The sequence below is a fragment of the Nocardioides marmoraquaticus genome (assembly GCF_054777915.1).
In genome coordinates this window covers 55302-167079 of sequence record NZ_BAAHAA010000006.1, presented here as the reverse complement: position 1 = coordinate 167079, position 111778 = coordinate 55302, and the positions used below count along the sequence as shown (strand labels likewise).

Here is a 111778-nt window from a genome sequence, read left to right as displayed (position 1 = left end):
AGCGCACCCGCACGTCGCTCGTGCGGGTGCTGCACGAGACCGTCACCCAGCTCGAGCCGCTCGCCGCGGGCGCGGAGGTCCGCATCGTGCTCGGCGAGGTCGGGTCGACCGAGGTCTGGGGCGACTCCGACCGCATCGAGCAGGCCCTGGTCAACCTCGTCGGCAACGCCGTGAAGTTCTCGCCGCCCGGCGGCACGGTCGAGGTGACGGTGCGGCACGACGGCGACCCCGAGGGGATGGTGACGATCACCGTCCGCGACCAGGGGCCGGGGCTGCCCGCCGACCAGCTCGAGCACGTCTTCGAACGCTTCCACCAGGTCACGGCCGGGACGGCGACCGACAAGGGCGGCACCGGCCTGGGCCTGACCATCACCCGCTCCATCGTGCAGCAGCACGGCGGTCGGACCTGGGTCGAGAGCGTCCTCGGCCAGGGCGCGGCCTTCTCGTTCACGCTGCCGGTCGCCGCGCCCGCCTCGTGCGACCCCCGATAGCCTGGCGGGGTGCCGCTGTCGACCGACGCCGTCCTCGCGCTCGTGCAAGACGTCGCGGCGCAGGTCGTCACGCCTCGCTTCCGCAGCCTCTCGCAGGAGCAGATCGGCGAGAAGGGCCCGGGTGACCTGGTCACCGTCGCCGACCGCGAGGCCGAGCAGCTGCTGACCCGCTCGCTGCTCGAGGCCTACCCCGACGCGGTGGTGCTCGGCGAGGAGGCTCATGCCGACGACGCCGACCTGCTCGATCGCTTCCTGGCCGCCGACCACGGCTTCACCGTCGACCCGGTCGACGGCACCAAGAACTTCGTCAACGGCTCGCCCGACCACGCCGTCATGGTCAGCGAGGTCCGCGACGGCACCACCACCCGCGGCTGGATCTGGCAGCCGGAGCACGAGCAGGCGTGGGTCGCCGAGCTCGGCGGGGGCGCCACCTGCAACGGCGAGGCCGTCGTACGACCGCCCGCCGGCGAGGTGCCGCAGGGCGCCACCTCGATCTGGTCGCGCCGCGGCCGCGAGCCCCACGGCCTCCCGCACCTGGTCGGGTCGTGGGTGTGCTGCGGCGTCGACTACCCCCACCTCGTCGCCGGCGACGTCGACTTCCTGCTCTACGGCCACGCCAACGCCTGGGACCACCTCCCCGGCGCGCTGATCCTCTCCGAGGCCGGCGGCGCGGTCGGCCACGCCGACGGCACGCCGTACTCCGCCCGCTCCGGCGGCCGCGGCATCGTCGCCGCCAGCGACCCCGACACCCTCGCCACCGCCGTCGACGCCTGCCGCGACCTCTGGCCGACGCGCCGCTGAGCCACGAAGTCTGACGCTGGGCGCGGCAAGCTTTCGTGGCTCAGCGGCAAAGTCACTGGTTGACCAGTGACTTTGCCGTCAACAGGCGGGTCCCCTCAGAAACACGAAGCTCTCCCGCGAAGCCGGGGGCACGGGGTCGGGGCGGTCACTGAGCCACGAAGTCTGACGCTGAGCGCGGCAAGCTTTCGTGGCTCAGCGTCAAAGTCACTGGTGAACCAGTGACTTGGCGACTTCCCCCGGCCTGCGGACATGGGGAAGCACCGGCGTCCGTGGGGCAGCGGGCTGAATAGGTCCCCGGGAGGCGGCTGCGTACACTCGACGCCGTGGCCAGCCCCCAGCGCCGTACCTCCGGTCGCCGTGGTGACGGACGACTGACCCACGAGCTCGACCCGCACGACCGCGGACCGCAGGACGCGTGCGGCGTGTTCGGGGTGTGGGCGCCGGGCGAGGACGTCGCCAAGCTCACCTACTTCGGCCTGTACGCCCTGCAGCACCGCGGCCAGGAGTCGGCCGGCATCTCGGTGAGCAACGGCAGCCAGATCCTGGTCTACAAGGACATGGGGCTGGTCTCGCAGGTCTTCGACGAGTCGACGCTCGAGGCGCTCAAGGGCTACGTCTCGGTGGGTCACTCGCGCTACTCCACGACCGGTGCCAGCACCTGGGACAACGCGCAGCCGACCTTCCGCTCGACGCCCGACGGCGCGATCGCGCTGGCCCACAACGGCAACCTCACCAACACCCGCGAGCTGCAGGAGATGGTGGCGGCGCTGCCGGTCGACGGCGAGCTCGACCTCGGCCGCAAGCTCCAGGTCAGCACCAACGACACCTCGCTGGTCACGGCCCTGCTGGCCCACCACCGCGACACCTCGCTCGAGGAGCGGGCGTTGGAGCTGCTGCCCCGCATCCGAGGCGCGTTCTCCTTCGTGTGGATGGACGAGCAGACGCTGTACGCCGCCCGCGACCCGCAGGGCATCCGCCCGCTGGTCGTCGGTCGCCTCGAGCGCGGGTGGGTCGTCGCGAGCGAGACCGCGGCGCTCGACATCGTCGGCGCCTCCTACGTCCGCGAGGTCGAGCCCGGCGAGCTGGTCGCCGTCGACTCCGACGGGCTGCGCACCCGCCGCTTCGCCGAGGCCGCGCCGAAGGGCTGCCTCTTCGAGTTCGTCTACCTCGCCCGCCCCGACACCCGCATCTCGGGCAAGCGGATGCACTCGGTGCGTGTCGAGATCGGTCGCCGGCTGGCGCGCGAGTTCCCCGCCGACGCCGACCTGGTGATGCCGGTGCCGGAGTCGGGCACGCCCGCGGCCATCGGCTACGCCGAGGAGAGCGGCATCCCCTACGGCACCGGTCTGGTCAAGAACTCCTACGTCGGGCGCACGTTCATCCAGCCCAGCCAGACCATCCGCCAGCTCGGCATCCGGCTCAAGCTCAACCCGCTGCGCGACGTCATCGAGGGCAAGCGCCTCGTGGTCGTCGACGACTCGATCGTGCGCGGCAACACCCAGCGCGCGCTCGTGCGCATGCTGCGCGAGGCCGGCGCCCGCGAGGTGCACGTCCGCATCTCCTCGCCGCCGGTGAAGTGGCCGTGCTTCTACGGCATCGACTTCCCGACGCGCGCCGAGCTCATCGCCAACGGCCTGTCGACCGAGGAGATCTGCGAGTCGGTCGGCGCCGACTCGCTGGCCTACATCAGCCTCGAGCAGCTCACCGAGGCCACCGACCTGCCGGCGGAGAACCTCTGCCGGGCCTGCTTCGACGGGCAGTACCCCATCGACCTGCCCGAGCCCGAGCACCTCGGCAAGCACCTGCTCGAGCTGGCCCCCACCCTCGACGTCGAGGGCGTCCCGGTGTCGGTGGGCAACGGCTCGGCCGCCGACTCCCTGGAGCGACCGTGAGCACCTACGAGCAGGCCGGCGTCTCGATCGAGGCCGGCGACCGCGCCGTCGAGCTGATGAAGGTCTGGGTCGAGAAGGCCCGCCGCCCCGAGATGGTCGGGGGCATCGGCGGCTTCGCCGGCCTCTTCGACGCCAGCGCCCTCAAGGCCTACGACCGCCCGCTGCTGGCCTCCTCGGCCGACGGCGTCGGCACCAAGGTCGCCATCGCCCAGGCGATGGACAAGCACGACACCATCGGCTTCGACCTCGTCGGCATGCTCGTCGACGACCTCGTGGTGTGCGGCGCCGAGCCGCTCTTCCTCACCGACTACATCGCGACCGGCCGGGTCGTGCCCGAGCGGGTCGCCGCCATCGTCAAGGGCATCGCCGAGGCGTGCGTCGCGGCAGGCTGCGCGCTGGTCGGCGGCGAGACCGCCGAGCACCCCGGCCTGCTCGAGCCCGACGAGTACGACGTCGCGGGCTCCACCACCGGCGTGGTCGAGGCCAGCCAGGTGCTCGGCCCCGGCCGGGTCCGCCCCGGTGACGCGGTCGTCGCGATGGCGTCGTCGGGCCTGCACTCCAACGGCTACTCCCTGGTGCGTCACGTCCTGCTCGAGCAGGCCTCGCGCCGCCTCGACGAGCACGTCGACGAGCTCGGCCGCACCCTCGGCGAGGAGCTGCTCGAACCCACCCGCATCTACGCCAAGGCCTGCCTCGACCTGGCCAAGGGCACCGAGGCGCGAGCGATGTCGCACGTCACGGGCGGCGGGTTGGCCGCCAACCTCGAGCGGGTGCTGCCCGTCGAGCTCGACGCCGTGCTCGAGCGCGGCTCGTGGGGCCTCCCGCCGGTCTTCGAGCTCGTCGCCCGCACCGGCGGTGTCGAGCGCGCCGACCTCGAGCGCACCCTCAACTGCGGCGTCGGCATGGTCGCCGTCGTCGCGCCCGACGACGCCGACCGCGCGGTGGCCCTGCTGGGCGGCCACGGCGTCGACGCCTGGGTCGCCGGCACGGTGGTGCCGGCCCGCGACGGCGGTGGGGGCCGGGTCGAGCTGGTCGGCGAGCACGCCTGAGCAGTCGGCCGGGAGCAGACCCGGGAGCCGACCGGGGGTCCGACCGGGGAGCCGACCCGGCTGCTGACCATCCTGCGAGGCGACGTGCGTGATCAACCACCGGCCGGTTAGGGTTGTGCCCACGACATCATGGAATCTGACCGGCTGCCGCTGAGCGCCGGCCTGACGTGCGAGGGGGTCGACCCAATGGGGCGCGGCCGAGCAAAGGCGAAGCAGACCAAGGTCGCACGCGACCTGAAGTACCGCACTCACGAGACGGACTTGGGCGCGTTGGCGCGCGAGCTCCACGGCGGCGAGGCCGACGACGAGCGCGACGACGAGGTCGACGACAAGTGGTCCGACTACGCCGGACCGTCGCGCGACTGACCCGCTGACCCCGAGCCCGGACCTCGTCCGGACCCGGGGACCAGCACGGCCCGCGGCAGCCCGCTGACGGCTCAGGCCGGCAGCCAGATGCCCTCCCGGTCCCCGGGGACGCGCATGCGCTCCTCGGCGATCCGGTCGGCGGCCACGGCGGGCGGCAGGTCGTGCGCCGAGGCCAGCGCGAGCACCTCGCGGGTGGTCTCGTGGATCGTCGCTGCCCGGGCGCGGGCGCGCTCGGGGTCGAAGCCCTCGCGCTCGTCGGCGACCTGCACCAGGCCGCCGGCGTTGACGACGTAGTCGGGCGCGTAGATCACGCCGCGGCGGTGGAGCGTGAGCTCCACGCCGGGGTGCGCGAGCTGGTTGTTGGCCGCGCCGCACACCACCTGGGCGTGCAGCGCGTCGACGACCTCGTCGTCGAGCGCGCCCCCGAGCGCGCACGGGGCATAGACCTCGAGCGGCTCGCGCACCAGCGCCGCGGTGTCGGCCACGGCCCGCACGCCCGGCCGGGCGTCGGCGTACGACGAGAGCAGCGCCCGCACCGCGGCGTCGTCGGTGACGACCACGTGGGCGCCGTCGTCGACGAGGTGGCGCACGAGGTGTCGACCGACCTTGCCGACGCCGGCGACGCCGACGGTGCGGCCGGCCAGCGTGGGGACGCCCCAGGCGGCCTCGGCCGCGGCGCGCATGCCCTCGAAGACGCCGTACGCCGTCAGCACCGAGCTGTCGCCGGCCCCGCCGCGTTCGACGCTGCGGCCGGTCACGAACCGGCAGGTCTCGGCCACGACGTCCATGTCGGGGGAGGAGGTGCCGACGTCGCAGGCGGTCCAGTAGCGCCCGCCCAGCGACTGCACGAAGCGGCCGTAGGCACGCAGCAGCTCCGGGGTCTTGGTCGTCCGCGGGTCGCCGAGGATCACCGCCTTGCCGCCGCCGAGGGGCAGGCCCGCCATCGCGGCCTTGTAGGACATGCCGCGGGCGAGGTCGAGGGCGTCGGCGTACGCCGCCTCCTGGCTCGCGTAGGCGTGGAAGCGGGTGCCGCCCAGTGCCGGGCCCCGGGCGGTGGAGTGGATGGCCACGACCGCGCGCAGCCCGGTGGCGGCGTCGTCGCACAGGACTACCTGCTCGTGGCCCTGGAAGCGGTCGAACGGGCCCCGCGGCTCCGCGGGCGGGGCCGGCGTCGCGGGGGTGGGGCGTGCGGTGGTGCTCGTGGTCGTCACGGTGATGACCTCTCGGCAGTGGTGTCAGGGGTGGTGACCCCGGGGACGCGCCGGCGCCGCAGGTCGTGCGGCGCCGGCAAGCCCACCGTCCCACGTCCACGCCCTGTCCGGCAGGGGCCACGACGTGGCAGCATTTGTCGGGTATGCACGACTCAGCCCGAATGCACGGAATCGGCGGGTCGGCAAGGGTGGACCCCGACCGGTCTAGTCAGGATGTGGGTGGAAAACGCCGTTTTCGGGAAACCGGACATTTCAGGTTTCGGGGCTGACGGGCCGGTGGCAGACTCCGAGGCAGAGCAAAGAGCTCGCATCTGATCCAAGGGGGCACGCCGTGGTTACGCGTCCGACCGAGTCCGAATCCCTCCTCACGCCTGCTGAGGTGGCCGCCATGTTCCGCGTCGACCCGAAGACGGTCACGCGCTGGGCGAAGGCGGGCAAGCTGTCCGCCATCCGCACGTTGGGCGGCCACCGCCGCTACCGCGAGTCCGAGGTCAAGGAGCTGCTGGGCGACGTGATCCCGACCCAGCGCGCCGCGCAGGACTGAGCACCACCAGCTCGACGCCGTCCCCCCGCGTGCCCAGCGGGGGCACGGCGAGCAGGACCCGCGGGGTCACCCGCGCAGCACGACCGTGGCGCCGTACGCCGCCGCGAAGCAGACCGCCGCGACCAGTGCGGCGAGCAGCACCAGCCGCACCACCGACGCCGCGGCCGACCCGTGGTCCCGGGCCGACTCCCCGGCCGGCTCCGCAGCTGGAGCCAGCGGGTCGAGCGCCGTCACGAAGCCCGCGACGTCGGGCCACCGGTCGTCCGGCTCGCGCGCCAACGCGCGCAGCAGCGGGGCGTCGAGCCAGGCGGGCACGTCGGCCACCCTCGAGGGCGGGGGCACCTCCTCGCCGTCCACGAGCCCGGCGAAGCCCTCCTGACGTGGCAGCCGACCCGTCACGAGCACGTACGCCACCGCGCCCAGCGCGTGCACGTCGGCCCGCACGTCGAGGCCGCGTCCGAGCGCCTGCTCGGGAGCGATGTAGCCGGGCGTGCCGACCACCTGCGTCAGCCCGCTCGCGTGCGCCAGCGCCTTCGCGACACCGAGGTCGGCGACCAGCAACTCGGTGGTGCCGTCGGGGCGCGAGCGCAGCAGCAGGTTCTGCGGCTTGATGTCGCGGTGCACGATGCCGTGGTCGTGCAGCACGGCCAGCCCGAGCGCCGCCTGGCGCACCAGGTCGAGCGCGGCGTCGAGCGGCACCGGCCCGGCCTCGAGGAGGTCGGCGACCGTGCCGCGGTCGGCGTACGTCATCACGAAGTAGGGGATCCCGGCCTCGGTCTCGCCCTGGTCGTGCACCCGGACGACGTGGTCGGCGTCGGCCCGGCGCAGCATGCGGGCCTCGGTGGCGAAGCGCTCGCGCACGTCGAGGCGCTGCGCCCAGTTGTCGGCGAGAGCCTTCACGGCGACGTCGGAGTCGAGCTCCTCGTCGCGGTAGCGCCACACGGTGGCGAACCCGCCGGCGCCGATCCGCTCGACCAGCCGCAGCCGACCGAGGCGGGGAGGCAGGGACACGGGGTCATCCTGCACCAGGTCGGCGGCGACGATCTGGTGCACTGAGCGGCGTGGAGGAGTCACTCGACGACCTGGCCCTCGCGGCCGCGGCGGGCGACCGCGACGCCCTCGAGCGGCTGCTCGCCGCGATCGAGCCGCGGGTGCGCCGGATGGTGGGACGGATGCTGCCGCACCCGCAGGACGCCGAGGAGGCGACCCAGGACGCCCTGCTGTCGGTCGCCCGGGCCATCGATCGCTTCGAGGGCCGCAGCCGCTTCACCACCTGGCTGCACGTGGTCGCGGGCAACAGCGCCCGCGGCACCTACCGCACGCTGAAGCGACGCGCGCGCGAGCAGCCCGTGGCCGAGCTGCCGCCGGCCGCCGACCCCCGCACCACCAGCGTCATCGCCGGCAGCCGGCTCGACCTGCTGGAGGCGCTGGAGGTGCTGGCCGCGAGCCGGCCCGAGCTGGTCGAGCCGCTGGTGATGCGCGACGTCGGCGACCTCGACTACGCCGAGATCGCCGCTCAGCTGAGCCTGCCGCTGGGCACGGTGAAGTCGCGCATCCACCACGCGCGCACCATCGTCCGCCCGATGCTCCGCCCGCCCGCTCAGTAGGGGTCACCGACCACGATCGCGCCGCGCTCGGTCGCGGCCACCACCTCGCAGTCAGCACCCGAGCGGTCACAGGCACGCAGCACCGACCCGGTGCCGGCGTCGAGCTCGCCGTCGGTGCGGCTGAGCACGAGCAGGGTGTCGTCGTCGAGCCACTGGGCCCCCGTCGTCCACTCGGGTGCGTCGAGCACGGCGAGGTCCTCGCGTGGCCCGGCCGTCGAGGAGAAGGTGCCGAAGGCGGCGGGGCCGAAGCCGTCGGTCCGCTCCGGGATGGCCAGTACCAGGCTCGCGTCCGGGCTGAAGACCGCGGCCTGGCGGTCCGGGCGCCAGTCGCAGGTCTGTGCCGACGGCACCGTGCCGTCGGGCCCCGCCGGGACGCCCGGCGCCGTGGCCACGAGCAGGCACCCGTTCGGGAGGTCGGTGACGGTGAAGCCCTCGGCGGTGACCGCGCCCGCGACCAGGTCGCCGTCGGCGGACGCCGACAGCTCGGCCGGCAGCACCACGGGGGTACGCCGCGGCTCCGCGCCCGGGCGCCAGACCCAGGTGCGACCCGGGTCCGGGTCGGCGGCCTCGGTCGCGAGCACGCGGGAGCCCTGCCACCCGACGCCGGCCACCTCGGGCGCGCTCTCGGCGCGCCCGAGCAGCCGGGTGGCCAGGCCCGGGGCGACCGACCAGGCGGAGAGCACACCGTCGGCGGCGTACACCCCGGCCACCTTCGTGCGGGTGCGGTCGAGGTCCCAGTCGTCGCGCACCTCGGTGACGTCGATCATGGCGCCGTCCTCGTCGACCCGCCACAGCAGCGACGTGTTCTCGCCCGTGCGGTCGGCCACGAGCCACCCCGAGGCCAGCCGGACGAGCCGGACCGGGTCCCGCAGCCGCTGCTGCAGCCGCACCTCGCGGTCGCCGTCGTGCAGCGTGCGGCCGTCGAGGTAGAGCAATGACGCGGAGGCACCGGTCCCGGATGTCGGACCGGCGGCCGCCCCTCCCGTGCTCCCGTCGTCGCTCCCCCCGCGGGCGACGGCGGTCAACGAGCCCGAGCCCAGCCCGACGGCGGCCGCGATGATCAACGTGGCGACGGTGCTGCGGTGCATGGGCGCTCCCGGGGTTCGTGACGAACGAGCGGCGGCCGCCGCTCCACCAGGTGTGATGCCGCGGAGCCGCCCGTAGTTCTGCGCCAGGTCCTGCCGGGCCGCTCAGAGGTCGGCGAGGAGCTCCTGCATGCGAGCGACCTCGGTGGACTGGTCGCTGGTCAGCCCGTCGCGGTGCTCGCCGACGATCACGTCGAGACCACCGCCGGCCGTCTCCGACGCCATGACGAGCGCGCCCTCGTGGTGGCGGATCATGGAGGTGAGGAACAGCCGGTCGAAGGCCGCGCCTCGGGTCTCGGCGAGCTGCTGCATCTGCTCGTCGGTGAGCATGCCGTCCATCGTGTGCCCGCCGTGCCCCGCGTGCGCGTCGTCGGCCCGGGGCACGTCGAGGTCGCGCTCGTCGAGCCACGCGGCCATCATCTGGATCTCCGGTGCCTGCGAGGCCGTGATCCGCTCGGCCAGTCGCACGACGCGGGGGTCGTCCGCCCGGTCGGGCACGAGCTCGGTCATCTCGAGGGCCTGCGCGTGGTGGGGGATCATCATCGACATGTAGGTGGCGTCGTCCTGCGACCACTCGTTGCGCGGCGCCACGGTGTCGGACGGCACCTCGCGGGCAGCCTCGCCCGGCTCGCCGCCCTGCACCACCTGGGGGCCGCCGCCGCCCGCCGACTGCTGCTCCCGGTCCTGCTCCCGGGCCTGCTCCTGGCCCTGCTCCTGGGCGGCGCCCGGCTGCTCCGCAGGGTCGTCGTCGGCTCCGCAGCCGACGACGCCCAGGCCGACGACGCCGGCGACGGCGAGCACCGCCAGCCGCGAGCGGAGGCGTCGTACGGACAGGGTCGGGTGGTGCGGCGCGGGCCCCGAGATGGCCACGGCGAGCTCCTCTGGTCGGGTCACGGTCAGGTCACGGAATGCGAACGATGTGCACCGGTGTGCCGGGATCGCCCTTTACACCCCGTCGGGCGACACGGTACGACGTTCGTGGCACCAGGTGTAGACCATGCAGCTGGGCCACATCGATCGAAAGGTCTCGGGATGCACATCAGACTCAGGCGACCCCGCACACGGCGTGCCAGCCTGCTCGTGGCGAGCGTCGCGCTGCTCGGGCTGACCGCCGGCACCGCGCCGGTGCTCGCCAGCACCTCGACGGAGGAGTCCCGCGAGAGCGCCCCCGTCTGCACGGAGAAGGAGCGCAAGAAGCTCGCCAAGGCCGGCGACAACTTCCTGCGGGCCTGCCGGCCGGGCGAGGACTTCGCCCAGATGGACGACCGTCGGGCGAGCGCCGACAAGGGCGAGATCACCAAGAGCCGCAACATGTCGCTCGTGGCCAACGTGCCCAAGCAGGGCGCGTTCAGCTCCTTCGACTCCTACAACTCCGACCTGGCGTTCAAGGGCAACTACGTCTTCGCCGGCAACTACAACGGGTTCACCGTCTACGACATCAAGAACCCCAAGAAGCCCAAGCCGATCACGCAGTACCTGTGCCCCGGTGGCCAGGGCGACCCGGCCGTCTACGGCGACATCCTCGTCTTCGCGGTCGACTCGAGCCGCAGCAGCAGCTCGTGCCAGAACACCCCGCAGTCGGCCGAGGTCAAGTCGTCGTGGGAGGGCCTGCGCGTCTTCGACATCAGCAACCCGCGCAACCCGCAGTACGTCGCGGCCGTCGAGACCAAGTGCGGCTCGCACACCCAGACGCTCGCCCCGAGCCGCAACGGCCAGGAGCTGTTCGTCTACGTCAGCTCCTACGGACCGCAGGCCGCCTTCCCCGACTGCGCGCCGCCGCACGACCGGATCAGCGTCGTCAAGATCAACGTCAAGAACCCCCGTGACGCCAAGGTCGTCAACGAGCCGGTGCTCTTCGCCGACGGCGGCAACCCAGGCAACGGCTACACCTCGGCGACCAGCGGCTGCCACGACATCACCGCCTACCCGGAGAAGAACATCGCGGCCGGCGCCTGCATGGGTGACGGCATCCTGATGGACATCACCGACCGCGTGAACCCGACGGTCATCGAGCGGGTGCGTGACGACGAGAACTTCGCGTTCTGGCACTCGGCGACCTTCAACAACAGGGGCACCAAGGTGATCTTCACCGACGAGCTCGGCGGCGGCGGCGCCGCGACCTGCAACCCGACGGTCGGCAGCAAGAAGGGTGCCAACGCGATCTACAGCGTCGACAACCTCAACGAGCTCAGCTTCAAGAGCTACTACAAGCTGCCGCGAGTGCAGTCCAACACCGAGAACTGCGTGGCCCACAACGGCTCGCTGATCCCGGTCAAGGGCAAGGACGTCATGGTCCAGGCGTGGTACCAGGGCGGCATCTCGGTGTTCGACTTCACCGACGCCACCAAGCCGAAGGAGCTCGGCTTCTTCGACCGCGGCCCGCTGTCGGAGGAGACGCTGCAGCTCGGCGGCTCCTGGTCGGCGTACTACTACAACGGCTACATCTACTCCAACGACATCCAGAAGGGGCTCGACGTCCTGAAGCTCAAGGACAAGCGCACCGACTCGGCCACCAAGGTGAAGATGAAGACGTTCAACCCGCAGACCCAGCCCTCCTACCGCGGCTGAGCCAGCACCCTCGTCGCGGCCCCGTCACCCTCCCGGGTGGCGGGGCCGTGGCGTGTCGTCTGCTCCCTGAGGAGGTTGCGCAGCAACCGTCTCGAAGGGTCAGGCGACGTCGCGCTGCGGGAGCCCGCCGGTGCGACCGTCGTGGGCGGCGGCGGTGCTCTCCTGCGGCACGACCACCTGCAGCGCGTTGCGCTCGACGCGGAAGTCGACGGGCGTGGTCAGCGCGACCTCGCCGTCGAGGTTGACCGGGAGCCGCGGCTCGGTGTGCACCCGCACCCGGCGGGTCAGCAGGTGGTGCACGCGGTCGTGCTCGACGAAGCGGCCGTCGCGCAGGAACCGCGCGATCGACACGTGCTCGCGGAAGCGGCCCCGCACGATCGCGTAGACGTCGAGCGTGTGGTCGTCGACCGAGGCCGTCGGCGAGACGGTGTTGCCGCCGCCGTAGTGCACGCCGTTGCCGACCGCGACCTGCAGCAGGTCGTCGAGCTCGAGGGCCGGGTGGTCGCCGTCGGGGAACTCCAGCCGGGCCGAGAACGGCTCGTGGTGCCGGTACGCCGCCAGCGTCGCGACGGGGTAGGCGAGCGGGCCGAGACGCCGCTTGAGCCGCGGGCTGAGCTTCTCGGTGACCCCGACCGAGAGGCCCAGCGAGGCGACGTTGAGGAACGGCAGGCACCGCGAGGCCGTGTCGGGCCCGAAGCCGCGCGCCATCCCGAGGTCGACGTCGACCACCTTGCCCGTGCGCAGCGCGCGGGTGGCCAGCTCCAGGGAGTCAGGCACCTGCAGCGTGCGTGCGAAGTCGTTGGCGGTGCCGAGCGGGAGCACCCCGAGGGTGGTGCGCGTGCCGGCCACGCGACCGGCCGCCGCTCCGACCGAGCCGTCGCCGCCGCCCACCACGAGCAGGTCGGGCTGCTCGGCGACCGCTGCGTCCAGCGCGGCCTCGAGGCCGGCGCCGGTGGGCACGGCGGTGAGCTCGACGTCGTGCAGGCCGAGGGCGGCGAGGTGGCGGCGTACCTGCTCGACGGCCTGGATGCCCCGGCGCGACGCGGCGTTCAGGACGACGTGCACACGGCCGGACTGCTGCAGGGTGGTCAGGTCGAGGGGCATGACACCGACCGTACGGAGCGGTCGTGAGCGGTCCGTGTGAGCCGCCTGACCGCAGCCTGAGAGTGCTTGCCCAGGTCCGTGGTGCGTGAGGCTCAGGCGACCCTGGGCTGGCGCAGGCGGAGCACGCGGCGCGGGCCGGTCTGCTCCTCGCGCCGGCGGGCCAGCACCTCGACGGCGGCGTCGTGGACGGCGTCGAGGGCGCGCTCGGCGGCCGCGCGACCGTCGTTCATGTGGGTCAGCGTCATCGAGAAGTCGGTCATCCGGACCTCGCGGTCGGGGCTGGTGATGCGCACGACCTCGACGCCCGCGCCGAGGTCCGGGGTGCGACCGGCGCGCATCGCGACGCCCAGGCTCGCGACCAGCACGTCGACCGGCGTACGTCCCTTGGGCGGGCGCAGGGCGGGCAGGCTGGCGTCGAGCACCCACACCCGGGTCGGGGCCAGGTCGGCCGCGCCGGCCAGCGGCACGTTGTCGCCGACGCCGCCGTCGACGTGGAGCGTGGTGGTGCCGTCGGGTCCGGGCAGCTCGACGGGGGCGAAGACCGCGGGCACCGCGGCCGAGGCCACGAGCAGGTCGGCGAGGTCGCCGCTGCGGTGGTAGACGGCCGTCTCGCCGACCAGCGGCGTGGTCACCACGCGGGTCGGGACGGGCAGGTCCTCGAGCCGGTCGACGGGCTTCCAGTCGTCGATGAGGCGCCGCAGCGAGGCCGAGGAGAACAGGTAGGGCCGCTGGCGCACCAGGTGGTGGACCCGGGTCAGCGTGCCGCCCGGGAAGATGTCGCGGGTGCGCAGCGCCAGCCACTTGCCGCGCAGCTCGCGCACCCGGGCGCGGTCGGGCCGCCAGCCCAGGAAGGTGGCGTTGAGGGCGCCGACCGAGGTGCCGACGAGGGCCTGCGGCACGACGCCGGCGTCGAGGAGCGCCTCGAGCATCCCGACCTGGACCGCGCCGCGCGCGGCCCCGCCGGAGAGCACGAAGACGTCGCGGTGCGGTGCTCCCGAGAAGGTGTGCTGCAGGTCCATGACGCCTCCACGCGCTAGTCCTGGTCTCCCTCCGTGGTTCCCATGGTGGCCCGGTGCATGTCCGTTTTGCAGGGGAATGGGGAAGGCCGGGTGAACAGTGCCGCTCGAGCCCGTCGTCACTGCGCACGTCGGTGCACGACGACCCCTGCGGTCCGATGAGGCGCGCAGGGCGCTGCGCGGGCGACAGGTGGGTACACCGCGCGCATGAGCAACCAGCCTCCCGAGCAGCCCCAGCAGCCGTACGGCGCCCAGCCCTACGGCCAGCAGCCGCCCCCGCCGGAGCAGCAGGGCCACCCCCAGGGCCACCCCCAGCAGGGCTACGGCCAGCCGCCGTACGGCCAGCAGGGCTACGGCCAGCAGGGGTACGGCCAGCCGCAGCAGCAGGGCGGGAAGGGCCTCGCCATCGGCGCCCTGGTCACCGGCGTGCTCGCGCTGCTGCTGTGCTGGACCGTCTTCGGCGGCATCCTGCTCGGCATCGTCGCGCTGGTGCTCGGCATCATCGGCGCGAGCAGGGCCAAGAAGGGCCGTGCGAGCGGCCGTGGGCTGGCCATCACCGGTGCCGTGATCGGCTTGGTCGGGCTGCTCATCTCGGTGGCCTTCATCGCCATCGGCGCGGCCTTCCTCAACAGCGACGAGGCGCAGGAGTACCAGGACTGCCTCAGCAGCGCCGGGTCCGACCAGCAGGCCGTCGAGCAGTGCAACCGTCAGTTCGAGGACCAGGTCAACGAGCGCTTCGGCGGCTGACCACGCCTCTCGGCGGGGTCACGCGTCGTGCGTGACCCCGCAGGATGACCTGCTCAGTGGCCGGAGAGGCGCTTGTTGACCGCGCGGGTGAGCCAGCCGGGCGAGAAGTGCGAGCCCAGGTTGAGCGCCTTGGTCTGCAGGCCCACGGGGAAGTGCACCTGGTGGATCAGGCGGCGGGCGCGCGAGGGCTCGGTCGCCGCGACGATGGCGTCGGCGATGTCGGTCGCCGTCAGCCGGATGCCGAGCGACTGCGTGGTGCCGGTGGAGACGTCCTTGGTCATCGCGGTCTGCACGAAGAGCGGCCACATCGCGATGACCCGGATGCCATGGCGCTTCCACTCCAGGTCGAGCGCCTCGGTCAGGCCGCGCACGTAGAACTTGGTCGCGCTGTAGTTGGCGAGCTCGGCCTGGCCGTAGATCGCCGAGGCGGAGCACAGGTTGACCACGGTCGCCCCGCCGTGGGCGCGGGCGGTGTCACGCAGGGCGGTGAAGCCGGCGTGCAGGCCGTGCAGCACGCCGCGGACGTTGACGTCGACCTCGAGCTCGTGGGTCGACAGCGCCATCTCCTCGAAGCGGCCGGCCCGCAGGATGCCCGCGTTGTTGACCAGCACGTCGAGCCGCCCGGTCTCGGCGACCAGGCCGTCGACGGCGCTCTGGAAGGCCTCGGCGTCGCTCACGTCGAGCTGGCCCACGTGGATGCCGGCGCCGAGCGCCTCCACCTCGTCCTTGAGCGTCTTCAGGCCCGCCTCGTCGAGGTCGTAGGCGCCGATGGTGGCGCCGCGGCGGGCGAAGGCGAGGGCGGTCTCGCGGCCGATGCCGGCGGCGGCGCCGGTGATCAGCACGGTGCGAGGGCGGGCGGCGACAGTCATGGGCGTCATGAGAGCACAGATGTCCTACCCGCGGGTATGACTCGCGACACCTGCTGCGGCGTACCCTCCCGCGAGTGAGGTCTCGTGATTCCCGACGGGGTGCCGCGGCGTGAGCGAGGGCCGCACGTACGGCGGGGAGTCGCCGCAGGCGCGCGCGGAGCGGCGTCGCCGCCAGCTGCTCGACGCCGGCCGCCGGTGCTTCGGCACCGACGGCTACCGGGCGACGACGCTGCGCCGGTTGTGTCGTGAGGCGCGGGTCGCCGACCGCTACTTCTACGAGGAGTTCGCGCAGCTCGAGGACCTCCTGCTCGCCGTCTACCACGACTGCCTCGACACCCTCGAGCGCGCCGTGCTCACCGCGCTGGAGGGCGTCGGCGACGACGTGGAGCAGCAGGCGCAGGTCGGCATGGAGGCCTTCTTCGCCTGCGTCGAGGGTGACCCGTGCCTCGCCCGGGTGGTGTGGTTCGAGGTGCTCGGCGTCGGGCCGAGGGTGGACGCGGCGTACCTCGATCTCACCGCGCGCTTCGGCGGCCTGCTGCTCGCCCTGGTCGAGCGGCAGGGTCTCGGCCCGCGGTCGCAGGCCGACCGGCGGATCACCGTGCAGGCCGTCGTCGGCGGGGTCAGCCAGGTCGTGCAGGCGTGGGTGTACGCCGGCTTCGCGACGCCGCGCGACGAGCTCGTCGGCCCGCTCGTGCGCTTCCTGCTCGCCGTGGCCGACCGCACCCGGGTGTGAGCCGTTCCACGGTCGCCCCAGGGCGATCGCGGCTAATCTGAGGTCGAGCAACATCAGATAGGGAGACCCCATGACCAGCACCGCGACCCGACCCGACCGCGCAGCAGAGCAGGAGGCCCGCGTGCACGAGGTCGTCGTCATCGGTACCGGCTTCGGCGGCCAGTCCGCGGCGATCGCGCTCGCCGAGCGCGGCATCGACGACGTGGTCATGCTCGAGCGGCGCGACTTCATGGGCGGCACCTGGTGCCAGAACTCCTACCCGGGGGCGGCCGTGGACGTGCAGTCCCCGCTCTACTCGCTCGAGGGCGAGCCCTACCGGTGGACCCGGATGTTCGCCGAGCAGGACGAGCTGCGCGAGTACACCGAGCACGTCATCGCCAAGCACGGGCTGCGCGAGCGGACCGTGCTGCGCGCCGACGTGCAGGAGGTGGAGTGGCGCGGCGACCACTGGGAGGTCCGCACCGCGGAGGCCGGCACCTTCCGCGGTCGCTTCCTGGTCAACGCCTCCGGGCCGCTGAGCACGCCGGTCGTGCCGCCGTTCCCCGGCCGCGACGACTTCCGCGGGGCGGCGTTCCACACCAACGGCTGGGACCACTCCGTCGACCTGCGCGGCAAGCGCGTCGCGATTGTCGGCTCCGGCGCGAGCGCCGCCCAGGTCATCCCGGCGATCCAACCCGAGGTCGGCGAGCTGCACGTCTTCCAGCGCAGCCCGCACTGGGTGCTGCCGCGTCCCGACCGCGAGTTCACGCCGCTGCAGCGGCGGCTGCTGGGGGTCCGGCCGCTCTACCGGGCCCTGCGCGCGGCGATCTACTGGGGCCTGGAGACCCGGATCATCGGCTTCAAGTACTCCTCGCTGGCCGTCCGGCTCGTCGCGGAGCGCCACGCGCGCCAGCACCTCGCCGCGCAGGTGCCCGACGAGGAGCTGCGGGCCAGGCTCACGCCCGACTTCACCCTCGGCTGCAAGCGGGTGATCCTGTCGAGCACGCTCTACCCGGCGCTGTCGGCCGACAACGTCACGCTGCACGACCGCACCGACGGCATCGACCACCTCGACGAGACCGGCATCGTCACTGCCGGCGGCGAGCACCTCGACCTCGACGTCGTGGTGTGGTCGACCGGCTACGACGCGACCGACGGGATCATCTCCTACCCCGTCGTGGGCCGCGACGGCGTCAAGCTCGACGCGGTGTGGGACGACTTCCCCCGCGCCTACCTCGGCACGACGATCCCGGGCTTCCCCAACCTCTTCGTCGTCACCGGGCCCAACACCGGCATCGGCCACACCAGCGCGATCTTCCTCATCGAGGCGCAGATGCGCTACATCGTGCGGGCCATCGAGGAGGTCCGGGACGCCGGCGCCACCGCCATCGAGGTGACCGAGGAGGCCGAGGCCGACTACACCGAGATGATCCACCGCGAGATGGAGGGCACCGTGTGGAAGGAGGGCGGCTGCACGTCGTGGTACCAGTCGCGCTCCGGCCGCATCACCGCGATGTTCCCCGGCTTCTCGTTCAGCTTCCGTCGCATGGCCGGCAGCTTCCGCCGCGCCCACCACCGCCTGCTCTGACGTACGCCGCTCCCGCACCGGGCCGACGTACGTCTCGATGTCAGGAACGGGTCGTCGGGACGGGCCGCTGACGACCAGATCCTGGCAGCGACGTCCTGATTACCCGCTCAGGCGGGTAATCAGGGTCTCGGCGCCAGGAACGGGTCGCGCGAACGCCCCGCCGACGACCCGATCCTGACAGTGACGGGAGGGCGCTCAGTTCTGCTCGACCGGGCACCACCAGGTGGTGCGGGTGCCGACGGTGGCGCGCTGCATCTCGGCGCCGCAGCGAGGGCAGTGGCCGCCCCGGTGGCGCGCGGGGATGACCTCGCCGGTGTGCACGCCGCCGCGCCGGATCGCCCGGCGGATGGAGGCCCGCAGCTGGCGGCGCAGCTCGTCGAGCTCGTCGGGGTCGAGCTCGCCCGCGGGTCGGCGCGGGTCGATGCCGGTCTGCCAGAGGACCTCGTCGGCGAGGAGGTTGCCGACGCCCGCGAGCGTCGCCTGGTCGAGCAGCCTGGCCTTGAGCGGTGCGGTGCCGCGGCCGACGCGCTCGCGGAACTCCTCGCGGCCGATCTCACCGGCGTCGGGCCCGAGGGCGTCGAGGTCGGGGTCGAGCCGCACCCGACCGAGGCGACGCTTGTCGAAGAGCCGCAGCGTGCCGCCGTCGGCGAAGGTCAGCGTGAAGCGGTACCACTCCGGCTTGCGGGCCCGGCCGCGGCTCGGCTCGTTGCCGCTCGACGAGCTGCCCTGGTAGTCACCGCCCTCGTCCTCGCCGTCGGCCCCGTCGGTGACGAGGATCCGGCCACTCATGCCGAGGTGGATCCCGAGCACCGGACCCTCCCCGTCGCGCGAGCGGATGCCGGTCGTCTCGCACCACATCGACTTGCCGCGCCGGTGGACCGCGCGGAGGCGACGCTCGAGGAGGGCCTCCTCGATCTCGCCGGGCGCGTGCGGGCGGCACTCGTAGGTGTCCTGGTCGTCGACCTCGACGATGCGCCGGTCGAGCGCCCCGCGCTCGATCACCTGCCGCGCCGACTCGACCTCGGGCAGCTCCGGCATGGGATGGGGGTGCCCGCGGCCCGCGCCCGCTAACCGATCGGTCTTGGACTGCCTGGGCACCCTGGGTACGTCGGGAAGTCGGCGGGGAGGTCGGGGCGATGACACGCAGGGCCACCAGGGGTGCCGCCGCGCTGGTGGCGCTCGGCCTCGCGCTCCAGGCCTGCGCGACACAGGCCGGTGCGCCGGACGAGGACCCGGTCGGCACCGTCGAGGGCGCCCCCGGGACCACCGACGACGAGTCCGAGCCGATCACTCTGGCGCTCGCCGGCGACGTGCACTTCGAGGACGAGCTCGCGCGGCGCCTCGACCGCGCGGGCAGCACCATCGGCCCGATGCGCGCGACCCTGGCCGACGCCGACGTCGCGATGGTCAACCTCGAGACCGCGCTGACGACCGTCGACCGGCCCGCGCCGAAGGAGCGGGAGGACCCGTCGCTGCGCTACTGGTTCCGCACCCCGCCCCGCGCGCTCGACCTGCTCGGCCGCTCCGGCGTCGACGTGGTCAGCGTGGCCAACAACCACGGTGCCGACCACGGCCGCGCCGGGCTGCGGCAGGCGGTGGCCGCCGACGGTCGCGGCGACGTCGCCGTCGTCGGCGCGGGCCGCGACGCCGCAGCGGCGTACGAGCCCCACCGGGTGACGGTGCGCGGCACCGATGTCGCCCTGCTGGCCGCCGACGCGTCACCCCGTGAGAGCGCGGCACCGGTGTGGGACGCCAACGAGGGCGGTCGGGGCGGCGGCCTCGGCCTCGCGACGGCCCGCGGTCCGGGAGCCGACCGGCTGGTGCGGTCGGTGCGCGCGGCCGACGAGGCCGGCGACGTCGTCGTGGTCTACCTGCACTGGGGCGAGGAGAGCCGGGTCGCGCCGACCGACCCTCAGCGCCGGCTGGCCGCCCGGCTCGCGCGGGCGGGCGCCGACGTGGTCGTGGGCGCCCACTCCCACGTGCTGCAGGGGGCGGGCCTGCTCGACGGGGCGTACGTCGCCTACGGCCTCGGCAACTTCGCCTGGTACAACTCGCGCCGCTCCGAGACCGGCGTGCTCACGCTCTCGATCGCCCCCGACGGCGAGGTGCTCGACGACACCTGGACGCCCGGCCGCATCCCGCCGGGCGGCGGCGTCCCGCAGCGGCTGGAGGGCCCGCAGGTCCGGGCCGCCGAGGTGCAGTGGCGCCGGCTGCGCGCGGGCACCGGCCTCGAGCGGCCTCCGGGGGACGACACGCGCCGGCTGCCGGCGTACACCTCCCGTGTCTCGCGGCTCGACGACGCCACCCGCGAGCGGATGGTCGGGGTCAGCCACCGCCCGGCCGAGTGCCCCGTGCCCCTCGACCGGCTGCGCCTCGTCGAGGTGTCGTACGTCGGCTTCGACGGGCGGGCGCGCACCGGCGAGCTGGTGGTGGCCGCCGGGGTGAGCGACGACGTGGTCGGCATCTTCCGCGACCTCTACCGTGCTCGCTTCCCGATCCGCCAGCTGCGGCTGGTCGACGACTTCGGCGGCGACGACGACCGCTCGATGGCGGCCAACAACTCCTCGGCCTACAACTGCCGCCCGGTCGCCGGCACAAACCGCTTCTCCGACCACGCCTTCGGCCGGGCCGTCGACCTCAACCCGGTCCAGAACCCCTACCTCACGGCCGGCGGCGTGCTGCCGCCCGCCGGGGGTGCCTTCGCCGACGCCGACCGCGGTGTCGGAGCGCAGCCGGCCGCGGGCGCGATCCACGCGGGCGACGCGGTCGTGCGCGCCTTCACCTCGCGCGGCTGGGAGTGGGGCGGGCTGTGGTCCGAGCCCGACTACCAGCACTTCTCCGCGCCCTAGGCTGGCGGCGTGACGACGGTGCAGGTGCGGGTGACGGGTCAGGTGCAGGGCGTCGGCTTCCGGGCGTACGCCGCCCGCCAGGCCGCGGTCCACGGCGTCACCGGCTGGGTGCGCAACGAGTCCGACGGGAGCGTCAGCGCCCTCGTGGAGGGCTCGCCCGCCGCCGTCGACGCCCTGCTCGCCGACCTCCGCACCGGCCCCCGCTCCGCCGTCGTCGACTCCGTCGACACCACGCCCGCCACCCCGGAGGGCCTCCCCGACTTCTCCGTCACCTGACCGCGACTCCGCTGCCCCGGCCTTCCCAGCCCCTCGGTCGGTCGAGGCGCGGGGGCGCAGGGCCTCGTGGGGTGGTCGAGGTGCGGGGGCGCAGGGCCTCGTGGGGTGGTCGAGGTGCGGTGAGCGCAGGCCTCGTGGGGTGGTCGAGGTGCGAGGAGCGCAAGCGACGAGCCGCGAGACCCGGTGAGGCGCGCGCCGTCGCCGGGTGCGGGGGTCTCGCGGCCCCTCGCCGGGGCTCGGGGCACCTCGACCACCACTGCGGGAAACCGGTGAGGCGCGCGCCGTCGCCGGGTGCGGGGGTCTCGCGGCCCCTCGCCGGGGCTCGGGGCACCTCGACCACCACTGCGGGAAACCGGTGACGCGTGCGCCGTCGTCGGGTGCGGGGGGCCCGGGGCACCTCGACCACCTCCGCGGGGAACCGGTGAGGCGCGCGCCGTCGTCGGGTGCGGGGGGCTCGGGGCACCTCGACCACCACTGCGGGAAACCGGTGAGGCGCGCGCCGTCGCCGGGTGCGGGGGTCTCGCGGCCCCTCGCCGGGGCTCGGGGCACCTCGACCACCACTGCGGGAAACCGGTGACGCGTGCGCCGTCGTCGGGTGCGGGGGGCCCGGGGCACCTCGACCACCTCCGCGGGGAACCGGTGAGGCGCGCGCCGTCGTCGGGTGCGGGGGGCTCGGGGCACCTCGACCAGCCCGGGGACCGAGCCCGTGCTCACCCCGAGCGGCGGAGGAGGCGGGCGAGGGCGGGGGCGCCGAAGAGCATCGCGAACAGCCGCAGCACCTGCACGGCGAGCACGAAGGTGACGTCGGCACCGCTGCCGCGGGCGGTGGCGAGGACGGCGTAGAGGCCGCCGGGCGTGGTGGCGAGGTACGCCGTCAGCGGGTCGACCTCGCCGGTGAGCACCAGCAGCCAGCCGAGCCCGGCGCACGCGGCGATGACGGCGAGGGTGAGCGCGGTGGCGGCGGGCAGCACGTGGGCCACGGTCCGCAGGCTCGCCCGGGTGAAGCCGAGGCCCACCTGGAGGCCGATCACCACGAAGGCGACCGCCTCGAGGACGCCGGGCAGCTCGGCACCCTCGACCGGGCCGGCCAGGTCGACGACCGCGGCGACGAGGAGCGGGCCGAGGAGGGCGCCGACGGGGAAGCCGGTCAGCCGCCAGAACAGCAGTCCGAGCACCAGGCTGACCACCGTGACGGCCAGGTCGGCCGGCCACGAGGCGCCCGGGGGAGCGGTCGACGAGCCGGCGGCGCCGTACGCGACGGCCGCGACGACGGGCATGGTGACGACGACGAGCAGCACGCGGAGGTACTGCAGCACCCCGACGACCTGCTCGTCGGCCCCCAGGTCGCGTGCCATCGCGACGATGCCCGAGGCGCCGCCGGCGACCATGGCGAAGGCGCCGGTCACCGGGGTGACGTCGCGGCGCAGCGCGAGCACCCGGCCCGCGACGACGCTGATGGTGAGCGTGGCGACGGTGACGAGCACGATCGGCAGCCACTGGTCGAGCAGGGTGCGCAGCGCGGGCACCGAGACCAGCAGGCCGATGCTCACCCCGAGCAGCGCCTGGGCGCCCGTCATGGCGTGCCGCGGCAGGGCCAGCCGCGTGGGCCCCAGGAGGGCTCTGGCCAGGCCGGCCGCGAGGCCGCCGAAGAGCATCGCGGACGGGACGCCGAGGAGGCCGAGCAGCAGGCCCAGGCCCACCCCCGCGGCCGCGGTCGCCGCGAGGTCGAGGGTGCCGCGCGCCCGCCCGTCCGTCGTCACGTGGTCATGGTGCCCGGTGGACGGTGCGTCGTGACTGATGGGGAGGAAGTGACGTGAGGGGTGGCCAAAAGGGGTACTGGCGCTTGCGACTGGGGGAATCTCATCCGCGCACGTCCACACAGAGGGAGGGCACCATGCCCGGGGAATACGGATTCATCGTCTGGATCATCGTCGGCGGTCTCGCCGGCTGGATCGCCAGCAAGTTCATGGGCACCGACGCCCAGCAGGGCATCCTGCTCAACATCGTCGTCGGCATCGTCGGAGCGTTCCTGGGCGGCTTCATCCTCAGCCTGATCACCGACCCCTCGGGCTTCGGGATCATCCTGACCTTCGTCACCGCCGTGCTGGGCGCCTGCCTGCTGCTCGCCATCGTCAAGGCGGTCACCGGCCGCGGCAGCCGCGTCTGACCCAGGTCGGGCGCTAGGCGCGGCGCAGCCGCGCCAGCACCTCGGTCGCCGTCGTGGAGGCCTCGGCCCTCACGACGGCGACCGGCTGCGCGCTCCGCGCACCCCGCCGTACGGCGGCATCGGCCAGCAGCAGGGCGGCGAGCCCGGAACCGCCCTCCGTCAGGTCGACCACGATGTCCGCGCCGCCGAGGTCGCGGGCCCGGCGCGCCACCAGCGCCGCCTCGTCCGGGTCGCGCACGTCGGCCTGCAGCGTCCACGCCCGTGTGCGGGCGGGGGCGAGCAGCGCGGCCGTCGCGTCCGCTGCCGCAGGATCGGGGTCGACCACCAGCACGGCGGCTCCGGCGCGCGCCAGCCCCAGCGCTACCTCGCGACCGGTCCCGGCCCCTGCCGGTGCGACCACGGCGAGGGCGTAGCGCAGCTCCACCCCGGCCACGCTAGTCGTCGGCCGGACGCTCCCCGGCGTCGTCCTCCGGGTGCTCGACGTCGGCACGGGCGGCCGAGCCGTCGGTCACGACGTCGGTGGGCCCGTCGAAGCGACCCTCACCACCCGGCTCGGTGACCGCGTCGTCGGCGGTGCTGGTGTCGGAGCCGGTGTCGGTGTCCTGCTCCTGCGCCTCGGCCTCGGCGCGCTGGTAGGGGTCGGGCTCCGGATGCGTCTGCTCGCTCATGACCCTGGCCGTACCCGCGTGGGCGGGAAGCACGAGAGCCGCGCCCGGCTGGGCGCGGCTCTCGGGGGTGTGGTGGGCAGGGGCGGGGTCGAACCGCCGACCTTCCACTTTTCAGGCGGACGCTCGTACCAACTGAGCTACCTGCCCATCCGCTCCCCGGAGGGAACGACCGGAACTGTACCGGACCTGCCGGGTCGCCCTCGAACTCGGCCCCGGGCTCGGCCCTCAGCCCCGGCGGCGCCGCGCGTGCCACATCGCCGCGCGGGCGGCGTTGGCGCCAGGCGCCCCGTGCACGCCGCCGCCGGGGTGGGCGGAGGCAGAGGCGAGGTAGAGGCCGCGCACGCCCGTCTCGGCACGGCCGAGGCCGGGAACGGGGCGCAGCACCAGCTCCTGGCCGATCCGGTTGGTGCCGCCGCCGACCGCCCCGCCGACGAGGTTGGCGTTGCGGGCGCTGAGCTCGTGGGGCCCCATCACGCGGCGGGCCACGACGCGGTCGCCGAAGCCGGGCGCGCGCTCCTCGAGGCGCTGCTGCATCCGGTCGGCCATCCGCTCGAGGTCGCCCTCGTCCCAGCGACCGGTGATGCCGTCACCGGCGTCGCCGCGGTGGTCGCGCTCCTGCGGCACGTGGGTGTAGGCCCACATCGACTCGGTGCCCTCGGGCGACCGGGTCGGGTCGGTGGCCGTCATCTGCCCGGCCAGCATGAAGGGGCGGTCGGGCGCGAGGCCGTCCTCGACCTGGCCCAGCGCGCGGCGCATGTCGTCGACGTCGTCGCTGACGTGCAGGCAGCCGGGCGTCGTCGCGGGCGGGGTCTCCCACGGCACCGGGCCCGACAGCGCCCAGTCGACCTTGACGGTGCCGGGGTCCATCCGGAAGCGCCTCAGCCCGACCCGCGCGCGCAGCGGCACGTCGTCGGGGTCGAGCATCCCGTAGAGCGCGGGGGCCAGCACGTCGCCGAGCACGACGGGGGCGTGCACCCGCTCCCCGGCGGTGAGCACGACGCCCTCGACGCGGCCGCCGTGGGTGACCAGGCGGCGCACGGGGGTGGCGCAGCGCAGCTCGCCGCCCGCAGCCCGGAGGCGTCGCACGAGGGCGTCGGTCAGCGCCTGGGCGCCGCCCTGCGGCACCGGGAAGCCGTGGCGCTGGCCGGTCATGGCGAGCATCAGCGCGAAGACGCCGGACCCGACGCCGTCGAGCGGGAGGTCGGCGTGACCGGCGTTGCCCGCGAGCAGCGCCCGGGCGGGCTCCCCGCGGAAGCGCCGGCGCGTCGAGGTCAGCACCGGCAGCAGCACGTCGGGCAGCATCGAGGCGTGCCGGACGAGGCCGGCGAGCGTCGCGGCGCCGCGGCGTACCGGGGGGAAGGGCGTGAGCAGCGCGCCGACGAGGTCGTCGCCGACGGCGTCCCAGGCGGCGTACAGGTCGAGCCAGGCCTGGCCGTCGCCCGGTGCCGCGGCGTCGAGCCCGGCGGCGGTGTCGTCGGGGTCGCGGTGGAGCAGCGCCCAGGTCGTGCGCCCGTCGCGGTCGCGCAACGGGTGGCCGAGCACCGCGGGGGCGTGGCTCCAGACCAGGCCGTGCCGGTCGAGCCCGAGACCCTGCAGCACCGGGGAGGCGATGCCGAGCGGGTAGTAGGCGCTGAAGGTGTCGTGGACGAACGCCGGGTGCACCTCGCGGTCGCTGCGCACGGCCCCGCCGGGCTCGGGCTGCGCCTCGAGCACGAGCACGGACCAGCCCGCGTCGGCGAGCAGGTTGGCCGCGACCAGGCCGTTGGGCCCGGCGCCGATGACGACGGCGTCGTGGTCGTGGTCGGGGGGAGGCATGCCTGCCCTGTGCCCACAACCCCACCGACGACCAACGCCGCCCGGCCCGGACTTCCGGACTGGACGGCGCTGACGTGTGGCGACCCCGACGGGACTCGAACCCGCGGCCTCCGCCGTGACAGGGCGGCGCGCTAACCAACTGCGCTACGGGGCCTCGTGTGGTGCTCCTGGCTCACTGAGGAACCTGCGGAAGACTAACGCACACCCCGGCCCGTCTCCCAATCGGCCCTACCCGACGGCGGCCGCGAGCCCGTCGAGCAGCCGGTCGACGTCGTCGTCGTCCGAGTACGGCGCCAGCCCGACCCGCAGCCCGCCCCCGGGCAGGCCGAGCGCGCGGGCCGGCTCGTGGGCGTAGAACGTGCCCGCGGGGGCGTTGACCCCGAGCGCGGCGAGGTGGGTCGCCACGTCGGCGGCGTCGTGGTCGGCGAAGGTCACCAGCAGCGTGGGGGTACGTCGCTCGGCCCGCGCGTGCTGGGTCACGCCCGGCAGGTCGGCGAGGCCGGCCTCGATGCGCGTGCGCAGCCGCTCGTCGTGGGCGTGCAGCGCGGCGTACGACCGCTCGAGCCGCTCGCGGCGGCTGCCCCCTCCCGGCACCAGACCGGCCAGCACGTCGACCGCGGCCGTGGTGCCCGCCATCAGCTCGTAGGGCAGCGTGCCCAGCTCGAACCGCTCCGGCACCCGGTCGGGCGACGGCAGCAGCTTGTCGGGGTGCAGCGCCTCGAGCACCTCGGCGCGACCGGTGACGACGCCGCAGTGCGGGCCGAGGAGCTTGTACGGCGAGCAGGCGTACAGGTCGGCGCCGATCGCCGGCACGTCGACGCTCGCGTGGGCGGTGTGGTGCACCCCGTCGACGAAGAGCAGCCCGCGGCCGCGGTGCACCTCGGCGGCGATGCCGGCGACGTCGGGCTGGGTGCCGACCAGGTTGGACGCGGCGGTCACCGCGACGAGCACGGTGCGCTCCGAGAGCTGCGAGGCGACGGCCTCGACCGACAGCTCGGCGGTCGTCGGGTCGGGGTCGGCGACGCGCACGACGGCGCCGGCCCGCTCGGCGGCGACGACCCAGGGCCGCACGTTGGCGTCGTGGTCGAGCCCGCTCACGACCACCTCGTCGCCCGGGCGCCACGACGCGCCGAGCACCCGGGAGAGGTCGAAGGTCAGGGCGGTCATGCTGCGCCCGAACAGGACGGTCGCCGGGTCGACGGCCAGCAGGTCGCCCAGCGCTGCCCGGCAGGCCACGACCACCTCGTCGGCGTTGCGGGCGGCCCGGGTGAGCGTGCCGCGGTTGGACAGCGGCGCCTTGAGCACCGCCGCCATCGCGTCGGCCACGACGTCGGGCGTCTGGGTGCCGCCGGGGGAGTCGAAGTGGGCCACCCCGTGCTGCAGCGCGGAGAAGCCGGCGCGAACGGCCGCGGCGTCGTACTCGACCTCGTGCTCGCTCATGACCGCCACCCTGCCAGGGCGGGTCGTCGTACCCCCAACGGGATTCGAACCCGCGTACCCGGCGTGAAAGGCCGGTGTCCTAGGCCGCTAGACGATGGGGGCCAGTGGCCCGGCGAGTCTAGGGCCGGTCTGCCAGGGTGGCGCCATGGAGGTGACGCCCGCGATCAGCGAGGAGCAGTTCGAGCTGCTCGTCTCCGAGGCGCTCGACGGCGTCCCGCCCGAGCTCGCGGCGCTCATGGACAACGTCGTCGTGCTCGTCGAGGACGAGGCCCCCGACGGCCAGGACCTCCTCGGGCTGTACGACGGCGTGCCCCTGACCGAGCGCGACAGCGGCTACACCTTCGCCCAGCCCGACCGCATCCTGATCTTCCGCGGCCCGCTGACCCGGATGTGCGAGACCACCGAGGAGCTCGTCGAGGAGGTCCGCGTCACCGTGGTGCACGAGATCGCCCACCACTTCGGCATCGACGACGCCGCCCTGCACGAGCTCGGCTACGGCTGAGCCCGTCGCAGACGCCGACAGGCCCGACCATCGCTGGTCGAGCCTGTCGAGACCACCGGGGCCACCGGGCGGGTCCGCCGTCACGCGGCCTTGGCGGTGTCCTTGCGGCTGAAGTCGGGGGCGGGGTTGAGCCGGCCCTGGCCGAAGTCGTTGGGCAGCGAGAGCCGGATGACCTTGGCCCACGCGGAGGCGACCTGCTTGGGCAGCGAGCCCTCGACGTACGTCAGGTCGTAGCGGTCGAACAGCGCCTTGACCTTCGGCGCGACCTCGGCGTAGCGGTTGCTCGGCAGGTCGGGGAACAGGTGGTGCTCGATCTGGTGCGACAGGTTGCCGCTCATGATGTGCATCGCCTTGGAGCCGGAGATGTTGGCGGCGCCGAGCATCTGGCGCACGTACCACTCGGCCTTGGTCTCGCCCTCGATCGACTTCTTCTCGAAGGTCTCGACACCCTCGGGGAAGTGGCCGCACATGATCACCGAGTGCGACCACAGGTTGCGGCCGAGGTTGGCGACGAAGTTGGCCGCCACGGTGTGGAAGAACGACGGGCCCGACAGCGCGGGGTGCACCAGGTAGTCCTTGGTGGCCTGCTTGCGGATCTTGCGCAGCGTGGCCTTCGCGCGGGCGCGGAACTCGGGGTTCTTGCGGTTCTTCTTCTTGAGGTTCTTGCCCAGCTCGAGGTCGTAGGCCGCGATGCCGTACTCGAAGAAGCAGGCGTTGATGAAGTTCCACAGCGGCTGCGCGAGGTAGAACGGCACCCACCGCTGCTCCTCGTCGACGCGCATGATGCCGTAGCCGAGGTCGTTGTCCTTCCCGACGACGTTGGTGTAGGTGTGGTGCACCTCGTTGTGGGCGTGCTTCCACTGCTCGGCCGGGGAGGCGTTGTCCCACTCCCAGGTGGTCGAGTGGATCTTGGGGTCACGCATCCAGTCCCACTGGCCGTGCATGACGTTGTGGCCGATCTCCATGTTCTCGAGGATCTTGGCCACGGTCAGGCCGGCGGTGCCGACGACCCACGCCGGCGGGAACAGCGAGAACAGCAGCACCGCGCGCGAGCCCAGCTCGAGCTTGCGCTGCACGTCGATGACCTTGCGGATGTACGCCGCGTCGCTCTCGCCGCGCGCCGCGACGACCTCGGCGCGGATGGCGTCGAGCTCGCGACCGATCTGCTCGATGTCCTCGGGGGACAGGTGGGCGATCGGGTTGTCGGACTTCTTCTGGATCGTGGTCATGTCGTGTGGCTCCTCGGTCGTCGCTGGTCGAGCCTGTCGAGGCCCGGCGGGTGGAGGTCGGGTGGGGTCAGTTGTCGATCCGGCAGGGGCCGGCCGCGGCGTTGATGCAGGTCTGGATCTGGACGCCGTCGCCGTCGGCGGCGTACGTCAGGTCGCCGCTGCGCAGGTCGCGCACGACGCCCTCGCGCAGCGGCAGCACGCAGCCGAAGCACACGCCCATGCGGCAGCCGCTGGGCATGAGCGCGCCGGCCTCCTCGGCCTGGTCGAGGATCGGGCGGTCGCCGGCGGCGTCGAACTCGATGCCCGACTCGGTCAGCGCGACGTTGCCGCCCTCGCCCGAGACGAGCGTGGCGACGCGGAACTGCTCGACCTGCAGCGCCAGGCCGCGCTCCTCGTGGTGGGCGCCGAGCGCGTCGAGCAGGCCGGCCGGCCCGCAGGCGTACGTCGTCCGGTCGTCGAGGTCGGGCACGAGCGCGCCCAGGTCGGCGACGTCGAGGACGCCGTGCTCGTCGTCGTAGCGGGCGACCAGCTCGATGGCGCCGGCGGCGTCGAGCTCCTCGAGGTTGGACAGGAAGATGGAGTCGGGGCGGCTGGGCGCGACGTGCACCACGACGATGTCGTAGTCGTCGCTGCGGCCGGGCTTGACGACGCCCTCGTCGGTGACGGGGAAGAGGTTGCGCAGCATCCCGATGACCGGCGTGATGCCGGAGCCGGCGGTGACGAAGAGCAGCCGGGTCGGGCTCGCGAGCGGGCCGTCGGTGTCGTCGGCGACCGGCAGCACGAACTCGCCGGCGGCCTGCTCGAGGTGCACCAGGGTGCCCGGGCGCAGGCCGTGGACGACGTGGTTGCTGACCGTGCCGTCGGGCACGGCCTTGACGGTGATCGAGATCAGGCCGTCGCGGCGGGGACCGTGGGTGAGCGAGTAGGCGCGCCACTGGCGGACGCCGTCGACGTCGATGCCGATGCGGAGGTACTGGCCCGGCACGTGACCGGCCCAGTCCTTGCCCGGCTTGATGACCACGGTGGCGGCGTCTCGGGTCTCGGGGGTGACCGAGACGACGCGGCCGCGCAGGTCGGCGCCCTTGCGCAGCGGGTCGAAGACGTCGAGGTAGTCGGCCGGGACCAGCGGGGTCGCGGCGAGCTCGGCGACCTTGCGGGCACCGTCTCGCACGCGGGCGCGCCACGACGGGCGGTCCGCGCTGGGGTGGTCGCTGAGCAGTGCCGGCATGTATCCCAGCATGTGCGTTCCTGGCGTCAAAGTCATGACCGTGCAGCGTGAACCTGGCACACTTGTTTGTTCGCAGGTGACAAAGAAGTGAGGAGGCGGGGCGTGACCGACGACCGTGACCTGCCCGCCGCGGCGGTGCTCAGCGAGGAGGCCGCGGCGGCGATGCGCACGATCCTCCCCGGTGTCGCGGAGCGCACGGTGGCGGGGATCGTCGAGAGCGTCCCGAGCTACTCCGACGCGCTGACCGGCCGGATGGGCGAGACGATCGTGGTGGCGGTGCAGACGGCCCTCGGCGGCTTCGTGCACCTGGCCGTGCAGGGCGGCGACCGGGCGCAGGCACCCACCGCCGCCGCGATCGACGGGGCCTACCAGCTCGGGCGTGGCGAGGCGCGCAGCGGACGCACCGTCGACGCGCTGCTGTCGGCGTACCGCATCGGCGCGCGCGTCTCGTGGCGCGAGCTCTCCGACGCCGCCGTCGCCGCAGGGGTCGACGCCGCCGACCTGGGCCGCTTCGCCGGCCTGGTCTTCGCCTACATCGAGCAGCTCTCCGCGGCCAGCCTCGCCGGCCACACCGACGAGCTCGAGAACACCGGCCGCGTCCGCCAGCGTCTGCTGCAGCGCCTCGCCTCGGCCCTGCTCGACGGCTCGCCCACCGACGTCGTCTCCGAGGCCGCCGACGCCGCCGAGTGGCGGCTGCCCGAGACCCTCACCGCCGTACTCGTGCCGCAGGCGCAGCTGCGCCCGGTGCGCGCCGCGCTGCCCGCCGAGACCCTCGACCCCGTGGACGACGTCGCCTCCGACGAGGCGCTCCTGCTCGTGCCCGACGTGCACGGCCGGCGCCGTCGCGACCTGCTCCGCACCCTCGACGGTCGCCACGGCGTGGCGGGCCCACCGCGCCCCTGGTCCGACGTACGCCGCTCCGTAGACCGGGCCAGGCGCGTGCGGGCGCTCGGCGGCGGCCCCGACAGCGAGGAGCACCTGGCCGCGCTGGTGCTGACCGCCGACGCCGACGCCCTCGCCGACCTCCGCGCCCGCGCCCTCGCCCCGCTCGACGACGTCCGCGACTCCAGCGCCGAGAAGCTGGTCGAGACGCTGCGGTCGTGGCTGCGCCACCAGGGCCGCCGCGAGGCCGTCGCCGAGGAGCTGTTCGTGCACCCCCAGACCGTCCGCTACCGCCTCGGCCGGCTCCGCGAGCTCTACGGCGACGCCCTCGACGACCCCGCCACCCTCCTCGACCTCACCATCGCCCTCTCCGCCCCCGACCCGACGTAGACCCAGGAGCCGGGGTGGTCGAGGTGCCCGAGCCCCCGTGCGAGGGCCGCGAGACCCGGTGGGACGACGACGGCGGGCACGCCGCGGGTCTCGCGGCTCGGGCCTGGCGGCCCTCGCACCTCGACCAGCACGGCGCGTCAGCGGGCGTCGTGCACCAGCTCGCCGTCGATGAAGGTGGCGGCGACGGGCATGGCGCGCAGGGCGGCTGACTGGTCGGGGGTGGGGCCGGTGACGAGCGGGTCGGCGTCGAGCAGCACCAGGTCGGCGAGGTGGCCGGCGGCCACGGTGCCGGCGCCGTCGGTGCTGGCGGCGAGCGCCTCCTGGGCGGTGAGCGCCTGCTCGGGGTGCCAGGGATCGCGCTCGTCGGCGCTGCGGTGCACCGCCGAGGCGATCGCGAGCCAGGGGTCGAGGGCGGCGACGGGGGCGTCGGAGCCCATCCGCAGCGTGACGCCGGCGTCGAGCAGCCAGCGCAGCGCGAAGCAGCGCTCGGTGCGGTCGGGCCAGAGCTTCTCGGTGAGGTCGCGGTCGTCGAGCAGGTGCGCGGGCTGCACGCTCGCGCGGATGCCGAGGGCGGCCATCCGGGCGGCGTCCTCGCGCCGGATCAGCTGCGCGTGCTCGATCGACCCGGTCGCCGCCGTGGCCTCGAAGGCGTCGAGCGCCTGCCACGCCGCGGCGTCGCCGATGGCGTGGATCGCGACCTCGAGGCCGTGGGTGTTGGCGGCGTCCATCACCCAGCGCAGCCCGGTCGAGGTGATGTTGGCGGCGCCCGTGCTGCCGTCGGCGTACGGCGTGCAGCACCAGGCGGTGCAGGTGTTGAGCGACCCGTCGGAGATGACCTTGAGCGGACCCATCGTCACCCGCGGGCCGCAGCCGGGCACCCGCTCGCCGGTGCGGACGCCGAGGGACAGGAAGTCGTCGAGCGTGTCGACGTACGCCCCGACGCGCACGCGCAGCAGCTCGGCCCCGGCCTGCGAGCGCGTCGGCCAGTCGGCGGCCGACTGGTCGAACTCCAGGTCGACGAGGCCGACCACCCCGCGGGCCGCGGCCTGCTGCTGCACGGCGAGGTAGGCGTCGGGGGAGGTGCCGTCGCTGCCGACGAGCTGGGCCAGCCGCGGGTAGACGGCGAACCACTCGGCCTCGCTGACCATGCCCTCGCGCTCGGGCAGGCCGAGGCCGCGCATCGCCATGGAGTTCATCCAGGCGTGGTGGCCGTCGCCGCTGATGAGCACGACGGGTCGCAGGCCCGCCAGCTCGTCGAGCAGGGCCACGGTCGGGCGCTCGGCCCAGGTGGCCGGGCGGTGACCCCAGCCCACGACCGGCACGTCCGGCCACGCGGCGAGGCGGCCGGCCACGACGTCGACCGCCTCCCGCAACGAGCGGGCGCGGGTCAGGTCGAGGCGGTGCGAGGCCAGCGACCACTGGCCCAGGTGCACGTGGGCGTCCCAGAGCCCCGGCACCAGCCAGCGGCCCTCGGCGCGCTGCTCCTCGGCGCCGTCGGGTCGCGCGAGCGCGGGGCCGACCTCGACCACCCGGCCGTCGCGGACCAGGAGGTCGACCGGGTCGCCCGCCGCCGTCCCCTCCCCGAGGGGCACGATCCGGGCGTCGCGGATGACGAGTCCAGACACGGGCGCCAGGCTAGGACGTGCCGAGGAGCGTCCCGGCCACCGCCCAGCCCGCGGTCGCCGCCAGCAGGCAACCCCCCACCGTGACCAGGGCGTACGCCGCCGCCCGTCGCGGTCGGCGCGACCGGGCGTGGCTGACGGTCTGCACGGCGAAGGCGGAGTACGTCGTCAGCCCGCCGCACACGCCCACCCCCACGACGGTGAGCACGGCGGTCGGGGCGTCGGCCCCGACGAGGGCGCCGAGCAGCGCCGAGCCGACGACGTTGACCAGGAGGGTGCCCAGGTGCCAGCCGCGGTCGAGGGCGCGGCCGGCGGCGTACCGCAGCGCGGCACCGAGGCCGCCTCCGACCGCCACCAGCACCACCGTCAGCCCGGTCACAGGTCGCCCCCCTCGTCGTCGACGGCCCGCTCCCGTGCGGTCCCGGCGACGCGGACGACCAGGGCGACGGCCAGGAGGGACGCGCCGAGGGTGCCGCCGACGTACGCCGCTGCCGCCGCCCAGCGGCCGTCGTCGAGCAGGCCCAGCCCGTCGACGGAGGCGGTCGACATCGTGGTGAAGCCGCCGCAGACCCCGGTGCCGAGCAGCACCGAGAGCCAGGGGCGGCGGCGTACGAGGGGCACCAGCGCCAGCCCGGCCAGCGCGGCCGAGCCCACGACGTTGACGACGAGGACGGTCCAGGGGAAGTCGCCCGTCGCGGCGGCCGGCCAGGTCGCGGTCAGCGCCCAGCGGCCGAGGCTGCCGAGGGCGCCGCCGACGGCGGCGGCGACCAGACCGGTGCGGACCCCCGGCGACTCAGTCACCGGCGACGGTGAGCGGCCCGTCGTACGGCAGGGGAGGCTCGCCGGTGCCCTGGCGCTCGAACTCGGAGAGGTACCACCACGCCAGCGACACGAGCTCGTCTGCGGGCCGCACCGCCAGCAGGTGCTCCTCGGAGAACGCGGCGAAGACCTCCGCGAGCAGGTCGCGGGCCTCGGCCATCGTGGCGGGGGCGGTCAGCGGCACGCGGTAGTGCAGGTCGACGCGCTCGAGCCCCTCGGCGATGGCCTCGTCGAGCCGTCCGATGCCCTCGGCGACGCGCCGCTCCCGGTCGGACTGCTCGATGACGTCGGTGAGCCGCACCGCCAGCGGGTAGTCGTCGGGGGCGCTGATCGACAGCAACCGGAGCTCGCGCCGCAGCTCGAAGAAGAACCGGCGCCAGGTGGTGAACAGCTGCACCGGCAGGTCGAGGAGGTGCACGTCGACGCGCTCGGGGCCCTGCTCCTCCAGCTCGACGGGGTCGACGGTGAAGGCGAACAGCTCGCCCTCGCGGGGCGACTCCGTTGCGTCGGTTCCCGGCTCGAACCACACCGACTTGGTGCGCCCGTCGACGCCGAGGTCGGAGCCCCAGCGGCTCGACGACATCGCCACGAGCGCCAGGCCCCGGCCGAAGGTGGTGACGTCGAGGTCGTCGAGGTCGGCGGGCGGGTCGAGGGTGGGCAGGCGCTGCGGCGGCACCGGGGAGGAGTCGACGACCTCGATGCGCGGGTGGTCGACGGTGCCGCGCACGCGGACCGACAGCGGTGGCCGGGAGTGGATCAGGGCGTTCGTGACCAGCTCGGTGACGCCGAGCTGGGCGCTGTCGACGAGGTCGTCACGACCGATCTCGCCGAGCACACGCGTGACCCAGGAGCGGGCCAGCTTGACCGAGGGAGGGCTCGCCGGAAGCACCAGGGAACGACGAGTGAGCGGCACCATCCCTCCTCCACGTGGGGTGCAGCCGACCGACGGCGTCCTGGTCGAGGTCGCCGCGTGACACACAGTAGGGGAATGTCAACCTCGGCGTCGTGCTTCGGTCGTGCTCAACCACCAGACCGTGTCGCGCTCAGTCGTCCAGCTGGAGCAGGGCGTTCTCGACGACCTCGGCCAGCGAGGGGTGCGGCCAGTACTGCTCGCGCGCCATCCGCAGCGGAGCGAGGTCGAGGGCCATGGCCTGCACGAGGGGCTGGAGGAGCAGGCTCGCCTGCGCCCCCACCACGTGGGCGCCGAGCAGCCGGCCGCCGTCGGGCGTGGCGAGCAGCTTGACCAGCTGCCGACCCTCCGGCACGTCCATCGCCCAGCCGTAGGCGACGCCGGCGTAGTCGTGCGTGACCACGCGGTGGGCGACGCCCTGCTCCTGCGCCTGCTGCTCGGTGAGCCCGACCGAGGCGACCTGCGGGGAGGAGAACACCACCGCCGGCACGTGCTCGTGGGTGCTGGCGACGAGGTCGTCGGGGTGCAGCAGGTTGTGCTGCACGACCCGGGCCTCGGCGTTGGCGACGTGCTTGAGCTGGTCGTGGTTGGCGACGTCGCCGAGCGCCCAGATGCCCTCGACGCTCGCGCGCTGGTGCCGGTCGACCGAGACGATGCGCCCGCTGCCGCTCGGCTCGGTGGCGATCGAGGTGTGCTCGAGCCCGAGGCGGTCGGCGTTGGGGACCCGGCCGGTCGCCACGAGCAGCACGTCGGCCTCGAGCTCGGTGCCGTCGCCGAGCGTCACCACGACGGTGTCGCCGTCTCTGCGCCGCACGGAGGAGGTCGTGACCGAGAGCCGCACGTCCCACTGGGCCTCGGCCGCCTCGGTGAAGGCCTGGGAGACGTCGTGGTCGTGCGCCATCAGCAGCCGGGCGCCACGCTGCACCTGCGTCACGCGGGTGCCCAGCGAGGAGAAGACGTGGGAGAGCTCGCTGGCGACGTAGCCGCCCCCGATCACCACCATCCGGCGCGGCAGCTCCTCGAGCCGCATCACGGTGTCGCTGGTGTGGAAGGGCACGTCGTCGATGCCGGGGATCTCGGCCACCTGCACCCGGCTCCCGGCCGCGATGACGACCTGGTCGGCGGTGATCCGCCGGCCGTCGCCGGTGACCAGCTCGTGGTCGTCGACGAACTCGGCGTGGCCCTCGTGGACGTCGACGTTGGGCAGCTGCTTGCGGTAGTCGCGCCCGCCCCGCTCGATGGCGTCGATCCGCCCGAAGATGCGGTCGCGCAGCCCCGGCCAGTCGACGCCGTCGTACGCCGTGCGCAGGCCGAGGTGGGCGGAGGTGCCGGCCTGCCGGGCGACGTCGGCCGGGTAGACGAACATCTTGGTCGGGATGCAGCCGACGTTGAGGCAGGTGCCGCCGAACCGCCCCTCCTCGAGGATCGCGACGCGCCGGTCGGAGAAGCGCTCGTCGACGATGGAGTTGCCGGATCCGGTGCCGATGACGGCCAGGTCGTAGTGCGTCACCCCGACAGAGTGCCCAGCGCTGACCTGCTGTGACGCACCAGACCCCCGATCTGCGCGCCTGAACTGGCATGAAGGTGCGCTCCAGGAGGAACATGGGGGCATGGCATACGACGACCGCACCTCCCACGACGCCCCGAGCGCGGACCCGCTGGGCCGCACCTCCGGCAAGCACCGCGTCGTGGTGATCGGCTCGGGCTTCGGCGGGCTCTTCAGCACCAAGGCCCTGCGCCGCGCCGACGTCGAGGTCACCCTGATCGCCAAGACGACCCACCACCTCTTCCAGCCGCTGCTCTACCAGGTGGCGACCGGCATCCTCTCCGAGGGCGAGATCGCACCGGCCACCCGTGAGGTGCTCTCCAAGCAGAAGAACGTCTCGGTGCACCTCGGCGAGGTCACCGGCATCGACCTCGAGCGCCGCACGGTCACCCACCACGTGCTCAGCCGCGAGATCGTGACGCCGTACGACTCGCTCATCGTGGCGGCCGGGGCGGGCCAGTCCTACTTCGGCAACGACCACTTCGCCGAGCACGCCCCCGGCATGAAGAGCATCGACGACGCGCTCGAGCTGCGCGGCCGCATCTTCGGCGCCTTCGAGCTCGCCGAGAACCTCGCCGCCCAGGGTCGCGACGTCTCCCACCTGCTGACGTTCGTCGTCGTGGGCGCCGGGCCGACCGGTGTCGAGATGGCCGGCCAGATCGCCGAGCTGTCCAGGCGCACCCTCAAGCGCGACTTCCGCGCCATCGAGAGCAAGCAGGCCCGGGTCATCCTCGTCGACGCGGCCGGCCAGGTGCTGCCGCCGTTCGGCCGCCAGCTCGGCGAGAAGTCCAAGAAGGCGCTCGAGGACCTCGGTGTCGAGGTGCAGCTGGGCGCGATGGTCACTGACGTCGACGAGCGCGGCCTCACCGTCAAGTACAAGGACGGCCGCGAGGAGACCATCAGCTCGACCACCAAGATCTGGGCCGCCGGCGTCGCCGCGAGCCCGCTGGGCAAGACCCTCGCCGAGCAGTCGGGCGCCGAGCTCGACCGCGCCGGCCGCGTCAAGGTCACCCCCGACCTCACCCTCCCGGGCCACCCGGAGGTGTTCGTGGTCGGCGACATGATCGCCCTCGACAACCTCCCGGGCGTCGCGCAGGTGGCGATCCAGGGTGGCAAGTACGCCGCCAAGACCATCCGGCACCGCGTCGAGGACAAGCCGCCGCTCAAGCCCTTCCACTACTTCGACAAGGGCTCGATGGCGACCATCTCCCGCTTCGACGCGGTCGCCATGATCGGCAAGATCCGGCTCTCGGGCTTCATCGCCTGGCTGATGTGGCTGGCCGTCCACCTCGTCTACCTCACCGGGTTCAAGAACCAGTTCACCGCGCTGATCCACTGGGCCGTGACGTTCCTGTCCAACGACCGCTCGCAGCGGGTCTCCACCGAGCAGCAGATCTTCGCCCGCACGGCGTTGTCGCGGCTGCCGCGCGGCACCAGCGAGCTGGTCAGCGAGCCCGACTTCGACGAGGCCCGCGCCATCCTCGAGGCCGCCGCCCTCGAGGAGTCGCGCCTGACCGACAGCAACGTCCGCGGCAAGGTCGGCGCCGGCTAGTCAAACGACCCGCCGCCGGACGTGCGATGGCGCACGTCCGACGGCGCGTGTTGTACTCGCGGCGTGGCTCAGGGGCGTTTTGCCAGCCTGTAGATGACGTAGCCGACAGCCAGGAAGAAGTCGACGATCATCCAGAGCCCGATGATCAGGATGACCCCGATCCCGGTGCCCACATCGGAGGCCGCCTGACAAGTCTCCTGGTCAAGCGTCCCGCAATCGGTGGCCTCACCGGCGGCGCCGATCCCTGCAAAGATCCAGATGATGAAGAGCAGCTGCACGGCCAAGAAGAACCAAAGGAAGATGCGCTTCTTCTTCTTGGGTGGCTGAGACTCGAACTGCTGCAGCGGGTTGGGGGTTTCAGACATGTCGTGGTCCTTAGGTGCGGGTACGCGGGACTTAGAAGCTGTCCTCGATGGTCAGGCGCTTGTACTGCTTGGGGAGAGCATCGCCGAAGCACGAGAGGGTGACGGTGGTGCCGGGGGCGATCGGGTCGCTGGTGCAGTCGATGGACGCCACCACCTCCTTGTCCTTCCAGGCCTTCATGGTCACCAGGGCTGAATCGCTCTTGTCTCGGTTGTTAGTGACTTTCAGAGCTTTGACGTCGCTCACACCAAAGCTGTTCTTGATCCGCCAACCCGCTGCGTAGTTGAAACCGTCGACCTCGAAGGCCTTGCCGACCTTGATGTCCTTCGGGTTCTGGTAGCGACCCGGGACCTTCTCGGCGCTGCTGCCGCGGCCATCGCCGGAGGAAGAGCCCCCGGTCGACTCGGCCGCGCAGGCTGACGCCCCGAGGACGAGAACAATGGCAGCCACGGCCGGGATCGATTTTGCGCGCACGAATTCCTCCGAGAATAGTTGGTAGTGAACTCGGAGGTTATGGCTAATTGGTGAGCACTAGCCAAATCGCTGAGCGACCATCTCCCCTGTTGGACGAGAGGCCGCGATGCGGTCTAGTCCGATTAAAGCCGGATTTGATCTGGATTAGACCTGTGGGTCCACAATGTCCGGGCGCTGTCTCGGCGTGGGTGAACGGAAGAGCACCCGCTGGCGACCTGAGGCACATCGACTGGCGGTGGTACCAGGCATGCTCGGGGGCATGCCCGACGACTCCCTGTGGCTCCGGTTCCTCTCCGGCCCCGACGTCGACGCCCTGGGCGTGACGCCGGCGGAGGTGGTCGACGCGGTCGAGGGGGTGGTCGCGGCCCACGGTCGCGGCGAGACGGTCTTCGAGCCGCGCACCCACCTGGTGCCCGACAACGGCGGCCGCGGCCACTTCAACGTGCTGCGCGGCCACGTCTCGACCCTGGGCGACCACGGCGTCAGCGGGGTCAAGGTCGTCGGTGACTTCGTGCCGAACTACGAGCAGGGCCTGCCGAGCGAGTTGGCGCTGCTGACGCTGTACGACCCCCACACCGGCGTGCCGCGCGCGATCGTCGACGCCACCTGGATCACCGAGGTCCGCACCGGCGCGATGACGGCGGTGGGGGCGCGCCACCTGGCCCGGCCCGACGCGAAGGTGCTCGGTCACGCCGGTGCACGGGGCACCGCGTGGAGCAACGTCGTGCTGCTCGACGCCCTGCTCGACCTCGACGAGGTGCGCGTGACCAGCCGACGGCCCGAGTCGCGCGAGTCGTTCGCCGAGCGGCTGCGCGAGGTGGTGCGCGCCGAGGTGGTGGTGACCGACTCGGTCGAGGCGGCGTTCGACGGCGCCGACGTGTGCGTCGAGGCGACCCGGCTCAGCGAGCCCGCCCCGCTGGTGCACCGCGACCTGCTGGCCCCGGGCAGCCTGCTGGTGCCCTACGGCACCGTGAGCGCGCTGGCCCCCGACCTCCTCGACGTCGTCGACAAGGTGGTGGTCGACGACTGGCGCGAGTCGCGCTCGGGCCGCTTCGGCGCGCTGCGCCACCACGTCGACACCGGCGCGCTGTCGGAGCAGACGCTGCACGCCGAGCTGGGCGACGTCGTCACCGGCCGCCGACCCGGCCGCGAGAGCGACACCGAGCGCGTCCTGTTCTGGCACCGCGGCCTGTCGATCCTCGACGTGGCCGTCGGGCAGCTGCTGCTCGAGCGAGCCGAGGCCGCCGAGGTCGGCCAGATGGTGCGCTACCGGTGACCGTCCTCGTCACGACCCCCGACGACCTCGACGCCGCTGCCGTCTGCCGCGTCGCCGCCGGCGAGCTCCTCTCGCTCGCGCCCCCTCTCCTCGAGCAGGTGGGTGCCCGTCGTGAGCGGCTGCTGGGGCTGCTGGCCTCCGGTGCCCGGGTGTACGGCGTCACGACCGGAGCCGGCGCGCAGAGCGTGGTCGACCTCGACCCCGACGCGCAGGCCCGCCAGTCGACCTCGTTGCTGCTCGCGCGTGCCGTGGGCGGTCCGCCCTGGCTGGGCGAGGCCGAGGTGCGCGCGCTGCTCGCCGTACGCCTGCGCACGCTGGTGGGTCCCGACAGCGGTGCCGGGCCCGAGCTCGCCGCCTGGCTCGTGACGTTGCTGGAGCACCGGGTGGTGCCGGCGGTGCCGCGCTCGGGCTACGGCTCGGCGGGCGAGATCGTGCCGCTCGCCCACGCTTTCGGGCACCTCGGCGACGCCGGCGTGCTGCTGGTCGACGGCGCCGAGGTGCCGGCCGGTCCGGAGCTGGCCGCACGCGGCCTGGAGCCGCCGGCCCTCGGCGCCAAGGAGGGCATCGCGCTGCTGGGCGGCGTCCCGCTCGCCACCGCGCTGGCGACCCTGGCGGCGCTGCGCGCGGCCCTGCTCGCACACCAGGAGCTGGTCGTGGGGGCGGCGCAGGTCGTGCTGACCGGCGCGCCCCGGGACCCGTACGACGCCCGCGTCGCCCGCGCCGACGACGACCTCGCCGCCGTGCTCGAGGAGCTGCGCGGGCTGGTCGGTCCGGAGGCGGCGCCGCGCGCGCTGCAGGCGCCGGTGTCGTTCCGCGTGCTCGGGCCGGTCCTCGCTCAGGTGGCGCGGGCCCGGCGGGGCCTCGACGAGGCGGTGGCCCGGTCGCTGGGTGGCGTCACCGACTCGCCCGCCCTGGTCGACGACGTCCTGATCGGCACGCCCGGCTTCCACGGGCTCGACCTCGCGGCCTCCTCCGACGCGCTGCGGGCCGCGGCGGTGCACGCCGCGACCGTCGGCACGGCCCGGCTCCACCGGCTCCTCGACCCGCGCACCACCGGGCTGCCGGCCCAGCTCGCCCTCGAGCCCGGCCCCCACGCGGGCCTGGTCGCGGTGCACAAGCGCGCGGTCGGAGCGGTGCACGCCTGCCTGCCGGTCACGGCCACCGCGACGGGGCTGGCCGAGACCTCCAGCGGCCAGGAGGACGTCCAGACCTTCGCCGTCGACGCCGTCGAGACGCTGCGACGGGCCCTCGACGCGTGGGAGACGACGGTCGCCTGCGGCCTGCTCGCGGTGCTCCAGGCCGAGGTCCTCGAGCCCGAGCGGTACGCCGGCGCCCCCGCCGCGCTGCGAGACGCCCTGGCGTCCGCACGGCGGGTCGTGCCGCACGACGCCGCCGACCGGGCCTACGGTCGTGACGTCGAGGCGCTCCGCGCGCTGCTGCGCGAGGGGTGGACTGGAGAAGCCCGGTCGCTCGACTGAGCTAGATTCGTGCTGCGCGAGTCATCACCAGCGCTACCGCCCTACCCTCCTACCGCCCCGCAGGCGGACCGACGGACCGACGGAGACGCCGTGATCGAGTTCGAGCAGGTCGTGAAGCAGTTCCCCGACGGCACCGTCGCGGTCGACCACCTCGACCTGCAGTTGCCGACCGGCGAGATCACCGTGATGGTCGGGCCCTCCGGCTGCGGCAAGACCACCTCGCTGCGCATGATCAACCGCATGATCGACGCCTCGTCGGGCTCGATCTCCATCGACGGGCGCGACGTCGGCTCGCAGGACCCCGCCGAGCTGCGGCGCGGCATCGGCTACGTCATCCAGCACGCCGGCCTCTTCCCGCACCGCACCATCGAGGACAACATCGCCACGGTGCCGGTGCTCACCGGATCCAGCCGTCGGGAGGCGCGCAGCCGCGCGGCCGAGCTGATGGAGCTCGTCGGGCTGCCGGCGTCGTTCGCCAAGCGCTACCCGGCGCAGCTCTCCGGCGGCCAGCAGCAGCGCGTCGGCGTCGCCCGGGCCCTGGCCGCCGACCCGCCGGTGATGCTGATGGACGAGCCGTTCAGCGCCGTCGACCCGGTGGTGCGCGACGGGCTGCAACAGGAGTTCCTCCGCCTCCAGGGCGAGCTCGGCAAGACCATCGCCTTCGTCACCCACGACATCGACGAGGCGATCCGACTCGGTGACCGGGTCGCCGTCTTCGCCGAGGGCGGTCGCCTGGCGCAGGTGGCCCCGCCGGCCGAGATCCTGGCGCACCCGGCCGACGACTTCGTGGCCGGCTTCGTCGGGCGCGACCGTGGCTTCCGCGGGTTGTCCTTCGCGGCCGCCGACGCACTGCCGGTCGAGCCGGTCACCACCGAGGTCGCCGGTGCGAGCCTCCGCCTCGACGACGGTCGCCCGGCCGGGTGGGTGCGCGACGGCGAGACGCTCGACGCGGGCGGCACCTTCGTCGTCACCGACAGCCTCCGCAGCGCGCTCGACGCCGCCATCAGCTCGCCGGTCGGGGCCGCCGTACGCCTCGACGCCGACGGCCGCGCCGACGGGGTCGTGCGCCACGAGACCATCGCCGAGCACCTGCGGCGCCGGGGGTAGCCGTGCTCGACTACCTCGGCGAGGTCCGCACCTACCTCGACACCAACGGCGAGCTCGTGCTCGAGCTGCTGCGCCAGCACCTGCTGCTGGCGCTGCTGCCCGTGCTGATCGCCCTGGTCGCCGCGATCCCGGTGGGCTACCTCGCGACCCGCTACGGCTGGCTCTACCACCCGCTCCTCAACGCCTCGAGCCTGCTGTACGCCGTTCCGTCGCTCGCGCTGTTCACCGTCCTGCCCGGCCTGCTCGGAACGCGCATCCTCGACCCGGTCAACGTCGTCATCGCACTGTCGGTCTACTCCTTCGCGCTGCTGGTGCGCGTGGTCGCCGACGGCCTGCGGTCGGTCGACGCGGTCGTCACGCAGGCAGCGACGGCGATGGGCTACCGGCGGCTCCGCCGTCTCGCGACGGTCGACCTGCCGATCGCGACGCCCGTGATCTTCGCCGGGCTGCGTGTCGCCACCGTCTCCAACATCAGCCTGGTCAGCGTCAGCGCCCTGGTCGGTCTCGGCGGGCTCGGCCAGCTCTTCACCACCGGTTTCCAGCTCTTCTACTCGGTGCCGATCGTCGTCGGCCTGGTGCTGTCGATCCTGCTGTCGTTGCTGGCCGACCTGCTCCTCGTGCTGGCGCAGCGTGGGCTGACGCCCTGGACCCGGGTGGGGAGGTGAGGCAGTGAACGACGGACTCTTCTCGGTGCTGCTCGACCCCACGATGTGGGCGTTCGGCACCGACCGTGGCTTCTGGCAGCGCATCGTCGAGCACCTCGGCTACACCGCGCTGGCCCTGGCGATCGGCTTCGCGATCGCCTACCCGGTGGGCCTGGTCATCGGCCACACCAACCGCTTCGCGTTCCTGGCCATCAACGCCGGCAACGCCGGACGCTCGCTGCCGACGCTCGGACTCATCGCGATCATCGTCGTCGGGTTCGGCATCGGGCTGCTGCCGATCACGGTGGCCCTCGTCGTGCTGGCCATCCCGCCGATCCTCACCAACACCTACGCCGCGGTGCGCAACGTCGACCGTCACACCGTCGACGCTGCTCGGGGCATGGGCATGCGTGAGCGCCAGGTGCTGCTCCGCGTCGAGGTGCCGATGGGCCTGCCGCTGATGTTCAGCGGCGTCCGCAACGCCACGCTCCAAGTGGTCTCCACGGCGACCATCGCGGCGTACGTCGGGTCCGGCGGCCTGGGTCGCTTCCTCATCGACGGCCTTGCCACCCGCGACTACCCCGAGGTCTTCGCCGGGGCCGTCGTGGTCGGCCTGCTCGCCGTCGTGCTCGACCTGCTGCTCGCCGCCGTGCAGCGCCTCGTCGTCTCCGGCGGCGTCAGCGGGCGCACCGCTCGACCGGCTCGCTCCACCCCCACCCCCTCCGGAAGGTAACCACCATGTCCCGACCCCTGATCACGCTCGGCGCCGTCGCGGCGTCGTTTGCCCTGCTCGCCGGTTGCGGCGGCGGTGGCGGCGACGACGCCTTCGCCCCCGAGGAGGGCAGCGCCGACAGCATCACCGTCGGCTCGGCCAACTTCCCCGAGAACGTCCTGCTGATGAACATGTACGCGCTCGCTCTCGAGGACGCCGGCGTCGAGGTGCAGACCCAGCCCAACATCGGCTCGCGCGAGGTCTACCTGCGCGGGCTCGACGACGGCTCGATCGACCTGCTGCCGGAGTACAACGGCGCGCTGCTCGCGTTCCTCGCCGCCGGCAACGGCGACGAGGTGCCGCGCGACGTCACCGCCCCCGACCAGGTGTACGACGCGCTGCAGGACGTGCTGCCCGAGGGCACCGAGACGCTGCCGCAGTCCGAGGCGGAGGACAAGGACACCCTGTCGGTCACCCAGGAGACCGCCGAGCAGTACGACCTCGCCTCGATCGCCGACCTCGAGCCCGTCGCCGGTGACCTCGTCGTCGGGGCGGGCCCGGAGTTCGAGGAGCGGTTCCAGGGCCTGGTGGGCCTCCGGGAGGTCTACGGGGTGGAGTTCAAGAGCTTCCGCCCGCTCGACGTCGGTGGCCCGTTGACCGTCTCGGCGCTGAAGGACGGCACCGTCCAGGTGGCCAACATCTTCTCCACCGACCCCAGCATCGAGTCCAACGACTTCGTCGTGCTCGAGGACCCCGAGAACCTCTACACCTCGCAGAACATCCTGCCGCTGATCAAGAGCGACAAGGTCACCCCCGAGGTCGAGGAGGCGCTCAACTCCGTCTCCGAGGCGCTCACCACCGAGAACCTCACCGAGGCGCTGGCCGCCGTCGTCACCGACAAGCAGGACCCCAAGACTGTCGCCCAGCAGTTCCTGGAGGACAACGGCGTCCTGGGCTGACGCCCGCCATCACTGCCGCGGATCGCTGCCACCTGGTGGCCGTGACCGCGGCAGTGCTGCGTCCCGACGCCCGTGGCCGTCAGGATCGGCCCCCGACCGTCCTCGACGCCGCCCGCCGCTGAGACGTCAGCCCCTCGGCGGGTCCTCGCTGGCGGCGGCCTCGTCGCCCGTCGAGGGACCGCGGCTGTCGAGGAGGGCCAGCCGGAGGTGGTCGGCCTGGCGCTGCCAGCGGCGACCGTCCCAGAAGCGGTGCTGGTCGGGGTGCGCGGGGTCGCGGTACCACCCCACGTCGCGCGTGGCGGTCATCGAGATGTCCTTCGACCTGGGCGGGGTCGGCGCCTCGCTTCGACGCGTCGCGGACTGATCTTCCCCGAGCGTAGGACGGTGACCGGCGGGTGGGAAGACGCCGTCCACCTGCGAGGTCGGGGTCAGGTGCCTGTCCTCGAGCCGCCGGCCCCCGCGCGGACCACCGCGGTGGGGCGATCCGAGGCCGCTGACGGCTGTCGCGATCCGATCGCGGGCAGCCGTTGCGGTGACCGCGGTCGGGGTTGGGGCGTCTCGCCGAGCCCGCTCGGGCGCTGGAGCCCGGCGAGACGTGCCTCCATTGGAGGACGAATCGGACGCCTCGCGGGGCGAAACCCGTCAGAAGGGTCTGCCGGGAGTGGACCAGCATGGCCCAGCTCGGTCGGGGTGGGCCCCCAGGGGATCGAACCCTGAACCCGCGGATTAAAAGTCCGCTGCTCTGCCGGTTGAGCTAGAGGCCCGTGCGAACGGCGAGCCTATCCGCTGGCCGTTCCGGGTCGAGTCGTGTGCCTGAGAGGGCGCAGTAGCGCCCTCTCAGGCACACGACCCACGCATCAGCGGCGTACGTCGCGCAGCACGGCCTGGGCGGCCAGGCGACCGGGGCTGCCGATGACGCAGCCGCCGGGGTGGGTGCCGGAGCCGCACTGGTAGTAGCCCTGGAGCGGGGTGCGGTAGCGGCTCCAGCCCGGCGCGGGGCGGAACAACCACATCTGCGGGGCGAGGAACTCGCCGGCGAAGATGTTGCCCTCGGTCAGTCCGGTGCGGGCCTCGATGTCGACGGGCGTGACGACCTCGCGCTGGAGCACGAGGTCGCCGAAGCCGGGGAAGTGCGACTCGAGCACGGCCTGGGCGACGTCACCGAGTGGCTCGCGCTCGGCCTCCCACGTCGAGCCGCGGAGCTCGTACGGCGCGTACTGCACGAAGCACGACATGACGTGCTGGCCGGGCGGGGCCATCGTCGGGTCGACGACCGACTGGATCGCGGCGTCGATGAAGGGTCGGTCGGAGTACCAGCCGTACTTGGCGGCGTCGAAGGCGCGCTCGACGTACTCGATGGTCGGGCCGATGTTGACGAAGCCGCGGAGGTGGTCGTCGGAGCCCTCCGGCAACCCGGGAAAACGCGGCAGCGCGTCGAGGGCGAAGTTGACCTTGGCCGAGACCCCGCGGAACTTCATCCGCCGCACGCTGTCGACCAGGTCGCCCGGCAGGCCGCGCGGGTCGACGAGCTCGGTGAAGGTGCGCCGCGGGTCGAGCGCGGAGACCACGACGTGCGCGCGCAGCTCGGTGCCGTCGTCGAGCACGACCCCGGTGGCGGTCTCGCCGTCGACGAGCACGGAGGTGACCCGGGCGCCGGTGCGCACCGTCGCGCCGTACGACGCCGCGGCCCGCGCGAGCACCTGCGTGAAGCCGCCGTTGCCGCCGCGGTGGAACGCCCACGAGCCGAGGTGCCGGTCGTGCTCGCCGAGCTTGTGGAACAAGAAGACCAGCCCCGAGCCGGGCGACATGGGTCCGACCTGGGAGCCGATGATCGCCGACGACGAGTAGTAGCCCTGCACGGCGGGGTGCTCGAAGTAGTCGCGGATCCAGTCGGCCGCGCTGCCGGTGAGCAGGCGCACCACGTCGTGGAGGGTGCGCCGGTCGAGCGACCCGAGGTGCGTGGTCAGCCACGAGACGTCGACCTCGCCCTCGTCGCCGAACACGTCGGGCGGGGCCTGGTCGAAGACGGGCTGCACCGCGCGGCACACGGCGGCGAGGTCGGCGGCGTGGCGGTCGTAGGCCTCGGCGTCGTGGGGGGAGTGGCGGCGGATCTCGGCGACGTTCTGCCCGTGGTCGTCACCGAGCAGCAGGTGCCCGCCGTCGCCGGTCGGGTGGAACGACGACGGCATCATCAGCGGCATGAACCCGTGGTCGACCAGGCGCAGCTCCTGGATGATCTCGGGCCGCAGCAGCGACAGCGCGTAGGAGAACGTCGTGAACCGGAACCCCGGTCGCAGTTCCTCGGTGATCGCCGCCCCGCCGACCACGTCGTTGGCCTCGAGCACGAGCGTGCGCAGGCCCTCCTTGGCGAGGTACGCCGCGTGCGTCAGGCCGTTGTGGCCGCCGCCGACGACGATCGCGTCCCAGTCGTTCATCGCGCTCCTCGCAGGTGGTTCGGGGTCGTCGTGCGCACGCGCACCCGGGTGGCGTGGTGGTCGAGGACGAGCTCCTGGTGCAGCACCGTGCCGGGCGCCGCGAGGTCGGGCCGCACCCGGGCGAGGCCGACGTGGGCCTGCAGCAGCGGCGACCACACCAGGCTGGTGGTGTAGCCGACCTCGGTGCCGTCGTCCTGGGTCAGCAGCAGCTCGTACGGCGCCCGCGCCTCAAGCACGGCGGGGTGGCGGCCCGACGCGCGGTGCAGCGCGTCCCAGTGCTCCCAGTCGACGACCACGCCGACCGTGCGCCAGCGGGTGGAGCCGTCGCGGCGCTCGCGTCGTACGGCGTCGGCGCCGACGAAGGCGCGCCCCGGGTCGACCATCCACCCCAGTCCGAGCTCGTCGGGGGTGACCCGGTCGGCGTCGGTCTCGGCCAGTCGGCCGTCGTGCCACTCGACGTCGACGAGGGGGAGGCCGGCCTCGACGCGCAGCACGTCCATCGCCTCCTCGCCGTAGGGGCGCACGCCGTGCCCGCGGCCCGCCGCCAGCACCGCGTCGAGCACGTCGAGCGCGCCGTCGGCGGCCACCGTCAGCTCGAAGCCCGGCCCGCCGGTGAAGCCGGTCGCCGAGACCAGCACGTCGTGCCCCGCGACCGGTGCGCGCAGGTGGTCGAACGCCCTCATCGTGCTGACCGCCCCGACCAGCGGCGCCAGCACCGTCGGCGCCGCCGGCCCCTGCACCGCGAGCACGGCGAGGTCGTCGGAGACGTCCTGCACCTCGACCGGCAGGCTCACCGGGAGGTCGCGGGCCAGGTCGGCGAGCCAGCCGTGGGTGGCGCGGGCCGCGCTGAGCAGGTAGCCGTCGGCCTCCCGCAGCACCAGCCCGTCGTGCCTGACGAACCCGCGCTCGTCGCACCACGCGGTGTACTGCGCCCGCCCGACGTCACAGCGTCGTACGTCGCGCAGCAGGACGCCGGCGAGGAGCCGCTCGGCGCCGGGACCGGTGACGCGGTACTGGTGCAGCGGGCTGGTGTCGAAGAGCCCGACCGCGTGCCGCACCGCGAAGTACTCGTGCTTCGGGGCGTGCGTGTAGCGCAGCGGCGAGAGGTGCCCCTCCCAGTGCGTGAACAAGTGCTGGTCGTCCAGCTCCGCCAGCCGCGGGCGGAACGGCGTCGTGCGGATCATGCGTCGGGACGGTAGGCCCGCACGGCGTCGGTGAACTCGCGGGGGTCGACCTGGCGCCGGCGCAGCAGGTCGACGTCGCCGTCGGGGTGCCCCAGTCGCGCCTGCCACGACAGCGACGACGGCGAGCCCTGCAGGTCGAGACGTACGCCGCTCTCGGCCAGGTCGTAGCGGCGCACCGTCTCGCCGTGGGCCACCTCGACGACGCTCTCGCGCAGCGTCACCACGGTCGGGGCCAGCGAGCCCAGCGACAGCAGCGCTGCCCCCGCCAGCAGGACCAGGCCCACGGCCGGCACGAGCCGTCCCGAGGCGGTGTCGCCGAGGAAGTCGACCAGCAGCACGACCGCCCCGATCGCCGCCGCGACGAACACGACGCCCGCGAGGTACTGCGGCACCACGCTCGCCTCCCACCGCAGGTACGTCGGCCTCGGGTGCGGGTCGGTGTCACCGGTGGCCTCGACGGCCTCGTCGGGCTCGACCGGCGACGGTGCGGGCTCGGTGGGCTCGTCGTCGGTGGGCTCGACGGTCGTGCCGTCCTCGCGCTCGAGGCGGCCGTCGGTGTGGTGGTAGAGCCAGCCGTCGTGCGGGCCGGTGTCGTCGCTGCCGTCGTGGAAGACCCAGTCGCCGGGGCCGCGGTCGTCGCGGGCGGCCGGGACGGGGTCCTCGGTCGGCTCCGGCTCCTCGATCGGCGTCGGCTCGGGGGTGGGCACGGGTGCTGGGGCCGGCTCCGGTGCGGGCTGCGGCTCCAGGGTCGCCTCGGGCTGCGGCTCGACGAGGGTGCCGTCCTCCTGCTCGAGACGGCCGTCGGTGTGGTGGTAGAGCCAGCCCTCGTGCTGGTCGGTGCCGTCGTGGAACACCCAGTCACCGGGTCCTCGGTCCTCGGACGAGGTCTCGACGGGCTCGACCGGCGACTCGGCCGCCGCGGGCTCCGGGGAGGTCTCGACGGGCTCGACCGGCGACTCGTCCACCGCGGGCTCCGGGGAGGTCTCGACGGGCTCGACCGGCGACTCGGCCACCGCGGTCTCGGGGGAGGTCTCGGCGGGCTCGACCGACGAGTCGGCCACCGCGGGCTCGGCGGAGGGCTCGGCGGGCTCGACCGACGAGTCGGCCACCGCGGTCTCGACGGGCTCGGCGGACGACTCGGCCATCGCGGGCTCCGCGGAGGTGTCGACGGGCTCGACCGGCGACTCGGGCACCGCGGGCTCGGCGGAGGTCGCGACCGGCACGGGCTCGGGGCTCGGCTGGGCGGGGGGCTCCTCCAGGACGGTGCCGTCCTGGGCGACGAGCGTGCCGTCGGCGTACCGGTAGAGCCAGCCCGCCCACGGCCCGTCGCCCTCGTGGAACTCCCAGTCGCCGGGGTCGTCGACCTCTCGGCCGTGGGGCTCGGCGGACACGGGGACCTCCTGGTCGGCGGGGGGCACCGGGGGCGCGCCGCGGGGTGGGCCTGGCCTGTTGTTCCCGGATTGCTACTGTCTCTCACACGAGGTGCAAGTTCCAGCGGTTCTACTGACGCTCGTTGGAGTTTGTGATCCAACCGAGTTTCTCTTTCTGGCTCTCCAGGCTTGCAAGACGGGACGACGTGTCACTGCATCTCGGAGTGGACGTCGCCCTGACGTCCCAGCCTGAAGAAATCCACGCAAGGAGAACAACCAGCATGGCCAACGGAACCGTCAAGTGGTTCAACGCCGAGAAGGGCTTCGGCTTCATCGCCCAGGAGAACGGCGGCGACGACGTCTTCGTTCACTACTCGGCGATCCAGACCCAGGGTTACAAGTCGCTCGACGAGAACCAGAAGGTCGAGTTCGACGTCACCCAGGGCCCCAAGGGCCCGCAGGCGGAGAACGTCCGCCCCCTCTGACGTTGCTCAGAGCAGGAGCCCCGTCCGGTCACCCGGGCGGGGCTTCTGTCATTTCTCCCCGCAGATGTTTGACGCGGGGGGTCGAGCGGGGACACTGGGACGCAGACAACTCGGGGGAGGCATAAGAGATGGACGACCCGTTCGACGTACGGCTCGAGGACGACGAGCTGCTGGGTGAGGTCGAGCTGACGGCCAACCTGATCGTGGCGGCCAACGAGGTCGACGGTCACCTGTCGGCCGGTGAGATCGACCAGATCCTGGGTGTCCGGAAGCGGTCGGCGTAGTCAGCCGGCCGGCGTCCAACGACGCAGCCGCAGCGAGTTGGTGACCACGCAGACGCTGGAGGCGGCCATCGCGCCGCCGGCCAGCATCGGGTCGAGCAGGCCCAGGGCGGCCACGGGGATACCCAGGGTGTTGTAGGCGAAGGCCCAGAAGAGGTTCTGCCGGATCGTCGTGAGCGTGCGGCGCGACAGTCGCAGCGCCGTCGCCACCAGGCGGGGGTCACCGCTGACGAGGGTGAGGTCTCCCGCCTCGATGGCCGCGTCGGTGCCGGTGCCCATGGCGACCCCGAGGTCGGCCTGCACGAGAGCGGCCGCGTCGTTGACGCCGTCGCCGACCATCGCGACGCGCTCGCCCGCTTGCTGCAGGCGGCGTACGTGCTCGAGCTTGTCGTCGGGACGCACCCCGGCGACGACCTCGTCGATGCCGAGCCGCTCCGCGACGTGGCGCGCCGCCGTCTCGTGGTCACCGGTGAGCAGCACGACGCGCAGGTCGAGATCGTGCAGCGCGGCGACCGCGTCGGCGCTCTCGTCCTTGACGGTGTCGCCCACGGCCAAGGCTGCGCGCGGTGCGTCGTCGACGGTCACGAGCACGGCGGTCCGGCCCGCGTCGCGCGCGCTGCGCACGAGTGCGGCCAGCTCGTCGGGCAGGACCGCGGCGTCGTCGGGGGCGCGGGCGACCTCGACGCGGTGGCCGTCGACCGTGCCGGTGACCCCGAGGCCCGGCGTGGTGGTGAAGTCCTGCACCGGGCGGTACGGCGCCCGCCCCGCCGCGACCGCACGGGCGATCGGGTGCTCGCTCTGCGACTCCAGCGCGGCCGCGAGGTCGAGGGCGTCGTCGTCGCCGGCCGCGTCGTGCACCCGCATCTCGCCGGTCGTCAGGGTGCCGGTCTTGTCGAGCACGACGGTGGTGACACGACGCGAGGACTCGAGCGTCTCGGTGCTGCGGATCACGATGCCGAGCTGGGCTGCACGCCCGGTGCCGACCATCATCGCGGTGGGCGTGGCCAGGCCGAGCGCGCAGGGACACGCGATGACGAGCACGGTGACGGCCGCGCCGACCGCGGCGTCGGCGTCGCCGGTCAGCAGCAGCCAGGTGGCGAGGGTCAGCAGCGCGATCGCGAGCACGACCGGCACGAAGACCCCCGAGACCCGGTCGGCCAGCCGCTGGATCGGCGCCTTGCCGACCTGCGCGTCGAGCACCGACTGCCGGATCCGCGCCAGCAGGGTGTCGCGGCCGATGCGCGTGACCTCGACGACGAGCCGGCCGTCGGTGGTCAGCGTGCCGCCGACGACCTCGTCGCCGGGGCCCTTCTCGGCAGGCAGGCTCTCGCCGGTGACCATCGACTCGTCGACGGCGCTGCGGCCGCTGACCACGCGGCCGTCGGTCGGCACCTGGCTGCCCGGACGCACCAGCACCTGCTGGCCGGGACGCAGCTCGGCGACGTCGACCTCGGCCTCGACGCCGTCGTCGTCCAGCAGCACCGCGCGGGTGGCGCCGAGCTCGAGCAACGCACGCAGCGCCGAGCCCGCCCGGGACTTCGCGCGGGCCTCGAGCCAGCGCCCGAGCAGCAGGAACGTCGTGACCACGGCCGCGACCTCGTAGTAGAGGTGCATCTCGCCGCGCAGCAGCTCGACCGTCGACCAGGCCACGGCGGCGGTGGTGCCGATGGACACCAGGGTGTCCATGGTGCCGGCGCCGTGGCGGGCGTTGACCAGGGCCGCGCGGTGGAACGGCCACCCCGCCCACGCCCACACCGGGAGCGCCAGCACCAGCTGCAGCCACGGCAGCCGGGGCACGCCGGGCGCCATCGCCACGACGACCACCGCCAGCGTGAGGGGCACGGCGACGACCAGCCGCCGCAGCAGCGCGTGCGAGGCGTCGCGCTCCTCGTCGTCACCGGGGCCGGTGTCGCTCGGCAGGGTCGCGGTGTAGCCGGTGCGCTCGACGGTGGCGACGAGCGTGTCCTCGTCGACCAGGGTCGCGTCGTACTCCACGTGCGCCGACGCGGTGGCCAGGTTGACGCTCGCCGTCACGCCGTCGAGGCGGTTGAGCTTCTTCTCCACCCGGTTGACGCACGCCGCGCACGTCATGCCGCCGACCAGCAGGTCGACGCTCGTGCGTTCGCGCCCCTCGTGCTCGGTGGTGGTCATGACGTGCTCCTCGGTGGGTGGTGGGTGGGGTGGCCCTTCGTGGCTCGCTGCGCTCGCACCTCAGGGAGCGGGACCGGCTCGCTGCGCTCGCACCTCAGGGAGCGGGACCGGCTCGCTCCACGAGGAGAGGCCCGCCCGGGCTGCTTCCTGAGGAGGTCGCTCTGCGACCGTCTCGAAGGACGAGCGGGCGTCACGAAGGGCGCGGCTCAGGCCAGGGCGTAGCCGGCCTCGTCGACGGCCTCGGCGACCTGGTCCTGGGTGGCCTCGCCGGTGACGGTGAGGGTGCCGGCCTCGAGGTCGACGACGACCTCGGTGACGCCGTCGAGCGCCGAGACCTCGCTGGTGACGGCCTGGACGCAGTGGCCGCAGGTCATGCCGGTGACGGAGTAGGTGGTGGGCACGGGGTCCTCCTCGGAGGGGTGGTGGGTCAGGAACGGAGCAGGCGGGTGATGGCGGTGCTGGCCTCGGCGACCTTCTCGCGGGCGAGCTCCTCGCCGCGCTCGCCGTCGTGGGCGGCGTACGACACGGCCTCCTGCACGCAGTGGCCGAGGTGGTCCTCGACGAGGCCGACCGAGACGCTCTGCAGCGCGCTCTTGACGGCGGAGACCTGGGTCAGCACGTCGATGCAGTAGGTGTCGGACTCGACCATGCGCTGCAGGCCGCGGACCTGACCCTCGATGCGGCGCAACCGCGCGAGGTAGTCGGCCTTGCGGTCGTGGTAGCCGGGGGTGGTGCCGCTCATGACCACCATCTTATACCCCCTGGGGGTAGTCGGTGCGGGTGGCGTGACGGGCAGGTGACGAGCAAGGCCCTAGCATGTGTCCCGTTCCTGAACCCCCTCCCTCACCCGCATGGAGAGCCGACCCGTGGCGCTGCGCTTCAAGCCCGTGGACAACGCGTTCTACGAGCTCCTGACGACCTCGGCGTCCCACCTCGTCGACGGTGCCTCGATCCTCGCCCAGCTGCTCGCCGACGGCGCCGACCGCGAGGACATCTCCACACGGATGCGCGAGGCCGAGCACCGCGCCGACGAGACCACCCACGAGATCGCCTCGCGGGTCAACAACACCTTCGTGACGCCGTTCGACCGCGAGGACATCTACGCGCTGGCCTCGGCGCTCGACGACGTGATGGACCACATGGAGGAGGCCGTCGACCTGGCCCACCTCTACGAGGTCGGCACCCTGCCGGAGGAGGTCGCCGAGCAGGTCGAGGTGCTGCAGCGCTGCGCCGAGCTGACGGCCGAGGCCATGCCGCGGCTGCGCTCGATGAAGGAGCTCTCGGAGTACTGGATCGAGATCAACCGTCTGGAGAACGCCGGCGACCGCAGCTTCCGGCGCATCCTGGCCCAGCTGTTCGGTGGCGGCTACGACGCGCTCGAGGTGCTCAAGCTCAAGGACGTCGTCGAGTCGCTGGAGAGCGCCGTGGACGCGTTCGAGCGGGTCGCCAACATCATCGAGCAGATCCACGCCAAGGAGTCCTGAGGCCGTGCGGCCCCCGGCAGGAGGCGATCCCGTCCGATGATGGAGCTGGCGATCATCATCGCCGTCGTCGTCGTGGCCCTGGTCTTCGACTACACCAACGGCTTCCACGACGCGGCCAACGCGATCGCGACGTCGGTCTCGACACGCGCGCTCACCCCGCGCGCGGCCCTGGCGATGGCGGCGGTGATGAACTTCGTCGGCGCCTTCCTCGGCCAGAAGGTCGCCACCACCGTCAGCGAGACGATCGACCCCGGGAGCGGGGCGCACGGCCTCGTCATCGTCATGGCGGGGCTGGTCGGGGCGATCACGTGGAACCTCGTCACGTGGTACTTCGGGCTGCCCTCCTCGTCGTCCCACGCCCTCATCGGCGGCCTCGTCGGCTCGGCGCTGACGGCCGGCGTCTTCGTCAACTGGGCGACCGTGATCGAGAAGGTCGCGATCCCGATGGTGCTCTCGCCGCTGGTCGCCTTCGGGCTCGGCTTCGGCGTGATGCTCGGCATCATGTGGGCCTTCCGCAACGCCTCGCCACGCCGGGTCGGCGCCGGCTTCCGGCTCGCCCAGACCCTCTCGGCTGCCGCGATGGCACTCGGCCACGGCCTGCAGGACGCCCAGAAGACGATGGGCGTGATCTTCCTGGCGCTGCTCGCCGGCGGGTTCGTGAGCGCCGGCGACCCGCTGCCCTTCTGGGTCATCTTCAGCGCCGCCGCGGCCATCTCGCTCGGCACCTACTCCGGCGGCTGGCGCATCATGCGCACCCTCGGTCGCCGCATCATCGACCTCGACCCGCCCCGCGGCTTCGCCGCCGAGTCGGTCGCGGCGAGCGTGCTCTACACGACCGCCTACGCCTTCGAGGCCCCCATCTCCACCACCCACACCATCACCAGCGCGATCATGGGCGTGGGCGCGACCAAGCGCGTCTCCGCGGTCCGCTGGGGCGTCGCCCGCTCCATCGTCGTCGCCTGGGTCCTCACCTTCCCCATGGCCGGCCTCGTCGCCAGCGCGACGTACCTCCTGCTCCGCTACGTGCTGCAACTGCCCTGAGGGCCTCTGTCTCTCGTCCGGAGTCACTGGTCCACCAGTGACTCGGGTGGTTCCCCACGCCCGCGGGGATGGGGAGGCACGGGCGTTCGTGGGGGAGCGGGGCGGCGTCCCTGGGCTCCCGAGTCACTGGGTGACCAGTGACTCAGGCGGTTCCCCACGCCCGCAGGCAGGGGGAAGCGCCGGCAACCGTGGGGGGGCGGGCGGTCAGGACAGCGGCACGCGGACGAGCTGACCGGGGCGGATGACGTCGGGGTCGGAGATGGCCGGGTTGGCCGCGACGACCTGGGCGACGGTGGTGCGGCCGAGGTCGGAGACCTCGCGGACGATCCGCGACAGGGTGTCCCCGCGCTCGACGCGCCACAGCAGCCAGCCGGTGAGCTGCGGGAAGCAGATCACCTCGACGCGTCGCAGGTTGGTCGGCGGGCCGTCGCCCGAGTCGCCGCCGACCTCGACGGTCAGCCGGGTGCCCGGACGGGGGGAGCGGTCGAGCTCGACCTCGGCGACGAACTCGCCGATCGCCACGCCGCCGCCCGACGACTGCGCGCTGGTCTCGCCGACGACGCGGCTGCCCTGGAGCACCCGGACGACGATCGTGCCCTCGAAACCGCTGCCGATCCCGGCCACGACGAACCGACGACCCACCAGGTCGTCCCTCGCGGGCTGTCGCACCCGCACGTCACCGCGCAACCCCATGACAACCTCCCCGGTCGGTCGCGCCAACCTAGGTCAGGCGGCGTACGGCGTCCAGGGTGGCGGGGCAGCCGGTCGGCCGGGCGGGACGTCATCAGTTCTGGTTGCCCGGGCGACCAGAACTGATGACGTCCCGGGGACCCGCCGACCCTCGCACCTCGACCCTTCGGCCTGCTCCGGGACCTCGCAAGCTCGGTCCCGGGGCCTCGTCAGCCGAACCGGCCGGAGATGTAGGCCTCGGTGTCGGGGACGTCGGGGACCGAGAAGATCTTCTTGGTGGGGTTCATCTCGATCAGCTTGCCGGGCTTGCCGGTGCCGGCGATGTTGAAGAACGCGGTGTCCTCGGAGACACGGGCGGCCTGCTGCATGTTGTGGGTGACGATGACGATCGTGTACTCGGACTTGAGGTCCTGGATGAGGTCCTCGATCTTCGACGTCGAGATCGGGTCGAGGGCCGAGCAGGGCTCGTCCATCAGCAGCACCTGCGGCTCGACGGCGATGGCGCGGGCGATGCAGAGGCGCTGCTGCTGACCGCCGGACAGGCCCATGCCCGGACGGCCGAGGCGGTCCTTGACCTCTTCCCAGAGGTTGGCGCCCTTGAGCGACTTCTCGACGACGTCGTCGGCGGTCGCCTTCTTGAGCTTCTTGTTGTTGAGGCGCATGCCGGCGAGCACGTTCTCGTAGATCGACATCGTCGGGAACGGGTTGGGCCGCTGGAAGACCATGCCGATCATCCGGCGCACCTCCACCGGGTCGACGGCGGGGTCGTAGAGCGACTGGCCGTCGACCACGATCTTGCCCTCGACGCGCGCGCCGGGGATCGCCTCGTGCATCCGGTTGAGCGAGCGCAGGAAGGTCGACTTGCCGCACCCGGAGGGCCCGATGAAGGCGGTCACCGAGCGGGCCGGGATCGTCATGGTGACGTTCTCGACCGCGAGGAAGTCGCCGTAGTAGATGTTGAGGTCAGAGACGTCGATGCTCTTGGCCATGGGGTCAGTGTCTCCTGGATGGGTGCCGAGTGGGCAGGTCAGCGGGTCTTCGGGGCGTAGATCTTGCCGATGATGCGGGCGAGGAGGTTGAGCACCATGACGATCACGATGAGCACGAACGCCGCGCCCCAGGCGTAGTCGTAGCCGGGCGGCGTCCCGCCGTCGCGGGCGATGCCGGGGTTGGTGAAGTTGCTGTAGATGAACACCGGCAGCGTCGTCATGCGTCCGTCGAAGAGGTTGAAGTTGGTGATCGTGGTGCTGCCCGCGATCAGCAGCAGCGGCGCGGTCTCGCCGACGACGCGGGCGATGGCCAGCGTCACGCCGGTGACGATGCCGCCCAGCGCGGTCGGCAGCACGACCTTGACGATGGTGCGCCACTTCGGCACGCCCAGGGCGTACGACGCCTCGCGCAGGTCGTTGGGCACCAGCCGCAGCATCTCCTCGGTGGAGCGCACCACGATCGGGATCATCAGGATCGACAGCGCGATCGAGCCGCCGAAGCCGGCGCGGGCCGCGGGGCCGAACAGCAGGATCCACAGCGCGAAGGCGAACAGGCCGGCCACGATCGACGGGATGCCGGTCATGACGTCGACGAGGAACGTGATGGCGCGGGCCAGCTTGTTCTTCTGGCCGTACTCCACGAGGTAGATGGCCGCGAAGATGCCGATCGGCACCGAGATGGCGGCGGCGCCGAGCGTGATCAGCAGCGTGCCCATGAGGGCGTGGTAGATGCCGATCGGCTGGTCGAGGCTGGTGCGGAACTCGGAGAAGGTCAGGAAGGTCGTGGTGATCTGCGGGGCTCCGCGGCTGATCACGGTGAAGATCAGCGAGACCAGCGGCACCAGCGCGACGAGGAACGCCACCCAGACCAGCGAGGTCATCAGCCGGTCGACGGCCGCCCGCTTGCCCTCGACGACGCTCGACCAGGTCGGCATCAGCACGACGAAGAGCAGGCCGGCCACGAGGGCGCTGCCCACCGGGCCCCAGCCGAGCACGAGCGCGACGAGCGCGGCCAGGGCGAGGGCGCCGGCGGCGACGAGGTACGGCGCCCAGCGCGGCAGCGTGGGCCGCTTGAGGTTGACGTCGCGACCCGAGCGCGGGCCCGACGGTCGCTGCGTGGTGGTGGTGGTGCTCATGCCTTGGCCATCTTCCGCTCGGAACGGGCGACCACCCAGCGGGCGGCGAAGTTGACGAGGAACGTGACGACGAAGAGCACCAGGCCGGTCGCGATGAGGATCGAGATGATCGCCGGCGTGCCCTCCTTGTAGTTCGTCGCGATGTTGGAGGCGATGCTCGCGGGGTTGGAGCTCGAGATCAGGTTGAACGTGATGCCGCCGCCGGCCGAGAGCACCATGGCGACCGCCATCGTCTCGCCGAGGGCGCGGCCCAGGCCGAGCATGACCGCGGAGACCATGCCGGAGCGGGCGTAGGGGAAGACGGTGAGCCGGATCATCTCCCAGCGCGTGGCGCCCAGGGCCAGGGCGGCCTCCTGGTGCAGCTGGGGGGTCTGGCTGAAGATCTCGCGGCAGATCGCGGTGACGATCGGCAGGATCATGATCGCCAGCACGATCCCGGCGGTGAGGATGGTGCGGCCGGTGCCCGAGGCGGGACCGGCGAAGAACGGGATCCAGCCGAGGTTGTCGGCCAGCCACGAGTAGACGGGGGCGACCCGCACGGCGAGGACGTTGATGCCCCACAGGCCGAACACGACGCTCGGCACGGCGGCGAGCAGGTCGATGACGTAGCCGACGGGGGTCGCGACGACGCGGGGCGCGTAGTGGCTGATCACCAGCGCGATGCCGAAGCTGAGCGGTGCCGCGATGAGCACGGCGATCACGGCCGCGAGCACGGTGCCGAACAGCAGCGGGGTGACGTACCCGAGGAACGACTCGGCCCGGGGGCCGTAGAAGCGGCTGTCCTGGGTCAGGCCGGGGACACCCTCGATGGTGAGGAAGACGGCCACGCCGGCGAGGGCGACGAGGATGGCGATGCCGGCGCCGCGGGCGGTGCCGGCGAAGATGCGGTCGCCGGGCCGTCGCTTGTTCTTGCCGGCCGGTGGGGCGGCGACGGTCTGCTGCGTCACGTCAGTCCTTCGGTGGTCGGGGGTGGTGCAGGGTCGGCCCGCTCGCGCCGACGGCGTGCGAGGGGATCTTGTCCCCCCGCACGCCGTCACACACCTCTGTGGGCCTCTCGGTCCGGGATCAGCCGGCCGCCGAGATCTGCTCGACGATGCCGGAGGCCTCGTCCTCGATGGAGGAGGGGACCGGCGCGGAGCCGGCGTTCTCCGCCGCCGCCTGCTGCCCCTCGCTGCTGACCACGTAGGTCAGGAACGCCTTGACGAGGTCGGCCTGGGCCTGGTCGTCGTAGGTCTGGCAGGCGATCAGGTAGGACACCAGGACGATCGGGTAGGACCCGTCGTCGGGGGTGCGGTTGATGTCGTAGGCCAGGTCGACGTCGTCGCGGTCGGCGACGCGCTCCGAGGACTCGAGGATCGCCGCGGCGGCCTCGGGCGACGGGGTGACGTAGTCCTCGCCGACCTTGATGTTGGCGACGCTGAGCTCGCCGGCCTGGCTGAGGTCGGCGTAGCCGATGCTGTTGGCGCCGTTGGTCACCGCGGCGATGACGCCGGAGGTGCCGTTGGCGGCCTCGCCGCCCTGGAGCGGCCAGACACCGTCGGGCTCCTCGGTCCAGGCGTCGGGCGCGGCCTGCGCCATCCAGTCGATGAAGTTCTCGGTGGTGCCCGAGTCGTCGGAGCGGTGCACCGCGGTGATGTTCTCGCTGGGCAGGTCGGCGTCGGGGTTCTGCTCGGCGATGGCCGGGTCGTCCCAGGTGGTGATGTCGCCGGCGAAGATGCCCGCCACGGTGTCGGCGTCGAGGTTGAGCTCGTCGACGCCCTCGACGTTGTAGACCAGCGCGATCGGGGCGACGTACGCCGGGATCTCGATGGGGGACTCGCCGCCGCAACGCTCGGTGGCGTCGCTCAGCTCGCCCTCGTCGTCGTCGAGGTAGGCGTCGGAGCCGGCGTAGTTGACGCCGCCCTGGATGAACTGGGTGCGGCCGTCACCGGAGCCGACCGGGTCGTAGGTGACGGTGACGCCGACGTTGGCGCCCTGGAAGTTGGTGGTCCAGGCCTCCTGGGCGCGCTCCTGCGAGGAGGCGCCGGCGCCGGCGAGCTCGCCGGACAGCGACGAGTCGCCGGAGGCGGCGCCGTCGGCGGAGTCGGACGAGCCGCCGCCCTCGTTGCCGGCGCCGCAGGCGCTCAGGACGAGGGTCAGGGCGAGAGCCGCGACGCCGGGGACGGCCACGCGGCGTGCAGAAGTGCGCTTCACTTCGGTCTCCTGGTTGAAGTTCAGGGAGTGGACGGCCCGGACGCTAGGGAGCCGAGGTGACCCGATGCGTCGCGGCCGGTGAACGGCCGGTGAACGGTCTCTGCCGAACCGGCTCTGACCTGCGCCGATGGCGGCCCCGGCCGTGATCGGCGTCACCCGGGAACCGGCTCGGGTGGTCTAGGTGGGCTGGCCCGGCAGGTGGCGTTCGGTGGCGACGAGCCGGCCCTTGCGGTGGTGGCAGACCACCAGCTCGGCCGGTGCCAACGGCTCCTCCTGGGCGCCGAGCTCGGCGAGGAGGTCGGGCAGGATCGGTCGGTGGCTGCACACCACGCTCGGCTCGCGCTGCTCACGCAGCGAGGCGAGCAGCGCCGCGGTGGCCGAGGCGTCGTACTTCTCCTCGGAGAGCTCGAGCAGCTCCTGCAGGGCGAGCACCTGGCTCTCGGCGTACGGCGCCACGGTGTCGCGGCAGCGGGTGGCGCTGGAGGTCACGACTTGACTGACGCCGTAGGCCCGCAGCAGCCCCGAGAGCATCCCCGACTGCTGCTGGCCGAGCTCGGTGAGCGGGCGCAGCCAGTCCTCGCGGTCCCACTGACCGCGCTTGACGGCCTTGGCGTGGCGCACCACGACGACCGGCACGGTGGGTCGCGGCTCGTCGTGCAGCTGGTCGAGCAGGTCGATGTCGTCGAGGTAGGTCAGCCGGTCGGCGGCCTCGTCGACCGGCACCCAGGCGAGGGCGTCGACCTCGTCGTTCGGTGCGTAGCCCGAGACGTCGTCGTCGCCGATCACGTGGCCGACCCAGTAGTGCACCAGCTTGCCGCGGCCTCCCGCGACGGCGTACAGCTGCGGGCGCAGCGGCCGACCCAGGCGGATCTCGACACCGGTCTCCTCGAGCACCTCGCGCACCGCGGTCTCGGTGACGTGCTCACCGGGGTCCTGCTTGCCCTTGGGGAAGGACCAGTCGTCGTACTTCGGGCGGTGGACGAGGAGCACCTCGCGCCGGCCCACGCTGCCCTTGCGGACGACGACGGCGCCGGCAGCGACGATGTCGGGACCACTCTGCTCGGGTCGCGCCATGGGCAGCATGCTGCCACGCACGGGGCCCTCGCGGGGAGCCGCCGGCGACCGGCGGCGGGCTAGTGTGTCGCCGTTCACCACGGGTGTCGCAGGAGGTGCGGGTGGGGCGCTCGAGGCGGCGGGTCGTGCTGGCCGTGGTGCTGGCGCTCGCGCTCGTCGCCGTGCTCGTCTGGGCCGGGCGCGTGGTGTGGGACCGCTTCGACCGCACCGAGCTCGAGCAGGCGCTCGCGGCGGTGCCCGCGGAGTCGCAGCGCGTCACCTGGACCGACTGGCGCGCCGTGCGCGGCTCACTCGGCCGCGACGGCGACCTCGGCGACACCCCCGACCGCGACGAGGTCGACGCGATGGTCGCGGCCGCCTACGACCGCGATCTCGCTGCGGCCTCTGCCGTCGACGAGGCGGCGGGGGCGATGCAGGAGCTGTTCGGGTTCGGGCCCGGGACCGCGCAGTGGGAGGCCTTCGGCCAGTCGCCCGACGGCAACGCGCTCGTGCTGCGGCTGCCCGACGGCACCGACTTCGACGTCATCGGCGACAACCTCGAGCGGGCCGGCTTCACCCGCCCGTCGGGATCATCGCCGGTCTGGGAGGGCGGGCCCGACCTGATCGCCAGCCTCGACCTCACCCTGACCCCGATCGTGCAGTACGTCGCCCTGCTCCCCGACGAGGGCCTGGTCGTCGCCAGCGACGAGCAGGCGTACGCCGCCTCGTCGGCCGACGTGGGCTCGGGCGCCCTCGGCGTCGACGGAGTGCCGTCGCTGGCCGAGCGCCTCGGCGCCCCTGCCGCCGCTGTGCTCTGGACCGGCGACTTCGCCTGCGACGACCTCGCCATGGCGTCCGCCGACCCCACCGCCCAGCAGCAGGCCGCCCGCGCCGTCGAGGCGGCCGGTGGGTTGAGCCCGCTCCAGGGGTTCGCGCTCGGGCTCGACGACGCGGGCGGCCTGCGCGTCGTCGCCCACCTGGAGGACGCCGACCGCGCCGAGCGCGACCTCCGGCCCCGCGCCGAGCTCGCGGCCGGGCCGGCGTACGGCCGCAGCGGCGACTTCCCCGACGACTTCGAGATCGCCCGCGCCCGCACCCTCGGCAGCGACGTCGTCCTCGACCTGCGCCCGACCCGCGACGGCGCCTTCCTGCTGTCGGGCTTCTACGACGGGCCGCTGGTCTTCGCGGGGTGCTGAGGGCGGGAGGGTGGCGCGCCGCCGTCCCGGAGTCGCTCATCCGGTCACACGCGTGACCGCCCTCACCCCAGGTCGTCGGCGAGCAGCACGCGGTTGGGCTCGATGGCGAGGTACGCCGCGCGGACGTCGGGGTCGGCGACCTGGTCGGCGGTGGCGTGCACGAACGAGCGGGCGAGCTCGAGGGCCGAGGTGGCACGGGGGTCGTCAGCGGCGCGGAGGACGGTGACGACGCCTCGCAGCAGGGTGGCGGGCAGGGCGGTGCCGTTCATCGACTCGCGGTCGAGGTGCGGCAGCACCGGCTCGACCAGCGCGACGGCGGCAGCGTGGTCGCCGCGGAGGCTGGCGACTCGTGCCTGCACGACCCGCGTCTCGCGCAAGCCCACGGGCCGGTCGACCGACGCGAAGCACCGTGACGCCGCCGCCAGCTCGGACGACGCCTCGTCGAGCTCCCCGGCGCGCACGAGAGCCGCGCCGAGCGTGAGGTGGGCCTGGCCGGCGTCGAGGTCGGAGGCGGTGTCGGCGGCGGCGCGGGCGGCGAGACGGGCCTGGGCGACGGCCTCGTCGATCTCGCCGTGCACGAGCGCCACCTGGGCCAGCCGGGCCTCGCCCTCGATCTCGCTGACGTGGTTGCCGACACGCTGCGACAGCGAGACGGCCTCGCCGGCGTGGCGTCGTACGTCGTCCCAGCGGCCGAGGAAGAGATCGACCTCGGCCAGGATCAGCAGGTTGTAGGCAGTCGCCTCGATGTCGTCGAGGCCCCGGGCCAGCTCGATGGCGCGGCGGGCGTTGCGGTCGGCGAGGTCGTAGCGGCCGAGCATGGCCGCGACGCCTGCGATGTTGCCGAGGTTGATGGTCTCGCGGTAGACGTGCCCGGCCTTCTGGAAGACCGGCAACGTCTGCTCGAGCGTCTCGAGGGCCTCGGCGTAGCGACCTGTGAAGTAGAGCGTCGTGGCGAGCTGGGCGGCCGCGGCGCCCTCGAGCTCGGCGTCGCCGAGCTCGGCGAAGACGGCCCGCGCGCGGTCGGCGTGCTGCAGCGACAGGGGGTAGTCGCCGACGTTGCCGGCGACCATGGCGAGGTAGCGGGTGGCCTCGCCGACGACGTCGGGCCGCCCGGCGGCCCCCGCGACCGTGACGCACCGCTCCAGCAGCGCACGGGCGGCGTCGGCGTCCTCGGCCCAGGTCAGCGCCTTGCCCTGCACCAGCATCGCCTCGGCGCGCAGGTCGTCGCGCCCGAGGCCGAGGGCGAGCTGCACCGCCTCGCCGCTGCGGGCGCGCGTCGCGTCGTAGTCGCTGTGCACGAACGCCAGCTCCGCCTGCATCACCAGCAGCCGCAGCCGCCGCTCGGGGTCGAGCCGCAGCGACGCGAGCTCGTCGAGGTCGGCGCGCTGCCGCTCGCGCTCTCCCAGCCGGTCGCCCAGCTGCTGGGCACGGGCCAGCACGTCGAAGCGCAGGGCGTGGTCGTCGGCGGGGGCCAGTCGCCGCGCCCGCCCGAGCAGCTCGCCGGCCTCGTCGAGGGCGTAGACGCCCAGGGCGCGGCCTGCCGCCCGGAGGTACGACGCCGCTGCCCGGTCGTCGCGGGCCCGCTCGAGGTGCTGGCCGACCACGGCGGCGAGGACGTCGCCGCGGCCGCTGCGCTCGGCGGCGTCGGCCAACCAGTCGGCGGCCTGGCGGTGGAAGCGCTCGCGGTGCCGCCGCAGCAGGCCGTCGTAGGCGACGTCGCGCAGCAGCGCGTGCTTGAAGACCAGCTCGCGGGTGCCCGCGAAGCGCGAGGTCTCGCGCTCGAGCAGCACGTCGCGGCGGCGCAGCCCGTCGATGGTGGCGGTCAGCTCCTCGCTCGACGGCACCCCGCGGCCGTCGTCGAGGTGCTGCAGCACGTCGTCCCAGAACACCCGCCCGACCACGGCGGCGCGGCGCAGCAGCCCGCGCTCCGCCGGCGACAGCGCGTCGAGGCGGGCCTGCAGCACGCCCTTGAGGGTCGACGGCACCGCGGTGCGGCGCTCGGCGTCGCCGACGACCCGCCAGTCACCGGGACCGCGCTCCACGACGCCGCTGTCGATCAGCCAGGTGACGAGCTCCTCGAGGTAGTAGGGGTTGCCCTCGGCGCCGTCGACCACGGTCGACACGAGGTCGTCGGGCAGGTCGGGCACCCGGTGCAACACCAGTCGCACCAGCTGCCGGCTCTCGCGCCGCGACAGCGGCGCGAGGTCGAGCCGGGCGTGGTGCGCCAGGGCCTCGCCCCAGTGCGGGCGCCGCTCGAGCAGGCTCGGGCGAGCTGTGGCGACCACGAGCACGGGTGAGCCCTCGAGGTACGGCGCCGCGGCGTCGAGCCAGCGCAGCGTGCCCTCGTCGGCCCACTGCACGTCCTCGAGCAGCACCACGCAGCTGGCGCGCCGGCCGAGCGCCTCGAGCATCAGGGCGACGGCCTCCGTGCCGGCGTCGCGGAGCGCCTGCGGGTGTCGCCCGGGCTGCTCCTCGCCCGGCTCCTCGACAGCCCAGCCGAGCCACGTGGCGGCGTCGAGGGCGAGGCGGCGTACCCGCTCGGCGGGCTCGCGGTCGCCCAGCGCGATGCGGAACGACTCCAGGAAGCGCCGCCGCACCTCTTCGGGACCGTCGCCGTCCTGCAGGTCGAGCCGGGTGGCGACGACGTCGCGCAGCAGCGCCAGCGGGGAGTCCTGGGTGACCGGCGACGCACGGCCGCGGAACCAGTAGTACGGCTCCGAGGAGTCCGACAGCCACCGGTCGAGCTCCCACAGCAGCCGCGACTTGCCGATGCCGGCGTCGCCCACCACGGTCACGACCCGCCAGCGCGACTCCTCGGTGACATCGTCGAGCCGGTCCTGCAGGAAGCGCAGCTGCAGGTCGCGACCGACCGTCGGGACGGGGTCGCCGTCGATGCCGAGGCTGGGGTCGAGGCGGAAGCTCGCTCGCCGCTCGCCCGTGACGACGTACGACGCGACGGGCTCGTCGATGCCCTTGAGCCGCAGCAGCTCTCGCTCGGTGACGGCGAAGGCGCCGCGCAGCAGCCGCTGCGTGTCGGCCGAGACCAGCACGCGGTCGACCGGGGCGGCGCCCTGCAGCCGGGCGGCACGGTTGACCGTCGGGCCGACCGCGACGAAGGCGTCGCCGCGCTCGCCGAGGGTGCTGACCACGACCTCGCCGGTGTCGATGCCGACCCGTACGTGAAGCTCGACGCCGTGCTCGCGCACGGCCTGCTCGGAGAGCGCCGGCAGCTCGGACAGCAGCCCCAGGGCCGCGCGCACGGCGCGGTGGGCGTCGTCCTCGTAGGAGTGCTCGAGACCGAAGACCGCCATCACGGCGTCGCCGATGAACTTCTCGACCACGCCGCCGTGCGCCTCGATCACCTCGCGCCAGCGGGCGAAGTAGCCACCGACCAGCTCGCGGGTGTCCTCCGCGTCGAGCGCGCGGGAGAGCACGGTGAAGTCGACGAGGTCGGCGAAGAGCACCGTCACCAGCCGGCGGGTCTCCGAACGCGGCCGACGCAGCTCGTCGCGCCGCCGCAGCAGCGGCGCGAGCGCCGTTCCGACCACGGCCTCGCCCAACGCCTCGCGCTGCGTCTCGAGCGACGCGATCGCGGCCTCGACCGACGCGAGCTCGTCGCGCGTCGCGGCCTGCCGGGGCATGCTCGCAGACACCCCCGTGCTGCAGGCCTCCCCAGGCATGGCGACACCGTAGGTGCGAGCGGGAGGCGCGGGAAGGGGCCGGACCCATCTGGCTAGATCGGTGGAACCCGTTGTCGCGGTTGACGTGCACCCCTAGGTTTCAGTGCATGCGCGTCCACGCCACCGCGGCCTCCGTCTCCTGGATCCCCACCGAGTCGCTCAAGGGGGCGCTGAAGGCCGGCATGGACCTGCGCGTCACCCACTTCGACGTGCCGCTGCCCGACCAGCTCGAGCTGCCCAAGGGTGTGCACAACCTCTTCGAGCACGACCGCTTCCGCTTCGCCAACGTCATCTCGGTCGACGTCGAGTTCGACGACGACGGCCGTGCGGTGTCGACGTCGTACGCCGACGACTCGCGCGTGGTGATGGGCTCGACCACCGTCCACGTCGGCAAGGTCGGGGCGACCTTCCGCGCGGTCGCGATGCCCACGCTGCAGCGTGAGCCGCAGACCGAGCCGGGAGTGGTGCGGTTCGTGCAGACCGCGGGTGGCCGCACGGCGCTGCCCATCCCGCGGCCGGTGCCTCACCCGCCGTACCTGCGCTGGCAGAGCCCCATCGTCTGGACCACTCTTGCGCTCACGGTCAGGGTCGACGGGTCGAGCGAGGTCGACCTGACGGGGGCGAGCGCGTTCCCGCGGCACTGGGTCTACGACGGCAGCGGCGGCCTGCGGCTCAAGAGCGCGCTGACCGACCAGGCGAAGTGGATGGCGCACTCTTTCGGCGTCCGCACCCCGTGGGGCGACCGCGAGCACCAGGCGCTGGTCGCCGAGGCCGAGTCGGCGCTCGAGCGCGAGCTCTCCGACGACATCATGCGTAGCGGTGCCTCGCCCGAGGTGCGCCAGCTCGCCAAGGACTCCCGCCTCACCCAGCAGGGCGACCCCGGCGACGAGCTCTTCTTGGTACTCGACGGCGTGGTCGACGTCGACGTCGACGGCAGGGTCGTCGCCGAGCTCGGCCCTGGCGCCGTCATCGGCGAGCGCGCCCTGCTCGAGGGCGGCCGCCGCAGCGCCACCGTCACCGCCCGTACGCCGGTCCGCGTCGCCGTCGCCGCCAAGGACCTCATCGACCTCGACCGCCTCCGCGTCCTCTCCGACTCCCACCGCCGCGAGGAGGACGCCACCCTCGAGGGGTGACCCCCCGCCGCAGGCCTGGTCGAGGCGTGCGCCGGCTTCGGTCCCTGAGGTCAGAGGCGAGCGAGCCACGGGGGCCGCCCCTTCGTGACGCCTCGCTCGTCCCTCGCGGGGCTCCTCAGGGAGCGGCTCGCGCTCCCGCTCCCTGAGGTGCGAGCGGAGCGAGTCACGCAGGGGCCCGCTCCCGCTCCCTGAGGTGCGAGCGGAGCGAGCCACGCAGGGGACCGCTCCCGCTCCCTGAGGTGCGAGCGGAGCGAGCCACGAAGGGCGCGCCCTCCCCGTCACCCCTCGACGAGTGGTAGCGGGGCGGCCCCTACTCCTTGGCACGCGCCCGACGGCGACGCTTGTGGATGCCGATCAGATGCTCCTGGAGGTTGCGGAGGGGGGAGCCGTCGTCGGCGCGGAGCTGGTGCCACTCGCCGTTGCTGTCGAGCTCCCAGCCCGCGGTCTCGGGGGCGAAGGCGAGGTCCAGCAGGTCGCCGACCTCGCGCACGGCCGCCTCCGACGGCAGCTTGACCAGCACCTCGACGCGGCGGTCGAGGTTGCGGTGCATCAGGTCGGCCGAGCCGATGTAGGCGACGGGGTCGCCGCCGTTGTCGAACCACATGATGCGGCTGTGCTCGAGGTAGCGCCCGAGCACCGAGCGCACGCGGACCGTCTCGGAGAGCCCCTCCACCCCGGGCCGTACGGCGCAGATCCCGCGGATGAGCAGGTCGACCGGCACGCCGGCGCGCGAGGCGAGGTAGAGCTCGTCGATGACGGCCTCGTCGACGATCGAGTTGGCCTTGAGCCGGATCCGGGCGGGGCGGCCGGCGCGGTGGTGCTCGACCTCGGCGCGGATCAGGTCGACGAGCCCGGAGCGCACGGAGTCGGGCGCGACCATGAGCTCGGCGTACTCGGCGTTGCGGCTGTAGCCGGAGAGGTTGTTGAAGAGGTGGGCGACGTCGTCGCTGATCGCCTCGTTGGTGGTGAGCAGCCCGAAGTCCTCGTAGAGGCGCGCGGTCTTGGGGTTGTAGTTGCCGGTGCCGATGTGGGTGTAGCGGCGGATGCCCTCGGGCTCGTCGCGCACCACCATCGACAGCTTGCAGTGGGTCTTCAGCCCGACCAGGCCGTAGACCACGTGGCAGCCGGCGTGCTCGAGCTTGCGGGCCCAGCGGATGTTGTTGGACTCGTCGAAGCGCGCCTTGATCTCGACGATCACCAGCACCTGCTTGCCGGCCTCGGCCGCGTCGACGAGGGCGTCGATGAGCGGCGAGTCGCCGGAGGTGCGGTAGAGCGTCTGCTTGATCGCGAGCACGTGCGGGTCGGCCGCGGCCTGCTCGATGAAGCGCTGCACCGAGGTGGAGAACGAGTCGTAGGGGTGGTGCAGCAGCACGTCGCTGCGGCGCATCGCCTTGAACACGTCGACCGGCGAGGCCGACTCGACGGGGGCGAGGAGGGAGTGGGTGGCGGGCAGGAAGTTGGGATACTTCAGGTCCTGCCGGTCGAGGTCGGCGATGCCGTGCAGGCCGCGCAGGTCGAGCGGGCCGGGGAGGCGGAAGACCTCCTGCTCGCTGACGCCCAGCTCGCTGGTGAGCAGCTCGAGCACGTGGGCGTCGATGTCCTCCTCGACCTCGAGGCGCACCGAGGGGCCGAAGCGGCGTCGCAGCAGCTCCTTCTCGAGTGCGGCGAGGAGGTTCTCGGCGTCGTCCTCCTCGACCTCGAGGTCCTCGTTGCGGGTGACGCGGAAGGTCGCGACGGACGTGATCTCCATGCCGGGGAAGAGCCGCTTGAGGTGCTCGCCGATGACGTCCTCGAGCGGCACGAACCGCTGGTTGCCTAGCGGCACGAAGCGGGTGAAGATCGGCGGCACCTTGACCCGAGCGAAGTGCTCCTTGTCGGTCTTCGGGTTGCGCACCAGCACCGCGAGGTTGAGCGAGAGCCCGGAGATGTAGGGGAACGGGTGGGCCGGGTCGACGGCCAGCGGCGTGAGCACCGGGAAGACGCGCTCCTTGAAGAGCTTCTTGCAGTGCTTCTGCTCGTCGCGGTCGAGGTCGGACCAGCGCACCAGCTCGATGCCCTCGCCGGCCAGCGCCGGCACGACCTGGTCGCGGAAGCAGTGCGCGTGGCGCGAGGCGAGCTCGTCGGTCACCTGCCAGATCTGCTCGAGCACCTCCCGCGGCATCAGCCCGGACGCCGCCTGCACGGCGACGCCGGCCGCGATGCGGCGCTTGAGGCCCGCCACGCGCACCATGAAGAACTCGTCGAGGTTGCTGGCCACGATCGCCAGGAAGCGCGCCCGCTCGAGCAGCGGCAGCGACTCGTCCTCGGCCAGCTCGAGCACGCGCTGGTTGAAGCGCAGCCACGACAGCTCGCGGTCGAGGAAGCGGTCGTCGAACTCGCCCTCGCCGAAGCCCTCCTGCTCGGGCACGTACGGCGGGTCGACGTCGAAGCTCTCGGCCGGCACCACGCGCAGGCTCGGGTCGCCCGGACCCTCGTCGGGGTTGGGGCCGGTGGCGGGCTGCAGGCTCTCGGACGTCTGCGACATGAGATAGATCATCCCACCGCCAGGTGAACAGTCGGAGGCCCTAGGTTGACCCGCATGGGTGAGCTCCGGCTGCGCGCCGAGATCTTCGTCATGTCCCTCGTGATGCGCCTGCCGCGCCCGCTCAAGCGGGTGCTCGCCGGCCGGCCCCGTCGCCTCGACGGGCTCGAGCTGCACCCCGACGTGCAGCTGATGCTCCGGCTGCAGAAGCTCAGCGGCCAGCCCGACATGGCCACGCTGCCCCTGCCGCAAGCACGCACGGCGATGGTCAACGGCGCCCGCACCGTCGGTGGCCGGCCGCCCGTGGCGGCGTACCGCGACCTCCAGGTCGACGGCGCCAGCGGCCCGCTCCGCGCCCGTCTCTACACCCCGGCCGCCTGCCTCGGCCGCGACGCGTCGCCCACCGCGCTCTACCTGCACGGCGGCGGCTGGGCCCTCGGCGACCTCGAGAGCCACGACTCGGCCTGCCGGGTGATGGCCGAGGCGAGCGGCGTGCAGCTGCTGTCGGTCGAGTACCGCCTCGCCCCCGAGGACCCCTACCCGGCCGGCCTCGACGACGCGCGGGCGGCGTACCGCTGGCTCGTCGAGCACCACGCCTCCGTTGGGGCCGACCCCGACCTGCTCGCGGTCTCGGGCGACTCCGCCGGCGGCTGGCTGGCGACCAACGTCGCCGTCACCGCCGCCGAGGAGGGACTGCCACTGGCGCTGCAGCACCTGATCTACCCCGGCGTCGACACCGACCCGGGCACCCGCAGCCGCGAGCTGTTCGCGCCCGAGGGGCTGATCCTGACCCAGGAGTTCCTCGACCTCGCGATGCGCTCCCACTTCACCGGCACCGACCCCGACGACCCGGTGATCTCCCCGCTGCGGCGCACCGACTGGCCCGACGGCCTCGCCCCCGCCGTCGTGATCACCGCTGGCTTCGACCCGCTGCGCGACGAGGGCGAGGCGTACGCCGACCTGCTGCGGCGCCAGGGCGTCGAGGTGGAGGCGGTGCGCTTCCCGACCCTCATCCACGGCTTCCTGCACATGACCGACCTCGGCGGCGACGTCCCCCGCGAGGTCGCCACCGTCGGGCGCCTGCTCCGCGAGGGCCTCGGCCTGCCCCCGCTCTGACCTGGCTAGACGCGCGGCAGGTCGTCGAGGTACGCCGCGAGCGACTCGCGCCAGTCGGGCGGGGCGAACCCGGTCGACCGGAGCTTGTCGAGGCGGAGGAAGCTGTGGGTCGGGCGGGGCGCGAGCTGTCTGCCCGCGCCGTACTCGGCGGCCGTGGTGCCGGTGACGTCGTCGGCCGCGCGACCGCGGGCGGCGTACACCCGTCGGGCGACGTCGGCCCAGGTGCTCGACGGCCCGTCGCCGGTGACGTTGTAGGTGCCGTGCGCCGCGCCGGTCGTGACCAGGTGCGCGGCGGCGTCGGCCAGCTCGTCGGCGAAGGTGAGCCGACCGTGCTGGTCGTCGACGACCGTCGGCGACACCCCGGTGTCCGCGAGCCGGGCCATGGTGCGCACGAAGTTGCCTCCGTCGCCGACCACCCAGCTGGTCCGCAGCAGGTAGTGACGCTCGAGCGTGGCGACCAGGGCGTCCCCGGCGGCCTTGCTCTGCCCGTAGACGCCGAGCGGGGCCACGGGCTCGTCCTCGTCGTGCTCCTCGAGCGTGCCGTCGAGGACGTAGTCGGTGGAGACCGCGACGAGCGTGAGGCGGTGACGGCGGCAGAGCTCGACCACCCGGCCGACCGCCGTGCAGTTGACGGCCCAGGCCGCTCGACGGCCGTCGGGGGTCTCGGCAGCGTCGACGGCGGTGTGCGCAGCGGCGAGGTAGACGACGTCGACGGCCGACCAGTCGGCCGCCGCCTCCAGGTCGCCGGTCACCAGGTCGACGTCGGTGCGGGTGAGGGCGAGGGCGTCCGAGAGCCGGGCCACGAGGGCCCGGCCCAGCTGACCGCCGGCTCCGAGCACGACCGGCCGTGGGGAGGGGAACGGCGTCACGTCGGCCAGCCGGGGGTGGGTCCGGTCGGCCTCGGACAGCTCGGCCTCGTCGAGGGGGATCGGCCAGTCGATCGCGGCTGTCTCGTCGGCCAGGTTGAGGAAGGTGTACGACGCCCGGGCGGCCGGCGACCAGTGGGCGTTGACGAGGTAGGTGTAGGCCGTGGCGGGCTCGAGCGTCTGGTAGGAGTTGCCGACGCCGCGGGGCACGAAGACCGCGGTGTCGGGCCCCATCTCGACGGTGACGGTCGCGCCCAGGGTGGGCCCCTCGCGCAGGTCGACCCAGGCGCCGAAGATGCGGCCGCTGGCGACGGCGACGTACTTGTCCCACGGCTCGGCGTGGATGCCGCGGGTGGTGCCGACCGCGTCGTTGAACGACACGTTGTTCTGGACCGGTCCGAGGTCGGGGAGGCCCAGCGCGACCATCTTGGCGCGCTGCCAGTTCTCCTTGAACCAGCCCCGGTTGTCGCCGTGCACGGGGAGTCGCACGACGAGCAGGCCGGGGATCGCGGTGGGCTCGACGGCGAGGTCGGTCACTGGCCGGCCCTGGCGTACTTCGCCTCGGTGGCCTCCTTGTGGGGACGCCACCACGCCTCGTGGTCGCGGTACCAGGCCACCGTGCGCTCGAGCCCGTCGGCGAAGGAGGTGAACCGCGGCTCCCAGCCCAGCTCGGTGCGCAGCCGGGTGGAGTCGATCGCGTAGCGCAGGTCGTGGCCGGCGCGGTCGGTGACGAGGTCGTAGTCGTCGGCCGGACGGCCGAAGATCGTCAGCAGCTGCTCGACGACCTCGCGGTTGGACTTCTCGCCGTCGGCGCCGACGAGGTAGGTCTCGCCGATCTCGCCGGCCTCGATGATGCGCAGCACGGCAGCGGAGTGGTCGTCGGCGTGGATCCAGTCACGAACGTTGGCGCCGGCGCCGTACAGCCGCGGGCGGACGCCGTCGACCAGGTTCGTGATCTGGCGGGGGATGAACTTCTCGACGTGCTGCCACGGGCCGTAGTTGTTGGAGCAGTTGCTGATGGTGGCGCGGACGCCGAAGGACCGCACCCACGCCCGCACCAGCAGGTCGGAGGCGGCCTTGGTCGAGGAGTACGGCGAGGAGGGGTTGTACGGCGTCGCCTCGGTGAAGCGCTCGGGGTCGTCGAGCTCGAGGTCGCCGTAGACCTCGTCGGTCGAGACGTGGTGCATGCGGGTGCCGTGCCGACGGGCGGCCTCGAGCAGCTGGTAGGTGCCGACGACGTTGGTCTGCACGAACGGGGAGGGGTCGCTCAGGGAGTTGTCGTTGTGCGACTCGGCGGCGTAGTGGACCAGCACGCCGTCGTCGCCGAGCGCGCCCACGAGCCGGTCGGTGAGCTCGGCGTCGGCGATGTCGCCCTCGACCAGCTCCACCCGGTCGGTGGGGAGGTCGGCGAGGGTCGCCCGGTCACCCGCGTAGGTGAGCTTGTCGAGGACCGTCACGTGGGCGTCGGTGTGCTCGACGAGGTGACGCACGAAGTTGGAGCCGATGAAGCCGGCTCCGCCCGTGACCAGGAACGATCGGCTGTCGGCAGGGGGCACGGGCGATACCTTAGGCGTCATGCGGGGGATCATCCTGGCCGGCGGCACGGGTTCGAGACTGCACCCGATCACCCTGGGCGTGAGCAAGCAGCTGGTGCCCGTCTACGACAAGCCGATGATCTACTACCCGCTCTCGACGCTCGTCCTCGCCGGCATCCGCGACATCCTCGTGATCACGACGCCGCACGACGCGGAAGCCTTCCGGCGGCTCCTCGGCGACGGCTCGCAGTTCGGCATCTCGCTGACCTACACCGTGCAGCCCAGCCCAGACGGGTTGGCACAGGCGTTCGTGCTCGGTGCGGACCACGTCGGCTCCGAGCCCGTGGGCCTCGTGCTGGGCGACAACATCTTCCACGGCCCGGGTCTCGGCACCCGCCTGCGGCGCTTCGCCGACGTCGACGGCGGGGCCGTCTTCGGCTACCGCGTGGCCAACCCGCAGGACTACGGCGTGGTCGAGTTCGACGACACCGGACGTGCCGTGTCGCTCGAGGAGAAGCCGCAGCGTCCGCGCAGCCGCTACGCCGTCCCGGGCCTCTACTTCTACTCCAACGACGTGGTCGCGATGGCCGGCGCCCTGCAGCCCTCGGCCCGCGGCGAGCTCGAGATCACCGACCTCAACCGGCAGTACCTCGAGCAGGGACGGCTCCAGGTCGAGGTGCTCCCGCGCGGCACCGCCTGGCTCGACACCGGCACGTTCGAGTCGCTCCTCGACGCGGGCAACTTCGTCGCCACGATCGAGCACCGCCAGGACTCCAAGATCGGCTGTCCGGAGGAGGTCGCCTGGCGGATGGGTTTCCTCGACGACGCCGAGCTGGCGGCGCGCGCAGAGCCGTTGGTCAAGAGCGGCTACGGGCGCTACCTGCTCGGGCTGCTCGACGAGTAGTGCCCACCAGGACCAGGGCACCCCGGGTGCCGAGCCCGGGCACCACGTCCGTCGGGAGGTACCGATGACGGACGAGCGGCCCGCGGACCTGCCAGGTGCCTCAGGGGGCGGGAAGGACGGTGTCCTGCAGCTACGGCGCTGCGTGGATCGCGAGCAGTGGGACTCGGCCGTCGCGTCGGTGCCCGACGCGCTCTTCTTCCACTCCTGGGACTGGCTCGACCTGCAGGAGCGCCTCCTCGGCGTCCGGTCCCTGCGTCTGGTGGTCCTGCGCGACGGCGACCCGGTCGGCGTCGTCCCCGTCTTCCGGCGGCGTCCCTGGTCGCTGGTCAGCCACAGCCCACCTGACGTCTTCTTCGGCCCCGCCGTGCCCGACGACATGGTCAGTGCGGTGCGACCGCTGCTGCGCCGCGAACGGCTGCGGCGCGGCCTGCTGGTCCACCGCTTCGACCTGACCCCGCGACTCGTGGCGCCGTGGGAGCCGGAGCTCCGGCGCGAAGGCGCCTCCCTGCACGACCTGCGCACCGTGGTGGTCGACCTCGAGGGGATCGGTTCGGTCGACGACCTGCGTGCCAGCTACTCGCGCAACCACCGCCGCTCGGTGAAGCACGCCCTCGAGCGCGACGGGTGCTCGGTGCGCGACGCTCGGGCGGGGGAGGTGGCCGAGCTCCTGCCCGAGCTCCTGCACGAGTCCTCGACCCGGCACGGACGGCCCTTCCCGTACGCCGCGGAGGTCGGGTCCGTGGTGGAGGAGTGGGCGCGGGGTCGTGACGACGTCGGGCTGCTCGCTGCCGACGTCCGGGGCGAGCTCGCGGGGGTCATCGTGGTCCTCGGGGGTGGACGCACCGCCATCGGGTGGGTCGGTGGGTGCCTGCTGCGCCATCGCGACGTCGGCGTCAACGTGCTGCTGCACCACCACGCGATCGCGTGGGCCCTGGAGCGGGGTCACGCCAGGGTCGACCTCTGCGGCGGCATCGGCGACAAGGGCAACCTGAAGTTCAAGCTGGCCTTCGGGGGCGTCGTGTGCCGCGGTCTCCACGTCACCTCCGCGGCCGTGCCACCGGGCCTGCAGTCGCGCGTGGTCAGGCTCAAACGACGGCTCTCGTCGAGCGAGAAGGACTGACCCGTCCGGACCCGCGCGTCGTCGGGCCACCCGACGACGGGCGTCAGCGCGAGACGACCCCGCGGTACTGCGCCTCGACGCGATCGATCTCGAAGCCGAGGCCTGAGTAGAGGGCGACGGCGGGCTCGTTGTCGGCGTCGACGTAGAGCAGCACGCTGTCGTAGGAGTCGGCGAGGTGGTGCAGGCCAGCGACGGTGAGGAGCTTGCCGAGGCCGCGACCGGCGGCGCGGGGGTTGACGGCCACCACGTAGACCTCGCCGTACGGCGGGTCCTCGTCGCGGTGGCCCTTGGTCCAGTGGAACCCGAGCAGCGGCGGGCCGTCGGTGCCGGGGGCAGGTACGGCGAGCAGCAGCCCTGCGGGGTCGAACCAGTCCTCGTCGGCGCGCTCGCAGAAGTCCTCGACCGTCATGTGGCCCTGCTCGGGATGGTGGGCGAAGGCGCTGGCGTTGACCGCGACGACGTCGTCCTGGTCGCCGGGCTCGAAGCCGCGCACCACGACGCCGTCGGCGGTGGGCACGGGCGGCAGGTCGGTGAGCGCACGGCGCATGATCCGCAGCTCGCGCTCGCGGGGCAGGCCGACGTGGCGGGCGAGACCGGCGGCGCCGGGGTGGTCGGCGTGCGACCACGCCTCGACGCGGGTGCCGTCGGGCAGGCCGGCGTCGGCGAGCGCCCGGCCCACGCCGCGGCGCCGGGCGTCGGGGTGCACCGCCAGGTCGACGAGGTGCTCGCCGTGGCGGAGCAGGAAGCCGACCGCCTCGCCGGCCTCGTGGGCGACGTACAGCTCGGCGCCGCGCAGGCCGCGGTACTTCAGCTGCAAGCAGGCCTGCTCGTTGAGCGTGGTCACGCCCTCGTGGGCGGTGGCGGCCCGGGCCACGCGACGCACGTCGGCGGCGGCCCCGGTCTCGGCGGCCCAGTCGTAGTCCTCCAAGCGCGTGATGTCGACCATCCCCGAAGACTAAGGGTGCGGCGGCTCAGCTCTCGTAGGTGCGTCCGCCCGGCCCGACCTGGCCCTCGCCCACGACGATCGAGACCGTCCTGCGCAGCGATGCGAGCGCTGTGTCAGGCGTCGGCGCGGGTGCGCTCCTCGGCGGTCTCTCGGGGCGGCACGACGAAGCGGTAGCCGACGTTGCGGACCGTGCCGATGAGCGCCTCGTGCTCGGGGCCGAGCTTGGCGCGGAGGCGACGCACGTGGACGTCGACGGTGCGGGTGCCCCCGAAGTAGTCGTAGCCCCAGACCTCCTGCAGCAGCTGGTCGCGGGTGAAGACGCGGCCAGGGTGTTGGGCGAGGTACTTGAGCAGCTCGAACTCCTTGAAGGTCAGGTCGAGCACGCGCCCGCCGAGCTTGGCGGTGTACGTCGCCTCGTCGACGGTGACCTCGCCGGAGCGGATGACGTGGGCGTCGGGGCCGTCGTCGTCGGAGGCGGCTGCCAGCCGGGCGATGGCGAGCCGGATGCGGGCGTCGATCTCGGCGGGGCCGGCGGAGTCGAGCACGACGTCGTCCATGCCCCAGTCGTGGGCCGCGACGGCGAGCCCGCCCTCGGTGACGACGAGCAGCACCGGCTGCTGCGAGCCGGTCGTGCGGACCAGCCGGCACAGGTCCCGAGCCTGGGCGAGCTCACGGCGGCCGTCGACGAGCAGCACGTCGTGGTCGGGGGCCTCGAGCAGGGCGCTGCCCTCGGCGGGAAGCACCCGCACCGGGTGGGCGAGCAGGGCGAGCCCAGGCAGGACGTCGGCCGACGGCTGCATCGACTTGGTCAGCAACAGCACCGTGGTCATGGCTGCTCCCCGGATGGGTGCGGGTGGCCCGTCTACGCTGACGGGACCGTCCGGACGAGCAGCAAGGATAGCCGTGGTCGACCGCGAGCAGCCCCAGGTCAGCGCCGAGGGCTCCGTCACGCTGCGCTACTGGGCGTCCGCGCGCGCGGCCGCCGGGGTCGACTCCGAGGTGTTCTCGGTGAGCGGGCCGATCCCCCTCTCCGACCTGCTGCGCCGCGCCACGCAGCCGCGCGACCGCCGGTTCGCCGACGTCGTCGGTTGCTGCTCGGTCATGGTCGGCGACCGGCCCGTCACGACCGAGGACCCGGCCGGCGTACTGGTCCAGCCCGGTGCCACGGTCGAGCTGCTGCCGCCCTTCGCCGGAGGCTGATCCCCCTCCTCGGCCCGGTGTCTCGCCAGGTGTGCACCGAGTGGGCATGGAGGGCGCACACGGGGTAGCCATGGCCCGTGCAGCACCGAGCGCGTCGTCCGAGCCCTGCCGTCGATGAGGTCGCCGGTGAGGTCGCCGGTGGGTCACGGCTCGAGCAGCTGCTGCCCGGGGCGTTGGTCCTGGTCGCGGCGGGCACCGTGGCCTCGGTCGGGCTGATGGTGGCCGCCGCCGGTACCGAGCCGGTCGTCCCCGTCGACCGCGAGGCCGCGCGGCTGGTGGAGGCCGCCCGTGCGCCGTCTGCGCCGTCGCGCCCCCTCGCGCCGCTGGCGCCGTCCGACCTGCGGGCCGACCCGCGTGCCACCTCCGTCGGGCTGACCTGGACGGCACCCCTGGTCGACGCGACGGGTCGACGTGCGGAGCAGTTCGAGCTCGCGGTCGACCCCGACGGCACCGACTGGGTCTCCCTCGACGCCACGTCAGAGGGGGGCGGCCGCTGGACCGCGGTGGTCGGCGACCTCGTCGCCGGCGAGGAGGTGCGGGTCGCCGTGCGCGCGGTCGAGGACGATCTCGACGGGGTCCCGGCGACGGTGGAGGCGGCTCCGGTCGGGCCGCCCGGCCGGGTGCGAGACGTCCGAGTGGCCGTCCGAGGCGGTGCGGTGACGCTGCGCTGGGCCGCTCCCCGCGCCGACGGGGGTGCGCCGGTACGCCGCTACGTCGTCACCGCGCCGTACGGCAACGGCGGCTGCAGCACGCAGCGCACCAGCTGCACCGTGCGCGGCGTCGACCTCCGGCGCGCCTTGCGCTTCGCCGTCCGCGCCGACAACGCGACCGCCGGGCTGGCCGACTCCGGCCTCGGGCCGGTCGCACGGAGCCGCACGCTCGGCCCGCGCCGGTGACCGCTCGACCTCGTGCGGGAAGCAACGACGGTCCGTCGCCGTTGGGTCCGTGATGAGCACCGGAGCCTGGGTCCTGGTCGTCGCCGTCGTGGTGGCGGTGGGCTTGGGCGTGCTCCGGCGTCGGACCGACGGCCGCTTCCGCGCTGCCGCGCGCTCGTCGCTCGAGCCCCGTCCGTCGTCGGTCGAGCCTGTCGAGAACCAGGCCCTTCGAGACGGTCGCAGAGCGACCTCCTCAGGGGGCACGGAGACGGGAGCGACCTCCTCAGGGAGCAGGGAGACGGGAGCGGCGACCTCAGGGGGCACGGAGACGGGAGCGACGCCCTCGGGGCACAGGGATTCGGGAGCGACGTCCTCGGGGAGCGGGCAGGCAGTCGTCGGCGTGCTCGCAGGCACGCCCTTCGCCGACGAGCTGGGGGAGCGGGCGACGTTGCTGCAGTTCTCGTCGGCGTTCTGCGCCCCGTGCCGGGCGACACGACGGGTGCTCGGCGAGGTGGTCGAGGTGGTGCCGGGCGTGGTCCACGTCGAGGTCGACGCCGAGCAGCACCTCGACCTCGTACGTCGCCTCGCCGTGCGGCGCACCCCGACGACGCTCGTGCTCGACGCCACCGGCCGAGAGGTCACCCGCGCCGCCGGCGCGCCCACCCGGCAGCAGGTCATGACCGCGCTCGCGGCGGCGCTCCCATGACCGACCGCGTCTCGACATGCGGATACGCCGTCCGCGGAGCGAGACGGAGGAGGCCTCGCGGCCCACACCTCCCTAGTCTCGGACCCGTGCTCACGACGCTGCTGACCAAGCGCCGCGCGGTCGACCACTGCCGCGTGCGCTCGTCGCTGTGTCGACCCTCCTGACCGACGCTCGCTGAGGCGCCGCCGTCGGTCCGCCGTCCTGTCCACCGACGCGCGCCCCGAGGAGGGCCATGAGCACCACCCAGCTGGACCCCCGTGGTCCCCAGCTCAACGCGATCCTGACCAGCGTGGTCCTCGCGCTCGTCCTGCTGACCGCGCCGTCGGCCTTCGCCGTCGTGCTGCTGGCCGGCCAGGCCGTGCTCTTCGCGACCGGCGCCGCGCTCGGCGTGCAGCGCACCCCGGCGGCGTACCTCTTCAGGCACGTCGTCCGGCCGCGGCTGTCGGCGCCGAGCCACCTCGAGGACCCCGAGCCGCCGCGCTTCGCGCAGGCCGTCGGGCTGGTCTTCGCGCTGCTCGGCCTGCTGGGCTTCCTGGCGGGCTCGACGCTGCTCGGCACGGTCGCCGTCGGCGCTGCGCTGGTCGCCGCCCTGCTCAACGCCGTGTTCGGCCTGTGCCTGGGCTGCGAGCTCTACCTGGTGACCAAGCGCGTCACCGCCCGCACCTGACACCACCCACCACCCCGAGAACGTCAACACAAGGAGAAACGCATGAGCCGCGAGAACGCACTCGTCAGCGTCGACTGGGTCGAGGAGCACCTCGACGACGACAGCGTCGTGCTGGTCGAGGTCGACGAGGACACCACGTCCTACGACAAGGGCCACATCCGCACCGCCATCAAGCTCGACTGGACGACCGACCTGCAGGACCAGGTGCGTCGTGACTTCCTGGACAAGGAGCAGTTCGAGGCGCTGCTGAGCGAGCGCGGCATCGGCAACGACCACACCGTGGTGCTTTACGGCGGCAACAACAACTGGTTCGCCGCCTACGCCTACTGGTACTTCAAGCTCTACGGCCACTCCGACGTGCGCCTGATGGACGGCGGCCGCAAGAAGTGGGAGCTCGACTCCCGCGAGCTCGTCTCCGAGGTCCCGAGCCGCGAGAAGACGTCCTACACCGCGCAGGCGCAGGACCACTCCATCCGCGCCTTCCGCGACGACACCGTCGCCGCGATCGGCAAGCAGAACCTCATCGACGTGCGCAGCCCCGACGAGTACGCCGGTCGCCTCCTCGCCCCGGCTCACCTCCCGCAGGAGCAGGCCCAGCGCGCCGGCCACGTGCCGACCTCGCTCAACGTGCCGTGGAGCAAGAACTGCAACGACGACGGCACCTTCAAGTCCGACGACGACCTCAAGGCGCTCTACGCCGAGGTCGGCATCGACGACTCGAAGGACACCATCGCGCTGTGCCGCATCGGTGAGCGCTCGTCGCTGACCTGGTTCGTGCTGCGCGAGCTCCTCGGCCACGAGAACGTCAAGAACTACGACGGCTCCTGGACCGAGTACGGCTCCCTCGTCGGCGTCCCGATCGCGCTCGGCGACGAGCCGGGTGACGCCTGATGTGCGGCGCCACCGAGGGTGGCCTGTCGCTCGACGGCATCGACGTCGCCAAGGAGGCGATCATCCAGGGTCGCGTGACCCGCGGTGACGAGCCGGTGGGCAACGCCTACGTGCGCCTGCTCGACCGCTCCGGCGAGTTCACTGCCGAGGTCCCGACCTCGGCGACCGGCCACTTCCGGTTCTTCGCCGGCAACGGCGACTGGACGCTGCGGACGCTCGCGCCCAAGGCCGACCCGGTCGACACCAAGGTGACCGCCCGCAAGGGCAGCGTCGCCGAGGTCGCCGTCGCTGTCTGAACCACACGACCCCGCCCAGGAGGGGACGGGCCGGAGCAACCGCTCCCTGAGGAAGGACGAGGTCCTCTCTCGAAGGGCCCGTCCCCTCCTCGTCGTCTACCTGCTGGTCGTCGCCCTCGCGGTCCTGACCCCGGCCGCACGTCTGCAGACCAGGCTCGTCATCGCCTTCACCGACGTGGCGGTCCTCTGCGGCGTGCCGCCGACGCTGCTCACCTACGACCGCGCCGAGGTGGTCGCCAACGTGCTGCTGGTCGTGCCGGTCGGGCTGCTCGGCGTGGCCGCCCTTCGTCGCAGCCGCTGGCAGGACTGGGCGGTGTACGGCTTCGTCGGCGCGCTCACCGTGGAGCTCGGCCAGGGCCTGCTGCTCCCCGACCGGTCGGCCTCGGGTGTCGACGTCGTCGCGAACACCCTCGGCATGCTCCTGGGTGCTCTGGCGGCAGATCTGCTGGGCGGTCGGGGCCGCCGGCGGGCCGCCGTCGAGCGTGCCTCCCGGTCCTAGCGGCGCAGCTCCTCGACGTGGTCGACCAGCAGGCGGGCGCTCTGGGCCCAGTTCGCGTCGCGGAGGAACGTCGCCCGGGCGGCGGCCACCTGCCGGTCGTAGTCAGCGCACGACTGCTGGACGGCGTCGGCGATCCGGACCGGTGACGCGTCGCGGTCGACCAGGACGCCCTGGTCGGTGATGCGCTCGGTGATCCCGTTGACAGCGGTCACGACCACCGGCAAGGAGTAGGCGTGGGCCTCGGACAGGGCGATGCAGAACGGGTCGTACTGCGTCGGGAGCACGAACACGTCGGCCTCGCGGTAGAGCCGGTCGCGCAGCTCGCGCCCGTCGGTCGTCCGGGTGTCGACGAAGCCGTGGTAGGTCACCCAGGGGCGCTCCCAGCCCTCCTCGGGAGGGAGCGCGCCTGCGACGTCGAGGTGCACGTCGACGCCCCGGCGGCTCAGCTCGTCGGCGGCGAGCACGGCCCGGTCGAGGCCCTTGCGGTGCCACTGCACCCCGACCGCCAGCAGGCGGACCGACCGGCCGTCGGGCGCGCTCCGGTCCACCTCGCCGGGGTCGGTGACGTTGGCGCCGAACGGGACGTGCCGCACGCGGTCTCGGTCCATCCCGGCCGTCTCGACGAGGCCGTCGGCGGCCCACCGTGACGACATGAACGCCCCGGAGAGCGATGCCAGCGCGAGGCGCTCGGTGGTGACGGCCCGGCGGCGGGTGCGACGGGAGATGTGCGACCAGAAGGGGGAGTTGTCGAGCCGCGCCGCCATGTGGGCGTCGCCGTAGTAGAAGACGGGCGGCAGCTCGGTGCGCGCACCCAGCAGCGGGTACCAGCCCATCGTCACGACGGCGTCGACGGGTCGATGACGCAGTGCCGCCGCCAGTCGTCCGCCCATGTATCGCAGGGCCAGGGGCTCGACCTCCCAGTTGGTGCGCCGCCCGAGCCGGCCCGTCACGCCGGCCCACCGTTGCAGCCCCCACCGGGGCAGGCCGCCGAGCGGGCCGACGGGCACGACGTCGATCCCGAGCCCCTCCAGTGCGGCGATGAGGTTGGCCGGAGTGCCGGACCACGATCCCGCGTCGGCGGGGTCGTCGCGGTCGGTGCAGATGGCGAGGGTCGTCACGCGGCTTCCCCATGGCTGGCAGGACGAGGGCGGGGCCGATCCTGTCACGCGGGCGCCGCCGGGCCCGGCGCGGCTGGTGTAATGAGACCGGCCTCCGCCCCAGGGCCGGGGGTGGTCGACGACGAGGAGGAGCCGGGTGCAGCCTGTGCCGCGTCGAGCCACCGGCGTCCTGCGCCGGTACGCCGCGGCGGCGGGCCGCGAGGTGCGGGCGATCGCGGCCGAGCGTCGTGCCGCCCTGCCGCTGCGCGGGTCGCACCGGTGCACCGGGCTCCGCACCGACCCGTTGGTGGCCCTGACGTCCTACCCGCCGCGGATGGGAAGGGTCCACCTGACGCTGCGTTCCCTGCTGCGCCAGTCGCGCCCGCCCGGCACGGTGGTGCTGGTGCTGGCCGAGGAGGAGTTTCCCGGCCGTGCGCTCCCGCGGAAGATCCGGCGCCTCGCCTCGCGGGGCGTCGAGGTCAGGTGGACGGCGGACAACCTGCGCAGCTTCAAGAAGCTGGTTCCCCTGCTCCACGAGCTGTCGGAGCGGGTCGTGGTCACGGTCGACGACGACGTCGTCTACCCGCACGCCTGGCTCGAGGAGCTCTGGGCCGCCCATCTGCGTGCGCCGACCACGGTCTGGGGGACCCGGGGGCGCGAGATCGTCGTGCGCGACGGCCGGCTGCAGCCCTACGGGACCTGGCCGTTCGCGGGCCCTTCGACCAGCTCCGACCTCACCCTGCTGACGGGGATGGGAGGCATCCTCTACCCGCCCGGCTCGCTGCCGACGGAGACCAGCGACGTCGGGGCGGCGATGCGGTTGTGCCCTCGCGCCGACGACGTCTGGTTCAAGGCGTGCGCGGCTGCAGCGGGCACCGAGGTGCGCCAGGTGGGGTCGGAACCGCTCGACCTCCCGACGCGCTGGCGCGGGCAGCGCAGCGGCCTGACGGCGACCAACCTCCACGGCGGGGAGAACGACCGTCAGCTCCGCGAGACGCTCGCCCACTTCGGGCTGCTCGAGCGGTGGGGTATTCGATACTCCTAAAACGGACATAAGCACTTAAAAACCGTGATTCGATATGACCTCGCCCGCCCCCCGCGCTTCCCGAGGTCACGTCGATGTCGTCCGTCCGCCTGTCGCTCCGTGCCGCGCTGCTCGCCACGCTCACGCTGCTCGTCGCCACGACCATGTGGCTGCCGACCGGCAGCGCGACCGCGGCGGTGTCGTCGCGGGTCGGCGCCGCCCGGGTCGTCGCGAGCCTGGTACCCGTCGCCGACCAGGTGTACGTCGCACGCGTCGAGGTGCGCGCCATCCGCAGGTCGACGACCGCTCGCGTCACGCTGCAGCACGTGGTCGGCGGGGCCGTCGTGGGCTCGAAGACCCTGTCCGTGCGGGCGAGGCGTGCCGCATGGCGCTCCGGGTCGGTCTCGCTGCGGACGCTCGACGGTGGCGGCGTCCTGCGGGTCCTGGCCCGGTCGACCGGCGGCTCCCGCAAGCCCGTGCGTGTGTCGAGCGTCCTGCGACCGCTGGCCCAGCCCGTCGTGACCGCCCCGCGACCCACGACGCCGGCTCCCACGACGCCGGCTCCCACGACGCCGGCTCCCACGACGCCGGCTCCCACGACGCCGGAGGTGGCGCCGGAGACGGCGCCGGCCGGCTGGCGGGTGGACATGGTCGAGGACTTCGACAGCCTCGCACCGAAGCGCTGGAGCATCGCCGACGGGTGGGGCGCGGCCAACGAGTCGAGCTGGCTGCGCGCCGCCAACGTGTCGACCGTCGACGGGATCCTCCGGGTCCAGGGGAGGCACGAGTCGGCAGGCGGGCGGGACTACACCTCCGGGCGGCTCGACACCAACGGCAAGTACGCCCTGCCCAACTACTTCCGCGCCGAGGTCCGGGCGAAGGTGCCGTACCAGCGGGGCTTGTGGTCAGCGCCGCTGTGGTTCCGTCCGACGAACGGGCAGATGGGGGAGATCGACCTGGTGGAGACCTACGGCAGCGAGACCCGCTGGCCGACCGTCCACCAGACCATCCACTCGGCGTACGGGGCCGACCACAAGTTCGTCAGCACCAAGACGCTGTTCTCGAGGATCGGGCCCCAGGCGCCGACCGCCTGGCACACCTACACGATCGAGAAGAAGCCGGGCAGCATCAAGATGTGGGTCGACGGCGTCCCCACCGCCACCTTCACGCCCGCCTCGGCCTCCTGGTTCCACGAGTACTACGAGTCCGGCAAGCAGTGGAACCTCCGTGTCAACATGCAGATCGGGGGCAGCTACGGCCTGCCCGACGCGACGACCGACTGGTCCGGCGACAACAGCGTGATGCAGCTCGACTACATCAAGACCTGGGTCCCGGCCTCCTGAGCCGCGCACGGCCGCGCCAGGCTCGTGACCCGTCTGGGTCCCGGTCCGTAGCCTGGCGCGCATGGGCTCTCGCATCGACGGGCACCTCGCCGTCGGGGCGCTCGAGGACGAGGGCCGGGTGCCGTTCGGTCGGCAGCGGCGCGGTCCGGCGGCCAGGCGCACGGTGACGGTGCTGCTGGTCCTCGCCCTCGCGGTTGGGGTCGCCGTCTGGGTCGGCCGGGACACGCCCCGGGCGCTGCAGTGGCGCCTCGACATGGTCGAGGACTTCGACCGGGTCGCCGACGACCGGTGGAGCATCGCCGACGGGTGGGGTGCCGCCAACGAGGCCAGCTGGCTCCAGCGCGACAACGTCAGCGTGGTCGACGGCGCCCTGCGTGTCCAGGCGCTGCCGGAGGAGGCGGGCGGCCGGTCCTACACCTCGGGCCGGCTCGACACCAACGGCAAGTACGCGCTGCCCGACACCTTCCGGGTCGAGGTCCGCGCCAGGGTCCCCTACCAGCAGGGCCTGTGGGCCGCGCCCCTGTGGCTGCGCCCGGTCGACGGGCAGATGGGAGAGATCGACCTGGTCGAGACCTACGGCGCGGAGCGGGAGGACCCCACGGTCCACCAGACGATCCACTCGGCCTACGGCGTCGACCACGACTACGTGAGCCGACGAACGCGGTTCGCCGAGATCGGCGACACGGCGGCGACGGACTGGCACACCTACACGGTCGAGAAGGTGCCCGGCAGCATCACGATGTGGGTGGACGGCACGCGCACGGCTCGCTTCACCGCCGAGGACGCCGCGTGGTACGACGAGTACTACGAGGCCGGGATGGCGTGGAACCTCCGGGTCAACCTCCAGGTCGGAGGCAGCTACGGCGAGCCGGACGCCGGCACGGTGTGGTCGGGGGACGCCGCCGTGATGCAGCTCGACCGGATCCGCACGTGGGTCCCGGGCTGACGCGACCGGCACGCGGTCGGGGCGGCCGACCGGGTGCCCGACCCGGCATACTCTCGGCTGACCCCACGACAGGAGGGCCGACGGATGGGCACGGGCTTCTCCGAGACGCTCCCGGCTGCTGACCGGCGCCGTGCCGTCGTCGCCACGGTGATGTGGGTGAGCCTCGTGCTCGGGGTCACGATCGGCCGGGCGGTCCCGGCCCTCCCCGGCGTCGCCGAGCTGGGGTTCCGCGCCGTCGGCGTCCTGGCCGCGGCCTACGTCGTCGGCGTCCAGGTCCGCGGATCGACCGGGTCGCGGGTGCCACCGTCGCTGCTGCTCGGCTTCGTCGCCGTGCCTGCCGTGGGTGCCGTGCTCGCGCTGGCCCGGCTCGAGCCCGGCGACGCCGTCAACCACCTGGCCAGCGTCCTGGCGCTCGTGGCGGCGAGCAGGCTGCCCGCGTCGCTGCTGGCGGTCTCGCTGCGGCGCGCCCTGGTCGTGATCGTCGGCGCCTCGCTCGCACTGGGGCTGGTCTACCCGGACGTGGTGAGCACCAACGAGCGGGCCTTCCTGCGACCGGTCTACGACGGGCGGCTCGTCGGCCTGCTGGGTTCGGCCAACGTGCTCGGCACCGTAGGCGTCCTGCTGGTGGTGGTCGCGGTGCTCGCCTCGGCGGGGCGGCAGCGCTGGGCGGCGGTCGCGCTCGCCCTGCTGGGCATCCTCGCCTCGAGCAGCCAGACCTCGATGGCCGTGGCCGCTCTTGTCCTCCTTCTCGCCGGCGTCCTGCGCGTGCGCCGAGCCGGCGCCGGCGCACCGATGCTCGCCGCCGCCGCCTTCGCGTCCGCGGCGGGGGTCGTCGCGGCAGCGATGTGGCTCAACGCTCCAGGGGGTCGTGACGTCGCCGGGATGCTCTCGGGGATCACCTTCTCCCGTCGGACCGCCGTGTGGGAGGTCGTTCTCCAACAGGACGTGCCGTTCCTGGGTGTCGGGCAGTCAGAGATCCAGCGGCTCTTCGAGACGACCGAGATCCAGGGGGCCATCGGCATCTCCAGCGTGCACAACGGCGTGCTCGACGCGTGGCTGCGCGACGGCATCCCCGGGCTCGTCGCGCTGGCGGCCTCGCTGGCGGCGATGGTCGCCACCGCCTGGCGAGCCCGGGCCGATCTCGTGCTGCTCCCGGGCGCCGTCCTGGTGGTCGTCGGTGCCCTCGAGGTGTTCCCGACGCACGTGCCTTACTTCGCCATGATCTACGCCCTGGTCCTGGTCGCCCTCGACCGTTCCGGCGCCGCGGTGCTGGGACGTGGGGCCGCGTCAGCGGGGCGGCGGCTGCCAGGTCTGGTACGTCCTGCCGCGTAGGGCCTGCCAGACGCCGAGGTTGGTCGCCACCAGCGCCGCGACGACCTCGCGCCCCTGCTGCCAGAGCCGCGGACGGCCCAGGCGGGTCCCGAGCGCGAGCGCGACTACCACCACCAGCGCGAGCGCGAGCCCGAGCGGTGGCAGCAGGAGCCCGGCGAGGAGCACGGTCGCGACCGCACAGGTGAGCAGCGAGGTCGCCGCGTGCCAGCGCAGCACCTTGTGCGAGACGTACTTGTAGCGGTCGAGCCCCGAGAGACGCCGTAATCCCGGACGCAGGTGGCGGTGGGTGTGGAAGGCGCGTGCGGCGATGCGGACCTTGCGCCGGAACTCCTCGTCGGAGGCGGTGACCAGTGACTCGCGCGCGAGTGCACCCGGGTCGCGCACGAGCCGTCGTCCGGCGAACAGGACGTTCATCGAGACGGTGAAGTCGTCCTGCACCGTGTCCGGGAAGTCGGGGTACAGCGCGGTGCGCACCGAGAAGATCGAGCCGTCGGCGCCCATGACGTTGCCGGTGCGCGACTCCCAGGCCTTCGTCGACTCCTCGAGGCGCCAGTACAGGCCCCCGACGGTCTCGGTCGACGTGGCGTCCGCCGAGCTGGTGTAGACGAGGCGTCCGCAGACGCCGCCGACCTCGGGGTCGCGGTAGGTGGCGGCGAGGGCTTCCAGCGCAGCCGGGTCGAGGGTGACGTTGGCGTCGGTGAAGACGAGGACCTCCCCGCTCGCCTGGGCGGCGAGCACCTTCATGCCGTGGGCCTTGCCGGTCCGCCCGGCACCACGCACGACCCGCACGAGGTCGGGGCGCGCGGCAAGGGCCTCGTAGGTGCCGTCACCTGACGCGTCGTCGTAGGCGAGGACCTCCAGGCGGGGGTGCGCAGCGTGCAGCAGCTCGAGGTTGGCGAGCTTGTCGTGGATGCAGGCGATCTCGTCGTAGGCGCAGATCAGCAGGCTGAAGCGAGGGCCGTCGCCGTCGGCGGCCTGCGTGGAGACGGGTCGGCGCGGCAGCACTCGGAGCGAGAGGGGGTAGAGCACGAAGGGGTGGAGGAAGGCGAGCCCGGACACCACGGCGACGACTCCCACGAGCGCGGCAGCGGTGCTCACGCGGCGCTCCGTCCGTCGGGACGGCCGCCGATGACCGCCCGGACCACGTCACGGTGCCGGGCCAGCACGAGGGCGGTCACAACCGCGCCGCCGACGAGGACCGCGGTCGTCATCACCACCCAGTCGATCGAGGACGTGCCGTCGTGGGTGGTGGTCAGCATGACGGCCAGGACGCCGAGCACGGCGGCGTTGGTGACGAGCAGGTCGCGCAGGTCGACGATGCGGTGCCGTCCTCCTCGCAGGACGACCGTCATCACCAGGCAGCTGACCGCCGGGTAGACGTAGATCGAGAGCGCAGCCGCCGTGGCCCCGAGGCTCCCCACGAGCACGACGAACTGCAGGTAGCTGGCGGCCAGCCCCACGACCACGGTGGCGAGCAGCGCGGCGCGGCGGTCGGTGGTCCGCAGGTTGTGCACCATGAGCGACATCGGGCTGCGCAGCAGGATCCCCGCGAGCCCGATGGCCGCGATGCCGGCGGTGTCGGCGTACGCCGGTGGCGCGAGCGCTCTGAAGACGGGGTCCATCAGCGCGATGCCCACGATGGCGCCGCACGCGGCGATACCGCCGAACAACGAGGTCAGTCGTCTCAGGCCCGCCACGCCGGCGTCGTCTCCGGTGACGCAGAACCGGTAGTACTTCGGGGTGACGTACTGCTCGAACGCCTCCGTGACCGGCGAGACCACCTGGGCGAAGGCGCTGGAGAAGGTGTACCGGGCGGTCTCCTGCACCGCGGAGGTCAGCTGGAGCAGGGGGCGCAGCGAGAGCAGCTGGGCCCACCGGGCCAGGGACTCGGGGACCACCGGCAGGCCGAGGGCCATGATGCGTCGGGCGGTCTCGCGCGGCAGCCGTGCGAAGGGCACGCGGGGTCGCCCGCGCCCCAGGCTGGCGACGACGATCGAGACCAGGAAGCCGGTGGGGGCGGCAGCGACGGCGCCCGCGGCTCCCAGGTGGAGCACGAAGACGTAGACCACGCCCGCGACCACCTGCACGGCCGCCGGCACGAGCTTGGTCGCGGCGAACCGGGTGTGGTGGTCGCGCACCCGGTGGACGCCGCCCGCCAGCGTGTTGCCCCGCTGCAGGAAGGCGAAGGCGAGCACGAGCACGAGACCCGGCCACAGCGACAGGCCGGACCCGAAGAGCGACTCCCAGAACACTGCGAGCACCAGCGCCAGCGGGACCATGACGACGAGCGAGACCAGCCGCGACAGCACGACCACGGTCTTGAGGAAGCCCGCCTTGTCCTCGTCGCGCTGCTCGAAGTACGTGATGCCGAGACCGTCGAGCACCCCGGCGTCGCTGAGGATGCCGAGCAGCTGCGCGAGCGACACGGCGATGCCGTACGCCGCGAGCTCCGCCGGCGAGAGCTCGAAGGCGTAGACGGGCAGCAGGAGGAAGGCCGCGAAACGTGGGGCGGCGGCCCCCACGAGGTAGAGCGCCGCCAGGGCCGGCGTGCGGGCCCTCCCGCTGGTGACCCGTTGCCGGATGCGTCGCACTCGGTCTCCTCGTCGGCAGCGCAGGACGGCCTCAGCGTACGCAGTCCGGCAGCGGCCGGACGCCCTGCCCACCAGGCGACCCGGGCCCGGCCGTGACAGGCGACGCGGACGGTCGTTGGTGGGGACGGGAGGAGCCACCAGCATGGGTGGCTCCGTCTGCCTGCCCACTGCCCGCACCGCCCTGGGAGACCCGTGATCGACGACGTCCCTGTGTTCGCCACCGCTGCCGATCGGCGCCGCTTCGAGGCAGCGCTGAGGGCCCGGGAGCTCCTGCCCGCGGCTGCGCTCCCGACCCTGGTGCGCGCCAGGTCGGCGATCGGACGCCGACGACGGGGTCGCCGCGACATCGCCGAGCGCAACGCGCGCGTCGTGCTGGGCGACCAGGCCTCGGCCGAGGAGGTCGAAGCGCTGGTGGGCCCGCTGCTGCTGCACGCGGCCTGGCGTCAGGAGGCCTACCGGCGTCCGGCCCTGCTCACCCACCAGGAGGTGGACGGCGTCGAGCACCTCCGGGACGCGCTGGCTCTGGGGCGGGGGTGCGTGATGAGCTTCTTCCACCACGGCGACTACATCGGGTCGGGCCCGTCGCTCGCCCGGTTGGGCGTGGCGACCGAGTCGGTGGGCATCTCCGACTGCTTCGACCCCGCGGCCGACCGCAACACCAAGTTCGCGGTGCACACGATGACGTCGGTCCCCGGGTCGACGCTGATCGACGTCGCAGGCGGTTCGCGACTGATCCGCGAGCGGCTGGTGGCGGGCAAGGCGGTCATGGTGGCGATCGACCTCGCCGGGCACACGCCCGCTCACCTGTTCGGTCGCGAGCTGCATCTGTCCTCGGGCGCGCTGCGCGTCGCGCACGAGCTCGGCAGCCCGGTGGTGGTGATGACGTCGCGCCGCCCCGGGCGTCCGCTGCAGGCCGGCACCACGGTGCTCTCCGCGCCGCTCGACCCGCTCGACCACCCCGAGGTGGAGACGCTGCACGCCGAGGTGGTCCGACGTCTCGAGGCGGGCGCGCTCGCCTGGCCGGAGGCCATGCACCAGCCGGACCGGTTGCTCGGCCAGGGGATCACCCGCTCCCGTTGACGACCGACAGTCGCGGGCGGCCGCTCAGCGAGCGGAGCGCTTGCCGACGTCGTCCGCGAGGGTCGCCGCCGACGGGGCGTAGCCGTAGCTGTAGGCGTCGGCGGCACCGCTGCGGTCCCTCTTGCGGACCATGTTGAACACCACGCCGACGGGCCGGGCGTCGACGGCGGTCAGTCGCGCGACCGCCGCCGTGACCTCGTCGCGTGTCGTCTCGCCGTGCCGGAGCACGAGCACCGCGCCGTCCGACTGAGCGCTGAGCAGGGCTGCGTCGGTGACGGGCAGCAGCGGGGGAGCGTCGACGACGACGACGTCGTAGGCAGCCCTCGCCTCCTCCAGCAGGCGCTGCATGGCCTCAGACTGCAGCAGCGCGACCGGGTTCGGGGGGATCCGCCCGGAGGCCAGCACGTCGACACCGGAGGCGGCGTGCTGCTGGACGGCCTCGGGCAGCGACACCGCGCCGAGGAGCACGCTGGTCAGGCCCACGGCCTGCTCGACCCCGACCAACCTGGCGATCTGCGGGCGGCGCAGGTCACCGTCGACCAGGAGCACCCGCTTGCCGCTCGCGGACAGCGCCGCGGCCGCGTTCAGCGCCGTCGTCGACTTGCCCTCGGCCGCCACGCTGCTGGTCACGACCAGCACGGTCGACGTCCGGTCGACGTCCGCGAAGGCGAGGTTGGTCGCGAGCACTCGGAAGGCCTCGGCGCGCGGGGCGTGCGTGGGGAGGTCGGTCATGACCGGGTGGGCGGCGACGTCGGAGGAGTAGGCGATCGAGCCGAGCAGCGGGAGCTCCGCCAGCGCGGGGGTGTCGTCGAGGCTGCGCACCCCGAAGTCACGCAACGCACGGACGACGGCAAGGCCGAGGCCGACGAGCAGCCCGACGACAAGCCCCAGCCCGACGTTGAGCACCGGCTGCGGGGAGCTCGCCTCCTGGGGGGCCCGAGGGGCGTCGAAGACGCTCACGACCAGCAGGGGACGGTCGGCCCCGGGCGGCGTCTCGAGGCGGTCGACCGCGGCCTCGAGCTGGGTGAGCACCTCCTGGTTGATCTGCTGGGCCCTCGCGCGGTCAGGGTCCGTGACCTCGATGCGCAGCACGACCGTCTCCGGTACGACGGTGGCCTCGACGCGGCTGGCGAGCTCCTGCGGGGTCTCGTCGAGCCCCAGGCTGTCGATGACCTCCTGGGCCAGGTCGAGCCCCTCGACGACGTCGGCGTACGACGCTGCGCGCTGCTGGGCGAGCTCTGCGCCCGCCACAGCGGTCGAGGCGTCGCGGGGCGTGGTCGAGACGAACACCCCGGAGGTGGAGGTGTACTGCGGGGTGATCTGCGACGTGACCCCGAAGGCCACGGCCCCGCCCAGCAACGTCGCGACGACGATGAGCAGCCAGCTGCGACGGAAGGCGCCGACGTAGTCCTGCAGGTCCATTCCTCGTCCTTCGATCGCTCGGGGCGTGGCACGTGTCCGGGCACCGGCCGGGTCCGGACAGACTGGCAGATCGGCACCCGCCCGGTCGCGGAAGCACTGAGCCGTGGCCGCTGCGGTTGCACGGCGGGCCCCGGCAGCACGCCTTGCCGTGGGCCCTGTCAGTAGGCCCCGCGGGAGCCGAACACGGCGCCGACCGTACGGAACATGATCGCCAGGTCCTGCATCATCGACCAGTTGTCGACGTAGTAGCGGTCGAGCCGCATCGACTCGTCGACCGAGAGGTCCGACCGGCCGGAGACCTGCCAGAGGCCGGTCATGCCGGGGCGGACCTGCAGCCGACGTGCCTCGACGCCCTCGTAGCCCGACACCTCTTCCTGCGTCTGCGGCCTGGGACCGACCAGGCTCATGTCGCCCCGGATGACGTTCACCAGCTGGGGCAGCTCGTCGACGGAGAGCCGGCGCATCCACCGGCCGGGCTCGGTGATGCGGGGGTCCCGCTCGAGCTTCGCGAAGGCGCCGTGCTCCAGCCCCTCGGCCTCGAGCACAGCAGCGAGGCGCTCCTCCGCGTCGACAGCCATGGTGCGGAACTTCCAGCACCGGAACGGCTCGCCGAACCGGCCGATCCGCTGCTGCTTGAACAGGACGGGGCCGCGGTCGTGGACCCAGATGCGCAGGGCCGTGGCCAGGAGCAAGGGCGAGGCGAGGACGAGGATGGCGCCGGCGCCCAGCACGTCGAACGTGCGCTTGGCCCAGCTGGCTGCCTTCGCCGCCCGCGGCTTCTCGAGGTGGAGCAGCGGCAGCCCTCCGACGGGCCGCACCTGCACCCGCTCGGACGAGATGTCGTTGACGCTGGGTGCCACCACGAGCTGGGCGCGGTCGTGCTCGAGCTCGTAGGCGATGTCGCGCTGCTCGTCGGGCGAGGTCACGGCCCCTCCGGTGAGCAGCACCACGTCCGCGTTGACCTCGCGGGCGGACTCCGCCACGTCGGTCAGGCCGCCCACGACGGGAATGCCGGCGGCGGTCTCCGACCCCTCCTGCTCGGGGGCCAGAGCGCCCACGACGTCGTATCCGAGCCACTCCTCGCGGGCGAGCACGGTCGCCACCGAGTCGGTGTGGGCGACGTCGCCGACCAGCAGCACGCGGTGCTGCAGCCCACCCCGGGCGCGCACCTGCTTGAGCCGCGCCCGAGCCGCGGCTCGCACGACCAGCAGCATCGGGATGCCGACGCCGAAGACGGCGACGAACCAGTCGCGCGAGAGCTCCGAGCGCATCAGGTACGAGCCGACACCCACGGCGGCGCCACAGGCGATGCTGGCGCGCAGGACCCGGCTGAACTCCGTCGCCGAGGCACCGAGCACACGCCTCTCGTAGCCGCCGAAGAGGGCGATGAGCAGCAGCCAGCCGATCGTGAGGGTCGGCATCCCGAGCGCGAGGCCCGGAACCGCCTCGGCCGAGCTGCCGGCCCACCAGGTCGACGGGGGGCCGACGACCAGCGTCGCGGTCACGACGGAGAGGAGGACCACGACCAGGTCGCACAGGGCGAGCAGGTAGGGCAGGGCGTGCAGGCCGTTGGACTGGCGCTGGTTCGCGGCCTCGCGCCGGAAGGACTGGCGACGCCACGCGTGGCGGGTGTCGCTGGGCATGCCCTGAGCACGGCCGGGGTCGACCGGACGGACGGCTGTGCGGAGCTCGCTCAAGACTTCCCCCAATTCCGGACCAGGACGTGCCGTCAGGTCCTCAACGAGACGTTTCCCGCTTCCGTTACGCCCGACGCCGACTCACGTGGTGATGTCACTCACCGCGGGGTGGCCGTCCGGTGCCTCGGACCCCGAGCCGGTGCGTCCGCGCGCACGGTCGCGGACCATCCCTTGATGGCTGCCCTCGACCTCGCCCGGCCTGCGCCGGTTATCGTGCCAACGTGTCAGCCCAGCCCCCGCCCGGCACACCTCCGCCCGAGGTGCCCGACGAGTTCGCCGAGGCCTACCGGGCGGCGTACCTCGAGGCGCTGGGCCAGCAGACCACCGGACCCCGACACGCCGACGTCGAGCTGCACGACGACGCGACCGACGAGACCCCCGACGACGAGCGCTGGGCCCACGAGCTGCCCGTGCGCAGCGGCCCGCCCCGCGAGGCGACCCACCGCGACCCCGAGGCCGAGCCGGCTGGGGTCCCGGCCCGGGCGGCGTACGACGCCTTCCGTGACGCCCGGTGGGTGGGTCCGGCGCTGCTGGGCCTGATCGTGGTGACGCTGCTGCTCCTGGCCTATGTCGTCGGCCAGCTCGTCGGGTGACGCGGCGCGTCAGGGGCTCTCGAGCAGCAGGGTGACGGGGCCGTCGTTGACGAGCGCGACCTGCATGTCGGCGCCGAAGGCACCGGTCTCGACGCGGGTGCCGGCCTCGCGCAGCGCGGCGCACACGGCCTCGTAGAGCGGCTCGCTCATCTCGCCCGGCGCCGCGGCGGACCACGTCGGGCGCCGCCCCTTGCGGGCGTCGCCGTACAGCGTGAACTGGCTGACCACGAGCACCGGCGCTCCCGCGTCACCCACCGACTGCTCGCCGCGCAGCACTCGGGTGTCGCGGATCTTGCGGGCCGTCCACGCCACCTCCTCCGGCCCGTCGTCGTGGGTCACGCCGAGCAGGACCAGCAGGCCCGGCTCGTCGATCGCCCCCACGACCCGGCCGTCGACCGTGACCGAGGCCGAGGTCACCCGCTGCAGCACCGCTCGCACCTGCGCATCGTGCCAGTCGCCGGTCCGGCAGCCGCACCGGCTCGTGGCCGCTCGCTAGCGTGGGCGGATGAGGTCTCGAGCGCAGGTCCCGCTGGCCCTGGTCGTGTGCGGGGTCCTGGCCCTCTCGATGGTCGCCTGCAGCGGTGCGGACGCCCCGCCCGGTGACCAGCCCGGTGACGACCGCGGTGCGGCCGACGTGCGGGCGTTGCTCCGCGCGGAGGCCGAGGAGGTGGCAGCGGTGCTGGTGGCCGGCGGCCTCCAGGTCAGCGAGGCGTCCGGTCGCTACCGGTCGTGCAGCGGTGACCCGAGCCCCTCCGTGGGCTACGGCACGGAGATCGTCGTGAGCGCCGTGGAGAGCGACGTCGCCGAGACGGTGCAGCAGGTGAGCGACCTGTTCGAGGGGGAGGGCTGGACCCTCGGGTCGAGCAGCGGCGCGCCTCGCCCGTCCGCCGAGCTCTCCCGCGACGACCTCACGCTCAGCGCGGCGCCGTCGCGTCGTGTGCCGGGGTCGGTCGCGGTCGGCGTCGGCACCGACTGCGTGCCCGGCGACCTCTCCGACGTCGAGGGCGACCTCGCTCCCGAGCCCATCCCCGTCCCCACCCGTCGCCCGGGCGGGTGAGCGAGCCGTCCTCCGCTCGCAGCCTCGACACCCGGCCGCCGGTACGCGGTCCCGCGGCACCCTCGTGCCCAGTCCTGCGCACAATGGACCCATGAGCGACGACGTCCCCACGATCGACCCCGCTCCCAGCGCCGCGCCCAGCCCGCTGCTCTCGCTGCCGGGGGCGGTGGCGGGCGACGGCGTCGACGCCGCGGTCGCCGCGCACTACGGCTCGTTCAACAACGAGCAGCGCGCCCTGACGCGCGGCGAGGGCTTCGTCGACCTGTCCCACCGCGGCGTCGTGCGCGTCAGCGGGCCGGACCGGCTGTCGTGGCTGCACTCGCTGACCACCCAGCACCTGGAGCGGCTGGCCCCGGGTGAGCAGACGACGGCGTTGGTGCTCTCGCCCAACGGCCACGTCGAGCACGCCATGCACGCGGCCGACGACGGCGAGACCTTCACCGCCCACGTCGAGCCTGGCGAGGCTGGCCCGCTCGTGGCGTTCCTCGACCGGATGCGCTTCATGATGCGGGTGGAGGTCGTCGACGCCACCGAGGACGTCGCGGTCTGCTGGCGTCCGACGGGCGAGACCGCGCCGGGCAAGTACGACCTCGTCCCGCGCGACCAGCTCGAGGCGTACGCCGCTGCGGCGGGCCCGGCTGCGGGGCTGTGGGCGCACGAGGCGCTTCGCATCGCTCGCGGCGGGCCTCGCCTCGGACTCGACACCGACCAGCGCACCATCCCCAACGAGGTCGGGTGGGTCGAGTCCGCGGTGCACCTCGACAAGGGCTGCTACCGCGGCCAGGAGACGGTGGCGCGGGTGCACAACCTGGGACGACCGCCCCGGCGCCTGACGCTGCTCCACCTGGACGGTTCCGACAACCGGCTCCCGACCAGGTCCAGCGCCGTGACGCTCGACGGCAGGCAGGTCGGCACGGTCGGCACCTCCGCCCGCCACCACGAGCTGGGGCCGATCGCCCTGGCGCTGCTCAAGCGCAACACCCCGGTCGACGCCCAGCTCGAGGTCGACGGTCTCCCGGCCGCACAGGAGGTCGTGGTCGACCCCGAGGTGGGGCTGCACTTCCGCGCGCCCCGATCATGAGCGGTCGGGTGTCGGTCCTCCACTCGGGGCGCCGGCGTCGTCGCCCGGCAGCCACAGCTTCCAGCGGCCGTCCATGCGCACCATGTCCGGGTAGTAGTCGGTCGGTTCGCCGCTCTCCGCGGTGAAGGCGGCCGTCAGGCCGACAGCCTCGCTGACCCCTGGGGGGAGCGGGTCGAGCGAGGTGTCGCGTGGCCTCCCGGTCACCTCGAGCGTCTTGATCACCTGCAGGTTCTCTCGCTTCTCACAGCCGTCGAGGAACTGCTCGATGCCCTGGGCCGACCCGTCGACGAGCTGGGCTGCGACGTCGCACTCGTGGCCGGCGTAGGCCTGCACGACGGCCTCGTAGGCCTCGGTCGCGGTGGCGTACGCGGGAGCGGTCGCCTCCTCCGCAGCTGGCGGCGGGTCGCCACCGCACGCCGCCACGCCGGAGATGACGGCCAGGATCAGACCGACACCGGCGGCCCGTGCTGACACCACGTCTGGTCCTCCTCGCGCTCCTGGTCGTCGGAGCGTGTCACACCTTCGGGCGCCCGTCGGCACTTCCATCGCACCCAGCCGCGCTCGCCGTCGCTCCCAGCCACGTCCCGGCCTGACACCGCCGAGAGCGTGCCGGTCGTCCACGACGCCGCGACGCGCGGCTCGGTCGAGCTCCCGAGGCTCGCCCAGCGCACACCGAGGACGCCGACCGACGCTCGCGAGCTGCTGCGCACCGGGTCCTAGACTCTGGCCCCATGCCGTTCGAGATCCCCGACAACATCCACCCGCGTTGCGCCCGGCTTGCGTGGCTGCTCGGCACCTGGGCGGGCAACGGGCACGGCGAGTACCCCGACGTCGAGCCCTTCCAGTTCGGGCAGGAGCTGATCTTCCAGCAGGACGGGCGCCCCTTCATCCACTACCTCGCCCGCTCCTGGATCGTCGACGAGCAGGGCGACCACGTCCGTGAGGCCGCCCAGGAGACCGGTTTCCTGCGTCCGCAGGACGACGGCGGGCTCGAGGTCGTGCTGGCGCACAACACCGGCATCGTCGAGACCTGGTACGGCGAGATCCACCCCGAGCAGCCGCGGTTCGAGATCGTGACCGACGCGGTGGTGCGCACCCAGACCGCGCGGGAGTACGCCGGCGGCAAGCGCCTCTACGGCTACGTCAACGGTGACCTGATGTACGCCTACGACATGGCGGCCGAGGGTCACCCGCTCCAGCCCCACACCCACGCCCAGCTGAAGCGGCAGTAGCCGTGGCCGAGGAGCGTGCTTCCGGCTCGCCGGTCGAGCCGGTCGGGACCACCGACTGGCAGGCCCTGCTCCGGTCCCAGGGCTACCGGCTGACCCCGCAGCGCGAGCTCGTGCTGGCGGCGGTCGAGACCCTCGGCCACGCGACTCCCGACGAGGTGTTCGCCGAGGTGCGGCGCCACTCCGACTCCATCAACCTCTCGACGGTCTACCGGACGCTCGAGCTGCTCGACGAGCTCGGCCTGATCCGGCACGCCCACCTCTCCGACCGGGCGCCGACGTACCACTCGACGCGCGGGCACGAGCACGCCCACCTGGTGTGCCGCGAGTGTCGCCGCTCGTTCCCCGTGGGCCGTGAGGAGGTCGAGGAGGCGCTGACGTCGCTGGTCGCGCAGCGGGGCTTCGCACCCGACTACGGCCACCTCACTGTCTTCGGCACCTGCGCGGGGTGCGTCCGGAGCGGCTGAGTCCCCCTGACGGCCGGACGGCGCCTGACCGGTGTGGACCGGTTGGTCCGGTTGGCGGGACGATTGGCCAACCGGCGCGACAGCAGTGACCATGGTTCTCGAGAGCGGGGGGTTCGGCCCGCGACGACGACAGCGAAGGGCGCGCCCGCATGACTCTGGACTCCGAGAACCGCCCCTGGGGGTCGTGGCACGTCATCGACGTGGCCCCCGGCTACAAGATCAAGCGGATCCACGTGAACCCCGGCGCTCGGCTGTCGCTGCAGACCCACGAGCACCGCTCCGAGCACTGGGTCGTCGTCTTCGGCGTCGCCACCTGCGTCGTCGACGACCAGACCTTCACCGCCGGCCCCGGCCACACCGTCGACGTACCGCTGGGCGCGAAGCACCGCCTGGCCAACGAGGGCTCCGAGGAGCTGGTCATCGTCGAGGTGCAGCGCGGCGGCTACACCGGCGAGGACGACATCTGCCGCCACGAGGACGACTACGACCGCGTGGGCTGAGCACAGCGGCGCACGAACGCGACGAGGGCCGGAGACGACACGTCTCCGGCCCTCGTGCTGCGTCTGGGGTCAGTTGATCATCCCCGCGCCGACGGTGACGCCGGTGGCCTCGTCGACGAGGATGAAGGACCCCGTGGTCCGGTTCTTGGAGTAGGGGTCGGCGAGCAGCGGGACGGTGGTGCGCAGCTGCACCCGGCCGATCTCGTTGAGGTCGAGCTGGCCGGCCGCCTGGTCGCGGTGCAGCGTGTTGACGTCGAGGCGGTACTGCACGTCCTTGATCAGCGCCCTGCCCGTGCGGGTGGTGTGCTTGATGGCCAGCTTCTGCCGCGGCTGGAGCGGCTTGTTGGTCATCCAGCAGATCATCGCGTCGATGTCCTGGCTCGGCTCGGGGGCGTTCTTGACCCGGGCGATCATGTCGCCGCGGCTCACGTCGACGTCGTCCTCGAGCCGGATCGTCACCGACATCGGCGGGAAGGCCTCGTCGACCTCCTCGTCGAAGACGTCGATGGCGGCGATCTTCGAGGTCAGGCCGCTGGGCAGCACGATGACCTCGTCGCCCGGCTTGAACACGCCGCCGGCGACCTGGCCGGCGTACCCGCGGTAGTCGTGGAACTCGTCGGACTTCGGGCGTACGACGTACTGCACCGGCAGGCGGGCGTCGATGAGGTCGCGGTCGGAGGCGACGTGGACGTTCTCCAGGTGGTGCATCAGCGAGGAGCCGTTGTACCAGGGCATGTTCTCCGAGCGCGTCACGACGTTGTCACCCTTGAGCGCGGAGATCGGGATGACCTCGAGGTCGGGGATCGACAGCTTGGTCGCGAACGAGGTGAACTCGCGGTGGATGCGGTCGTAGACGGCCTTGTCGTAGTCGACGAGGTCCATCTTGTTGACCGCGAGCACGAGGTGGGGGACGCGGAGCAGCGACAGGATCACCGCGTGGCGGCGCGACTGCTCGGTCAGGCCCTGGCGGGCGTCGACCAGCACGAGGCCGAGGTCGGCGGTCGAGGCGCCGGTGACCATGTTGCGGGTGTACTGCACGTGGCCCGGGGTGTCGGCGATGATGAACTTGCGGGTCGGCGTCGCGAAGTAGCGGTAGGCCACGTCGATCGTGATGCCCTGCTCGCGCTCCGAGCGCAGTCCGTCGGTCAGCAGCGCGAGGTCGGTGTAGTCGTAGCCCTTGGACTGGCTCGTCGCCTCCACGGCCTCGAGCTGGTCCTCGAAGATCGCCTTCGAGTCGAGCAGCAGCCGTCCGATCAGGGTCGACTTGCCGTCGTCGACCGACCCGGCGGTCGCGAAGCGGAGCAGGTCCATGGTGCCGACGCCGAGGTCCTCGAGGGTCGGCTCGGTGGTCTCGACAGGCTCGACCGTCGAGTTGGTGTCGTTGGCGGCCATCAGAAGTAGCCCTCCTTCTTGCGGTCTTCCATGGCGGCCTCGGAGAAGCGATCGTCACCGCGGGTGGCGCCGCGCTCGGTGACCCGGGCGATGGCGACCTCCTCGATGATCTTCTCGATGGTGTCGGCCTCGGACTCGACGCACCCGGTGAGCGTCAGGTCGCCGACGGTGCGGAAGCGCACCGTCTTCTCCTCGACCTCCTCGCCGGCCTTGATCGGGTTGTGATCGCTCTCGGAGAGCCACATGCCGTCGCGCTGGAACACCCGGCGCTGGTGCGAGTAGTAGATCGACGGGATCTCAACCTGCTCCTGGGCGAGGTAGTGCCACACGTCGAGCTCGGTCCAGTTCGACAGCGGGAAGATCCGCATGTGCTCGCCGCCGTGGATGCGGCCGTTGTAGAGGCTCCACAGCTCGGGGCGCTGGTTCTTCGGGTCCCACTGGCCGAAGTCGTCGCGGTGGGAGTAGACGCGCTCCTTGGCGCGAGCCTTCTCCTCGTCGCGGCGCCCGCCACCGAACGCGGCGGTGAAGCCGTTCTCCTCGATGGCGTTCAGCAACGTGCCGATCTGGAGCCGGTTGCGGCTGGTCTTCCCGTCGTCGACGACGACGCCGTCGGCTATCGCCTCCTCGACGCTGGCGACGATGAGTCGCACGCCCAGCCGTTGCACCCAGTTGTCACGGGTCTGCAGCACCTCGGGGAAGTCGTAGCCGGTGTCGACCTGCAGCACGGGGAAGGGGATCTTGGCCGGGTAGAACGCCTTCTCGGCCAGCCGCATCATGACGATGGAGTCCTTGCCGCCCGAGAACATCAGGACCGGCTTCTCGAACTCGGCCGCCACCTCGCGGAAGATGTGGATCGACTCGGCCTCCAGCTGGTCGAGCTGGCTCAGCCGGTAGTCGGCGTGGGTCTGCGTCATCGGGGTTGAGACCTCTCGTGGGGAGCAGCCGTCATGCTATCCACGTCCTCGCTGCTCGCCGCACGGCAGCACGTGGTGAGACGCGGGTGCTCGCGACGGTCCGACGTGACCACGTCCACCGCGAACGGATGGCGTCTCGCCCCGGGCCGCGCACTAGGGTCAGGCTCGTGAAGCTGTCAGTGGTGGGTTGTGGATACCTCGGGGCCGTGCACGCGGCCTGCATGGCCGAGCTGGGGCACGACGTGGTGGGCGTCGACGTGCTCGAGCACCAGGTCGAGGCGCTCTCCGAGGGCCGGGCGCCCTTCTTCGAGCCGGGACTCCCCGAGATCCTGACCTCCGCCGCCGCGACCGGTCGGTTGCTGTTCACCACCGACATCGCTCGGGCCGCCGACGCCACGGTACACTTCGTCTGCGTCGGCACCCCGCAGCGCCGCAACGAGATGGCCGCCGACCTGTCGTACGTCGACGCCGCCGTCGAGTCGCTGCTCCCGGTGCTGAAGCCCGGCGACCTGGTCGTGGGCAAGTCGACGGTCCCGGTCGGCACGGCCGAGCGCCTCACCGAGCTCGTCCACCGGGCGCAGCCCGAGGCCACGCTCGTGTGGAACCCCGAGTTCCTCCGCGAGGGCAAGGCGGTCCAGGACACGCTGCACCCCGACCGGATCGTCTACGGCGTGCCCGACGGCGAGGCGGGTCAGCGCGCTGCCGGGGTCCTCGACGAGGTCTACGCCCAGGCCATCGCCGACGGCACCCCACGGCTGGTGGGCGACCTCACCACCGCGCAGCTGATCAAGGTCGCCGCCAACTCGTTCCTCGCGACCAAGATCTCCTTCATCAACGCGATGGCAGAGCTCTGCGAGTCCTCGGGTGGCGACGTGACGTTCCTCGCGGACGCGATCGGGTTGGACGCACGCATCGGACGTCAGTTCCTCAACGCCGGCCTGGGTTTCGGCGGGGGGTGCCTGCCGAAGGACATCCGCGCCTTCATGGCCCGCGCCGGCGAGCTCGGCGCCGACCAGACGCTGTCGTTCCTCCGCGAGGTCGATGCCATCAACATGCGGCGGCGCGTGCGGATGGTGGACCTGGCGCGCGAGGAGCTGGGCGGCTCCATCCAGGGCCGCCGCATCGCCGTCCTCGGAGCCGCCTTCAAGCCCGACAGCGACGACGTGCGTGACTCCCCGGCGCTCAACGTCGCGGCCCAGCTGTCGCTGCAGGGTGCTGACGTCGTGGTCACCGACCCGCAGGCCGTGGCCAACGCGCAGCGCAAGTGGCCCGACCTCCGCATGGTCGACGACGTCGACGAGGCTCTGGCGGACGCCGAGCTCGTGTTGGTGCTGACGGAGTGGCGGGACTATGTCGACCTCGACCCGGAGCGGGTTGGTGGACTGGTGGCGCAGCGGCGCGTCCTCGACGGACGCAACTGCCTGGACGCGGAGCGCTGGCGCGCCGCCGGGTGGACGTACCGCGCTCTCGGGCGGCGGTGAGCCCTCGGCGGGTGCGGTGAGGCGTTGGGCCCCTTCGTGGGTCGCTGCGCTCGCACCTCAGGGAGCGGTGCGCCACGTCGTCGCTCGCACCTGAGGGAGCGGTGCGCCGCGTCGTCGCTCGCACCTCAGGGAGCGGCGCGCCGCGTCGTCGCTCGCACCTCAGGGAGCGGCGCAGAGCGCCGTTGCGCGCGGGGACGGCGGCCGTGACCGGCAGGTGCGGGTCCAGGCGACGCCCCCCGTCAACGGGGGATAGCGGGGGGCGCCGCGTTCGGGGGTCAGCGTCGGGTCAGTAGGCGCCGCGCGAGCGGAAGACTGCGCTGAAGGTGCGTCCGAGGATGGTGAGGTCCTGGACCATCGACCAGTTGTCGACGTAGTAGAGGTCGAGGCGGATGGCCTCGGACCAGGAGAGGTCGGAGCGTCCGGACACCTGCCACAGGCCGGTCATGCCGGGTCGGACCCGCAGGCGCTGGGCCATGTCGGTGTCGTACTGGGCGACCTCGTGGTCGAGCGGGGGCCGAGGACCGACCAGGCTCATGTCGCCCTTGAGCACGTTCAGGAGCTGCGGGAGCTCGTCGATGGAGAAGCGGCGCAGCCACTTGCCGGGGCGAGTGGTGCGCGGGTCGTCCTCCATCTTGAAGAGGCCCTCGGCGTAGCCCTGCTGGGCGTGGAGCTCGGCGAGGAGATCCTCGGCGTCGGTGACCATGGTGCGGAACTTCCACACGGCGAAGCTGCGGCCGTCGCGGCCGACGCGGACCTGGCGGAAGAAGATCGGGCCTCGGTCGGCGCGCTTGACGGCGAGCGCGGCGAACGCGAAGACCGGGGCGAAGGCGACCAGCAGGGCGGCGGACCCGAGCACGTCGAAGGTGCGCTTGGCGCGTCGTGCCGCCTCCTGCGCCCGAGGCTTCTCGAGGTGGATCAACGGCAGGCCACCGACCGGTCGGATGCTGACCCGCTCGGCGGAGACGTCGGTGACGCTGGGGGCGATGACGACCTGGACGTCCTGGTCCTCGAGCTCCCAGGCGAGGCGCCGGAGCTCGACCGAGGTGTCGAAGGCGCCACCCGCGAGGAAGACGACGTCGGCCTCCAGCTCCTCGACGGTCGCCGCGATCGTGGCGGACGATCCCAGGACCGGGATGCCGAAGCCCGTGTGGCTGCGCCCGTTCTGCGCCGGGGTGACGGCACCGACGACGTCGTAGCCCAGCCACGGCTCCCGCTTGAGCACGGACGCGATCTCGTCGACGTGTCCCTCGGTGCCGGCGATGAGGACGCGGTGCTGCAGGGCCCCCGCACGCCGAGCGCGCTGCAGGCTCCGGCGCAGCGCCAGCCGGCCGAGGACGAGGGCTGGGACGCCCAGCAGGACAGCCAGGAGGTAGAAGCCTCGCGAGAGCTCGTAGCGAGCCAGGTAGGAAGCGATGCCGACGGCGGCGAAGGTCGCCAGCGACGCGTTGATGACGCGCTTGTACTCGTCCGTGCCGGCCCCGAAGACGTGGCCGCGGTGACCGCCGAAGCAGAAGATGGCGGCGACCCAGACCACGATGATGAGCGGCCCGGCCACCTCGACGTTCTCACCGACCTCGATCGGCGCCCCCAGCCACAGGGACTCCCGCCCGACGATGGCGAGGACGACGCACAGCGTCACGACGACGACGTCGAGGCCGAACGCCACCACCGGCAGGTAGCGCAGCCCCCCGGCGCGTACGTGTCCGGCAGTGCCGGTCGTCGGAACCAGCTGAATGGTCATGCGTGAACTTCCCCCGTGGTGGTTCGTCGCGCCCCATCGCTGAAGCGCGTTCGAACTGTAGAACTGTCACGCCCGACTCGTCGCCTGGCGGTGTCGTCCCGGTCTAGTCATCCGGCGAGACTCGTTCCCCTTCCGGACCCGGCACGGTGTGGACGTGTCGGAATGGCGAAGGCGGTTCGAGGCCGTCGTGGCGCGCGGTCGACCATTCCGCGGACACGTCGCTCATCATGGCCGCCGACGTGCTGACCCAAACGTCCGGTTCGTCGCCCCGGCGGGTGACCCGGGCCACAGCGGCGGGCGGGCCGGGTCGGTCTTCAGGGGGTGCCGTGCAGGTCGAGCGGCAGCACGGCGAGCACGTCGGCCAGGCAGTCGGCGACCGACCGGCCGGTCGTGTCGACCACGACGTCGGCGTCGTCCGGCTCCTCGTAGGGGCTCGAGATGCCGGTGAACTCCGGGATCTCCCCGCGCCGCGCCTTGGCGTAGAGACCCTTGCGGTCGCGCCGCTCGCACTCCTCCAGCGGCGTCGCGACGTGCACCAGCACCAGGCGCCCACCCGCCTGCGCCACCATCGCGCGCACCTGCTGCCGGGTGGCGTCGTACGGCGCGATCGGTGAGCAGATCGCCACCCCGCGGTGGCGCGCGATCTCGGCGGCCACCCAGCCGATACGGCGGATGTTGGTCTCGCGGTCGGCCTGCGAGAAGGTCAGTCCGGCGCTGAGGTGGCGGCGCACGACGTCGCCGTCGAGGCTGGTGACCGTGCGGCGTCCGTCCTCCAGCACCAGGTCGTGCAGCGCCCGCGCGATGGTCGACTTGCCGCTGCCGGAGAGGCCGGTGAAGAAGACGACCAGGCCGACCTCGTCGTCGCCCGGCTGGTCCTGGGCCACGACCGCTGCGACCACGTCGGGCAGTGGTCCGGCGGCTGGGGAGAGGGACGCGGGCGCGCCGTACGCCGCTGCCACCGTGTCGCGCAGGCTCGCGTCGAGCGCGGCGTCGCCGTGGGCCGGCAGCGGGACGGTCACGACGGTGGCCTCGACGCCACGCTCCCGCAGCACGCGGGCGGCCGCGAGCGTCGCGCGCACGAGACCGACCTGGCTGACGCCCCGAGGGGTGCCGTGGCCGGTCAGGGCGAGCAGGACGACGTCGTCGGGCAGTTCGTCGAGCTGGGCCGCGGTCAGCGGCGCGGTCAGCGGCACGACGGCGGCGCCGGGGTGCTGGTCGCGCACCTGCTCCGGGCCCCGCTGGAGCCGGCGGAAGGCGCCGTACGCCGGCGCCCCCAGCGGCAGCAGGTGGTCGGCGCCGTACGACGCCAGCGGCAACCCCTCCGGGTCGACCAGCTCGACCGACCCGCCTCGCGCCACGTGGTCGGCGAGCTCGTCGGGCAGCTCGAGACGCACCTCGTCGTCGAAGGTCGTGCGCGGGGCCAGCGCGCCGCTCAACAGGACCTCGAGGTCGTCGAGCTCGCGCGGGGTCGGGCAGTACTGGGGGTCCGGCACCGGCTCATCGTGGCAGAGCGGCTGGGTGGCAATGCGGGCTCGCCCTTCGTGGCTCGCTCCGCTCGCACCTCAGGGAGCAGCCAGGCTCGCTCCGCTCGCACCTCAGGGAGCAGCCAGGCTCGCTCCGCTCGCACCTCAGGGGGCAGCCAGGCTCGCTCCGCTCGCACCTCCGGGAGCGGGCGACCTTACCGAGCCGTCGTTGGTCGAGCCTGTCGAGGCCACCCAGCCCTCCTGCTCCCTGAGGAGGTCGCCCAGCGACCGTCTCGAAGGGCCGTGACGACCCTCCCGACGACGGGGATAGCGTCGCGGGCATGTCTGCTGGGGAGCACGTGGTCATCGCGGAGGTCGTGCGGTCGGGGTTCGTCGAGGGGCACCACCGCGGGTCGTGGGTGGTGCTGGGGGTCGACGGGGAGGTCGTCGACTCCGCGGGCGACGTGAGCGGGCCGGTGCTGCCGCGCTCCTGCAACAAGCCGCTGCAGGCGGTCGGGATGCTCGAGTCGGGGCTGGAGCTCGACGGCGAGCTGCTCGCCATCGCGTGTGCGTCGCACTCGGGAGAGCCCTTCCACCTCGACGCCGTGCGCCGGGTGCTCGCGGGTGCCGGCCTCGACGAGAGCGCGCTCCAGACGCCGCCCGACTGGCCGCTCGACGACGCCGCACGCGAGGCCCTGCTGCGCGAGGGTGGTCAGAAGGCCTCGGTGCAGATGAACTGCTCCGGCAAGCACGCCGCCATGCTCGCCACCTGCGTGGCCAACGGCTGGTCGACCGACGACTACCTCGACCCCGACCACCCGCTGCAGCGGGCGATCGCCGCGGCCTTCGCCCGGTTGACGGGCGAGCCGGTCGCCGTGACCGCGGTCGACGGCTGCGGGGCGCCGCTGCTGGCGACGTCGCTGACCGGCCTGGCCCGAGGCTTCGCCGCGCTGGCCACGGCCACCGTGGGACCGGAGGCGCGGGTGGCGACCGCGGTGCGCGAGCACCCGTCGTACGTCTCGGGCAGCACCCGCGACGAGCTGCAGCTGCTCACGGCCCTCCCCGGCGCGATCGGCAAGGCGGGCGCGGAGTCGTGCTACGCGGTCGCGCTGCCCGACGGACGCGCGATCGCGACCAAGACCGACGACGGCGCCGCCCGCGCCCGGCCGGTGCTGATGGCGGCGCTGCTGGAGCGCATCGGCGTGCTCGACGAGCCGGGCGTCGACGCCGAGGCCGTGCGGGCGACCGGCCGTACGCCGCTGCTCGGCGGGGGAGTCGAGGTCGGCGAGGTGCGCGCCGTGCTGCCGTGAGCGGTCTCGACGAGCCCGACCAGCGGCGGCTGCGAGCGGCTCGCTAGCAGTGCTAGCACGAAGGATTCCTCACGTCTGAGCCTGGATGTGACTGCCTTCACCCTGCCTCGGGTTGATCGCGCTAGCAGTTGCTAGCACAGTAGGGGTCATGGCGAAGAGCAAGGTCGGCAAGACGGTTGAGTCGTTGGGGGACTACCTCCGCGACCAGCGCGTCTCTGCCGAGCTCTCGCTGCGTCAGCTGGCGGAGCAGGCGGGGGTCTCCAACCCCTACCTCAGCCAGATCGAGCGCGGGCTGCGTCGCCCCTCTGCCGAGGTGCTCCAGCAGCTCGCCAAGGCGCTGCGGATCAGCGCCGAGCAGCTCTACGTGCAGGCCGGGATCGTGCATCCCGCCGACCACGAGATCCGCTCGGTCGAGCTGGCCGTGCTGGGCGACCCCGACCTGACCGAGCGGCAGAAGCACGTGCTGCTCGACACCTACGAGGCGTTCCGCCGGGTCACCGCCCTCGAGCGCAGCGAGACCGCCGTCCCCGAACCCGCGCTCCCCGCTCAGGGAGCCGAGCAGACCACCACCCGCCCCACAGAAGGAGATTGATCATGGCCAAGAACACCGCCCTGAAGCCCTTGTACGCCGTCGCCGGCGCCACCGAGGTCGCCCTCGAGGTCGCCCGCGGCTACGCCTCCGAGGCCCAGAAGACCGCCCACGGCGTCATCAGCGACGCGCAGGCCCGCGTCAGCAAGGTCGAGCGCGACCCCAAGGCGCTGCAGGACCAGGCCGTCTCCGCGGTCAACGAGCGGGTCGAGGAGCTCACCAAGGACGCGAAGGACGCGCAGAAGAAGTTCGAGTCCCGCGTCGCCGAGCTGCAGGCCGACGTCCGCGCGCTGCCCGGCAAGGTGCAGGCGCAGATCGACGAGGCCCTGGCCGAGCTGACCAAGGCCTACGAGGAGCTCGCTGCCCGCGGCGAGAAGCTGGTCGAGGCCATCCGCAAGGACGGCTACAAGGCCGTGACCGCCGTGCGCGAGGCCCCCAACAGCTCCACCGTCGTGCGTCGTGAGCGCGCCAAGGCCGCCCAGGCGAAGAAGTCCTCGGGCAGCAAGGCCCCGGCGACGAAGTCGACGCGCCAGAGCGCCGCCAAGAAGGCCCCGACCACCAAGAAGGCCACCGCCAAGGCCTCCGAGGCTCGCAAGACCACGGCCAAGAAGGCGTCGTCCGCCACCTCGACCGCCAAGAAGACCGCGTCGAAGGCGACCGCCTCCGCCCAGGCGACCGCCGCCAAGGCCGCCGACAAGGCGCAGGACACCGCCGCGAAGGCCACCTCCTGAGCCACCCCTAGGCACCCGTCGCCGACGGGCGGCGGGGAGTGCGGCCCCGCGTGACCCCTCCCTTCGCGCGGGACCAGCGCCGACAGGCCCCCGGACCTCGGTCCGGGGGCCTGTTGTCGTGCGCGGTTGCTCGGCGGCCCACGTGGTGCGGATCGGTACCCTGAGCCCGTGGACCTGTTCGACTTCCGCGACGGCGTCGTGATGGTGGGCCTCTTCGCCCTCCTGCTCTTCAAGGTGTGGGCCTTCGTCGACGCCGCCCTGCGGCCCTCCGACGCCTACGTCGCCGCCGACAAGCTCACCAAGCAGGCGTGGCTGCTCCTGACCGGCCTCTCGGCCGCGGCCGCGGTCTTCATCCCCGGCTTCTTCATCTTCACGATCCTCGGCACCGTCGCGAGCATCGTCTACATCGTCGACGTCCGGCCTGCGCTGGTGTACGTCACGCGAGGGCGTCGCTGACCCTGCGCGCCGTCGCAGCCGCGTCCCAGGTCGTGGCTCGGTCTCGCTGGCGCATCGCCGCCCGCGGTCACCCTTGAGGTTGTCGGGGGTCGGGTGTGGGGTGGGGGCATGCGCTCCTTCATCCCGACCTACCTGCTCGACCGACTGGCCGAGGCCGACGACGAGCGGGTCGCCCGCTGCGTCGCCCGTACCCGCGAGGTCGACGCGGCGATCCGGGAGCGGCGTACGGCGCTCGCGGCGCCGCCCACCAGCGCCGGTCTGTGGGCGGTGCACGACGCCGACAACGGCACCGAGCTGCCGGGTCGGCTGGTGCGCAGCGAGGGCGAGCCCGAGACCGGCGACGCGGCGGTCGACGAGGCAGCGGCGGGCCTCGGGGCGACCCAGCAGCTCTTCGCCGACTGGGGGCGCGCCTCCTTCGACGGTGCCGGGTCGACGGCGGTGGCGACCGTCCACTACGGCGACGACTACGTCAACGCCTTCTGGGACGGCACCCAGCTCGTCTTCGGCGACGGTGACGGCGTCGTCTTCGACCGCTTCACCAAGCCCGTCGACGTGCTCGCCCACGAGCTGGCGCACGCCCTGGTCACTGCTACGGCCGACCTCGCCTACCAGGACCAGTCGGGAGCGCTCAACGAATCGGTCGCCGACGTCGTCGGCGCCTGCGTCAAGCAGCGGGTGCTCGGCCAGGGCGCGGCCGAGGCCGACTGGATCGTCGGCGAGGGCATCTTCCTGCCCGGCGTCCAGGGTCGCGGACTGCGCTCGATGATCGAGCCCGGCACGGCCTACGACGACCCACGCCTGGGCCAGGACCCCCAGCCCGGCCACCTCGACGACTACGTGGTCACCGACGACGACAACGGCGGCGTGCACGTCAACAGCGGCATCCCCAACCGCGCCTTCGCGCTCGCCGCGCAGGCGGTCGGGGGCGAGTCGTGGAGCGGTGCCGGTCGCATCTGGTACGACGCCCTGCTCACGGTGGGCCCGCGCACCGACTTCGCCGGCTTCGCCGCCGCCACCGTCGCCGCAGCGGGCGACCACGCGGCCGCCGTCACCGAGGCGTGGCAGCAGGTCGGCGTGACCCCCGGGGCGCCCACGACCGCGCCGACCCCCGAGCCGGCGCCGGCCGCCACCGTGTCGGTACGCCGCACCGGCGGCGTCGCGGGCATGGTGCGCGAGGCCCGGCTCGACCTCACCTCCGACGACGACCCCCGCGTGCCGCAGGTGCGCGAGCTGGTCGAGCGCGTCGACCTGCAGGCCGCGGCGGCCGCGTCGAGCGGTCCTGCGCCCGACCGGTTCGTCTACGCCATCCAGGTCGGTGAGACCCAGGTGCGCGTCGGCGAGCAGGACCTCACCGGTGACCTCGCCTCGCTCACCCGGCTGCTGCTCGACGACTGAGAGGGTCCCTCAGCCCACGGTCCAGGCGAGGCTCACCCCGACGACGATCACCACGAGGTCGAGGACGGCGATCACGAGGCCGACCGTGCCGAACGTCCGCGCCAGGCCGTCCAAGCGCCGTCGACCCGGGGTGAGACCGGCCAGGTGAGCTGCGGTGACGCCGAGCATCGCGGGCAGCGCGGAGAAGAAGAAGACCACCCCCGGCACCGCGAGGGCCCCGAGCACGACGGCGCCGGTCCGTCGGCGCGCCAGGCTGTGCGGCGTTCCCGACCGCGCCCACCACGCCACGGCCAGGGCGATCGCCAGGCCGAGGCCACCGAAGCCGAGGACTCCGACGATCTGCTCCTGGTGCGTCCGCGGCCGGTCGGGCGGCTGGTCGGTGGCGATCGCGGCCACGAGGTTGAGCAGCATGACGGTGGTGCCGAGCACTGCGGCGCCCAGCAGCACGCGGTACGAGGGGACGCGGACCCCGCGGGCTCCGGTGGTGCGGGTGGTGGTCTCGGACATGGGGCTCTCCTGCTCGTGGCCGCTGGCGCGCTCGGTGCGCGGTCCGTCGAGTCTGTGACGCCGGGGCGTCCCAGGGCGAGACCTCCGCGTCCCGACCGGTCCCGATCCCGTCCCGACGAGGTCCCGATCGTCGTCCGAGGGCTGTCGAGCGGTCGGCGATGGGCCGAGGATGGGGCCATGACCCACGCGAGCCCGCTCGGCCACGTCCGAGGCGCCGACGCGGTCGGGCGCGCTCACGGCGTCGGAGGCATCGACGTCGACACGGACACCGGCGACGGGATCGCGCTGCCGGTCGTGCTCGGCACGGTGGGTCTCGCGGGCGGCGTCGTCCCTCTCTTCGTGGTGTTGCCCCACGACCAGCTCGCCGGTGGCTTCATGCTCCCGCTCCTCGTCTGGCCCCTGCTCTGCCTGGGTGGCGCCGTGGCGCTCGACCGGACGCCGCGCTCCCGCACCGCATGGGCGGCCGTCGCGGTGGGTGCGGTCGTGCCGTCCGGTGTCGTCGTGATCGCCCTGCTGCGACCGAGCGAGCCCGGAGCAGGGCTGGCCGCCGACGTCGCGGAGACCGTGGCGACGACATCGCCGGGACTGCTCGTCGCCCTGCTCGTCCCCGCGCTGCTGGCGGAGTCGGCGCAGCACGACCCGCCGGCCCGCCGGTGGCGCGCCTGGCTGGGGGTGGTGGGCCTGACGACCGTGGTGGCGGGCTGTCTCGCGTCACGCCTGGCCTCGGACACGGCGTACGCCGTCATCGGCTGCGTCGGCATCGCGGGCACCGCGTGGCTCGTCGCGGCCTCGGCGACCTCGCGCCCCCCGCCCCCGATGGTCGAGACGGCGCTCGACGTGCTGCTCGCAGTCGGTGTCGTCGGTGTGGCCTCCGGTGTCGGGACGCTGGTCGGACGCTTCGCCGTGGCTGAGCAGATCAGGGCGGCGACGGCGCTGGGCTGGGTCGCGGGGCTGGCCGCCGTCGCGCTCGCCCTGCCCTCCGCCGCTTGGGTACGCCGCGAGCACCTCCGGCACCGCTACGGCCCCGGGGTGCTGGACCCGAAGGACCTCGCCGCCGTGTCGGCCGGTCTCGCCACCGACGCCGGCCCGCGCGAGCTGCTGGGCCGCACGGCGGCCATGGTCGTGCGCGGCAGCGGGCT

At 73.1% G+C, this 111778-nt stretch carries 110 protein-coding genes and 4 tRNA genes (2 of these 114 only partly in view); 57 read left to right on the top strand and 57 right to left on the bottom strand.

The window, feature by feature from the left end; genetic code table 11:
- From ACYU8I_RS06810 to ACYU8I_RS06790, 5 genes are all read left to right on the top strand, one after another.
- Positions 1–491: the 3' portion of a PAS domain-containing sensor histidine kinase gene (locus ACYU8I_RS06810; protein ID WP_460838804.1), read on the top strand. The gene continues 1600 nt to the left of window position 1, outside the view; only the last 491 of its 2091 coding nucleotides appear in the window; its start codon lies beyond the left edge, outside the window; its stop codon occupies positions 489–491.
- Between the two features lie 9 nt (positions 492–500).
- Positions 501–1292 carry an inositol monophosphatase family protein gene (locus ACYU8I_RS06805; protein WP_460838801.1) on the top strand — a complete coding sequence of 264 codons (792 nt, stop codon included), beginning with the start codon at positions 501–503 and terminating at the stop codon, positions 1290–1292.
- 323 nt (positions 1293–1615) lie between these two features.
- Complete coding sequence (gene purF, locus ACYU8I_RS06800; protein WP_460838800.1) at positions 1616–3184, top strand: amidophosphoribosyltransferase; 1569 nt, start codon at positions 1616–1618, stop codon at positions 3182–3184.
- Positions 3181–4233, top strand: coding sequence for a phosphoribosylformylglycinamidine cyclo-ligase (gene purM / locus ACYU8I_RS06795; protein WP_460838799.1), 1053 nt, complete (start codon positions 3181–3183; stop codon positions 4231–4233). The genes purF and purM overlap by 4 nt, the downstream gene beginning before the upstream one ends.
- Positions 4234–4362: 129 nt before the next feature.
- On the top strand, positions 4363–4599 hold the full coding sequence (locus tag ACYU8I_RS06790; protein ID WP_460838797.1) for a DUF3073 domain-containing protein: 237 nt from the start codon (positions 4363–4365) through the stop codon (positions 4597–4599).
- A 71-nt stretch (positions 4600–4670) separates the two neighbouring features.
- Here ACYU8I_RS06790 and ACYU8I_RS06785 read toward each other — a convergent pair whose 3' ends face one another.
- Positions 4671–5810, bottom strand: a complete 1140-nt coding sequence (locus ACYU8I_RS06785) for a Glu/Leu/Phe/Val family dehydrogenase (protein ID WP_460838796.1) — start codon at positions 5808–5810, stop codon at positions 4671–4673.
- A 331-nt stretch (positions 5811–6141) separates the two neighbouring features.
- On the opposite strand from ACYU8I_RS06785, the gene ACYU8I_RS06780 reads away from it, so the two are divergent.
- Entirely contained in the window at positions 6142–6354 is a 213-nt protein-coding gene (locus ACYU8I_RS06780; protein WP_460838794.1) for a BldC family transcriptional regulator, read from the top strand.
- Between the two features lie 66 nt (positions 6355–6420).
- Here ACYU8I_RS06780 and ACYU8I_RS06775 read toward each other — a convergent pair whose 3' ends face one another.
- Positions 6421–7365, bottom strand: coding sequence for a serine/threonine-protein kinase (locus ACYU8I_RS06775; protein WP_460838792.1), 945 nt, complete (start codon positions 7363–7365; stop codon positions 6421–6423).
- 50 nt (positions 7366–7415) lie between these two features.
- Here ACYU8I_RS06775 and ACYU8I_RS06770 point away from each other — a divergent pair, with 50 nt between their 5' ends.
- Positions 7416–7961 carry an RNA polymerase sigma factor gene (locus ACYU8I_RS06770; RefSeq protein WP_460838790.1) on the top strand — a complete coding sequence of 182 codons (546 nt, stop codon included), beginning with the start codon at positions 7416–7418 and terminating at the stop codon, positions 7959–7961.
- On the opposite strand, the gene ACYU8I_RS06765 is transcribed toward ACYU8I_RS06770, so the two are convergent.
- Positions 7955–9049 (bottom strand): hypothetical protein, encoded by a 1095-nt coding sequence (locus ACYU8I_RS06765; protein ID WP_460838788.1) that lies wholly within the window; start codon positions 9047–9049, stop codon positions 7955–7957. The two genes, ACYU8I_RS06770 and ACYU8I_RS06765, sit on opposite strands and share 7 nt — an antisense overlap.
- A gap of 102 nt (positions 9050–9151) precedes the next feature.
- Positions 9152–9916, bottom strand: coding sequence for a DUF305 domain-containing protein (locus ACYU8I_RS06760; protein ID WP_460838787.1), 765 nt, complete (start codon positions 9914–9916; stop codon positions 9152–9154).
- 210 nt (positions 9917–10126) lie between these two features.
- On the opposite strand from ACYU8I_RS06760, the gene ACYU8I_RS06755 reads away from it, so the two are divergent.
- Positions 10127–11614: an LVIVD repeat-containing protein gene (locus ACYU8I_RS06755; protein WP_460838785.1), complete on the top strand. Its 1488-nt coding sequence runs from the start codon at positions 10127–10129 to the stop codon at positions 11612–11614.
- A 99-nt stretch (positions 11615–11713) separates the two neighbouring features.
- Here ACYU8I_RS06755 and ACYU8I_RS06750 read toward each other — a convergent pair whose 3' ends face one another.
- Together ACYU8I_RS06750 and ACYU8I_RS06745 are read right to left on the bottom strand one after the other, a co-directional pair.
- Complete coding sequence (locus ACYU8I_RS06750) at positions 11714–12718, bottom strand: lipid kinase (protein WP_460838783.1); 1005 nt, start codon at positions 12716–12718, stop codon at positions 11714–11716.
- A gap of 92 nt (positions 12719–12810) precedes the next feature.
- On the bottom strand, positions 12811–13737 hold the full coding sequence (locus tag ACYU8I_RS06745; RefSeq protein ID WP_460838781.1) for a patatin-like phospholipase family protein: 927 nt from the start codon (positions 13735–13737) through the stop codon (positions 12811–12813).
- Between the two features lie 204 nt (positions 13738–13941).
- On the opposite strand from ACYU8I_RS06745, the gene ACYU8I_RS06740 reads away from it, so the two are divergent.
- Positions 13942–14481, top strand: coding sequence for a DUF4190 domain-containing protein (locus ACYU8I_RS06740; RefSeq protein WP_460838779.1), 540 nt, complete (start codon positions 13942–13944; stop codon positions 14479–14481).
- A 53-nt stretch (positions 14482–14534) separates the two neighbouring features.
- On the opposite strand, the gene ACYU8I_RS06735 is transcribed toward ACYU8I_RS06740, so the two are convergent.
- Positions 14535–15359 (bottom strand): SDR family oxidoreductase, encoded by an 825-nt coding sequence (locus ACYU8I_RS06735; RefSeq protein WP_460838777.1) that lies wholly within the window; start codon positions 15357–15359, stop codon positions 14535–14537.
- 100 nt (positions 15360–15459) lie between these two features.
- Between ACYU8I_RS06735 and ACYU8I_RS06730 the strand changes: the two genes are divergently transcribed.
- The gene (locus ACYU8I_RS06730; protein WP_460838775.1) at positions 15460–16083 is read left to right on the top strand and encodes a TetR/AcrR family transcriptional regulator; all 624 of its coding nucleotides are present in this window, start codon (positions 15460–15462) and stop codon (positions 16081–16083) included.
- Positions 16084–16153: 70 nt separating this feature from the next.
- Complete coding sequence (locus ACYU8I_RS06725) at positions 16154–17650, top strand: flavin-containing monooxygenase (RefSeq protein ID WP_460838773.1); 1497 nt, start codon at positions 16154–16156, stop codon at positions 17648–17650.
- A 195-nt stretch (positions 17651–17845) separates the two neighbouring features.
- Here the strand turns inward: ACYU8I_RS06725 and ACYU8I_RS06720 are convergent, their stop codons facing one another.
- On the bottom strand, positions 17846–18688 hold the full coding sequence (locus ACYU8I_RS06720) for a DNA-formamidopyrimidine glycosylase family protein (protein WP_460838771.1): 843 nt from the start codon (positions 18686–18688) through the stop codon (positions 17846–17848).
- Between the two features lie 98 nt (positions 18689–18786).
- Here ACYU8I_RS06720 and ACYU8I_RS06715 point away from each other — a divergent pair, with 98 nt between their 5' ends.
- Complete coding sequence (locus tag ACYU8I_RS06715; protein WP_460838768.1) at positions 18787–20499, top strand: CapA family protein; 1713 nt, start codon at positions 18787–18789, stop codon at positions 20497–20499.
- A gap of 9 nt (positions 20500–20508) precedes the next feature.
- Positions 20509–20775, top strand: coding sequence for an acylphosphatase (locus ACYU8I_RS06710; RefSeq protein WP_460838766.1), 267 nt, complete (start codon positions 20509–20511; stop codon positions 20773–20775).
- A gap of 710 nt (positions 20776–21485) precedes the next feature.
- Here the strand turns inward: ACYU8I_RS06710 and ACYU8I_RS06705 are convergent.
- Positions 21486–22535 carry an AbrB family transcriptional regulator gene (locus ACYU8I_RS06705; RefSeq protein WP_460838764.1) on the bottom strand — a complete coding sequence of 350 codons (1050 nt, stop codon included), beginning with the start codon at positions 22533–22535 and terminating at the stop codon, positions 21486–21488.
- Between the two features lie 134 nt (positions 22536–22669).
- Between ACYU8I_RS06705 and ACYU8I_RS06700 the strand changes: the two genes are divergently transcribed.
- Positions 22670–22942, top strand: a complete 273-nt coding sequence (locus ACYU8I_RS06700; protein WP_460838762.1) for a GlsB/YeaQ/YmgE family stress response membrane protein — start codon at positions 22670–22672, stop codon at positions 22940–22942.
- Between the two features lie 13 nt (positions 22943–22955).
- Here ACYU8I_RS06700 and ACYU8I_RS06695 read toward each other — a convergent pair whose 3' ends face one another.
- The 7 genes from ACYU8I_RS06695 to ACYU8I_RS06665 form a co-directional block, all read right to left on the bottom strand.
- Positions 22956–23366: an SDR family NAD(P)-dependent oxidoreductase gene (locus ACYU8I_RS06695; RefSeq protein ID WP_460838760.1), complete on the bottom strand. Its 411-nt coding sequence runs from the start codon at positions 23364–23366 to the stop codon at positions 22956–22958.
- A gap of 10 nt (positions 23367–23376) precedes the next feature.
- Positions 23377–23610, bottom strand: coding sequence for a hypothetical protein (locus ACYU8I_RS06690; RefSeq protein WP_460838758.1), 234 nt, complete (start codon positions 23608–23610; stop codon positions 23377–23379).
- 70 nt (positions 23611–23680) lie between these two features.
- Positions 23681–23757, bottom strand: a tRNA-Phe gene (locus tag ACYU8I_RS06685).
- Positions 23758–23835: 78 nt separating this feature from the next.
- Complete coding sequence (locus ACYU8I_RS06680; protein WP_460838756.1) at positions 23836–25425, bottom strand: phytoene desaturase family protein; 1590 nt, start codon at positions 25423–25425, stop codon at positions 23836–23838.
- Between the two features lie 77 nt (positions 25426–25502).
- Positions 25503–25579, bottom strand: a tRNA-Asp gene (locus ACYU8I_RS06675).
- 74 nt (positions 25580–25653) lie between these two features.
- Entirely contained in the window at positions 25654–26865 is a 1212-nt protein-coding gene (locus ACYU8I_RS06670; protein WP_460838753.1) for a cysteine desulfurase-like protein, read from the bottom strand.
- Positions 26866–26894: 29 nt separating this feature from the next.
- Positions 26895–26967 (bottom strand) — tRNA-Glu (locus ACYU8I_RS06665).
- Positions 26968–27010: 43 nt separating this feature from the next.
- Between ACYU8I_RS06665 and ACYU8I_RS06660 the strand changes: the two genes are divergently transcribed.
- The gene (locus ACYU8I_RS06660; protein ID WP_460838751.1) at positions 27011–27367 is read left to right on the top strand and encodes a metallopeptidase family protein; all 357 of its coding nucleotides are present in this window, start codon (positions 27011–27013) and stop codon (positions 27365–27367) included.
- Between the two features lie 80 nt (positions 27368–27447).
- Here ACYU8I_RS06660 and ACYU8I_RS06655 read toward each other — a convergent pair whose 3' ends face one another.
- Positions 27448–28596, bottom strand: a complete 1149-nt coding sequence (locus ACYU8I_RS06655) for a fatty acid desaturase family protein (protein WP_460838749.1) — start codon at positions 28594–28596, stop codon at positions 27448–27450.
- Positions 28597–28663: 67 nt separating this feature from the next.
- Positions 28664–29836 carry a ferredoxin reductase gene (locus tag ACYU8I_RS06650; RefSeq protein ID WP_460838747.1) on the bottom strand — a complete coding sequence of 391 codons (1173 nt, stop codon included), beginning with the start codon at positions 29834–29836 and terminating at the stop codon, positions 28664–28666.
- Between the two features lie 90 nt (positions 29837–29926).
- On the opposite strand from ACYU8I_RS06650, the gene ACYU8I_RS06645 reads away from it, so the two are divergent.
- Complete coding sequence (locus ACYU8I_RS06645; protein WP_460838746.1) at positions 29927–31096, top strand: PucR family transcriptional regulator; 1170 nt, start codon at positions 29927–29929, stop codon at positions 31094–31096.
- 137 nt (positions 31097–31233) lie between these two features.
- Here the strand turns inward: ACYU8I_RS06645 and ACYU8I_RS06640 are convergent, their stop codons facing one another.
- The 5 genes from ACYU8I_RS06640 to ACYU8I_RS06620 form a co-directional block, all read right to left on the bottom strand.
- On the bottom strand, positions 31234–32721 hold the full coding sequence (locus ACYU8I_RS06640; RefSeq protein WP_460838744.1) for an amidohydrolase: 1488 nt from the start codon (positions 32719–32721) through the stop codon (positions 31234–31236).
- Positions 32722–32731: 10 nt separating this feature from the next.
- Entirely contained in the window at positions 32732–33097 is a 366-nt protein-coding gene (locus tag ACYU8I_RS06635) for a fluoride efflux transporter FluC (RefSeq protein WP_460838743.1), read from the bottom strand.
- Complete coding sequence (locus ACYU8I_RS06630) at positions 33094–33519, bottom strand: fluoride efflux transporter FluC (protein WP_460838741.1); 426 nt, start codon at positions 33517–33519, stop codon at positions 33094–33096. Before ACYU8I_RS06630 ends, ACYU8I_RS06635 begins: the two co-directional genes overlap by 4 nt.
- Positions 33512–34453, bottom strand: coding sequence for an ATP-binding protein (locus ACYU8I_RS06625; RefSeq protein ID WP_460838739.1), 942 nt, complete (start codon positions 34451–34453; stop codon positions 33512–33514). The genes ACYU8I_RS06630 and ACYU8I_RS06625 overlap by 8 nt, the downstream gene beginning before the upstream one ends.
- A gap of 127 nt (positions 34454–34580) precedes the next feature.
- The gene (locus tag ACYU8I_RS06620; protein WP_460838738.1) at positions 34581–35957 is read right to left on the bottom strand and encodes a mycothione reductase; all 1377 of its coding nucleotides are present in this window, start codon (positions 35955–35957) and stop codon (positions 34581–34583) included.
- A 100-nt stretch (positions 35958–36057) separates the two neighbouring features.
- Here ACYU8I_RS06620 and ACYU8I_RS06615 point away from each other — a divergent pair, with 100 nt between their 5' ends.
- The gene (locus tag ACYU8I_RS06615; protein ID WP_460838737.1) at positions 36058–37545 is read left to right on the top strand and encodes an NAD(P)/FAD-dependent oxidoreductase; all 1488 of its coding nucleotides are present in this window, start codon (positions 36058–36060) and stop codon (positions 37543–37545) included.
- Between the two features lie 68 nt (positions 37546–37613).
- Here the strand turns inward: ACYU8I_RS06615 and ACYU8I_RS06610 are convergent, their stop codons facing one another.
- Both ACYU8I_RS06610 and ACYU8I_RS06605 read right to left on the bottom strand, forming a co-directional pair.
- The gene (locus ACYU8I_RS06610; protein ID WP_460838736.1) at positions 37614–37910 is read right to left on the bottom strand and encodes a hypothetical protein; all 297 of its coding nucleotides are present in this window, start codon (positions 37908–37910) and stop codon (positions 37614–37616) included.
- Between the two features lie 31 nt (positions 37911–37941).
- Positions 37942–38382: a hypothetical protein gene (locus tag ACYU8I_RS06605; RefSeq protein ID WP_460838735.1), complete on the bottom strand. Its 441-nt coding sequence runs from the start codon at positions 38380–38382 to the stop codon at positions 37942–37944.
- 259 nt (positions 38383–38641) lie between these two features.
- On the opposite strand from ACYU8I_RS06605, the gene ACYU8I_RS06600 reads away from it, so the two are divergent.
- The 6 genes from ACYU8I_RS06600 (at position 38642) to ACYU8I_RS06575 (ending at position 44558) form a co-directional block, all read left to right on the top strand.
- The gene (locus ACYU8I_RS06600) at positions 38642–39658 is read left to right on the top strand and encodes an ornithine cyclodeaminase family protein (RefSeq protein WP_460838733.1); all 1017 of its coding nucleotides are present in this window, start codon (positions 38642–38644) and stop codon (positions 39656–39658) included.
- On the top strand, positions 39655–41136 hold the full coding sequence (locus ACYU8I_RS06595) for an aromatic amino acid lyase (RefSeq protein ID WP_460838731.1): 1482 nt from the start codon (positions 39655–39657) through the stop codon (positions 41134–41136). Before ACYU8I_RS06600 ends, ACYU8I_RS06595 begins: the two co-directional genes overlap by 4 nt.
- Positions 41137–41226: 90 nt before the next feature.
- A complete protein-coding gene (locus tag ACYU8I_RS06590) occupies positions 41227–42243 on the top strand; it encodes an ABC transporter ATP-binding protein (RefSeq protein ID WP_460838729.1) in 1017 nt (338 codons plus the stop codon).
- Between the two features lie 2 nt (positions 42244–42245).
- Complete coding sequence (locus ACYU8I_RS06585) at positions 42246–42908, top strand: ABC transporter permease (protein ID WP_460838727.1); 663 nt, start codon at positions 42246–42248, stop codon at positions 42906–42908.
- A 4-nt stretch (positions 42909–42912) separates the two neighbouring features.
- On the top strand, positions 42913–43620 hold the full coding sequence (locus tag ACYU8I_RS06580) for an ABC transporter permease (RefSeq protein ID WP_460838725.1): 708 nt from the start codon (positions 42913–42915) through the stop codon (positions 43618–43620).
- A 5-nt stretch (positions 43621–43625) separates the two neighbouring features.
- Positions 43626–44558: an ABC transporter substrate-binding protein gene (locus ACYU8I_RS06575; protein ID WP_460838723.1), complete on the top strand. Its 933-nt coding sequence runs from the start codon at positions 43626–43628 to the stop codon at positions 44556–44558.
- A gap of 126 nt (positions 44559–44684) precedes the next feature.
- On the opposite strand, the gene ACYU8I_RS06570 is transcribed toward ACYU8I_RS06575, so the two are convergent.
- From ACYU8I_RS06570 to ACYU8I_RS06550, 5 genes are all read right to left on the bottom strand, one after another.
- A complete protein-coding gene (locus ACYU8I_RS06570; RefSeq protein ID WP_460838721.1) occupies positions 44685–44864 on the bottom strand; it encodes a DUF2510 domain-containing protein in 180 nt (59 codons plus the stop codon).
- Between the two features lie 385 nt (positions 44865–45249).
- Positions 45250–45322: transfer RNA gene (locus tag ACYU8I_RS06565), tRNA-Lys, on the bottom strand.
- Between the two features lie 93 nt (positions 45323–45415).
- Positions 45416–46993, bottom strand: coding sequence for a phytoene desaturase family protein (locus ACYU8I_RS06560; RefSeq protein WP_460838719.1), 1578 nt, complete (start codon positions 46991–46993; stop codon positions 45416–45418).
- Complete coding sequence (locus tag ACYU8I_RS06555) at positions 46990–48177, bottom strand: aminomethyltransferase family protein (protein ID WP_460838718.1); 1188 nt, start codon at positions 48175–48177, stop codon at positions 46990–46992. Before ACYU8I_RS06555 ends, ACYU8I_RS06560 begins: the two co-directional genes overlap by 4 nt.
- Entirely contained in the window at positions 48174–49568 is a 1395-nt protein-coding gene (locus tag ACYU8I_RS06550) for a hypothetical protein (RefSeq protein WP_460838715.1), read from the bottom strand. Before ACYU8I_RS06550 ends, ACYU8I_RS06555 begins: the two co-directional genes overlap by 4 nt.
- Before the next feature lie 260 nt (positions 49569–49828).
- Here ACYU8I_RS06550 and ACYU8I_RS06545 point away from each other — a divergent pair, with 260 nt between their 5' ends.
- Together ACYU8I_RS06545 and ACYU8I_RS06540 are read left to right on the top strand one after the other, a co-directional pair.
- The gene (locus tag ACYU8I_RS06545; protein ID WP_460838714.1) at positions 49829–50032 is read left to right on the top strand and encodes a cold-shock protein; all 204 of its coding nucleotides are present in this window, start codon (positions 49829–49831) and stop codon (positions 50030–50032) included.
- 128 nt (positions 50033–50160) lie between these two features.
- Positions 50161–50316: a hypothetical protein gene (locus ACYU8I_RS06540; RefSeq protein WP_460838712.1), complete on the top strand. Its 156-nt coding sequence runs from the start codon at positions 50161–50163 to the stop codon at positions 50314–50316.
- Here ACYU8I_RS06540 and ACYU8I_RS06535 read toward each other — a convergent pair whose 3' ends face one another.
- From ACYU8I_RS06535 to ACYU8I_RS06525, 3 genes are all read right to left on the bottom strand, one after another.
- Positions 50317–52464 (bottom strand): heavy metal translocating P-type ATPase, encoded by a 2148-nt coding sequence (locus ACYU8I_RS06535; RefSeq protein WP_460838710.1) that lies wholly within the window; start codon positions 52462–52464, stop codon positions 50317–50319.
- Between the two features lie 206 nt (positions 52465–52670).
- Positions 52671–52865, bottom strand: a complete 195-nt coding sequence (locus ACYU8I_RS06530; RefSeq protein WP_460838708.1) for a heavy-metal-associated domain-containing protein — start codon at positions 52863–52865, stop codon at positions 52671–52673.
- A 26-nt stretch (positions 52866–52891) separates the two neighbouring features.
- A complete protein-coding gene (locus ACYU8I_RS06525; RefSeq protein WP_460838706.1) occupies positions 52892–53206 on the bottom strand; it encodes a metal-sensitive transcriptional regulator in 315 nt (104 codons plus the stop codon).
- 109 nt (positions 53207–53315) lie between these two features.
- Here ACYU8I_RS06525 and ACYU8I_RS06520 point away from each other — a divergent pair, with 109 nt between their 5' ends.
- Both ACYU8I_RS06520 and ACYU8I_RS06515 read left to right on the top strand, forming a co-directional pair.
- Positions 53316–53948 (top strand): DUF47 domain-containing protein, encoded by a 633-nt coding sequence (locus ACYU8I_RS06520; protein ID WP_460838705.1) that lies wholly within the window; start codon positions 53316–53318, stop codon positions 53946–53948.
- 39 nt (positions 53949–53987) lie between these two features.
- Positions 53988–54989, top strand: coding sequence for an inorganic phosphate transporter (locus ACYU8I_RS06515; RefSeq protein WP_460838703.1), 1002 nt, complete (start codon positions 53988–53990; stop codon positions 54987–54989).
- A 204-nt stretch (positions 54990–55193) separates the two neighbouring features.
- Here ACYU8I_RS06515 and ACYU8I_RS06510 read toward each other — a convergent pair whose 3' ends face one another.
- From ACYU8I_RS06510 to ACYU8I_RS06485, 6 genes are all read right to left on the bottom strand, one after another.
- A complete protein-coding gene (locus ACYU8I_RS06510; RefSeq protein ID WP_460838701.1) occupies positions 55194–55682 on the bottom strand; it encodes a Gmad2 immunoglobulin-like domain-containing protein in 489 nt (162 codons plus the stop codon).
- Between the two features lie 206 nt (positions 55683–55888).
- On the bottom strand, positions 55889–56668 hold the full coding sequence (gene pstB / locus ACYU8I_RS06505) for a phosphate ABC transporter ATP-binding protein PstB (protein WP_460838700.1): 780 nt from the start codon (positions 56666–56668) through the stop codon (positions 55889–55891).
- Positions 56669–56706: 38 nt separating this feature from the next.
- Positions 56707–57804, bottom strand: coding sequence for a phosphate ABC transporter permease PstA (gene pstA / locus ACYU8I_RS06500; protein WP_460838698.1), 1098 nt, complete (start codon positions 57802–57804; stop codon positions 56707–56709).
- Positions 57801–58751: a phosphate ABC transporter permease subunit PstC gene (gene pstC / locus ACYU8I_RS06495; RefSeq protein WP_460838696.1), complete on the bottom strand. Its 951-nt coding sequence runs from the start codon at positions 58749–58751 to the stop codon at positions 57801–57803. Before pstC ends, pstA begins: the two co-directional genes overlap by 4 nt.
- A gap of 118 nt (positions 58752–58869) precedes the next feature.
- Positions 58870–59997, bottom strand: a complete 1128-nt coding sequence (pstS, locus tag ACYU8I_RS06490; protein ID WP_460838694.1) for a phosphate ABC transporter substrate-binding protein PstS — start codon at positions 59995–59997, stop codon at positions 58870–58872.
- Positions 59998–60174: 177 nt separating this feature from the next.
- Positions 60175–61071 carry an NUDIX hydrolase gene (locus tag ACYU8I_RS06485; protein WP_460838691.1) on the bottom strand — a complete coding sequence of 299 codons (897 nt, stop codon included), beginning with the start codon at positions 61069–61071 and terminating at the stop codon, positions 60175–60177.
- A gap of 101 nt (positions 61072–61172) precedes the next feature.
- Here ACYU8I_RS06485 and ACYU8I_RS06480 point away from each other — a divergent pair, with 101 nt between their 5' ends.
- Positions 61173–62246, top strand: a complete 1074-nt coding sequence (locus ACYU8I_RS06480) for a hypothetical protein (RefSeq protein ID WP_460838689.1) — start codon at positions 61173–61175, stop codon at positions 62244–62246.
- 62 nt (positions 62247–62308) lie between these two features.
- Here ACYU8I_RS06480 and ACYU8I_RS06475 read toward each other — a convergent pair whose 3' ends face one another.
- The gene (locus tag ACYU8I_RS06475; protein WP_460838688.1) at positions 62309–65926 is read right to left on the bottom strand and encodes an ATP-binding protein; all 3618 of its coding nucleotides are present in this window, start codon (positions 65924–65926) and stop codon (positions 62309–62311) included.
- A 107-nt stretch (positions 65927–66033) separates the two neighbouring features.
- Between ACYU8I_RS06475 and ACYU8I_RS06470 the strand changes: the two genes are divergently transcribed.
- A complete protein-coding gene (locus ACYU8I_RS06470; RefSeq protein WP_460838686.1) occupies positions 66034–67059 on the top strand; it encodes a cyclic nucleotide-binding domain-containing protein in 1026 nt (341 codons plus the stop codon).
- 310 nt (positions 67060–67369) lie between these two features.
- Here ACYU8I_RS06470 and ACYU8I_RS06465 read toward each other — a convergent pair whose 3' ends face one another.
- Positions 67370–69583 (bottom strand): RNA degradosome polyphosphate kinase, encoded by a 2214-nt coding sequence (locus ACYU8I_RS06465; RefSeq protein ID WP_460838684.1) that lies wholly within the window; start codon positions 69581–69583, stop codon positions 67370–67372.
- 54 nt (positions 69584–69637) lie between these two features.
- On the opposite strand from ACYU8I_RS06465, the gene ACYU8I_RS06460 reads away from it, so the two are divergent.
- Complete coding sequence (locus ACYU8I_RS06460) at positions 69638–70696, top strand: alpha/beta hydrolase (protein WP_460838682.1); 1059 nt, start codon at positions 69638–69640, stop codon at positions 70694–70696.
- 5 nt (positions 70697–70701) lie between these two features.
- Here ACYU8I_RS06460 and ACYU8I_RS06455 read toward each other — a convergent pair whose 3' ends face one another.
- Together ACYU8I_RS06455 and rfbB are read right to left on the bottom strand one after the other, a co-directional pair.
- Positions 70702–72099, bottom strand: coding sequence for a sugar nucleotide-binding protein (locus ACYU8I_RS06455; RefSeq protein ID WP_460838680.1), 1398 nt, complete (start codon positions 72097–72099; stop codon positions 70702–70704).
- The gene (gene rfbB / locus ACYU8I_RS06450) at positions 72096–73118 is read right to left on the bottom strand and encodes a dTDP-glucose 4,6-dehydratase (RefSeq protein ID WP_460838677.1); all 1023 of its coding nucleotides are present in this window, start codon (positions 73116–73118) and stop codon (positions 72096–72098) included. Before rfbB ends, ACYU8I_RS06455 begins: the two co-directional genes overlap by 4 nt.
- 19 nt (positions 73119–73137) lie before the next feature.
- On the opposite strand from rfbB, the gene rfbA reads away from it, so the two are divergent.
- Together rfbA and ACYU8I_RS06440 are read left to right on the top strand one after the other, a co-directional pair.
- Positions 73138–74001, top strand: coding sequence for a glucose-1-phosphate thymidylyltransferase RfbA (gene rfbA, locus ACYU8I_RS06445; protein ID WP_460838675.1), 864 nt, complete (start codon positions 73138–73140; stop codon positions 73999–74001).
- Positions 74002–74143: 142 nt separating this feature from the next.
- On the top strand, positions 74144–75121 hold the full coding sequence (locus ACYU8I_RS06440; protein ID WP_460838674.1) for a GNAT family N-acetyltransferase: 978 nt from the start codon (positions 74144–74146) through the stop codon (positions 75119–75121).
- Between the two features lie 43 nt (positions 75122–75164).
- Here the strand turns inward: ACYU8I_RS06440 and mshD are convergent, their stop codons facing one another.
- Together mshD and ACYU8I_RS06430 are read right to left on the bottom strand one after the other, a co-directional pair.
- Entirely contained in the window at positions 75165–76067 is a 903-nt protein-coding gene (gene mshD, locus ACYU8I_RS06435) for a mycothiol synthase (RefSeq protein WP_460838672.1), read from the bottom strand.
- 113 nt (positions 76068–76180) lie between these two features.
- On the bottom strand, positions 76181–76897 hold the full coding sequence (locus tag ACYU8I_RS06430; RefSeq protein WP_460838670.1) for a winged helix-turn-helix transcriptional regulator: 717 nt from the start codon (positions 76895–76897) through the stop codon (positions 76181–76183).
- 73 nt (positions 76898–76970) lie between these two features.
- Here ACYU8I_RS06430 and ACYU8I_RS06425 point away from each other — a divergent pair, with 73 nt between their 5' ends.
- The 7 genes from ACYU8I_RS06425 to ACYU8I_RS06395 all read left to right on the top strand — a co-directional run bounded on the left by ACYU8I_RS06425 (position 76971) and on the right by ACYU8I_RS06395 (position 81201).
- Positions 76971–77267, top strand: coding sequence for a MoaD/ThiS family protein (locus tag ACYU8I_RS06425; protein WP_460838668.1), 297 nt, complete (start codon positions 76971–76973; stop codon positions 77265–77267).
- A 77-nt stretch (positions 77268–77344) separates the two neighbouring features.
- Positions 77345–78163 carry a fibronectin type III domain-containing protein gene (locus ACYU8I_RS06420; protein WP_460838666.1) on the top strand — a complete coding sequence of 273 codons (819 nt, stop codon included), beginning with the start codon at positions 77345–77347 and terminating at the stop codon, positions 78161–78163.
- Positions 78164–78542: 379 nt separating this feature from the next.
- Complete coding sequence (locus ACYU8I_RS06415; protein ID WP_460838664.1) at positions 78543–78848, top strand: TlpA family protein disulfide reductase; 306 nt, start codon at positions 78543–78545, stop codon at positions 78846–78848.
- A 232-nt stretch (positions 78849–79080) separates the two neighbouring features.
- Complete coding sequence (locus ACYU8I_RS06410; RefSeq protein WP_460838662.1) at positions 79081–79515, top strand: DUF4395 domain-containing protein; 435 nt, start codon at positions 79081–79083, stop codon at positions 79513–79515.
- 42 nt (positions 79516–79557) lie between these two features.
- Entirely contained in the window at positions 79558–80406 is an 849-nt protein-coding gene (locus tag ACYU8I_RS06405) for a sulfurtransferase (protein WP_460838660.1), read from the top strand.
- Positions 80406–80702 carry a DUF1416 domain-containing protein gene (locus ACYU8I_RS06400; RefSeq protein WP_460838657.1) on the top strand — a complete coding sequence of 99 codons (297 nt, stop codon included), beginning with the start codon at positions 80406–80408 and terminating at the stop codon, positions 80700–80702. Before ACYU8I_RS06405 ends, ACYU8I_RS06400 begins: the two co-directional genes overlap by 1 nt.
- Positions 80695–81201: a VanZ family protein gene (locus ACYU8I_RS06395; protein WP_460838849.1), complete on the top strand. Its 507-nt coding sequence runs from the start codon at positions 80695–80697 to the stop codon at positions 81199–81201. Before ACYU8I_RS06400 ends, ACYU8I_RS06395 begins: the two co-directional genes overlap by 8 nt.
- Here the strand turns inward: ACYU8I_RS06395 and ACYU8I_RS06390 are convergent.
- Complete coding sequence (locus tag ACYU8I_RS06390) at positions 81198–82319, bottom strand: glycosyltransferase family 4 protein (protein WP_460838655.1); 1122 nt, start codon at positions 82317–82319, stop codon at positions 81198–81200. The genes ACYU8I_RS06395 and ACYU8I_RS06390 overlap by 4 nt on opposite strands.
- A 136-nt stretch (positions 82320–82455) precedes the next feature.
- Here ACYU8I_RS06390 and ACYU8I_RS06385 point away from each other — a divergent pair, with 136 nt between their 5' ends.
- The 4 genes from ACYU8I_RS06385 to ACYU8I_RS06370 all read left to right on the top strand — a co-directional run bounded on the left by ACYU8I_RS06385 (position 82456) and on the right by ACYU8I_RS06370 (position 86943).
- Positions 82456–83343, top strand: a complete 888-nt coding sequence (locus ACYU8I_RS06385) for a hypothetical protein (RefSeq protein WP_460838653.1) — start codon at positions 82456–82458, stop codon at positions 83341–83343.
- A gap of 74 nt (positions 83344–83417) precedes the next feature.
- Entirely contained in the window at positions 83418–84665 is a 1248-nt protein-coding gene (locus ACYU8I_RS06380) for a glycoside hydrolase family 16 protein (protein WP_460838651.1), read from the top strand.
- 61 nt (positions 84666–84726) lie between these two features.
- Positions 84727–85611 (top strand): glycoside hydrolase family 16 protein, encoded by an 885-nt coding sequence (locus ACYU8I_RS06375; RefSeq protein WP_460838649.1) that lies wholly within the window; start codon positions 84727–84729, stop codon positions 85609–85611.
- 84 nt (positions 85612–85695) lie between these two features.
- A complete protein-coding gene (locus ACYU8I_RS06370) occupies positions 85696–86943 on the top strand; it encodes an O-antigen ligase family protein (RefSeq protein ID WP_460838647.1) in 1248 nt (415 codons plus the stop codon).
- Here the strand turns inward: ACYU8I_RS06370 and ACYU8I_RS06365 are convergent.
- Complete coding sequence (locus ACYU8I_RS06365) at positions 86899–88041, bottom strand: glycosyltransferase (protein ID WP_460838644.1); 1143 nt, start codon at positions 88039–88041, stop codon at positions 86899–86901. The two genes, ACYU8I_RS06370 and ACYU8I_RS06365, sit on opposite strands and share 45 nt — an antisense overlap.
- Positions 88038–89534 carry a lipopolysaccharide biosynthesis protein gene (locus ACYU8I_RS06360; protein ID WP_460838643.1) on the bottom strand — a complete coding sequence of 499 codons (1497 nt, stop codon included), beginning with the start codon at positions 89532–89534 and terminating at the stop codon, positions 88038–88040. Before ACYU8I_RS06360 ends, ACYU8I_RS06365 begins: the two co-directional genes overlap by 4 nt.
- A 192-nt stretch (positions 89535–89726) precedes the next feature.
- Between ACYU8I_RS06360 and ACYU8I_RS06355 the strand changes: the two genes are divergently transcribed.
- Positions 89727–90614, top strand: coding sequence for a lysophospholipid acyltransferase family protein (locus tag ACYU8I_RS06355; protein WP_460838641.1), 888 nt, complete (start codon positions 89727–89729; stop codon positions 90612–90614).
- A 24-nt stretch (positions 90615–90638) separates the two neighbouring features.
- Here the strand turns inward: ACYU8I_RS06355 and ACYU8I_RS06350 are convergent, their stop codons facing one another.
- Together ACYU8I_RS06350 and ACYU8I_RS06345 are read right to left on the bottom strand one after the other, a co-directional pair.
- Complete coding sequence (locus tag ACYU8I_RS06350; protein WP_460838640.1) at positions 90639–92036, bottom strand: tyrosine-protein kinase domain-containing protein; 1398 nt, start codon at positions 92034–92036, stop codon at positions 90639–90641.
- Positions 92037–92194: 158 nt separating this feature from the next.
- A complete protein-coding gene (locus ACYU8I_RS06345; protein ID WP_460838638.1) occupies positions 92195–93679 on the bottom strand; it encodes a sugar transferase in 1485 nt (494 codons plus the stop codon).
- Positions 93680–93954: 275 nt separating this feature from the next.
- Here ACYU8I_RS06345 and ACYU8I_RS06340 point away from each other — a divergent pair, with 275 nt between their 5' ends.
- Entirely contained in the window at positions 93955–94326 is a 372-nt protein-coding gene (locus ACYU8I_RS06340) for a hypothetical protein (protein ID WP_460838636.1), read from the top strand.
- A 9-nt stretch (positions 94327–94335) separates the two neighbouring features.
- Here the strand turns inward: ACYU8I_RS06340 and dtd are convergent, their stop codons facing one another.
- Complete coding sequence (dtd, locus tag ACYU8I_RS06335) at positions 94336–94764, bottom strand: D-aminoacyl-tRNA deacylase (protein WP_460838635.1); 429 nt, start codon at positions 94762–94764, stop codon at positions 94336–94338.
- Between the two features lie 67 nt (positions 94765–94831).
- Between dtd and ACYU8I_RS06330 the strand changes: the two genes are divergently transcribed.
- Both ACYU8I_RS06330 and ygfZ read left to right on the top strand, forming a co-directional pair.
- Complete coding sequence (locus tag ACYU8I_RS06330; protein ID WP_460838632.1) at positions 94832–95383, top strand: hypothetical protein; 552 nt, start codon at positions 94832–94834, stop codon at positions 95381–95383.
- A 91-nt stretch (positions 95384–95474) separates the two neighbouring features.
- Complete coding sequence (ygfZ, locus tag ACYU8I_RS06325) at positions 95475–96464, top strand: CAF17-like 4Fe-4S cluster assembly/insertion protein YgfZ (protein ID WP_460838629.1); 990 nt, start codon at positions 95475–95477, stop codon at positions 96462–96464.
- Here ygfZ and ACYU8I_RS06320 read toward each other — a convergent pair.
- Complete coding sequence (locus ACYU8I_RS06320; protein ID WP_460838627.1) at positions 96459–96941, bottom strand: hypothetical protein; 483 nt, start codon at positions 96939–96941, stop codon at positions 96459–96461. The two genes, ygfZ and ACYU8I_RS06320, sit on opposite strands and share 6 nt — an antisense overlap.
- Before the next feature lie 254 nt (positions 96942–97195).
- Here ACYU8I_RS06320 and ACYU8I_RS06315 point away from each other — a divergent pair, with 254 nt between their 5' ends.
- The 3 genes from ACYU8I_RS06315 to ACYU8I_RS06305 all read left to right on the top strand — a co-directional run bounded on the left by ACYU8I_RS06315 (position 97196) and on the right by ACYU8I_RS06305 (position 98660).
- The gene (locus ACYU8I_RS06315) at positions 97196–97696 is read left to right on the top strand and encodes a heme-binding beta-barrel domain-containing protein (protein ID WP_460838624.1); all 501 of its coding nucleotides are present in this window, start codon (positions 97196–97198) and stop codon (positions 97694–97696) included.
- A gap of 2 nt (positions 97697–97698) precedes the next feature.
- The gene (locus ACYU8I_RS06310) at positions 97699–98160 is read left to right on the top strand and encodes a Fur family transcriptional regulator (protein ID WP_460838622.1); all 462 of its coding nucleotides are present in this window, start codon (positions 97699–97701) and stop codon (positions 98158–98160) included.
- A gap of 149 nt (positions 98161–98309) precedes the next feature.
- Complete coding sequence (locus tag ACYU8I_RS06305) at positions 98310–98660, top strand: phosphomannose isomerase type II C-terminal cupin domain (RefSeq protein ID WP_460838619.1); 351 nt, start codon at positions 98310–98312, stop codon at positions 98658–98660.
- A 69-nt stretch (positions 98661–98729) separates the two neighbouring features.
- On the opposite strand, the gene ACYU8I_RS06300 is transcribed toward ACYU8I_RS06305, so the two are convergent.
- Together ACYU8I_RS06300 and cysD are read right to left on the bottom strand one after the other, a co-directional pair.
- Complete coding sequence (locus ACYU8I_RS06300; protein WP_460838847.1) at positions 98730–99971, bottom strand: sulfate adenylyltransferase subunit 1; 1242 nt, start codon at positions 99969–99971, stop codon at positions 98730–98732.
- 80 nt (positions 99972–100051) lie between these two features.
- Complete coding sequence (gene cysD, locus ACYU8I_RS06295) at positions 100052–100966, bottom strand: sulfate adenylyltransferase subunit CysD (protein WP_460838616.1); 915 nt, start codon at positions 100964–100966, stop codon at positions 100052–100054.
- A 167-nt stretch (positions 100967–101133) separates the two neighbouring features.
- Here cysD and ACYU8I_RS06290 point away from each other — a divergent pair, with 167 nt between their 5' ends.
- Positions 101134–102447, top strand: coding sequence for a UDP-glucose dehydrogenase family protein (locus tag ACYU8I_RS06290; protein WP_460838614.1), 1314 nt, complete (start codon positions 101134–101136; stop codon positions 102445–102447).
- Between the two features lie 286 nt (positions 102448–102733).
- On the opposite strand, the gene ACYU8I_RS06285 is transcribed toward ACYU8I_RS06290, so the two are convergent.
- Positions 102734–104188 (bottom strand): sugar transferase, encoded by a 1455-nt coding sequence (locus ACYU8I_RS06285; RefSeq protein WP_460838613.1) that lies wholly within the window; start codon positions 104186–104188, stop codon positions 102734–102736.
- 314 nt (positions 104189–104502) lie between these two features.
- Entirely contained in the window at positions 104503–105681 is a 1179-nt protein-coding gene (gene cysC / locus ACYU8I_RS06280; RefSeq protein ID WP_460838612.1) for an adenylyl-sulfate kinase, read from the bottom strand.
- Between the two features lie 311 nt (positions 105682–105992).
- On the opposite strand from cysC, the gene ACYU8I_RS06275 reads away from it, so the two are divergent.
- The 5 genes from ACYU8I_RS06275 to ACYU8I_RS06255 all read left to right on the top strand — a co-directional run bounded on the left by ACYU8I_RS06275 (position 105993) and on the right by ACYU8I_RS06255 (position 110132).
- Positions 105993–106961, top strand: a complete 969-nt coding sequence (locus ACYU8I_RS06275; protein ID WP_460838610.1) for an asparaginase — start codon at positions 105993–105995, stop codon at positions 106959–106961.
- A gap of 148 nt (positions 106962–107109) precedes the next feature.
- The gene (locus ACYU8I_RS06270) at positions 107110–107553 is read left to right on the top strand and encodes a helix-turn-helix domain-containing protein (RefSeq protein ID WP_460838608.1); all 444 of its coding nucleotides are present in this window, start codon (positions 107110–107112) and stop codon (positions 107551–107553) included.
- A gap of 2 nt (positions 107554–107555) precedes the next feature.
- Positions 107556–108281: a hypothetical protein gene (locus ACYU8I_RS06265; RefSeq protein ID WP_460838606.1), complete on the top strand. Its 726-nt coding sequence runs from the start codon at positions 107556–107558 to the stop codon at positions 108279–108281.
- 168 nt (positions 108282–108449) lie between these two features.
- Positions 108450–108737 carry a DUF2516 family protein gene (locus ACYU8I_RS06260; protein ID WP_460838604.1) on the top strand — a complete coding sequence of 96 codons (288 nt, stop codon included), beginning with the start codon at positions 108450–108452 and terminating at the stop codon, positions 108735–108737.
- Between the two features lie 108 nt (positions 108738–108845).
- Entirely contained in the window at positions 108846–110132 is a 1287-nt protein-coding gene (locus tag ACYU8I_RS06255; protein ID WP_460838602.1) for a protealysin inhibitor emfourin, read from the top strand.
- Between the two features lie 9 nt (positions 110133–110141).
- Here the strand turns inward: ACYU8I_RS06255 and ACYU8I_RS06250 are convergent, their stop codons facing one another.
- The gene (locus ACYU8I_RS06250) at positions 110142–110639 is read right to left on the bottom strand and encodes a hypothetical protein (protein WP_460838600.1); all 498 of its coding nucleotides are present in this window, start codon (positions 110637–110639) and stop codon (positions 110142–110144) included.
- Positions 110640–110816: 177 nt separating this feature from the next.
- On the opposite strand from ACYU8I_RS06250, the gene ACYU8I_RS06245 reads away from it, so the two are divergent.
- Positions 110817–111778: the 5' portion of a sensor histidine kinase gene (locus tag ACYU8I_RS06245; protein WP_460838599.1), read on the top strand. Its footprint extends 826 nt past the window's final position; 962 of the gene's 1788 nt are visible here — the first part of the coding sequence; its start codon is at positions 110817–110819; its stop codon lies off the right edge, out of view.

Coding starts and splice junctions, on each gene's coding strand:
- ACYU8I_RS06465 (WP_460838684.1), bottom strand. CDS start 69,583: ATGTCGCAGACGTCCGAGAGCCTGCAGCCCGCCACCGGCCCCAACCCC.
- ACYU8I_RS06555 (WP_460838718.1), bottom strand. CDS start 48,177: ATGATCCGCACGACGCCGTTCCGCCCGCGGCTGGCGGAGCTGGACGAC.
- ACYU8I_RS06405 (WP_460838660.1), top strand. CDS start 79,558: ATGAGCCGCGAGAACGCACTCGTCAGCGTCGACTGGGTCGAGGAGCAC.
- ACYU8I_RS06485 (WP_460838691.1), bottom strand. CDS start 61,071: ATGGCGCGACCCGAGCAGAGTGGTCCCGACATCGTCGCTGCCGGCGCC.
- ACYU8I_RS06625 (WP_460838739.1), bottom strand. CDS start 34,453: ATGGTGCCGCTCACTCGTCGTTCCCTGGTGCTTCCGGCGAGCCCTCCC.
- pstA (WP_460838698.1), bottom strand. CDS start 57,804: ATGAGCACCACCACCACCACGCAGCGACCGTCGGGCCCGCGCTCGGGT.
- ACYU8I_RS06520 (WP_460838705.1), top strand. CDS start 53,316: ATGGAGAGCCGACCCGTGGCGCTGCGCTTCAAGCCCGTGGACAACGCG.
- ACYU8I_RS06380 (WP_460838651.1), top strand. CDS start 83,418: ATGTCGTCCGTCCGCCTGTCGCTCCGTGCCGCGCTGCTCGCCACGCTC.
- ACYU8I_RS06750 (WP_460838783.1), bottom strand. CDS start 12,718: ATGCCCCTCGACCTGACCACCCTGCAGCAGTCCGGCCGTGTGCACGTC.
- ACYU8I_RS06525 (WP_460838706.1), bottom strand. CDS start 53,206: ATGAGCGGCACCACCCCCGGCTACCACGACCGCAAGGCCGACTACCTC.
- ACYU8I_RS06715 (WP_460838768.1), top strand. CDS start 18,787: ATGACACGCAGGGCCACCAGGGGTGCCGCCGCGCTGGTGGCGCTCGGC.
- ACYU8I_RS06510 (WP_460838701.1), bottom strand. CDS start 55,682: ATGGGGTTGCGCGGTGACGTGCGGGTGCGACAGCCCGCGAGGGACGAC.
- ACYU8I_RS06725 (WP_460838773.1), top strand. CDS start 16,154: ATGACCAGCACCGCGACCCGACCCGACCGCGCAGCAGAGCAGGAGGCC.
- ACYU8I_RS06430 (WP_460838670.1), bottom strand. CDS start 76,897: ATGACCACGGTGCTGTTGCTGACCAAGTCGATGCAGCCGTCGGCCGAC.
- ACYU8I_RS06475 (WP_460838688.1), bottom strand. CDS start 65,926: ATGCCTGGGGAGGCCTGCAGCACGGGGGTGTCTGCGAGCATGCCCCGG.
- ACYU8I_RS06370 (WP_460838647.1), top strand. CDS start 85,696: ATGGGCACGGGCTTCTCCGAGACGCTCCCGGCTGCTGACCGGCGCCGT.
- cysD (WP_460838616.1), bottom strand. CDS start 100,966: ATGACGCAGACCCACGCCGACTACCGGCTGAGCCAGCTCGACCAGCTG.
- ACYU8I_RS06560 (WP_460838719.1), bottom strand. CDS start 46,993: ATGAACGACTGGGACGCGATCGTCGTCGGCGGCGGCCACAACGGCCTG.
- ACYU8I_RS06410 (WP_460838662.1), top strand. CDS start 79,081: ATGAGCACCACCCAGCTGGACCCCCGTGGTCCCCAGCTCAACGCGATC.
- ACYU8I_RS06735 (WP_460838777.1), bottom strand. CDS start 15,359: ATGACGCCCATGACTGTCGCCGCCCGCCCTCGCACCGTGCTGATCACC.
- ACYU8I_RS06570 (WP_460838721.1), bottom strand. CDS start 44,864: ATGACCGCCACGCGCGACGTGGGGTGGTACCGCGACCCCGCGCACCCC.
- ACYU8I_RS06540 (WP_460838712.1), top strand. CDS start 50,161: ATGGACGACCCGTTCGACGTACGGCTCGAGGACGACGAGCTGCTGGGT.
- ACYU8I_RS06700 (WP_460838762.1), top strand. CDS start 22,670: ATGCCCGGGGAATACGGATTCATCGTCTGGATCATCGTCGGCGGTCTC.
- ACYU8I_RS06690 (WP_460838758.1), bottom strand. CDS start 23,610: ATGAGCGAGCAGACGCATCCGGAGCCCGACCCCTACCAGCGCGCCGAG.
- ACYU8I_RS06660 (WP_460838751.1), top strand. CDS start 27,011: ATGGAGGTGACGCCCGCGATCAGCGAGGAGCAGTTCGAGCTGCTCGTC.
- ACYU8I_RS06250 (WP_460838600.1), bottom strand. CDS start 110,639: ATGTCCGAGACCACCACCCGCACCACCGGAGCCCGCGGGGTCCGCGTC.
- ACYU8I_RS06720 (WP_460838771.1), bottom strand. CDS start 18,688: ATGCCGGAGCTGCCCGAGGTCGAGTCGGCGCGGCAGGTGATCGAGCGC.
- ACYU8I_RS06765 (WP_460838788.1), bottom strand. CDS start 9,049: ATGCACCGCAGCACCGTCGCCACGTTGATCATCGCGGCCGCCGTCGGG.
- ACYU8I_RS06745 (WP_460838781.1), bottom strand. CDS start 13,737: ATGGACCTGCAGCACACCTTCTCGGGAGCACCGCACCGCGACGTCTTC.
- ACYU8I_RS06515 (WP_460838703.1), top strand. CDS start 53,988: ATGGAGCTGGCGATCATCATCGCCGTCGTCGTCGTGGCCCTGGTCTTC.
- ACYU8I_RS06740 (WP_460838779.1), top strand. CDS start 13,942: ATGAGCAACCAGCCTCCCGAGCAGCCCCAGCAGCCGTACGGCGCCCAG.
- ACYU8I_RS06315 (WP_460838624.1), top strand. CDS start 97,196: ATGCCGTTCGAGATCCCCGACAACATCCACCCGCGTTGCGCCCGGCTT.
- ACYU8I_RS06300 (WP_460838847.1), bottom strand. CDS start 99,971: ATGGACCTGCTCCGCTTCGCGACCGCCGGGTCGGTCGACGACGGCAAG.
- ACYU8I_RS06670 (WP_460838753.1), bottom strand. CDS start 26,865: ATGAGCGAGCACGAGGTCGAGTACGACGCCGCGGCCGTTCGCGCCGGC.
- ACYU8I_RS06655 (WP_460838749.1), bottom strand. CDS start 28,596: ATGACCACGATCCAGAAGAAGTCCGACAACCCGATCGCCCACCTGTCC.
- ACYU8I_RS06330 (WP_460838632.1), top strand. CDS start 94,832: ATGAGGTCTCGAGCGCAGGTCCCGCTGGCCCTGGTCGTGTGCGGGGTC.
- ACYU8I_RS06350 (WP_460838640.1), bottom strand. CDS start 92,036: ATGGACCTGCAGGACTACGTCGGCGCCTTCCGTCGCAGCTGGCTGCTC.
- ACYU8I_RS06400 (WP_460838657.1), top strand. CDS start 80,406: ATGTGCGGCGCCACCGAGGGTGGCCTGTCGCTCGACGGCATCGACGTC.
- ACYU8I_RS06600 (WP_460838733.1), top strand. CDS start 38,642: ATGCCCGACGACTCCCTGTGGCTCCGGTTCCTCTCCGGCCCCGACGTC.
- ACYU8I_RS06285 (WP_460838613.1), bottom strand. CDS start 104,188: ATGACCATTCAGCTGGTTCCGACGACCGGCACTGCCGGACACGTACGC.
- ACYU8I_RS06615 (WP_460838737.1), top strand. CDS start 36,058: ATGGCATACGACGACCGCACCTCCCACGACGCCCCGAGCGCGGACCCG.
- ACYU8I_RS06470 (WP_460838686.1), top strand. CDS start 66,034: ATGCGCGTCCACGCCACCGCGGCCTCCGTCTCCTGGATCCCCACCGAG.
- ACYU8I_RS06535 (WP_460838710.1), bottom strand. CDS start 52,464: ATGACCACCACCGAGCACGAGGGGCGCGAACGCACGAGCGTCGACCTG.
- mshD (WP_460838672.1), bottom strand. CDS start 76,067: ATGGTCGACATCACGCGCTTGGAGGACTACGACTGGGCCGCCGAGACC.
- pstB (WP_460838700.1), bottom strand. CDS start 56,668: ATGGCCAAGAGCATCGACGTCTCTGACCTCAACATCTACTACGGCGAC.
- ACYU8I_RS06275 (WP_460838610.1), top strand. CDS start 105,993: ATGTCTGCTGGGGAGCACGTGGTCATCGCGGAGGTCGTGCGGTCGGGG.
- ACYU8I_RS06305 (WP_460838619.1), top strand. CDS start 98,310: ATGACTCTGGACTCCGAGAACCGCCCCTGGGGGTCGTGGCACGTCATC.
- ACYU8I_RS06545 (WP_460838714.1), top strand. CDS start 49,829: ATGGCCAACGGAACCGTCAAGTGGTTCAACGCCGAGAAGGGCTTCGGC.
- ACYU8I_RS06265 (WP_460838606.1), top strand. CDS start 107,556: ATGGCCAAGAACACCGCCCTGAAGCCCTTGTACGCCGTCGCCGGCGCC.
- ACYU8I_RS06345 (WP_460838638.1), bottom strand. CDS start 93,679: ATGCCCAGCGACACCCGCCACGCGTGGCGTCGCCAGTCCTTCCGGCGC.
- ACYU8I_RS06575 (WP_460838723.1), top strand. CDS start 43,626: ATGTCCCGACCCCTGATCACGCTCGGCGCCGTCGCGGCGTCGTTTGCC.
- ACYU8I_RS06790 (WP_460838797.1), top strand. CDS start 4,363: ATGGAATCTGACCGGCTGCCGCTGAGCGCCGGCCTGACGTGCGAGGGG.
- ACYU8I_RS06460 (WP_460838682.1), top strand. CDS start 69,638: ATGGGTGAGCTCCGGCTGCGCGCCGAGATCTTCGTCATGTCCCTCGTG.
- ACYU8I_RS06650 (WP_460838747.1), bottom strand. CDS start 29,836: ATGCTGGGATACATGCCGGCACTGCTCAGCGACCACCCCAGCGCGGAC.
- ACYU8I_RS06375 (WP_460838649.1), top strand. CDS start 84,727: ATGGGCTCTCGCATCGACGGGCACCTCGCCGTCGGGGCGCTCGAGGAC.
- ACYU8I_RS06680 (WP_460838756.1), bottom strand. CDS start 25,425: ATGCCTCCCCCCGACCACGACCACGACGCCGTCGTCATCGGCGCCGGG.
- ygfZ (WP_460838629.1), top strand. CDS start 95,475: ATGAGCGACGACGTCCCCACGATCGACCCCGCTCCCAGCGCCGCGCCC.
- ACYU8I_RS06255 (WP_460838602.1), top strand. CDS start 108,846: ATGCGCTCCTTCATCCCGACCTACCTGCTCGACCGACTGGCCGAGGCC.
- rfbA (WP_460838675.1), top strand. CDS start 73,138: ATGCGGGGGATCATCCTGGCCGGCGGCACGGGTTCGAGACTGCACCCG.
- ACYU8I_RS06610 (WP_460838736.1), bottom strand. CDS start 37,910: ATGTCTGAAACCCCCAACCCGCTGCAGCAGTTCGAGTCTCAGCCACCC.
- ACYU8I_RS06270 (WP_460838608.1), top strand. CDS start 107,110: ATGGCGAAGAGCAAGGTCGGCAAGACGGTTGAGTCGTTGGGGGACTAC.